The organism is Massilia atriviolacea (assembly GCF_003953935.1).
Lineage (GTDB): Bacteria > Pseudomonadota > Gammaproteobacteria > Burkholderiales > Burkholderiaceae_D > Telluria_A > Telluria_A atriviolacea.
In genome coordinates, this window is sequence record NZ_RXLQ01000006.1 from 285,545 (window position 1) to 400,887 (window position 115,343).

The window sequence follows — 115,343 nt, forward strand, 5'->3', positions numbered from 1 at the left end:
TCGGTGCAGTCGCAGAACCGCGACGACCGCGTGCACAGCGCCCGTCCGGGCAACGGCACCAAGAATTTCGAAGGCTACCACGACGATGCGCTGCGCCTGCAGGTGCTGGTCAAGCCGACCAGCGCCTTCAGCGCCCTGTTCAATGTGCATGCGCGCGACATGGATGGCAGCGCGACCCTGTTCCGCGCGAATATCCTGAAAAAAGGCACGAATGAACTGGTCGACGGCTTCGAATACAGCCGTTACGACACCGATGGCGTCAACGAACAGCGCCTCGCCACCGAAGGCGCCAGCATGCGCCTGCGCCTGGACCTGGCCGGGGTGACGCTGCATTCGATCACCGGCTACGAGTCGGCCGACTTCTACAGCCGCGCCGACGTCGACGGCGGCTACGGCGCCGTGTACGCGCAGCCGATGGGCCCGAGCTACGCCAACCAGGCCGCGTTCATTCCCTTCGTGGTCGAAACGGCCGACGTGCTGCCGAAGCACCGCCAGTTCACCCAGGAGTTCCGCGCGGAGTCGGTCAACAGCGGTCCGCTGCAGTGGATCGCCGGCCTGTTCTACTTTAACGAAGACATCCAGATCGACAGCATCAGCTTCGACTCGCTGGCGCCGGGCAATCCGCAGAACCCGTTCTTCGCGACCCAGTTCCAGGACACCAAATCGTGGGCCGCTTTCGGTTCGCTGAACTACACCGTGTCCGACAAGTTCAAGCTGCGCGGCGGCCTGCGCTACACCAACGACAAGAAGAACTTCGCCGCCAAGCGCGTCGAACTGACCACCGCCGGTCCTTTCGGGATCAGCAACGAGTCGACCAACGTCAGCTGGGACCTGTCCGGTACCTACGCCCTCAGCCCCGACTCCAACCTGTTCGCGCGCGTCGCCACCGGCTATCGCGCACCGAGCATGCAGGGCCGCCTGAACGGCCTGGCCGACCGTCCATCGTTCGCCGAAGCCGAAAAAGCGCTGTCGTACGAAGCCGGTATCAAGCAGGACCTGTTCAACCGCCGCGCGCGCCTGTCGGCCAGCGTGTTCCAGTACCGCGTCAAGGACAAGCAGCTGACCGCCGGTTCGGGCCAGATCAACATGAACCAGTTGATCAACGCCGACCGCGTGACCGGCCAGGGTGTGGAACTGGACTTCCAGGCCAACCTGTCTGACGCACTGCGCATGACCCTCGGCGGCAGCTTCAACGACACCGAAATCAAGGACTCCGACCTGTTCGTGCAAACCTGCGGCAATGAGCCGAACACCAAGGGCGTGAACGGTTGCACCCCGACCGGCGTGGCGGGTCCTTTCGCGTACACCCAAAAGCTGAACGGCAACCCGCTGCCGCGCGCACCGAAGTGGCAGGCCAACTTCACCCTGCGTTACAGCGTGCCGCTGGCCGATGGCGAGTTCTTTGCGTACACCGACTGGGCTTATCGCAGCACCTACAATATGTTCCTGTACGAAGCCAAGGAATACAAGGCCAAGTCGCTGGTCGAAGGCGGCCTGCGCATGGGCTACAAGTGGGATAACTACGAAGTGGCAGCGTTCGCGCGCAACATCACCGACAAGGTACAGTCGGTCGGCGCGATCGACTTCGACAACCTGACCGGCATCGTCAACGAACCGCGTACCCTGGGCGTGCAGCTCAAGGCGACGTTCTAAGCACCGTCCTGACGCCATCACCGGCCCCGCACGTCGCAAGATGTGCGGGGCTGATTTTATTGGAATGACCATGAAGCCACTCCGTATCCTGATCGCCGGCGCAGCGCTGTGCGGTATCTGCTCCATCGCCGCAGCGCAGGCCAGGAAAGATGCCATGTGCGAGGCGATCGACAATTTCGCCGACGGCATCGCGGCCGGCGAAAAACGCTCATTCGTACTAGAGACAAAGCTTGAGAATGGTCCGATCGGGTCGAAGTCCTGCAAACCTTCCGCCATGGATGCGAAAGGCCGGGCGGTCTGCGAGTCGATGCTGACGCACACCTCGACCGAATTTATGGGGCATAACATCTCGCGTGTGATTGCATGCGTCACCCGTAGCCCGCAGCTGATACGCAAAGGCGTCTCTGTGGACTCGCTGTCCGGTGAGTTCACCGTCTACGGAGAGCAAGCCGACACGCATGTCAAATACCAGTTCAATTCCCCACACGACAAGCGCAATTTTGTCGCGATTGGCATCACGGGTGCCGAGAGCGAAGAAGAATAGGGCGCCGGGCCGGTATCGGGTAAGATTCCCCGGCCTTCCTTGAGGCCTCTATCCCACCGCCGTCGTTCCCGCGCCGAGGGCCTCCTTGGCGCGGGAACGACGGCTTATCCGGAGAATCCATGCAAACAGCCGTCAACCTGTGGCCGCTCATCGGCGTCGCCGTCATCATCGTCGGCTTCGTGCTGCGCGTGCATCCCGTGCTGGTCGTCGTCGCCGCGTGCGGGGCCACCGGCCTGGCCGTCGCGATGCCGGTCGAAGCGCTGCTCGCCTCCCTCGGCAGCGCCTTCATCAAAACCCGCAACCTGCCGATGATCCTGCTGCTGCCGCTGGCCGCCATCGGCCTGCTGGAACGCTTCGGCCTCAAGGAGCACGCGCAGGCCAGTATCGCCAAGATCGAATCGGCCACCACCGGCCGCCTGCTGATCGTCTACCTGTTCGTGCGCGAAGTGTCGGCCGCCTTCGGCCTGACCAGCCTTGGCGGCCACCCGTCGATGGTGCGTCCGCTGGTCGCGCCCATGGCCGAAGCGGCAGCCGAAACGCGCAAGGGAACGATCACCGACAAGCTGCGCTACCGCATCCGCGCCATGTCGGCCGCCACCGACAACGTCGGCCTGTTCTTCGGCGAAGATGTCTTTGTCGCCTTCGGCGCCATCGTCCTGATGCAAACCATCCTCGCGGCCGAAGGGATTCCGGTCAATCCGCTGCACATTGCGATGTGGGGCATTCCCACCGCGATCACCGCCTTCATCATCCATGCGTGGCGCCTGCACCGCTTCGACGCCGAGATCGCGCGCGACGGAGCGGCCAAATGATCGTCCTGGAATACTTTTACCTGGCGCTGGGCGCCATGCTGGCCGCGTCGGCCGTCATGTCCCTGCGCGACAAGGACAATCCGCGCCGCTATTCAAGCGCCTTGTTCTGGGCCCTGTACGCCCTGGTCTACCTGGCTGGCGAGCGGATTGCGCCGGCGCTGGTCGGCGTGATCATGATCGTGATGGCGCTCATTGCCGGCTGCGGCGGCGTCAAGCTCGGCAAATACGGCGTGCGCACGGTGGAGGAAAAGACGAGCAGCGCGCGCCGTCTCGGCCACCTGCTGTTCATCCCCGCGCTGATTATTCCGGTGGTGACCATGATCGGCTCGACCCTGCTCAAGGATGTTGACATCGGCGGCCTGCCGCTGCTCGAAACGAAGCACATCACCCTGGTCAGCCTGGGCTGCGCGTCGGTGCTGGCGATCGGCGCGGCCTGCTGGCTGACCCGCGCCACGCCGCTGCAGGGCATGCGCGAATGGCGCCGCCTGACCGACGCCGTCGGCTGGGCGGTGGTGCTGCCGCATATGCTGGCCGTCCTCGGGCTGCTGTTCGCGGAGGCGGGTGTGGGCAAGGCGGTTGCCCACATCACGACGTCCTACATCGACATGGATTCGCGCTTCGTCGCGGTGGTGGTGTTTTGCGCCGGCATGGCGCTGTTTACGATCATCATGGGCAACGGCTTCGCGGCCTTTCCTGTGATGGCGGGCGGCGTCGGGATTCCGATCCTGGTCCAGCAGTACGGCGCCAACCCGGCGGTGATGGCCGCCATCGGCATGTTCAGCGCGTATTGCGGCACCTTGATGACGCCCATGGCCGCCAACTTCAATGTGGTGCCGGTGGCGCTGCTCGAACTGCCCGACAAGCACGCGGTGATCAAGGCGCAGATACCGACCGCGCTGCCGCTGCTGGTGGCGAATATCTTCCTGCTGTATTTTTTGATGGGCCAACAATGAACAGGACAGTGCTGCTGACAGGCTTCGAGCCTTTCAACAAAGAGACCGTCAATCCGGCCTGGGAGGCGGTGCGCTCGCTGGCAGGACACGAGGGCGAGGGCTACCGGGTCGAAGTACGCCAGCTGCCGTGCGTGTTCGGCGTGGCCGGCGAGGTGCTGCGCGCGGCCATCGGCGAGGTAAAACCAGCGGTGGTGATCGCGGTCGGGCAGGCCGGGGGCAGGGTGGACCTGTCGGTCGAACGCATCGCCATCAATATCGACGACGCGCCGATTCCCGACAACGCCCAGTGCCAGCTGGTCGACAAGCCGGTGGTTGAGGGCGGGCCGGCGGCGTACTTTTCCACCCTGCCGATCAAGGCCATCGTGGCGCGCCTGCGCGAGGCCGGCTTGCCGGCATCCGTCTCGCAGAGCGCCGGCACCTTCGTGTGCAATCATGTTTTCTACAGCCTGATGCACCAGATGGCGGGCGGCGACGTGCGCGCCGGCTTCATTCACATCCCCTACCTGCCGCAGCAGGCCGCAGCCCACCCGGGCGCGCCCAGCATGGCGCTGGCGGAGGTCGTGCGGGGATTGACGATCGCGCTGGAAGCGGCACTGGCCACCGGCGACGACATCCGCGTCGCCGGCGGCGCAGTCGATTAAGAGCCTATCTCAATAGATCGGAGTCGCTGCTGGCGCGCCATGCGGCCTCCTCGCGCCTTGCCCTCGCATGCCATGCATCGCCATCAGCTTCCCCCGACCTGCTGAGACAGGCTCTACGCGCTCGGATTGAGGATGTTCAGGAACGCCCGCACCACCGGCGCATCGTCCTGCGTGGTGTAGGTGATGTACAGATTGGCCGACGGCGCGTTGGTCTTGATCGGCAAGAAGATCACGCCCGGCCAGCCGATGCGGCTGGTCGTTTCCGGCATCAGGGCCACGCCCAAGCCCGCGCCCACCATCGCCAGCAAGGTTTGCGGCTCGGACGCCTCCTGGAAAATCGTCGGCTGGAACCCGGCCTTGACGCAGCACTGGATCAGGTAGCGCGGAAAGGCCGACTTGTCCAGCGCCAGCGTGAGCATCGGCTGGTCCGCAATGTCGGTCAGTTCGATCCACGGCTGCGTCGCCAGCGGATGGTGCTCGTTGACCGCCACGCACACGTTCTCGCGAAAGCACAGTTCCTGGCGCAGGTTGTCGTGTTTGAGCTCATCTTCGTCGAGTTTGGGCTCGCGCCAGAATCCCACGTCGATCTGCTTGGCGCGCAGCGCTTCGTACTGCACGTTCGGCCCCGATTCGTGCAGGGTCCAGGTCACGCGCGGGAACTTGGTCTGGAATTCTTCGAGCAGGCTGGGAATCGGTCCCCACATGGCCGAACCGACGATGCCCACCCGCAGGCGACCGACTTCGCCACGGTCGATCTGGCGGATGGTGTCGATCGTCATGCGCATCTTGGCCAGCAGGTCCGATGCTTCTCCCATCAGCGCCTTGCCCGCCACGGTCAGTTCGAAGGTGCGGGTGGTGCGCGCGAACAGGCGCACGCCCAGTTCGCTCTCTAACTTCATGATCTGCTGGCTCAAAGGCGGCTGCGAGATGTGCAGCCGCTCGGCGGCGCGGCTGAAGCTCTTTTCTTCAGCTACCGCCAGGAAGTACTTGAGCTGTTTCAGGTCGATGGACATGTGGGCAGGTGGGTGGGTGGATGGATCGGTCAGATCGGCTGCAGGCCTGGCAGGTCGCGCATGGCCACGGCCAGCTCGGCGCCTACCTGGGCGTTGTGCTTGACCAGCGCGATGTTGGTCATCAGGCTGCGCCCTTCGGTCAGGGTCTTGATGCGCGCCAGCAGGAACGGGGTGACCAGCTTGCCGGCCACGCCGCCGTCGTGCGCTTCCCTCAATGCCTGTTCGGTGATGCCGTCGATTTCATCCTTTTGCATGGCAAACGCTTCCGGCACCGGATTGCTGACGACGATGCCGCCGTTGAGGCCAAGCTGCCATTTGGTCTGGATAAAGGCCGCCTGCTCCAGCGCCGTATCGAGCTGGAAGTCGGCCTTGAAGCCGCTGTCGCGCGTGAAGAAGGCCGGGAATCCCGGCTGGCCGACGCTGATCACCGGCACGCCATGGGTTTCCAGGTATTCGAGCGTGAGGCCGATGTCGAGGATCGACTTGACGCCGGCGCACACGACCGCCACGTTGGTGCGCGCCAGTTCCTGCAGGTCGGCCGAGATGTCGAAGCTGGTCTCGGCGCCGCGATGCACGCCGCCGATGCCGCCGGTCACAAAAACGTGAATGCCGGCCAGCTGCGCGCAGATCATCGTCGCGGCCACGGTGGTGGCGCCCAGGCGGCCTTGCGAGAGCACGTACGGCAGGTCGCGGCGCGAGACCTTCATGGCGTCCGGCGAGGTGGCCAGCAGCTCGAGCTGCTCGGCCACCAGGCCGATGCAGATTTTGCCTTCGATGATGGCGATGGTGGCCGGTACCGCGCCGGCGGCGCGGATGACGTGTTCGACTTCCTGCGCCATCGTCACGTTTTGCGGATACGGCATGCCGTGCGAGATGATGGTCGACTCGAGGGCGACGATCGGTTTGCCGGCCGCGCGGGCGGCGGCGACTTCGGGCGAGAACAAGAGGTATTGGTGCATGGTCAGTCCTGGTAGAGAGCGTTGAACGGTTGCTGGGCGCCGGGCAGGGCGTCGGGATTCGGAATCTCGGCGAGGACTTCCGCCGTCAGGTAAGGGCACACGGTTTCTTCGCAGGCGAGTGTCATGGCCGACAACTGCAGGCCGCGCCGGCAGGCCAGCGTCAGATCGTCGTCGCCCTGGAACAGGGACCAGCATACCGCAGCGGCAAAGGCGTCGCCCGCACCGGTGACGTCGACGATGCGCGCCGCCGGCGCGTCCAGCTGGGCGATGCCGCTGGCGGTGGTGTAGATCACGCCGGTGGCGCCGCGCGTGACGATGACGTCCTGCGCGCCCTGCGCCTGGATGGCGCGGCAGGCGGCCAGGAAGTCGGCGTCGGTCTTGAGCGGCGTACCGATGCGCGCTTCGAGTTCGCCCTGGTTCAGGATCAGCAGGCGCAGGCCGCGCAGGTCGTCCGGCAGGTGCGCCATTTTCGGCTGCGATACCGCCACCAGCACCAGCGGCACCGCGCCGCGCGCGGCATCGTCGAGCAGCATGCGCAGGGTCTCGCGCGGCAGGTTCAGGTCGGCCACGATCAGGGCGCCGACGGCGCGCTGCGGCTGGCGCGTGTCCAGGAAGGCGGGCGTGAGGGCGTCGTACAGGGCCATGTCGGCCAATGCCAGCAGCATTTCGCCATGGTCGTCCAGCACCGCGGTGTAGGTGCCGCTGCACACGCCCGTCAGGTGCAGGCTGGCGCGGGTGTCGATCCCGGCCGCCTCGGCGTGCGCCAGCAGCGCCTTGCCGGAGGAGTCGTCGCCGATGGCGGTGATCAGCGCGACGGGCGCGGACAGGCGCGCCAGGTTCTCGGCGATGTTGCGGGCCACGCCGCCGAACGATTCGTCCTGGCGCGCCGGATTCGAGGTGCCCATCCTGAGCGTGGCGAGGGAGCGCAGCTTGCGGTCGAGGTTGGCCGCGCCGAGGCAGACGATGGGCCGGTTATCGGGCAGCACATAGGCGCGCCCGAGCAGGCGGCGGTCGCGGATCAGGCCGGCGATGTAGCCGGCCACGGCGGAGCGCGACAAACCCAGCACGCTTGCCAGGTCCTGCTGCGAGATGAAGGGATTTGCACGGATCAGTTCGTACAACTGGTCTTTTTTGGAGAGTTCGGTCACAATATGCAATCATTAAACAATTGTTGGCGATGTTAGACAAATGTCTTAATGCTGTCAATCAATGATTGTGTCCTGCTCTCCTATAGTGTGCCTGATTGGATGGTGGCGTCCAAGGGATTCTAGCGTGGATTTATATGTTCCGCGTATAAATGAGGAAGAAAAATGGTATTTGCCATACATATCCCTGATCATGCATAGTTATAATAGTTAGCGAACCCATTCTCCACGCCGCCTGACAGCAGCGCCGCGTGGCAGCGCCCTCCCCGAAACAGATAAGGAATCCACATGTCGAATAACACTCCCTTCGAAGCCGCCGATATCATCCGCGCCCGCAAACCTGGTTTCGAGCCGCGCGTGGCGATGATCCTCGGTTCCGGCCTTGGCGTGCTGGCCGAGCAGATGACCGACGCGGTCTCGATCGGTTTCGACGAACTGCCTGGCTTCCCGATCAGCACCGTGCACGGTCACGCCGGCGAGCTGGTACTGGGCACCCTGGCGGGCGTGAACGTGGTGTGCATGAAGGGCCGCGGCCACTTCTACGAAGGTTACGGCATGGGCGTGATGACCAGCGCCGTGCGCACCATGAAGCTGCTCGGTTGCGAGATGCTGTTCGTGACCAACGCGGCCGGTTCGCTGCGCACCGAAGTCGACGCGGGCAGCCTGGTGGCCCTGACCGACCATATCAACTGGCTGCCCGGCACGCCGATGGTCGGCCCGAACGACGACCGTTTCGGCCCGCGCTTTTTCAGCATGGCCAATGCCTACGACAGCGATATCCGCAACGTGGTCAAGGAGACCGCCGCAGCCAAGGGCATCACGCTGCACGAGGGTGTGTTCATTGCGTACCCGGGCCCGAACTTCGAAACCGCCGCGGAAATCCGCATGATGGCCAAGCTGGGCGCGGACGTGGTGGGCATGTCGGTGGTGCCGGAAGTGGTGTCGGCGCGTCACTGCGGCCTGAAGGTGGTTGGCGTGTCGGTGATCACCAACCTGGCGGAAGGGATGTCGCCGTTCCCGCTGTCGCACGAGCAGACCCTGAAGTACGCGGCGATCGGCGCCAAGGACCTGGTGGCCCTGATTCCAGCGTTCCTGGAGCGCATTGCGCAACAACCGCGCGCCGCCGCCTGATTGACCACCGTCGCTCCCGCCTTCGCGGGGGCGACGGTGGAGGTCTTTTTCTCTATCTGAACCCGAACCCTTCTGAAGCGAGCGATCCCATGTCACGCGCATTTATCCTCCTGCTTGATTCCTTCGGCCTCGGCGCCACCCCCGACGCCGACAAGTTCGGCGACACCGGCGCCAACACCTTCGGCCACATCGCCGCCTGGGCTGCCGCACAAGGCAAGCCAATGCAGCTTCCTCACCTCGAACGCCTCGGCCTGGCCGCCGCCGCCCACCTGGCCAGCGGCGAGTGGGCCGCCGGCTTCGACCAGCGCGACGGCTTCACCGGCGCCTACGGCGCGGCGCGCGAGCGCTCCACCGGCAAGGACACCCAGAGCGGCCACTGGGAAATCGCCGGTGTCCCCGTCGAATTCGACTGGGGCTACTTCCCGCGCACCGTGCCGTCCTTTCCGGCCGAACTGACCGACAAGCTGCAGCAACTGACCGGCGTGGTCGGCTACCTCGGCAACTGCCACGCGTCCGGCACCGAGATCATTAACAAGCACGGCGACGAGCATGTCGCCACCGGCAAGATCATCGTCTACACCTCGGGCGACTCGGTGATGCAGATCGCCGCGCACGAAGAACACTTCGGCCTCGAACGCCTGTACGCCGTGTGCGAAGCGGCCTTCGAACTGGTCAAGCCGTACAACATCGGCCGCGTGATCGCGCGTCCCTTCCTGGGCGAGAACGGCAACTACCGCCGCACCAGCAACCGCCACGACTACGCCGTCGCGCCACCGTCGCCGACCCTGCTCGACCATGTCAAGAACGAAGGCGGAGAAGTCATCGGCCTCGGTAAGATCAGCGACATCTTCGCGACCCAGGGCATCTCGCGCGTGGTCAAGGGCGTGGACAACATGGCCCTGTTCGACGCGCTGCTCAAGGTGGCCGACGAAGCGGGCGACAAGTCGCTTACTTTTGTGAACTTCGTCGACTTCGACCAGGCCTTCGGCCACCGCCGCGACGTGGCCGGCTACTCGAACGCGCTGCACGAGATGGACGCGCGCCTGCCGGAATTCATGGCCAAGCTCAAGGAAGGCGACCTGGTGGTAATCACCGCCGACCATGGCTGCGACCCAAGCTGGCCGGGCTCGGACCACACGCGCGAGCATATTCCGATGATCTTCTTCGGCCCGGGCGTCGCCGCGCGCGCGCTGCCGGTATCGAACACCTTCTCCGACATCGGCGCCACGCTGGCCAAGCACCTCGGCGTCAAACCACTTTCCAACGGAACCGCTCTGCTATGACTCACAATTCCGCATTCAAACGCAACGAGGCGGTTGGCCTCGATCTCGGCTGGGTCAACCAGATCAAAGTCAACCGCAATGCCTCGGACCGCCGCGCCGCCAGCCTGGCCAATCGCCGCACCGTCAAGAAAGAATACCAGGCCGCGTGGCTGATCAAGGCGCTGCAATGCATCGACCTGACCACCCTCGGCGGCGACGACACGCCGGGCCGCGTCGAGCGCCTGTGCATGAAGGCCCTGCGCCCGCTGCGCGCGGACCTGATGGAGGCGCTGGGCGTATCCAACCTGACCACCGGCGCGGTCTGCGTGTACCACGAGATGATTACCCCGGCCGCCAGGATCCTGCAGGGCCGCTTGCCGATCGCCGCCGTCTCGACCGCATTCCCTGCGGGCCTGGCCAGCATGGAAACCAAGGTGCGCGAGATCGAACTGTCGGTCGCCGCCGGCGCCACCGAAATCGATATCGTCATCACCCGCCAGCACGTCCTGACCGGTAACTGGCAGGCGCTGTACGACGAAATGGTCGCCTACCGCAAGGCCTGCGGCGAAGCGCACGTGAAAGCCATTCTCGCCACCGGCGACCTGCTCACGCTGGAGAACGTGGCCAAGGCCTCGTGGGTGTGCATGATGGCCGGCTCGGACTTCATCAAGACCTCCACCGGCAAGGAAGGCGTCAACGCCACCATCCCGGTCGCCCTGACGATGGTGCGCACCATCCGCGAATACCACGAGCAGTACGGCTTCCAGGTCGGCTTCAAGCCGGCCGGCGGCGTATCGAGCGCCAAGAGCGCGCTGCAGTACCTGACCCTGATGAAAGAGGAATTGGGACGCGAGTGGCTGGAGCCGCATCTGTTCCGCATCGGCGCATCGAGCCTGCTGACCGACATCGAGCGCCAGCTCGAACACTACGTCACCGGGAACTACTCGGCCAACCATCGCCACGCGCAACCATAAACCCCAACGGATTCGTCATGCCAACAATTAACGAGATTCTTCAAACTATGGACTACGGCCCTGCACCCGAGAGCACCAAAGAAGCGCAAGCATGGCTGGACCAGCATGAGCGCCGCTTCGGGCTGTTCATCGATAACGCCTGGACCGATTCGTCCGACACCTTCGCCTCGACCAATCCGGCCGACGGCAAGGAACTGGCGCAGCTGACCCAGGCCAGCAACGCCGACGTCGACCGCGCGGTGGAAGCGGCGCGCCGCGCCCAGCCGGGCTGGGTGGCGCTGGGCGGCCATGGCCGCGCGCGCGTGCTGTACGCGCTGGCGCGGCTGCTGCAAAAGCATGCGCGCCTGTTCGCGGTCATCGAAACGCTCGACAACGGCAAGACGATCCGCGAAACGCGCGACGCCGACCTGCCCTTGGCAAGCCGTCACTTCTACCATCACGCCGGCTGGGCGCAGCTGCAGTCGGAAGAATTTGCCGACTACCGCGCCGTGGGCGTGGTGGGGCAGATCGTGCCCTGGAACTTCCCGCTGCTGATGCTGGCCTGGAAAATCGCACCGGCGCTGGCCGCCGGTAACACGGTCGTCTTCAAGCCGGCCGAATTCACCTCGCTGTCCGCGCTGCTGTTCGCCGAGATCTGCCAGCAGGCCGGCGTGCCGGCCGGCGTGGTCAACATCGTCACCGGCGACGGCCGCGTGGGCGAGGCCATCGTCAACCACGCGGGCATCGACAAGATCGCCTTTACCGGCTCCACCGAAGTGGGCCGCATCATCCGCAAGGCCACCGCCGGCAGCGGCAAGAAGCTCTCGCTCGAACTGGGCGGCAAGTCGCCGTTCATCGTGTTCGAAGACGCCGACCTCGACGCCGCCGTCGAAGGACTGGTCGACTCGATCTGGTTCAACCAGGGCCAGGTCTGCTGCGCCGGTTCGCGCCTGCTGGTGCAGGAGTCGATTGAAGAACGCTTCCTCGCCAAACTGCGCGCGCGCATGGACAACCTGCGTCTCGGCTCGCCCATCGAAAAATCGGTCGATATCGGCGCGCTGGTCGATCCGATCCAGCGCCAGCGCATCGAAGGCCTGGTCGAAGCGGCGCGCGCCGAAGGCTGCACCATCTACCAGCCTGCGTGCGAACTGCCGGCCACCGGCTCGTGGTTCCCGCCAACCCTGATCACGGGCGCCTCCACCTCGGCCGGCATCGCCCAGACCGAAGTGTTCGGACCGGTGCTGGTCGCGATGAGCTTCCGCACCCCGGTCGAAGCGGTCCAGCTGGCGAACAACACCGTCTATGGCCTCGCCGCCTGCGTGTGGTCCGAGTCGATCAGCCTCGCGCTCGACCTGGCGCCGCAGATCAAGGCCGGCGTGGTGTGGATTAACACCGCCAACCAGTTCGACGCCGCCTGCGGCTTCGGCGGCTACCGCGAGTCCGGCTTCGGCCGCGAGGGCGGCAAGGAAGGCATGTACGAGTACATGACGGCGCTGTCGGAAGACGCGCGTCCGGCCGCACCGGGCGTGGCAATCAAGGGCAAGGCCAAGCCGGCCGAGGCACCGGGTCCGTTCGCCATCGACCGCACCGCCAAGATGTACATCGGCGGCAAGCAGGCGCGCCCCGACGGCGCCTACACCCGCGCGATCGTTGGCGCCAACGGCGCATTCGTGGGCGACGTGGGCGAGGGCGGCCGCAAGGACATCCGCAACGCCGTGGAAGCGGCGCACAAGGCGTCCGGCTGGGCCAAGGCCACCTCGCACAACCGCGCGCAGGTCCTGTACTACATCGCCGAGAACCTGGCGATCCGCGCCGACGAATTCGCGGCGCGCCTGGCCGCCATGACCGGCGCCAAGAATCCGGAGAAGGAAGTGCAGGCATCGATCGAGCGCCTGTTCTACTATGCCGCGTGGGCCGACAAGTACGACGGCCTGGCGCACCAGCCGCCGATGCACGGCATCACCGTAGCGCTCAACGAGCCGGTGGGCGTGATCGGCATCATCTGCCCGAACGAGTCGCCGCTGCTCGGCTTCATCTCGCTGGTGGCGCCCGCGCTGGCGCTGGGTAACCGCGTGATCGCGGTGCCGTCGGAAGCGTATCCGCTGGCGGCGACCGACCTGTATCAGGTCCTCGACACCTCGGACCTGCCGGGCGGTGCACTGAACATCATCACCGGCAGCGCCGACGAACTGGCCAAGACCCTGGCGACGCACTCGGACGTGGATGCCGTGTGGCGCCACGACGGCTCGGCGGAAGGCTGCGCCGAAGTCGAACGCCTGTCGGCCGAATCGCTCAAGCGCACCTGGGTGGGCGGCGGCAAAGGACGCGACTGGTACGACACCAAGCAGGCCGGCGGACGCGCGGTACTGGCGCACGCGAGCCAGGTCAAGAATGTCTGGATTCCGTACGGCGTGTAAGCCTGCGGTCCGGGAAAAAACAACACAAGTAAAGGCAGCACATGTTCTTAAATCAGGAAATCATCCGCAAAAAACGCGATGGCGGAGCTCTCTCGGCTGAAGAGATCCAGTTCTTCGTGCGCGGCATCACCGACGGCAGCGTCACCGAAGGCCAGATCGCGGCACTCGCGATGGCGGTCTTCTTCAACGACATGAACATGGACGAGCGCGTGGCCTTCACCCTGGCCATGCGCGACTCCGGCCAGGTCATGGAATGGCGTTCGCTGAACCTGCCCGGCCCCGTGGTCGACAAGCACTCGACCGGCGGCGTGGGCGACGTGGTCTCGCTGATGCTCGGACCGATGATCGCGGCCTGCGGCGGCTTCGTGCCGATGATCTCCGGCCGCGGCCTGGGCCACACCGGCGGCACGCTCGACAAGTTCGATTCGATTCCCGGCTACTGCACGGTGCCGGACCCGGAACTGTTCCGCACCGTCGTCAAGGACGTGGGCGTGGCCATCATCGGCCAGACCGCGCAGCTGGCGCCGTCGGACAAGCGCTTCTACAGCATCCGCGACACCACGGCGACGGTCGAATCGGTGGCCATGATCACCGGCTCGATCCTGTCGAAGAAGCTCTCCGCCGGGCTCGATGCGCTGGTCATGGACGTCAAGGTCGGCACCGGCGCCTTCATGCCGAGCTACGACAAGTCGGTCGAACTGGCCGAGAGCATTGTCGCTGTCGGTAACGGCGCGGGCACGCGGACCTCGGCCCTGCTGACCGAGATGAACGAGTCGCTCGGCCCGGTGGCCGGCAACGCGCTGGAAGTGCGCCTGGCGATGGATTACCTGACCGGCCGTTCGCGTCCGGCGCGCCTGCACGAAGTGACGATGGCGCTGTGCGCCGAGATGCTGGTGCTGGGCAAGCTGGCCGCCAACGAAGCCGACGCCCGCGCCAAGCTGCAGGCGGGCCTGGATTCCGGCGAAGCGGCCGAGCGCTTTTCGCGCATGGTCGCGGCGCTGGGCGGCCCGGCCGATCTGGTCGAGCGTCCGGATGCGTATCTGGAAAAGGCGCCGATCGTGGTGCCGGTACCGGCGCTGCAGGCCGGCTTTGCGACGGCGACCGATTGCCGTGGCCTGGGCCTGGCGGTGGTCAGCCTGGGCGGCGGACGCCGTCGTCCGGAAGACGCGATCGACTTTGCGGTTGGCTTGACTGAGCTGGTGGAACTGGGCGACGCGATTGCGGTCGGCCAGCCGCTGGCGATGGTGCACGCGCGCACGCAGGCTGCGGCCGAACAGGCGGTGCGCGAGGTGCAGGCTGCGTACAAGGTTGGCGATAGCAAGCCGGCTGCGAATCCGATCATTTACCGCACGATCCGCCCATAGATCGTCGCACCCGCGCAGGCGGGTGCCCAGGTTCGTTCCGGAGCTGATGGCTGCGAAGCAAACCTGGGTACCCGCCCTGGGCGGGGACGACGGTTTTCAGGATGTGGGAGTGAACAAGGAACACCCATGAAATACGAAAAACTCATCACCGAAGCCACCGCAGCCCGTCTGCTGGCCTACACCCCGTACTCGAACTTCCAGGTCGGCGCCGCCCTCGAATGCAAGGACGGCCGCATCTTCCGTGGCTGTAACATCGAAAACGCGTCCTACGGCTTGTGCAACTGCGCCGAGCGCACCGCCTTCTTCAGCGCGCTCGCGCACGGCTACAAGCCGGGCGACTTCACCGCGCTGGCCGTGATCGGCCAGACCGACGGCCCCATCGCCCCCTGCGGCGCCTGCCGCCAGGTGATCCTGGAATTGGGCGGCAACGACCTGCCGATCGTGCTGACCAACCTCCATGGCGACATTCTCGAAACGACGGCGGCCGGCCAGCTGCCGAACGCGTTCGGCGGCTGGGACCTGAAGAAGTAAGCTTTGAAAAAAACCATCGACGTACAGGCCGCGGTTGCCCTTGCGGCAAACGAGGCCATCGCCGCCAGGACCCAGGGAAGCTTCGGGGTCGGCGGCGTGCTGCTCGACCAGCATGGCAACGTGCTCAAGTCGCTGCAGAACAATGTGGTGCGCGAAGGCCTGATCTTCGACCCGACCGCGCACGGCGAGCGCCAGTTGATCGACTGGTATTTCGCCGAACGCGCCAAGGGCCGCGCGCTCCCGCCGCCCGAGGAAGTCACCCTCGTCACCTCGCTCGACCCCTGCGCCATGTGCACCGGGGCGATCCTGTCCGCCGGTTTCAACGTGGTTGTCGCCGCGCGCGATGCCAATGCCGGCATCAACTACGACGCCAGTTTTTCGTTCGCCTGCCTGCCCGCCGGCCTCAGAAGCCAGGCCGAAGCGAGCTTCTTTTACCCGGCCGTGAAAGGCGCATCGCAGTTCGCGCGCGACAGCGCCGGCGCCGCGCCCAAGTCCTTCTTCATCGGCAAGACGATTGCCGAAGCCACGCAGGCGCTTTGCTCGCTGGTGTTCGAAGCGACCTCCGAAAAGGTCCAGGCGCTGCTCACCAGCGACCCGCCGCGCGCGCAGTTGAAAGACCCGGCGCAACTCGCGCCCGACCATCCGCTGGTACGCCAGCTCAAGACCCTGTACCCGGACGCGCTGGCCTATCGCTGCGCGCCGCACCGGCCCGATGCCGGGCTGGCCCCTTACCTGCGCGCGGCCATGGAGCGCGACCGCCGGCAGGGCGGGGAGGGCGATGCCGTGGCCCTGCTCGACTCCTTCGGCAACCTGCTGCTGTGCTCGCCGGGCCGGCGCGCGCTGTCGGCGATCTGCACGGCGTTCATGGAATGCACGCGCCAGTACGCGCAGCTGCGCTACACGCTGATGCAGGGCCTGGACGCAGCCGCGCAGGCCGAGGTGCGCCAGTACCTCGCCCATCCGCGCGACGGCACCTTTGTCTTCGCGCGCGGGCCGGACGCCAGCGCGCAGAGCTATATGAACCTGGGCGCCTACGGTTCGACCATGGAAGGGCCGCTGCCGGCCGATAACCCGGCGCAGTTCCAGTACGTGACGGCGGCGCTGGACGACGCCGGCCTGGCGGCAATCTGCGCACACATGCCGCCGCTGTACCGCGACGTCATCCGCATCCGCCCGCGCCAGGTGGCCGATTCCGCGCTGGTGGCGGCCCTGCCGGCGCCCGAGTCGCAGCCGACCATGCAGCCGACCCCGCAGCCGACTACGCTGCCGTGATATCGGCCTGCATCATCCCGAAGATATTCCCGTCCGGGTCCTTGACGTAAGCGAGCCAGCCGATGCCCGGCACCGCCATCTTGGGCACGCATACCACGCCATGCGGCGAGCCCGATTCGGCTTTCGCCAGCGAGGCGTCGATGTCTTCCACGTCGACCGTGATGACGAAGGCGTTGACGGCGGCCTGGCTCTCGGGCAAGGGCCCGCGGCGCGGCAGCAGGCCGCCGTTGATGCCAGGCTGGTCTTCCGGTCCGGTGTGCACCATCCAGTAGTCGCCGCCCTCCCATTTGTTGAAGGTCCAGCCGAACAGGCGCTGGTAAAAGTCGATCATGGCCTGCGGGTCGGATGCCTGGATTTCGAAGTGGACTGCACGTGACATGGTGTGCTCCTCGATGGCTGCTTTATTCGAAGGGGTCGTAGGTGCCAAAGGTCCAGACGTGGCCCTCCAGGTCGCGGCAGGTGAAGCTGCGCCCGCCGTAGTCTTCGTCCTTGATGTCCATGACGATTGGCGCGCGCGCCGACAGCACGCGGTCGTAGACGGCGTCCGCGTCTTCCACCACCACGCAGATGGTCTGGGTCTGTGCGCCGCCGATCTCGTCGGGTTGCTTCATCAGTTTGCTGTATTCGGAGTCGATGGCGGAGGTCGATCCGAGCATCACCATGCCGTTGCCGAACGATAATTGCGCGTGCAGGATGGTGTTGTTGTCGCCGGGGACGACGAGTTGCTTCTGGAAACCAAAATGATGGCAGAGCCAGTCGATGGCGGCCGGCGCGTCGCGGTAGCGCAGGCAGGGGATGACGTTGGCGCGGGTTTGCTTGGGGGTTGCTGACATGTTCCTTCTCCTGGACAGGTGATCGGAAAAGCAGGGTATATGGTACTGGATTATCGCCGCCCCGGGTTTTTACATTTGCTGGAACAGGTGCGCGTGATTGCGGCTCACTTCGAGCAGCGCCGGGTGGTTGCGCACCCTGAGCATCTGGCGTCCGCGATCGTCGCGGGTGACCTCGGCAATGGCGTCCACGCGCACCAGGGTGGAACGGTGGATGCGCCAGAATTCGTCGGGATCGAGTTCGTCGGCCAGCTCCTTGAGCGTCTTGCGGATCAACAGTTGCGCCTGCGCCGTCTGCACCAGCGTGTACTTGTCGTCGGACTGGAAGAACAGGATTTCGCGCGTGCTGATCATGCGCAGGTTGCTGCCCACCTGGGCCTGGATCCAGCGCAGGTAGGCGGGCTTTCTGGCTTCGCCCTGCTGCAGGATTTGGGTCAGCTGGCGCAGTTGTTCGCCGATGTTTTCCGGCGCGCGGGTCAGGCGCGTGCGCAGCCGCTCGCACGTTACGCGCAGGCGCTCGGCCACCACCGGCTTGAGCAGGTAATCCATGGCGCCCTGTTCGAAGGCGTCCAGCGCGTACTGGTCGTAGGCGGTCACGAACACGATGTGGCAGCGGTTGTACAACTGGCGCGCCGCTTCGATGCCGCCCTGGCCCGGCATGCGGATGTCGAGGAAGACGATGTCCGGCCGGTGCCGGTCGGCCATGCTGACGGCATCGAGGCCGTTGGCCGCTTCGCCGGCGATGACCAGGTCCGGCCAGACCTCGGCCAGGCGCGCGCGCAGCTGGTCGCGCATGGGGGATTCGTCGTCGACGATCAGTGCACTGGCCATCTCAGCGAGTCTCCTGCATGGAATAAGGTATCCGCAGCGACGCCAGCGCGCCGCCCTCGGGGGGCATTTCGATCACCAGTTCGGCACGCGCGCCGAACAGCAGGAACAGGCGTTCGCGAATGTTCGCCAGCCCCACGCCGCCTTCGCCCGCGTGCATGCAGAATCCCGCGCCATTATCGCGCACATCGACGTGCATGGTGTCGTCCACCAGGCGCGCGCTGACGTCGATGCGCCCGCCCTCGATCTTCGGCTCCAGCCCGTGCTTGATGGCGTTTTCGATCAGGATTTGCAGCATCATCGGCGGGAAGGGCGTGTGTTCGAGGTGCGCGGGCACGTCGAAGCCGACCGCGAGCCGCTCCTTCATGCGCGCCTGCATGATGGCCAGGTAGGCGCGCGACAGCTGCACCTGGCGCCCCAGCGTGCCGCCGCCTGCCGCGCGCATCTGCGGCAGGGTCGAACGCAGGTAGTCGATCAGGTGCATGTGGATGCGCGCCGCCTGCGGCGGGTCGGTTTCGATCAGCTGGCCGATCAGGGCCAGGGTATTGAACAGGAAGTGCGGCTCGACCTGCGCCTGCAGGGTCGCCATCTGCGCTTCCAGCAGGCGCCGTTCGAGCACGGCGACGCTGGCTTCGGCGGTCGCTTCGCGCGCGACCAGTTCGGCCTTGCGCTTGCCGCCGGCGAGCACTTTCACGCCGTACGAGATGATGATGTACCAGATCGCCGGTTCGGGCAGGGTCAGCGCCAGGCCGAAGGCCATGGCCAGGAACCAGGTGATGAACAGCTGGCGCCATTCCACTACGGCAAGCCAGTCGAAGAAGTTCCACCATAACACTGTGGCTTGCGCGAGGGAATCGCGCAGGAAATCCATGACCTTGTTCAACTGGCTTGCCTTCACGCTGTTACTCGCCGTCGGCCTTGACCGGGGTGTAGGGCGTGGCCGGGCCGCGCGTGGCGCGGTCGGTCAGGTAGCCGTTGACCAGTTTGACGGCCATGAACAGGACGAACAGGGTGAGCACCAGCGGAACGATGGTCAGCAGCAGGGCCAGGCCCACAGCGCCGAGCAGCAGGGTCGGCCAGGACATGGTCGAAATGGCGCCGACCGCGTACCTGGCTGCCTTGACCAGGGTGCGGCCGAGGTCTTCCAGGCTGGCAAAAAAGGACGTAAAGGCAGGGTTGTTCATGTGCTTCTCCAGGGGAGGGTTGTCGATGGAGAGACTGTAGCAAGGGCGGCGAAATTGCTCTACCGTTGTCCGACGAAGTGCGCAAAACGGGGGCTGACTGGCCCCAAGCGGCGATAAGCGGGCCGCACGCCTAAGTACTCGCCCAGAAATAAATGTGTTTTTGGCTGCCAGAACCGGCGCGTTGCTGCGTTGGCTCCTGCTTGCAGTGCTCGCACTGCCGCGCACTCGCCGCCTTGCACCGCATCCGTTTCTGTTTGCCAAAACTCACATTTATTTCCGGTCAAGTACTTAGCGCAGCGGGACCACCCTGCCGCCATCGTCGTCGGCGATCACCAGCAGCTCGCCCGGCCCCGGCGCGGCGACGATCAGCCGGCCGCCGCGCGCCCAGATCGCGCTGCGGCCGGCGCTCTCGTAGCCGCCCGACGCATGCGCGTGATTGGCCATCAATACGCCCATGCCGAACAGCTTTGCGTAGCCGGCCAGCTGGGCGCTATCCTTGTCGTAGCCGCCGTTCGATATCAGCGAGCCGGCCGCGTACAGCGCGGCCCCGGCCACCGCCGCCGCGTGCGCGTGCTGCTGCTGGGCGGTGTCGGCGCAGATCGCCAGCGCCACCTTGCTGCCGCGCACATCGTGCAACTGGCTGATGGCGCTGCCGGCCTTGACGTGCCGTTCTTCGCCCGCGTGCAGGAAGTGCTTGCGGTAGGCCGACGTGCGCCCGTCGGCATGGAAGGTGATCGCGCCGATGCCGGGCAGGGCATCGGCGTTGGCCAGCGGCGCGCCGACCACCAGCGTCATCTTGGCGTCGGTGGCGCGCTCGCGCAGGGGCGCCAGCAGGGCGTCGTCGGCCTTGAGCGCGCAGGCGGCCATGCCGGCCAGCTCGTAGCCGCACAGCGACAGCTCGGGGAACACCAGCAACTGCACGCCTTCCCGGGCGGCGGCGTCGATGAAGGCCAGGTGGTGCGCCACGTTGGCCGCGATGTCGAGCGGCGCCGCTGCGCATTGGGCGGCCGCGTAGCGCAGGCCGGCCATCAGCGCGCCTCCCAGCCGCGCCGCAGCAGGCCGTAATACTCGGTGTCGCAGATCTCGCCGTTGACGATCCAGCGTTCCGGCATATAGCCCTCTTTTTGAAAGCCCATGCGCAGCAGCAGCCTGGCCGAGGCCAGGTTGCGCGGGTCGATATCGGCTTCGATGCGGTTCATGTTCATTTCCTTGAACAGGTAGTCGAGCGTGGCGCGCATCGCTTCGCTCAGGTAGCCCTTGCCCCAGAAGGCGCTGGCCAGCGCGTAGCCGATCTCGCAGCGCCGGTTCTGCGCATGGAAGGCGTGCGGGTTGATGGTGCCGATCAGCTTGCCCGTCTCGCGCAGGATCAGCCCAAGCTGCATGCTGCTGCCGTTGCCGTAGCCGTCCAGCGCGCGCGCAATCGCCGCGTCGCCCTGGGACGGGTCGGTCCAGGCGGTGCCGCTGAAGTAGCGCATCACCGCCGGGTCGGCGTGGATGGTGTACAGCGCCTGGGTGTCGCTGGCGTGCAGGAAGCGCAGGGTCAGGCGCTCGGTCTGCAAGGTGACGGGGAGAATTTCTGGCATGGGGCGCTCTGGCAGATTGGTCGATTGACAAGAATACACGAATGCGGCGAATCGGGCCTGCGCAGGCCTCATCTCGCGGCATTGATTCTTTCTCCTCGACAAAAATAGCACGACCTGATCCCACGCGCACCCAAGGCATGGTCCTACTCGTTTAGACAGCTGGCAATGTAAGAATGTCTGTTCGATAAGTTCATCAGGAGACAGTCATGAAAACCAGGATCGCGATGTCCCTCGTCGCCCTCATGATCGGCGGCGCGGCATGGGCGCAAACCCAGGGCGGCACCAGCGGCGCGGCCACCACCCAGTCCAGCGCCACGAATACGGGAACGGCCGCGCGCGGCGATGTGACCCGGGCCAATCCGGACAGGCAGAGTCGTAACCGCACTCCGGCTCCGCAGAACCGCGACAAGTCGCTGGAAGAGCGCGACGTGGCCAACGACCTGCGCGACAGCAGCACCAACACCAGTACGGCGAACACCGCGGCGCGCGATGCGGACCGCTCGTCGACCGGCGGCGGCACCGAGATGCGCGGTTCGTCCGGCACCAGCGGGATGACCGGCAGCGGCGCTCCCAACAGCACCGGGACGAAAAGCGCCAACGAAGCGGCGAGGAATGGCGATGTGCCGATATCGGGCAATCGCCCACGCGGCATGAACAGTACGGGACCGGTCGACGACAAGTCGGCCGTGCAGCCGATCCGCTGAGCGCAAGTGGGCGGCAGCGCCAGGTAGCGCTAGGCGGCTGCGATGCCGAAGCGCACCCGGTAGCGTAGTGTGCTGACGCGTTTTGCCCCTTCCAGTTCGACGTAGACGGGTTGGTCGTCGGCCATCGGCGGCCCCCCGGCCGCCCGCATCCCGCCGAAGCCCCAATCGTCGCCGCCGCAGGCTCCAAGCTCCTCGATCTGGTTGACGCGCGACAGTCTGACCTTCGCTTCCATGGCAATGAGCTCGGCCTTTTTGCGCGCATTCGCGATCGCGGCGGTGTGCGCGGCCGAGCGCGCGTCGTCGGAAGACTCGAACTGCGGCGCCAGCATGGACACGCTCAGGGTATAGCGCTGGTGTTCGAAAATCGGCTGCAACGCATCGAGCGCGCCATACAGGCGCTTGGCCTCGGAACACGCGATCAGGATGCGGAAGCTGCGCTCCTGTCCCGGCTTGGCCTTCTTCCAGAACCACGGCTGCCAGATGGCGCTGCCGCCTTCGCTCATTTCTTGCGGCGCGATGCCCGAGCTTTTGAGTACGCGGATGCAGTCGTCGCGCAGCGCGCCCGCTTCGCTGATGGCGTTGTCGGTCGTGGTGGCACGCACCGAGATCGACAGGTCGGCACGGTAGGTATTTACCTGTTCGACCAGCGCCGACTCGCCGGTGACTTCTATGTATGAATCGATCATGATGTTCTTATGCGGCTGTGTTTCAGCGATCATACGCGATCGGTGCGGGCGCCGTGTCGGTAATGGCCACCGCCGCCAGCACCATGTGCGTGATCATGGCTTCGGCGTCGTCGAAGTCCTTGCGCGCGAGCTGTTTGCGGTTCAGCACCAGCGCCATCTGCGCCGAAAAGTCGGCGTACGACTGCGTCATGGCCCAGATCGCGAACAGCAGGTGGGTGGCGTTGATCGGACCGATGCGGCCCTGTGCGATCCAGCGTTCGAACACCTCGATATCCTTGCGCAGCAGCGGCACCACGCGGCTCTGGATCTGCTGCCCGTACAGCTGCGCGCCGCCGATCACTTCCATCGCGTACACGCGCGAGGCCCACGGCTGTTCGCGCGAAAAGCGCAGCTTGGCCTGGATGTACGCGCGCAGCATGTCGCGCGGTTCCTGGCCCGGATCGGCCAGGGTGGCCATGCGCGCCAGCCAATCGTCCAGTACCCCGTCGAGCACGCGCTCGTACAGCGCCTGCTTGGTCGGAAAATAGTACATCAGGTTCTGCTTCGACAGGCCGGCCTGCTCGGCGATGGTGGCGATCGAGGCGCCTTCGTAGCCGCATTCGGCGAACACGCGCACGGCCACGCCGGTGATGTCGGCTTCGAGCTTGTCGCGGTTGAGGATGCGGCGTTTGACGGCGGGTGTGCGCGGAACGGTGGCGGCCATGGCGATTCTCAGCGTAGCGATTGCAGGAAGCCGATCAACGCGGGCGCATCGGCGGCATACGCCACGTTGAAGCGGAACCAGATGCTCGGGGACGGGCGCAGCATGAAAAATTCGTAAGGCGAGAGCAAGATCCCGGCGCGCAGCGCGCGGTCGGCGATGGCCTTGCCGTTAAATTCCGGCGTCGGTGCGATGGGCCAGCCGGCGCTGACGAACATGCCGCCGCGCGGCCGCGCCAGCGGCTCCATGCCGGCCTCCAGCAGGCGTTCGATGGTGCGCTCGCGCCCCGAGCGCAGTTGATCGGTCAGGCGCTCCACCATGCGCCTGTAGGGACGCGCCGAGATCGCGTGGTACACCGCGCGCTCGTTGATCTCGGACGTGGTCAGCCCGGTCAGCATCTTCACGCGCAGCAGTTCGGGAATCAGCGAGTTCGATGCGCAGATCGAGCCGACCCGCAGCACCGGCGAGAGCGTCTTGGAAAAGCTGCCGACCCGGATCACGCGCCGCAAGCCGTCCATGGCGGCCAGCGAGGCGTCGCCGCCGGCGGCCAGTTCGCGGTAGATGTCGTCTTCCACCAGCCAGAAGTCGAACTGCTCGGCGGCCAGCAGCAGGCGGTGCGCCTGCGCCTGCGTGAGCGAGGTGCCGAGCGGATTTTGCAGCACGGTGTTGACGAACATGAGCTTGGGCTGGGTGCTTGCCGCCTGCGCCATCAACGCTTCCATATCCAGCCCGTCCGGTCCGCGCGGGATGCCGACCGCAATGCAGCCGTGATGGCGGATCAGCGAGAGCAGGTTGCTGTAGCCCGGGTCTTCGACAAATACCGTGTCGCCCGGCTTGGTCAGGGTGCGCAGGATCAGGTCGAAGGCGTGGGTGGCGCCGTTGGTCAGCAGGATCTGGTCGGGCGTGACGGCGAACAGTTCTTCGCCCAGCGATGAGGCCATGTGCTGGCGCAGGGTGGGAAAGCCGAGCGGATGGCCGTAGCCGCGCAGGCGGCTGGCCGGAATCTTCATGGCGTGGCGCACCGCGTCGAGCACCGTGTCGTCGCCGTACCATTCCGGGGGCAGCCAGCCGGCGCCCACCGGCAGCGCGTCCGAGACGCCGGAATACAGGTCGGGGGTGAGGGCGTCGATGGCGGCGGGCGTGGGCTGCAGCGCCAGTTGCTGCGGCGCGCTGGCGGCCTCGCTGCGCGCCACGAAAAAGCCCGAGCCGCGCCGCGAACTCAATAGCCCCAGGGTGAGCAGGCGGTCGTAGGACTCCACCACCGTGAAGGTGCTCACCCCGTTACACTTTGCGAAACGTCGAACCGAGGGCATCTTGGTGCCCACCCGCAGTTCGCGCCGGTTTACCATCAGCGCGATGGCCGCCACGATCTGGTCGACCAGGCCGCCGCGCTTGCTGCGCTCGATCGACAGCACCGGCCAGCCATCCCCGCAATTGCCAGGAGGCATGTCCTCACGCGGAATGTCGCTGTCATCCATCCAGATTTCCTTTGCTGCGATGCCGCAAACTGTATTGTTTGCGCTACCGATACGGTTGGCGGGTTTTGCGATTTGTGTATATGTGCCATAGTTGATCTGCTGACTATTATTGCATCATCATTTTGCCAACTGGTAAATTATTTTTTTGGTTGTAAAAATTCTTGGAGAGTCGCATGAACGAATCCAGACCCGCGTCGATGTCCTCGTTTTGGATGCCATTTACCAATAATCGCGATTTCAAAGCCAACCCGCGCCTGCTGGTATCGGCCGAGGGAATGTACTACAAGGATGTCGACGGCAATACCGTGCTCGACGGCACCGCCGGCCTGTGGTGCGTGCCGTGCGGGCACAATCAGCCGAAGATCGTGGCCGCCGTGCGCGAGATGGTCGGCCAGCTCGACTTCGCACCCACGTTCCAGATGGGCCATCCGGCCGCCTTCGACCTGGCCGAAAAACTGATGGACTATACCGGCCGCCGGTTCGGCCACGTCTTCTACACCAACTCCGGCTCGGAGGCGGTCGATACCGCGCTGAAGATGGCGCTGGCCTACCACCGCGCGCGCGGCGAAGCGGGGCGCACGCGCCTGATCGGGCGCGAGCGCGGTTACCACGGCGTCGGCTTCGGCGGCATTTCGGTGGGCGGCATCGGCGGCAACCGGCGCACCTTCGGGCCGCTGCTGCCGGGTGTCGACCACCTGCCGCACACGCACAACCTGGACAAGAACGCGTACTCGCGCGGCGAGCCGGAACACGGCGCCAACCTGGCCGATGAACTGGAACGCATCGTCGCGCTGCACGACGCCTCGACCATCGCCGCCGTGATCGTGGAACCGGTGGCCGGGTCCACCGGCGTGCTGGTTCCGCCCAAAGGGTATCTGAAACGCCTGCGCGAACTGTGCACCAAGCACGGCATCCTGCTCATTTTCGATGAAGTCATCACCGGCTTCGGGCGCCTGACCACGCCGTTCGCGTTCGACTATTTCGACGTGGTGCCGGACATGGTCACCTGCGCCAAGGGCCTCACCAACGGCATGGTGCCGATGGGCGCGGTGTTTACCAGGCAGCATATCCACGACGCCTTCATGGACGGCCCGGCCGGCATCGAGCTATTCCACGGCTACACCTATTCGGGCCATCCGCTGGCCTGCGCCGCCGCGCTGGCGACCCTGGACGTCTTCGAAGAACAGAAGATCCTCGACAACGCCAAGGCCGTGCAGGAGTACTGGACCGACGCGGTGCATTCGCTCAAGGGCCTGCCGCACGTGATCGATATCCGCACGATCGGGCTGGTGGCCGGCATCGAGCTCGCGCCCATCGACGGCAAGCCGGGCGCGCGCGCGTTCGGCGCCTTTAAGAAGGCCTTCGCCGAGGGCGTGTTGATCCGCACGACGGGCGACATCATCGCCCTGTCGCCGCCGCTGGTGCTGGAGAAGAAGCACATCGACGAGTTGTTCGGCAAGCTGGCAACCATCCTCAAGAACCTGGACTGACCTTATGAGCACTCTCGAGACGCAGTTGGACACCATCACCCATTACATCAACGGCGCCAAGGTCGATACGGCCAGCGGCCGTTACGCCGATGTCTTCAATCCCGCCATGGGCGCGCCCTGCGCGCGCGTGGCGCTGGGGACGGCGGACGATGTGGATGCCGCAGTCGCCGCGGCGGCCGCGGCGTTTCCCTCATGGTCCGCCACGCCGCCGCTGACGCGCGCGCGGGTCCTTTTCAAGTACCTGCAGTTATGCCAGGCGCATACCGACGAATTTGCGGCCATGCTCACGCGCGAACATGGCAAGACGTTTTCGGACGCGCAGGGCGAAGTGGCGCGCGGGATCGAGATGGTGGAATTCGCGGTCGGGATTCCGCAACTGCTCAAGGGCGAATTCACCGACCAGATTTCGCGCGGGATCGACGCCTGGTCGATGCGCCAGGCGCTCGGCGTGGTGGCGGGGATTACGCCGTTCAACTTCCCGGTGATGGTGCCGATGTGGATGTTCCCGGTGGCGATCGCCTGCGGCAATACCTTCGTGCTCAAGCCGTCGGAGCGCGATCCCTCTGCCTCGCTGCTGCACGCGCAGCTGCTCAAGGAAGCCGGCCTGCCGGACGGTGTGTTCAACGTGGTCCAGGGCGACAAGGTCACTGTCGACGCGCTGCTCGATCATCCCGAGGTGCAGGCGGTCAGCTTTGTCGGCTCGACCCCGATCGCCGAATACATCTACGCGCGCGGCAGCGCCGCCGGCAAGCGGGTGCAGGCGCTGGGCGGGGCCAAGAATCACATGGTGGTCATGCCGGACGCCGACATGGAGATGGCGACCGATGCCCTGATCGGCGCCGCCTTCGGTTCGGCCGGGGAGCGCTGCATGGCGATCTCGGTGGTGGTGGCGGTGGGCGACGCCGGCGACAAGCTGACTGGCGCGCTGGGCCAGCGCACCGCCGCGCTCAAGATCCGCGACGGCATGGCGCATGACGCCGAAATGGGGCCGGTGGTCAGCGCGGCGGCCAAGGAGCGCATCGAGCGCCTGATCGGCGAGGGCGTGGAGCAGGGCGCGACCCTGCTGGTCGATGGCCGCAACTGCAAGGTGCCGGAGCGCGAGAACGGCTTCTTCGTGGGCGGAACCCTGTTCGACCACGTGACGCCCGATATGACGATCTACAAGGAGGAGATTTTCGGGCCGGTGCTGTGCGTGCTGCGCGCGCCGGATGTGGCGACGGCGGTCAATCTGATCAACGCGAACGAATACGGCAACGGCGTGGCGATCTACACGCGCGACGGCGGCACGGCGCGCGAGTTCGTGCGCCAGATCCAGGTCGGCATGGTGGGGGTGAACGTGCCGCTGCCGGTGCCGATGGCGTTCAACAGTTTCGGCGGCTGGAAGCGCAGCATGTTCGGCGACCACCATGCGTATGGTCCCGAAGGCGTGCGCTTCTACACGCGGCACAAGGCGGTGATGCAGCGCTGGCCGAACACGGCGAGTGCTGGCGTGGAATTTGCTTTTCCACAGATGAAGTAAAAAGCACCTGAAGCGGGTGATGCGTACGGTTAGCTGATGCGCCGTCGCCCCCGCCTGCGCGGGGGCGACGGATCTCGAGGCACCGGGTATTCCCGCAAGGGGTAGGTGAACTTATAAAAACAGGGATGTAAACATGATCGAATCTCTCAAACACCTGCCGCATGCGGCCAGCTCCGGCACCGCACTGGCCGAACAGTTCACCGATCTGGCGCCGGCGCTGACCAGCCGCCAGGCCGCCATCGAAAGCGCGCGCTGCCTGTACTGCTACGACGCGCCGTGCACCCGCAGTTGCCCGTCCGGGATCGACGTGGCCAGCTTTATCCGCAATATCCACGACCAGAACATCAACGGCGCGGCGGCCGGCATCCTCAAGCAGAACATCCTGGGCGGCAGCTGCGCCCGCGTATGCCCGACCGAGATCCTGTGCGAAGACGCCTGCGTGCGCAATCACGATGAGGAAGGCCAGCCCGTCAAGATCGGCCTGTTGCAGCGCCACGCCCTCGATCACGCCTCCTTCAAATCCTATCCCTTCCAGCGCGCCGAGCGCACCGGCAAGAAGATCGCGGTGGTCGGCGCCGGCCCCGCCGGCCTGTCGTGCGCGCACCGCCTGGCCATGCTGGGCAACGACGTCGTCATCTACGAGGCGCGCGCCAAGTCCGGCGGCCTGAACGAATACGGCATCGCCAGGTACAAGCTGACCGGCGACTTCGCCCAGCGCGAGGTGGAGTTCCTGCTCAGTATCGGCGGCATCGAGGTGCGCCACGGCTGCATCCTCGGGGTGAACCTGCACCTGCACGAACTGCACACGCAGTACGACGCCGTGTTCCTCGGCCTGGGCCTGAACGCCAGCCGCCAGCTCGGACTGACGGGAGAAGACGCCCCCGGCCTGATGGCGGCGGTCGACTACATCGCCGACCTGCGCCAGGCCACCGACCTGACGGCGCTGCCGGTGCCGAAGCGCGCCATCGTCATCGGCGCCGGCAATACGGCGATCGACATGGCGGTGCAGATCAAGCGCCTCGGCGCGGAGGACGTGACCCTGGTGTACCGGCGCGGTGCGGAGTCGATGAGCGCGACGCACCACGAACAGGATATCGCCAAGGCCAATATGGTGCGCATCCGCACCTGGGCGGCGCCTCTCGAAGTGCTGCTCGACGATGCCGGCCGCGTGCGCGGGATGCGCTTCGAAGAGACGCGCATGGACGGCGGCCGCCTTGCCGGCACCGGCGCCTTTATCGAGATCGCGGCCGATGCCGTGTTCAAGGCGATCGGCCAGAGCATGGACCCGGTGGGGCTGTCGGACGAGATGGCGCAGCAGATCACGCGCGAGGGCGACAAGATCCATGTCGATGCGCAGTTCCGCACGGCGCTGACGGGGATTTACGCGGGCGGCGATTGCGTCGCGCCGGGGCAGGACTTGACGGTTCAGGCGGTCCAGCATGGCAAGCTGGCGGCGATGGCCATTCACAATGACATCCAATTCAAGCTGGAGGCTTCCCATGGCTGACCTGAGCATCGAATTTTGCGGCATCAAGTCCCCCAATCCGTTCTGGCTGGCGTCCGCGCCGCCGACCGACAAGGCCTACAACGTGGTGCGCGCCTTCGAGGCGGGGTGGGGCGGGGTGGTCTGGAAGACGCTCGGCGAAGACCCGGCCGCCGTCAACGTGTCGTCGCGCTATTCGGCCTTGTACGGCAAGAACCGCGAGGTGATCGGCTTCAATAACATCGAGCTCATTACCGACCGCTCGCTGGAGATCAACCTGCGCGAGATCACGCAGGTGAAGAAGGACTGGCCCGACCGCGCCATGATCGTCTCGCTCATGCTGCCCTGCGAAGAAGCGCTGTGGGCCGAGATCCTGCCCAAGGTCGAGGCGACCGGCGCGGACGGCATCGAGCTCAATTTCGGCTGCCCGCACGGCATGCCGGAACGCGGCATGGGCGCTGCCGTGGGGCAGGTGCCCGAGTACGTGGAGATGGTCACGCGCTGGTGCAAGACCTATTCGAAGCTGCCGGTGATCGTCAAGCTCACGCCGAACATCACCGACGTGCGCAAACCGGCGCGCGCGGCCAAGGCGGGTGGCGCCGATGCGGTGTCGCTGATTAACACGATCAACTCGATCACGCACCTGGACCTGGACCGCATGGTGGCGCTGCCCATCGTCGGCAACGCGAGCACGCACGGCGGCTACTGCGGCGCGGCGGTCAAGCCGATCGCGCTGAACATGGTGGCCGAGATTGCGCGCGATCCGGAAACGCGCGGCTTGCCGATTTCGGGCATCGGCGGGATCGGCAACTGGCGCGATGCGGCCGAATTCATCGCCCTGGGCGCCGGATCGGTGCAGGTGTGCACCGCCGCGATGCTGCACGGCTTCCGCATCGTGGAGGAGATGAAGGACGGCCTGTCGCGCTGGATGGACGAGAAGGGCTACACGAGCATCGCCGAGTTTTCGGGCAAGGCGGTGCCCAACACCACGGACTGGAAATACCTGGACATGAACTACCAGGTGATCGCGCAGATCGACCAGGACAAATGCATCAAGTGCGGCAAATGCTATGTGGCGTGCGAGGATACGTCGCACCAGTCGATCGCGCAGTTGATCGACGCGGCGGGCGTGCGCAGGTACGAAGTGATCGAGTCCGAGTGCGTCGGGTGTAATCTGTGCGAGATAACCTGCCCGGTGGAGGCCTGCATCACGATGGTGCCGCAGGAGACCGGCAAGGCGTACATGAACTGGACCCAGGATCCGCGTAATCCGAGGGCCGAAGTGCCTGGCTAGCCCTTGAACCGTCGTTCCCGCCGTCGCGGGAACGACGCAGTCCGCGTCACCAAATTGGAGAACACCACTGTGAGCAACGACCTGTCCGCCAACACCCAGCTCTGGAACGACGATCTCGCGCCCACCTCCGCCGCGCAGCGCACCTGGCGCTGGTACCATTTCGCCGCCCTGTGGGTCGGGATGGTCATGTGCATCCCGGCGTACACGCTGTCGGCCAGCCTGATCGAAGGCGGCATGTCGGGCTACCAGGCGGTGCTGACGGTCTTCATCGCCAACGCCATCGTGCTGCTGCCCATGCTGCTGATCGGGCACGCCGGGACCAAATACGGGATTCCCTACGCGGTCCTGGCGCGCGCCTCGTTCGGCACCACCGGCGCGCGCATTCCGGCCCTGATGCGGGCGATTGTCGCCTGCGGCTGGTACGGTATCCAGACCTGGTTCGGCGGCAGCATGATCTATACCCTGCTGGGCGTGATGATGGGGGGCGACATCGGCGGTGCAAAGATCGCGGGCCTGGGCATCAACGGCATGCAGTTGCTGTGCTTTCTCGCGTTCTGGGCGATCCAGTTCTATTACATCGTGCACGGCATGGAGTCGATCCGCAAACTCGAAACCTGGACCGCGCCGCTCAAGATCCTGATCTGCTTCGTGCTGCTTGGCTGGGTCTACAACAAGGCGGGCGGCTTCGGGCCGCTGCTCGAACAGCCGTCCCAGTTCGTCGAAGGCGGGAAGAAGGCCGGCCAGTTCTGGTCCACTTTCTGGCCGTCGCTGACCGCCATGGTGGGCTTCTGGGCCACGCTGGCGCTCAACATTCCCGACTTCACGCGCTTCGCCAGGACCCAGCGCGACCAGATCGTCGGCCAGTCGGTCGGCCTGCCGCTGCCAATGGGCTTGCTGGCGGCGCTGGCGGTGATCGTGACCTCGGCCACCGTGGTCCTGTACGGCAAGGCGATCTGGGACCCGGTCGACCTGGCCAGCCGCATGACCGGCGCCGCCGTGCTGATCGCACTGATCGTGCTGCTGGTCGATACCGTCAGCGTCAACCTGGCCGCCAACCTGGTCGGCCCGGCCTACGATTTCTCGTCGCTGGCGCCGAAGCACATCAGCTACCGCACCGGCGGCTACATCACCGCCGGCATCGCGCTGGTGATGATGCCCTGGAAGATACTCGAATCGACAGAGGGCTATATCTTCACCTGGCTGATCGGCTACTCGGCCCTGCTCGGACCGATCGCCGGCATCATGATCGTCGATTACTACTTCGTCCGCAAAACCGAACTCGATGTGGCCCACCTGTACCGCGACGATGGCGTCTACTCGTACGGAAGCGGCTGGAACGCGGCCGCGACGGTCGCCTTCGTGGCCGGCGTGGCGCCGAACATTCCCGGCTTCCTGAACGCGGCGTTTCCGGCCTCGTTTCCGAACGTGGGCGAGGTGTTCAAGACACTGTATACCTACGCCTGGTTCGTCGGCATCGCCATTTCCGCAGTGGTGTACGGCGCGCTGATGAAGGGGAAGGCCGTCCCGACCCTCAGCGCCGTCCGTCCCTGAATATCCGTTTGCCTTACAGGAGAGATTTATGACCACGATTATCCGCGGCGGCACGGTCGTCAACGCAGACCGCGCCTTCCGCGCCGATGTGCTGTGCTACGGCGACAAGATCGTCGCCGTCGGCGAGCAGCTCGATGCGCCGCCGAATGCGACAGTGATCGACGCCAGCGGCCAGTACGTCATGCCGGGCGGGATCGACACCCACACCCACATGCAGCTGCCGTTCATGGGCACCGTGACGGCCGACGACTTCTTTACCGGCACCGCCGCCGGCCTCGCGGGCGGCACCACGACGATCATGGACTTCGTCATCCCGAACCCGCAGCAGTCCTTGCTGGAGGCTTACCACATGTGGCGCGGCTGGGCCGCCAAGTCGGCCGGCGACTACACCTTTCACGTCGCGGTGACGTGGTGGAGCGACAAGGTGCACGAAGAGATGGGCGTGCTGGTGCGCGATCATGGGGTAAACAGCTTCAAGCACTTCATGGCGTACAAGAACGCCATCATGGCCGACGACGAAACGCTGGTGCGCAGCTTCACGCGCGCGCTGGAACTGGGCGCCATCCCGACCGTGCACGCGGAAAACGGCGAACTGGTTTTCCAGTTGCAGCAAGACCTGCTCAGGAAGGGCATCACCGGCCCGAGCGCGCATCCGCTCTCGCGTCCTCCCGAGGTGGAGGCGGAAGCGGCCAACCGCGCCATCGCGATTGCCAATGTACTCGGCACGCCGGTGTATATCGTGCACGTGTCGTGCGCCGAATCGCTGGACGCGATCGCGCGCGCGCGCGCCAAGGGCCAGCGCGTGTACGGCGAGGCGCTGGCCGGGCACCTGGTGATCGACGACAGCGTCTATCAGAGCGCCGACCTGGAATTCGCGCGCGGGCACGTGATGAGCCCACCGTTTCGCAGCAAGCACCACCAGGCGGCGCTGTGGCAGGGACTGCGCGGCGGGAACCTGCATACGACGGCGACCGATCACTGCACTTTCTGCGCCGAGCAGAAGGCGGCCGGACAGGACGACTTCACCAAGATTCCCAACGGCTGCGGCGGCGTGGAAGACCGCATGTCGGTGGTGTGGGATGCGGGTGTCAATTCGGGCATGCTGACGCCGTCCGAGTTCGTGCGCGTGACGTCGACGAATGCGGCGCAGATCTTCAATATGTATCCGCGCAAGGGCCTGGTCGCGGTTGGCGCGGATGCCGACCTGGTGGTGTGGGACCCGGAGGGCAGGCGCACCATTTCGGCAAGCACGCAGTTTGCCAAGGGCGGCTTCAACGTGTTCGAAGGGCGTACGGTGAAGGGTATCCCGTCGCATACCCTGCATGCGGGGAACCTGGTGTTTGCAAGGGGCGAGCTGCGCGCCGTCGAAGGGGCGGGACGGCATGTCGACCGGCCCGCGTTCACCCAAGTCCATGCCTGACCTGTCGTCGTCTGCCTTTTTTGGAGTGATCAATGAACGATCTGCGCATTAACGGCGAGCGCCTGTGGGCCTCGCTGATGGAACTGGCTAAAATCGGCGCCACGCCGAAAGGCGGCGTCAAGCGCCTCGCCCTCACGGACCTCGACAAGGAGGGCCGTGACCTGGTGGTCGGCTGGGCCAGGGAAGCGGGCCTGTCGGTCACGGTCGACCAGATCGGCAACGTCTTCATGCGCCGCGAAGGGCGCAATCCATCGCTGCCGCCGATCATGACCGGCAGCCATATCGACACCCAGCCGACCGGCGGCAAATTCGACGGCAACTACGGCGTGCTGGCCGGCCTGGAAGTGGTGCGCACCCTGAACGACCAGGGCATCGCGACCGAAGCGCCGCTCGAAGTGGCTTTCTGGACCAACGAGGAAGGCTCGCGCTTCGTGCCGGTGATGATGGGCTCGGGCGTGTTCTGCGGCGCCTTCAGCCTGGAGACCGCGTACGCCGCCAGGGACACCGAAGGCAAGAGCGTCAGGGACGAACTGGCGCGCATCGGCTACATGGGCGAGCAGGTGCCGGGCCGGCATCCGATCGGCGCCTATTTCGAGACGCATATCGAACAGGGGCCGGTGCTGGAAGACGCCGACAAGGTGATCGGCGTGGTGCCGGCCGTGATGGGATTGTCGTGGTACGACTGCGTCGTCAGCGGCATGGAGGCGCACGCCGGCCCCACGCCCATGGGCCTGCGCAAGGATGCGCTGCAGGTATCCACATACATCATGCAGGAGGTGGTGAAGATCGCCAACCGCTATCCGCCATACGGGCGCGGCACGGTCGGCATGGTGCAGGTGTTCCCGAACAGCCGCAACGTGATTCCGGGCGAGGTCAAATTCAGCATCGACCTGCGCAATGTGAACGATGAACTGCTCAACACCATGCACGAGGAGATGCTGGCGTTTATCGACAGGACGCGCAGCGATTCCGGGCTGGCGATCGCGATCGAGCGCGTGTCCTACTATCCGCCTTGCCCCTTCCATCCGGATTGCGTGGGGGCGGTGCGCGAAGCGACCGCAAAACTTGGCTACTCGACGATGGACGTGGTGTCCGGCGCCGGCCACGATGCCATCTACGCGGCCCGCCTGGCGCCGGCCGGGATGATTTTCGTGCCCTGCAAGGATGGCATCAGCCATAACGAAATCGAGGATGCACGGTCCGACCACCTGGAAGCGGGCTGCAATGTGTTGCTGCACGCCATGCTGGAACGCGCGAAGATCGTGTCCTCATAATTTCAGGGAGGAAATCGCGTCGGCATCCTCCTACCGGCACGGCGGTATTGTGCTGATTCGTGCATCGGAGTTTGCTTGCTAGGCTGTCCTTTTCCATGAGGAGGACAGTGTATGCGCGCTTTAACCTATCACGGCAGCAACGACGTCAAGGTTGACAACGTGCCCGATCCGATCTTGCAGGAGCTGGACGACGTCATCCTGAAAGTGACTGCCACCGCCATCTGCGGCTCCGACCTGCATATGTACCGCGGGAAGATCCCGGCCATGAAAAGCGGCGATATCCTGGGCCATGAATTCATGGGCGAAGTGGTCGACACAGGCCCCAACGTCACCAGGCTGCAGAAAGGCGACCGCGTGGTCGTGCCGTTCGTGATTGCGTGCGGCAGCTGTTTTTTCTGCGACATGGATCTGTATTCGGCGTGCGAGACCACCAATCCGGATCGCGGATCGATCATGAACAAGAAAAGCCTGCGCTCGGGCGCGGCGCTGTTCGGGTTCAGCCATCTGTATGGCGGCGTGCCGGGCGGGCAGGCCGAGTACGTGCGCGTGCCGAAGGCGAACGTGGGGCCGATCAAGATCCCGAAAAACCTGGCCGACGAGCAGGTGCTGTTCCTGAGCGATATCCTGCCGACCGGATACCAGGCGGTGCTCAATACCGGCGTGGGCGCGGGCGGCAGCCTGGCGATTTTCGGCGCCGGGCCGGTGGGACAGATGGCGGCGGCCAGTGCGCGCATGCTGGGCATCGAGAAGATCTTCATGGTCGACCACCACAAGTTCCGGCTCGATTTTGCGCAGAAAACCTATGGCGTCATTCCGATCAATTTCGATGATTGCGACGCGGCGGAATTCATCCTCGACCATACCGACGCGCGCGGGGTCGATGGCGTGGTGGAGGCGGTCGGCTTCGAAGCCAAGGGCAGCACGGTCGACACCGTGATGACCAACCTCAAACTCGAAGGCAGCAGCGGCAAGGCGCTGCGCCAGTGTATCGCGGCCGTGCGGCGCGGCGGCACGGTCAGCGTGCCGGGTTTGTACGCCGGCTTCATTCACGGCTTCCTGTTCGGCGATATCTTCGAAAAGGGCATCGGCATCAAGGCCGGCCAGACGCACGTGCAGAAGCACATGCCGGACCTGCTCAGGTTTATCGAGGAAGGCAAGCTGCATCCGAATGCGATCATCTCGCATCGCCTGAACCTGTCGCAGGCGGCCGAGGGCTACAGGATGTTCGATAAAAAAGAGGACGACTGCCGCAAGGTGGTGCTGACGCCCTAATCACGGGCGAGGCCGCGCAGGAAGTCGAGCAGCACCTGCGCCGCCATCTCGGCGTCGTCCGCCGTCATGGTCTCCAGCCGGTTATGGCTGATGCCGCCGTTGCCGCAGCGGGTGAACAGCATCGCCACATCGGCGATCTTTGCCATGGCCATCGCGTCGTGTCCGGCGCCCGAGGCCAGGTCGTAGCGCGGCAGGCCGGCGCGCTCGATGGCGTCGCCCAGCCGGTCCATCAGCGCCGGCGCGCACGGCGCGGCCGGTGCCGAGACGATCTGCTCGATCTGCACGTCCACGTGGCGGCGCCCGCAGATCGCCTCGATGCCGTCCAAAATCTCCTTGACCGCAGCATGACGCACGGCGTCGTCCGCCGCGCGGATGTCGAGCGACAGCTTGCAGTGCCCCGGAATCACATTCACCGATCCATTCGGCACCTGCAGCTGGCCGACGGTGCCCACCAGCGAACCCGCGCCGGTGCAGCGGCGCTCCACCAGCAGCACGATTTCCGCCGCCGCCGCCGCCGCATCCTTGCGCATGTTCATCGGCGTGGTGCCCGCGTGGCTGGCCAGTCCGGTCAGCTCGACCAGGTAGCGCGAGCTGCCGGCGATCGCCGTCACCACGCCCACCGCCAGGCCGCGCTCCAGCAGGACCGGTCCCTGTTCGATATGCACCTCGACAAAGCCCAGCAGATCGGCCGGATTGCGCGCGATGCCGGCAATCGCCGCCGGGTGATGGCCGGCCGCCCTCAGCGCCTCCAGCATGGTCACGCCGGCGGCGTCGGCCTGTTCCAGCTGCGCCATGTCGAACTGCCCGATGACCGCGTTACTGCCCAGGAAGGTGCTGCGAAAGCGCACTCCTTCTTCTTCCGCGAAGCCGATCACTTCGAGGTGACAGGGCAGGCGCTCGCCGCGTTCGTGCAGGTGGCGCACCACTGCAATCGGCAGCAGGATGCCAAGGCGGCCGTCGTACTTGCCGCCGTCGCGCACGGTGTCGTAGTGCGAGCCGGTCATCAGCGTCTTCGCCTGCGGGTCGTGCGCGAGGTAGCGCCCGACCACGTTGCCGACGGCGTCGATATGGGCTTCCATGCCGGCCTCGCGCATCCATTCGGCCAGTTGCGCGGCGGTGCGCTGGTGCACCGCGGTCATGTAGGAGCAGGTCAGGCCGTCGTCGGCTTCGCTCCATGCGCCGATGGTCTCGGCCCATTGCATCACGGTCGGGCCGAAGGCAAGCGTGAGTTCGAGCAGGTCGTTGATGCGCAGTTCGGCGATGCGGTGGATCTGGCGCAGGCTCTCGGCCATTTCGTCGGCGCGCTGGTTTTTCAGGCGCCGCGTGAAGGTCTCGATGATCGCGCTGCGCGTCAGGCCGTTGCCGTCCGGGCCCTTGACAGCCAGGATGAACGGAAAGCCGAAGCGCGCGTTGTAGTCGGCATTGAGCTTGTGCAGGGTCGCGTATTCTTCCGCGCTGCACAGGTTCAGGCCCGACCTGGCCTGTTCCTTGGTGGACTCCTGCGTCAGCTCGCCCGCGATGGCGGCCTTGCCGGCCAGTTCGGGGTGGGCGCGGATCAGGCCGAGCTGTTCGTCGACGCTGGCCTTGGTCACCGCCGTTTGCAGGGCGTACTTGAGCGCCGCGACGCTGGCAAACGGCCGTGCGGCCAATGCGCGTTCGGGAATCCAGGGCGAGTGTTCATAGATGCCGCGCAGGGTGTCGACAAAGGCCGCCGCATCGCAGCTGTTCAGATCCGTCAGTGTAGTCATGGTTATTCCATCTTCGATTACCGATCATAAGCGCTGGCCGCCGCGCGCACATACGCCGGCGCTGATAAGCGCTATCGCTACTTCTGCACCAGCGCCTTGGCCGCCGCGCTGACCTGGTCGCGCAGCCATTTGTGCTCGGGCGCCTGGTGCACGCGCTCGTGCCACAACTGGTAGAACCGCATCGGCGGGAACTTGACCGGCACCGTGAAGCTTTTCAGCGGCAGCGTCTTTTCGTAAAACCGCATGAACTGGCGGCCGGTGGTCAGTACCAGGTCGGTCTGCGTCAGCATATACGGAATCAGGCCGAAATAGGCCGATTCCACCGCCACCTTGCGCTGCATGCCCTGGCGCTCCAGGAAGGCGTCGATCACGCCGTGGTAACCGGGCAGCATCTGCGACGGCGCCACGTGGGGCAGGGCGAGGTAGTCCTCGATGGTCATGGCGTCGCTGGCGGTGCGCTTGGCGTACGGGCTGTCGGCGCGCATGGTGCAGATGATCGGGTCTTCGAACAGCTTGGAGATGTGCAGGTGCGCCGGCGGCTCGTCCCAGTTGGCGATGACGAGGTCCATGTCGCCGTCCGACAGCATGCGGATGTAATCGACGCCGCCGCCCAGGCTGTGGATCACCACGCGGCTGTTGGGCGAACCGCGCCGCAGCGCCGCCACCACGTTCGGCAGGAACTGGCTGTCCAGGTAATCCGGCGCGGCGATGTGGAAGGTGCGCGCTTCTTCCTGCGGCACGAAGGGCGATTTTTTGACGAACAGGCTTTCGGTTTCGTCGAGGATGCGCTTGGCCGGCTTGAGCAGGCTTTCGCCATGCTGGGTCGGCACCATGCCGCGCGCGCCGCGCACCAGCAGCGGGTCGCCGGTCAGCTCGCGCAGCTTGCGCAGCGAGGCCGAGATCGAGGGCTGCGGCTGATTGAGCTTGAGCGCGACGCGCGAGACGTTTTTTTCGACCAGCAGCAGATACAGGATGCGGATCAGGTGCAGGTCGAGGTGTTGGGGAAGGCTGGACATCGTTGTGTATATGAATTCGAGTATGTGGAATATACGCGATATTTCATGTAATGATACTTGAATCAGTTTATCTTGGGTAAATTCGCGCTACTATCGCCGCAGCCCACGCAACAAGGAAACCCATGGAAGTGTTCGGATACCTGCTCCCCTACGGCCTCGAATGGCTCAACCTCATCGTGCGCTGGCTGCACGTCATCACCGGCATCGCCTGGATCGGCGCCTCGTTCTACTTCGTCTGGCTCGATAACACCATCCGCCCGCCGGCACCGGGTTCCGAGCTGGCGAAAAAAGGCGTGTCGGGCGAATTGTGGGCGGTGCATGGCGGGGGCTTCTACAACCCGCAAAAATACCTGGTGGCGCCGGCCGAACTGCCCAGGGAGCTGCACTGGTTTAAGTGGGAAGCCTATTCCACCTGGCTGTCGGGCTTTGCGCTGCTCACCATCGTCTACTACTTCAATGCGCAGGCGATGATGGTCGACAAGGCCGTCGCGGACCTCGGTTCCTGGCAGGCGATCGGCATCGGCATCGGCAGCCTGGTGGCCGGCTGGACCGTCTACGACCTGCTGTGCCGCTCGCCCCTGGGCAAGCGCGACCTGCCGTTCGGGATCGTGATGTTCCTGTTCCTGGTCGCCAGCGCGTATGTGCTGAACAAATACCTGAGCGGGCGCGCGGCCTACATCCACGTCGGCGCGATGATCGGCACCATGATGGTCGCCAATGTGCTGATGCTGATCATCCCGGGCCAGCGCAAGATGGTGGCGGCGATGACGTCCGGCCAGAAGCCGGACCCGATCCATGGCCTCAAGGCCAAGCAGCGCAGCGTGCATAACAACTACTTCACCCTGCCGGTCCTGTTCATCATGATCAGCAATCACTACGCGATGACCTACCGCCACGAGCATGCTTGGGCGGTGCTGGCCGGGATCATGGCGGCCGGCGTGTTGATCCGCCACTTCTTCAACCTGCGCCACCGGGGCCGCGTGGAGTGGCGCTATCCGGCGGCCGGCGTGGCGCTGCTGCTGGCGGTGGCGGTGGCCATCGCGCCCAAGGCGCCTGCCGCCGCCGCTGCGGGCGTCGATCCGGCGGCGCAGTTCGCGCAGGTGCGGGCGATCGTCGCGCAGCGCTGCGCGAGCTGCCACGCCGAGCGTCCGACCCAGCCCGGGTTTGCCAGCGCGCCGGCCGGCGTGATGCTGCACAACGCCGATCTGATTCGGCAGAATGCGGCGAAGATATACCAGCAGTCGGTGCAGCTGAAGGCTATGCCGATCGGGAACATGACGAATATGACCGATGCCGAACGTGCCCAGGTGGCGGCGTGGTTCGAAGCCGGCGCCAAGACAGGCTCTCAATAAGGATAACGATGAACGCACAGGAAAAACTGGTCGACTGGATCGACGCCCACTTCGACGAACAGGTCGCGTTTTTGCAGGAAGTGATCCGCATCCCGACCGACACGCCGCCGGGCAACAACGCGCCGCACGCCGACGCCGTGGCGACGATGGTGGAAGCCCTCGGCTGGAGCGCCGAGAAGCACGCGGTGCCGGCCCAGGCGGTGCGCGATTACGGCATGGAGAGCATCACCAACCTGATCGTGCGCCGGCCGTATGCGGCGGGCGGGCCGACCATCGCCCTCAATGCGCATGGCGACGTGGTGCCGCCGGGCGACGGCTGGGTGCATCCGCCGTATGGCGGGGTGGTGGAAGACGGCTTCATTTACGGGCGCGCGGCGGCCGTGTCGAAGAGCGATTTTTCGACCTATATTTTCGCCGTGCGCGCGCTGGAAGCGCTGGGCGTGCCGCTCAAGGGCGGGCTCGAACTGCACTTTACCTACGACGAGGAATTCGGCGGCCTGCTGGGGCCGGGCTGGCTGCTGGAACAGAAGCTGACCAAGCCGGACCTGGTCATCGCGGCGGGTTTCAGCTACAACATCGTCACCGCGCACAATGCCTGCCTGCAGCTGGAAGTGACCGTGCACGGCAAGTCGGGCCATGGCGCCATGCCGGAAACCGGGCACGACGCACTGCAGGCGGCCACGCGCATCCTGAACGCGATCTACGGGCAGCTGCCGCAACTGAAAAAGATCAAGTCGAAGGTGGCGGGCATCGATTCGCCGACCATGCTGGTGGGCCGCATCGATGGCGGGACCAATACCAACGTGGTGCCGGGGAAGGTCGTGCTGAAGATGGACCGGCGCATGATTCCGGAAGAAGATCCGGCGGCGGTGGAAGCGCAGGTGCGGGCGCTGATCGAGGACGCCGTGCGCGGCGAGCCCGGGATTCGGGTCGAGATCAAGCGCCTGCTGCTGTCGCACGCGCTGCGGCCGCTGCCGGGATCGGACAAGCTGGTGGCGAGCCTGCAGAAGAACGGCAGGCAGGTGATCGGCGAGGAGATCACGGCGCAGGGCACGCCGCTGTATGCCGATGCGCGCCTGTACGGCGAGCACGGGATTCCGGCCGTGCTGTATGGCGCGGGGCCGCGCACGGTGCCGGAATCGAATGCGAAGAAGGCCGATGAACGCCTGGCGCTGGACGACTTGCGCAAGGCGACCAAGGTGGTGGCGTTGACCTTACTGGATTTTCTGGGCGACTGAGCCGCACCCCGTCTTTCCCGCCAAGGGCGGGAGAGACGGCTTAAAGTCAGCGCGCGATGACGCGGACCATTACTTCAAGGTCCGTTCAAACAGCTGGTAAATCCGGCGATACTGGTCGTACCAGCTCTCCGGCTGCACGAACGCGTGCCGCTCCAGCGGGTAGCTGGCCAGCTCCCAGTGATCCTTTTTCAGTTCGATCAGCCGCTGCGCGATGCGCACCGAGTCCTGGTAAAACACGTTATCGTCCACCATCCCGTGCGAGATCAAGAGGTGTCCGCGCAGCTTGTCGGCGTACTCGATGGGCGAGGACTTGCGGTAGGCCTCGGGATCGAGATCGGGCGTGTTGAGGATGTTCGCGGTGTACTCGTGGTTGTAGGTGGTCCAGTCGGTCACCGGCCGCAGCGCGGCGCCAGCCTTGAAGATGTCCGGCTCGCGCATCAGCGCCATGAAGGTCATGAAGCCGCCGTAGCTGCCGCCGTACACGCCCACGTTGTTCAGGTCGCCCTGGTGGTTCGCCGCCATCCAGTTCACGCCGTCGACGTAGTCTTCCAGTTCCGGATAACCCATCTGGCGATAGATCGCCGTGCGCCATGCGCTGCCGTAGCCTTTCGATGCGCGGTAATCCAGGTCGAGCACGATGTAGCCCTTCTCGACCAGCATGTTGTGGAACATCTGCTCGCGGAAATACACCGGATAACGCTTGCTCACATTCTGCAGGTAGCCCGCGCCGTGCACGAACATCACGATCGGGTACTTCTTGCCCGGCTCCAGCGTGGCAGGGCGATACAGCTTGCCCCAGATCTGGCCCGCGCCCTTGGTCGACGGCACCGCCACGTACTGCGGTTCGATCCAGCTGCGCGCCTTGAACGCGGGCGAGCGCGTATCGGTCAACTTGCTTGGCGCGCCGCCGCTGACGGCCACCGTCGCCAACTGGGTCGGCATGTAGCTCGACGAGTAGTGCAGCAGCAGCTTGCGTTCGTCCGGGGACAGGGCAAACTGTTCGACCCCTTCGAGCGCGGTCACTTCGCGCAGCCTCGCATCGGCGCTCGAGACCGCGCAGACTTCATACGTGCCCGGGTTCTTCGGATTGCACATCATGTACGCGGTGGCGCCGTCGGCGGTCCACTGGATGCGGGTCGCTTCCCACTTGCCCTGCGTGAGCGCGCGCGTCTTGCCGTCGCCGCCACGCGTGTACAGGTGCGCATAGCCGCTTTCTTCCGACAGGTACCAGAGCGTGCTGTTATCGGGCAGCCAGCCGAATTCGTTATTGCCGGAGTTGACCCAGGCCTGGTCGGTGACGCGGTGGACCGGCTTGAGCGTGGCGCCGGCCAGGTCGACGGTGGCGATCCAGCGGTCCTTGTTGTCGGCGGCGCGCAGCATCACGGCCACGCCGGTGCCGCTGCGGTTCCACTCGATCGAGGCGCCGTCGTCGTCCACGCGCACCACGCGGTTGCCTTTCAGTTCGGGCAGCTTTTGCGCCTTGCGCAGGTCCGCCAGCGGATCGGCCGTGATGCCGGGCAGGGTGTCGAAGGACAGGTCGCGCATCTCGCGCGTGGCCAGGTTGACCAGCTTGAGCGTGTGCGGCACGGGTGCGTTGCGGCCCACGCGCGGACGCTGGTCGTCGAATTCTTCGTAGCCCGATTCGGTCACGTAGCGCGGCAGCTTGCCGATGCGGCCCTTGTCGGAGGCCTTGGGGGCGGTGACCAGCAGCAGCCAGCGGCCGTCCGGCGACAGCGCGCTGCCGTCGATGACGACTTTGTCGCCCAGGTAGATCGGGGCCGGCGCGCGCGTGGGGTCGGCGCGGCGTTCCTGTTCCGCGCGCTCGCGGCCGGCGTCGCGGTCTTCCTTCTGGCGCTTGAGGGTGGAGATCAGGCGCAGTTGCAGGTCGCGCAGATTGTCGGCGTCCGGCGCGGCGGCGGGGTCCTTGCTGGCGCGCAGCGCGGCCAGCGGCGAGATGAGGCGGTCGGCGCGGTTCCAGCCGAGCCACTCGTGGCCGACGCGGAACTGCACGCCGCGACCGTCGGCGGCATACTGGGGCGCCATGATGCCGTTGCTGCCGCGCGTGATCTGGGTCAGCGCGCCGCTTTTCAGGTCGCGTTCGAACAGGTCGCCGTTGCGCAGCATGAGGGCGCGGGTGCGCTCGCGGTTGTAGATCACCTTGTCGCTGTCCAGGTTCGCCAGTTCGGTGTCGCCCACCAGGCGCGCCTTGCCGGGCGTGGCCTGGTAGGTATCGCGCAGCTGCGAACCAATGCGCTTTTGCTTGTAGAACACCTGCTTGCCGTCCCAGCTCCACCAGGCGGTTTCCGCCGGCGTGCCGATCCAGTCGGGATGGGCCATCGCCTGATCGAGGCTGATGGGGTCGGCTGCGACGGCGGGGATCGCCCACATCGCGGCCAGGAGGGGAAGGACAAATAGGCGCATGGTAAATACAATTCGTAGGAAATGAAAGGAAATGCGAGAAGTTGCAGGATCGCATTCTAGCGCAGGCGGGCAGGCCGTGGGCACCCGGCCGGCGGCGACGCGGCGGCGCTGCGACCGCATGCGGAAAACGCGCTCCGCAAAATTATTGGTGTAGATTGGCAACATTATGTTTTTATTGTGGGAAATGAACTAAACTTGACTCGCCGCTCTTTATCGCAAATACGACGATGCAATCTGAGAAAAAATATCATTTCATTGCAGGACTCCCCCGCTCCGGTTCCACCCTTCTGTCCGCCATCCTGCGCCAGAATCCCCGTTTTCATGCTGGCATGACCAGCCCGGTCGGCGCCCTGGCCGCCGCCGTCATGGCCCAGGTCAGTGCGGGCAGCGAGTCGGCCCTGTTGGTCAACCAGCAACAGCGGCGCGACATCTTGCGCGGACTGTTCGATTCGTATTACCGGCAACAGCCGCAAGAACTTATTTTCGATACCAACCGTCAATGGTGCGCCAGGATGCCGCTGCTGGACGATTTGTTTCCCGGCTCCAAGATGATTGCCTGCGTGCGCAATGTGGCGTGGGTGATGGACAGCATCGAGCGCCTGTATCGCGCCAATCCTTACGAAAACACCCGCCTGTTCGGCGGTAATCCCTCGCGCAGCACGGTCTATACGCGGCTCGAGGGCTTGATGCAGCACGAGCAGATGGTCGGTTTTGCCTGGGCCGCGCTGCGCGAAGCCTTTTACGGCGAACACGCGGCATCGATGCTGCTGGTCGACTATGACTTGCTGACCCGCGCGCCGCAGCAAGTGATGCCGCTGGTGTACGACTTTATCGGCGAGCCCGGTTTCGAACACGACTTCGAGCATGTGGAATACGAGGCTGCCGACTTCGATATGCAACTCGGGATACCCGGCCTGCACACGGTGCGCGCCAAGGTCGAATACCGCGCAAGGCCCACCGTGATTCCGCCCGACCTGTTCGACAAATTCGCCAAACTTTCCTTCTGGGGCGACCGCAGCGGCAGCCGCGCCCACGTTATCAGCAACCAGACCGCCATACAGGACACGCCAGCATGATCACTGCATCCGGCTCGATTTTTTCCGACGACACGACGCGGCAGCCAATGTTGCGCAGCGCGCCGGCCTTCCCCCATGACACTGCGCTCAAGCTGCGCATCGCGGCCGGCGAGCCGGCCGCCGCGCCGGCGCTTGCCTGCGCCATCGGCCATCTGGCGGCGAAGCAGCGCAGCGAAGTGACTTTCATCGAAAGCAATGTGGGCGACCTGCGCACGCTGCAGCAGGGCCTGGGCGCTGGCGCGGAAGTGCACATTCTGGATGCGGCGCAGGACGGCCTGCAGCAGATTGCCGCCATCCTGGCCGGACGCAGCGGCATCGATGCGGTGCACATCATTTCGCACGGCGCCACGGCAGCCGTGAATTTCGGCGCATTGCAGCTCGATGGCGCCACGCTCGATTCGCGCAGCCAGGAATTGCAGGTCATCGGCGCCAGCCTGGCGCCGGACGGCGATATCCTGTTGTATGGATGCGACGTGGCCCAAGGCCAGGACGGTGCGGCATTGATCGACCGTCTGGCGATTGCCACCGGCGCCGATGTGGCCGGCTCAAGCAATCGTACCGGCAGCGCGGCGCACGGCGGCGACTGGAACCTGGAAATCAGCAGCGGGAAGATCGATTCCCGTCCCGTGGTCGATGCGGCGCTGGCAGCGCTGTACAGCCAGGTACTGGTCATCAATGCCAGCACGCTGAGTTTCAATACGGCCGCCAATTTTATCAATATGGGCAGCGCTCCCGATCCTGCCGTCGATGTCGTCTACAAGGTCAGCGGCAATCCGGCTTACCAGTTCAAGGTGGACGGACACGATCGTGGTGTCGTGTTCTACAACCTGCCCGGCAAAAATTATGTGGTCAACGATTCGGCCACGGGTGCCGGCGAGAGCCTGATTACCTTTTCTTTTGTCGGCGGCCAGCTGTTTACCCCAACGTCGATGACGATCTCGAATTACCAGCCTTCCGACGTGAGCCAGAACCTGGTGTTCAAGGGTTACGATGCCAGCGGTACGCTGGTGGGTACCAAGCAGGTCACCACGGCCGCGAGCACCGCACTCACCCCCTTTGCGCTGAACGGCCTGACCGAGATCGCCACGCTCAAGCTGACTGCCACCACCAACGGCAACAAGGCGATCTACCTGGTGTTTACAGATATTGTGCTGAACAATATCCATCTGGCCGACGCCACGCCGCCCACCGTGGCGTCGGTGGCGGTCCCATCGAACGGCACGTATAAAACCGGCGATCAGCTCGATTTCACCGTCAACTTCAGCGAAGCGGTCACGGTGAACACCGGCGGCGGCACGCCGTCGATTGCCGTCACGCTCGACACCGGCGGCACCGTGCAGGCGCAGTACCTCAGCGGCAGCGGCAGCAGCGCACTGGTGTTCCGCTATGTGCTTGCCAGCGGCAACCTCGATGCCGACGGCGTGGCCTTGGGCGGCAGCCTGGCGCTGAACGGCGGCACCCTGAAAGACGCTGCCGGCAACGATGCCACTGCGACCCTGAACAGCGTCGGCGCATTGAGCGGCGTGCTGGTCGACGCGGTAGCGCCGGCGGTGACGTCGATCAACCGCACCGGCGCCGCCGTCACCAGCGCATCGAGCGTCGATTACGCGGTGACGTTCTCGGAAAGCGTAAGCGGGGTCGGCACCAGCGACTTCTCCTTGACCAAAAGCGGCAGCGCCAACGGCAACATCACCGGCATTTCCGGCAGCGGCAGCAGCTACACGGTGACGGTGAGCGGCGTGAGCGGCGATGGCATCATGCGGCTGAACCTGAACGGCCCCTCGACCGGCATCCTGGACATGGCCGGCAATGCCATCGCCACCACCGGCTACACCAGCGGCCAGGTCTACACGCTGGACCATACCGGCCCGGCGGTCGGCAGCGTCGGCGTGCCGGGCAATGCCACTTATACGGTGGGACAGCCGCTCGCGTTTACCGTCAATTTCAATGAAGCGGTGAGCGTCACCGGCACGCCGCGCCTCGCTGTGCTGCTCGACACCGGCGGTACCGTGTACGCCAGCTACGTCAGCGGCAGTGGCAGCACCGCCCTGGTATTGAGCTACACCGTGGTCAATGGCAATGCCGACGCCAATGGCGTGGGGCTCGGTGCGCTGGACCTCAATGGCGGCACGCTGAAGGATGCCGCAGGCAACAACGCCAGCCTGACCCTGAACAATGTCGGCGCCCTGAGCGGCGTGCTGGTCAACGCCGCGGCGCCCGAAGTCTCCTCCATCACCCTGGTCGACGCGGCCACCACCAACCAGGCCAGCGTCGGCTATACGGTGGTCTTTTCCACCAGCGTGAACAACGTCGACATCGGCGACTTTGTCCTCAGCGGCAGCGCCAGCGGCAACGTCGCCAGCGTGACGGGCAGCGGCAGCACCTACACGGTGACGGTGGACAGCGTGACCGGCAACGGCAGCCTGCGCCTGGACCTGAAAAGCGCGGGCACCGGCATCGTCGACGGCGCCAGCAACCCCATCGCGGGCGGCTACACGGCCGGCGCGGCCTACACCATCGACACCGGCAGCCCGGCCGTCAGTTCGGTCGCGGCACCGGCCAACGGCAGCTACATGGCCGGCAGCGCGCTCGACTTCACGGTCAACTTCAACGAGGCGGTCTTTGTCAACGGCGCGCCGGCCCTGGATGTCGCGCTCGACACCGGCGGTACGGTCGCGGCGCAGTATGTCAGCGGCAGCGGCACCAGTGCGCTGCTGTTCCGCTACAGCGTCGGCGGCGGGCAGACCGATGCCGACGGCCCGGTCCTGGGCGCCGACATCGCGCTCAACGGCGGCGCCCTGAAGGACGCGGCCGGCAATGACGCCACGCTGGCGCTGAACGGCGTCGCCTCCCTTGCCGGCGTGCTGATCGATACCCAGGCGCCCGAGCTGTTCCAGATCACGCGCGTCGGGCCGCGCGCGAACAATGGCAGCAGCGTCCAGTACAACGTCAAGTTCGTCGAAAGCGTCAGCGGCGTCGACATCGGCGACTTCTCGCTGTTCAAGGCCGGCACCGCAGCCGGCAGCATTGCCTCGATCACCGGCAGCGGCGCCGATTATGTGGTCACCATCAACGGCGTGTCCGGCGACGGCGAACTGCGCATGGACCTGAAAGGTTCCGGGACGAATATCGTCGACCTGGCCGGCAACCCCATACCGAACACGCCGCGTATCGGCAACCAGAGTTACATGCTGGACCACACGGCGCCTGCCGTGGCGACAGTGGCAGTGCCCTCGGACGCCACCTACGGGGTCGGCCAGGCGCTCGACTTCCGCGTCCAGTTTGCCGAGGCGGTGACGGTGGACAGCACCGGCGGCACGCCGCGCATCGCCGTCACGCTGGCGACCGGCGGGACGGCGTACGCGCACTACGTCAGCGGCAGCGCTACCGCGTCGCTGCTGTTCCGCCATATCGTCGCCAGCGGCACGGCCGACAGCGACGGCATCGCGCTCGGGGCCGCGATCGAGCTGAACGGCGGGACCCTGCGCGACGCGGCCGCCAATCCGGCCGCGCTGGCGCTCAATAACGTGGGCGCGCTCGCGGGCGTGCTGGTCAACGGCCTGGCGCCGAGCGTGACCTCGATCAGCCGGGTGCAGGCCGCCACCAGCAAGCTGAGCAGTGTGGATTACACGGTGCAGTTCTCCAGCGCCGTCAGCAATGTCGACACCGGCGACTTCAGCCTGGCCGGCAGCGGGGTGAGCGGCACGATCGCGTCGGTGTCCGGCAGCGGCGCCAGCTACACCGTCACCGTCAACAACATCGGCGGCGACGGTACCTTGCGGCTCGATCTCAACAGCGCTGGCACGGGGATTATCGACGGCAGCGGCAACCCCATCGCGGGCGGCTTCACGGCCGGCCAGGTGTACAGCTTCGACCATACGGCGCCCCAGGTGTCTTCCGTGAGCGGACCGGCCGACGCCACGTATGCGGCGGGGGCCGCGCTCGACTTCGTGGTGCAGTTCGGCGAAGCGGTGACGGTCGCTACCGGCAGCGGCACACCCTCCATCGGCGTGACCCTCGACACGGGCGGCACGGTGCAGGCGCAGTATGTCAGCGGCAGCGGCGGCAGCGCGCTGACCTTCCGCTACATCGTGGCCGGCGCCCACAGCGACAGCAACGGCGTGGTCCTGGCCAATGCCATTGCGCTTAACGGCGGAACGCTCCAGGACGCGCAGGGCAACGACGCGACGCTGGCGCTGAACGGCATCGCCGCCCTGGGCGGCGTGAAGGTCGATGCGCTGGCGCCGGCGGCGCTTTCCATCGTGCCGGCCGGCCCGGTGCGGACCAGGGCCGCCAGCGTCGATTACACGGTCACGTTCTCGGAAAACGTCAGCGGGGTCGACGTGGGCGACTTCGCCCTGGCCACCTCCGGCACCGCGAGCGGCGCGATCGCGTCGGTCAGCGGCAGCGGCAGCAGCTACACGGTCACGGTCGACACGGTCGCCGGCGACGGCTTGCTGCAATTGAACCTGAAAGGCGGCGGCACCGGCATCGGCGACGCGGCCGGCAACGCCATCCTGGCCGGTGTGAGCGGCCAGGGATATACCATCGACCATACGGCGCCGGGCGCGACCTTGTCCATGTCCAGCCTGAATCTGGGCGCCGGGCAGACTGCACTGGTGACGATCGCGTTCTCGGAAGCGGTTGCCGGGCTCGACCTGGGCGACCTGGCGGCCGGCGGCGGCACGCTGAGCAACCTGGCCAGCAGCGACAACATCACCTGGACGGCGACCTTCACCCCGGCCGCGAATACGGTTGCGGCGGCCAACACGATTACCCTCGGCGCCAGCGGCGTGACCGACCTGGCCGGCAATCCGGGCAGCGGCTCGCCAGCCTCGCCCGCTTATGCCATCAACACGGTGGCGCTTCCGCCCGTGCCGCCGGTGCTGCCGCCGGTGGGGGTGTTGCCTGCGACAGCGGGCCGCAGCACGGTCGACGGCGTGGTGCTCGACACCACCGTCACCTACGACGCGGCCACGGGCTTGAGCAGTTCCAAGGTGGTGATCGCGGCGATCGAGACGAGCCGGCCCGACGATCCGGGCACGCCCAACCCGACCCTGGCCGACATTCCACTCGGCCTGAATAATGGCGCGGGCGGGGTGGCGGTCAGGCTGACGGTCAGCCTTCCCGACGCTGTCGGCCTGGTGGCCGACGGCGCCAGCAGCCTGCTGAACAAGCAGCAAGCCTTGCTCGACCTGATCCGGCGCATCGAACAGAAAACCACGCCCGGCACCGACGTGCAGAACGCGATGAAGGGGCTGGGCCAGGACTTCCTGGGGTCGCTGTTCGACTCGGTGCTACTGGAGAGCATGACCATCACGCCGCAAGCGGCGCCCGGGGCCAGCGGCGCATCCACCATTCTCATCAGCGGCAGCTCGACCGGCTTGCCCGAGGGCAGCCATCACCCGGGCGCGATCGGGCTGGTGATCGACGCCTCCGGCCTGCCGGCGAACGCAGTGCTTCAGCTCGATAATGTCGATTTCGCCGCCATTGTCGGCAATGCCACCCTGCGCGGCGGCGATGGCCAGAACTTCGTCATCGGCGACGGCGCCTCGCAGAACATCCTGCTGGGCGCCGATGACGACCTGCTGTACGGCGGCGCCGGCGACGACATCATCGGCAGCGCCGGCGGCAAGGATAGGCTGGACGGCGGCAGCGGCAACGACAGGGTGGTGGGCGGAATCGGCAGCGACAGCCTGCACGGCGGCAGCGGCAACGACGTGTTGCAGGGCGGGCGCAGCGACAGCGGGGCCTGGCAGTTCTGGATCGAGCGCAGCGGCGCGCTGACCGGGAGTCACCAGACTGCGCTGTTCGCGCCGGGCAAGAGCGAATCGGTGGCGCGCGCCGAGCTGAACGCGGCCGCGCCGGAACTGGCCTTCCTGAACGCGCCGCAACAAAAGCTGCTGCAGCTGGCCGGCATGTACCAGGCCGTATTCGACCGGGTGGCGGACTTGCCGGGGCTGGCGTTCTGGGCGATGGACAGCGGCGACCTGCACACCACCGCGACCTCCTTCCTGACATCGAAGGAATGGCTTGACGCCGGCAACGGCGCGCTGAGCGACCTGGCGTTTCTGACCACGCTGTACCGGCAGGGCCTGGGCCGCGCGCCGGATGCGGACGGGCTGGCATTCTGGCTGGCGCAGCTGGACGGCAGCGGCGCAACGGGCGTGCACAGCCGGGCCGACGTGCTGCTCGGTTTCGCGCTCGGCGCCGAGTTGCAGGCAAGGATGGACACGGCGCGCGGCGTGGCCGTCGGCCAGGGCGTGGCGGGAACGGAAGGCGACTGGATCGCCGGCGGCGGCGACGACAGGCTCGACGGTGGTAGCGGCAGCGACCTGCTGGTGGGCGGCGACGGTACCGATACCGTCGTGTACGCCGGCAAGCTGAGCGACTACAAGATCCTGCTGGGCGCGGACGGCAAGGTGCGCATTGCGGACCGGGCCAACGGCGATCTCGACACCCTCAGCGGTATCGAACTGGGCAACTTCGGCGGCGTCACGGTCGACCTGGCATTCACGCAGGCGAGCGGCGCGACCTTGCGCAGCGTGGGATTGCTGTATCAGAGCGTGTTCGACCGCCCCGCCGGCCTGAACGGCATCAACGAGCTGCTGGGGCGCGGCTCGGACACCCTGCAGCTGGCGCAGGTTCTCACCGCCTCGGAGGAATTCCGGGCGCGCTATGCCGGCACGGGCGATGCGCAGTTTGTCCAGGCGCTGTACCGCAATGCGGATGCCGGCGCCGATGCCGCGCAAGAGGGCGTGTGGATCGATTACCTGGGCACCCATACGCGCGCCGAGCTGGTCGCGGCCTGGATCGATGCCAGCGCTGCGCCGCAGGCGCAGTTCGGCAACAACGGCCTGTGGCTGGTCTGACAGCGTTTTCCGTCCCGGGACATCGGCTGCCGCAAGTGCATGGCGTGGCCATGCGCCATGGGCAAGGCTGCGCTACCGTCCCTGCCGGCGTTTGCGGACGGACTGCGCCAGTTCGAACAGGAGCATGCCGCCCAGCATTGCGGCCACGAAGATGCCCGCATCGGCGCCGCCCGTGAGCAGCGAGGCCAGCGCGGGTCCGGGGCAGTAGCCGGCCACGCCCCAGCCGGCGCCGAAGGTCAGCGCGCCGAGCAGCAGGGGCGTGTCGATCTTGCCGGTGGCGGGCGCCAGCGGCGTGGCGCGGCGCCTGGCGGCGATGCGGAATGCGATTGCCGCCACCGGAATGGCCCCGCCCATCACGAAGGCCAGGGCGGGGTCGAAGTTGCCGGCCAGGTCGAGGAAACCGATCACCCTGGATGGATCGGTCATGCCCGACAGGATCAGTCCCAGGCCGAAGACCAGGCCGCTGGCGAAAGCTGTCATGGTGTGTTTCATACGGTGCCCGCTGCGGCCAGGTGACGCAGGACGAACACGGTGGCGAAGCCGGCCAGCATGAACGCCGCGGTCGCGGCCAGGGAACGGGGCGACAGGCGGGCGATGCCGCACACGCCGTGTCCGCTGGTGCAGCCGGAACCGTAGCGGGTGCCGAGGCCGACCAGCAGGCCGCCGACGATCAGGCTCGCCTTGCCGGCCTCGACATGAACGTCGGGGAGGGGGGCGAACAGGACGAAGGCCAGCGGCGACAGGATCAGCCCCAGCAAAAAGGCGATGCGCCAGCCGAGTTCGCTACGAACCGGGCGCAGCAAGCCGCCGAGGATGCCGCTGATGCCGGCGATGCGGCCGTTGAGCAATACGAACATGGCAGCGGCCAGTCCGATCACGGCGCCGCCGGCCAGCGCGCGGACCAGGTCAGGATTGAGCGACGACATCATCTTGCTTCTCCGGAGTGGGCGAACAGAATTGTTGGTACAACACGTCCATGACGGCTTTGGCCTGGTCGCTGCTGAGCGAGTAGAAAATCTGCTTGCCGTCGCGGCGGGTGCTGACCAGTTGCTCGTTGCGCAGCACGGTGAGCTGTTGCGACAGGGTGGGCTGGCGGATGCCGGTCAATTGTTCCAGTTCGCCGACGTTGCGTTCCTGGTGTGACAACTGGCACAGCAGGAACAGGCGGTCGCGGTTGACCAGCACTTTCAGCAATGCGCAGGCCTTGTCGGCGCCGGCGGCGAAGCGGTCGAGATCGAGTTGTGTATCGGGCATGAGGCGGATGGGATTCGTTATCTATCTCAATAATATATCAGATTATAGAATATTATCCAGTAAATTATTCTGCCGCGAAGGATCAGGCCGTGTCCGATTGTCAGACCTGGCACCAAAGTGGACATGGGGGCTGGAGGAAGAGGATGTCCGGCCCGGCATGGAGGGGGAATGCCGGGTCGGACATCGGAGGGGGCATTGTGCGCTGCAGCAGTGGCAGTGCGGTAGTGCATCCGGCCACGAGCGCGGCCGGTGAGGAATCAGAGGTCTTGCTGTTCCGGCTCAGGCTCAGGGCCGTCGCGGAAGAAGATCGCGACACGCACGGCGAAAGCGATGGCGGCCAGGGCGCCAGGGAGGTATTCGATGACTTCCACGATCAACCCCGCGATGCCAGGTTACGCAGCTCGGCAGCCAGGCTCGGGTGCATGCTCTGGTAGGCATTGGCCATGACGATCAGCTTGCGGTGGCTGCGCATGCGCGCACGCTCGTCCGGGGTCGGCTTGACCGCCACTTCCTGCGCAACGAACTGGCGCTCTTGCGCGGCAAACAGCGCAGCGGCAAAGGCACGTGCCGCATTGCTGACATCGGTCAGGTAATGGCGGAAACCTTGATTCGTCGCTTGGGTGTAGGTGGCGCTGCTCATTTGGAACTCTCCTGGGATAAACTGTATGTTGTTGCAGTGCAGTATAAGAGAGTTACAGGTATAAAGAAAATTTTGATTTATGATGCCCCATATCACTGATGTAAATAATGCTGAAAATTTTGGCTATATGCATTATTCGCTCTGGTGATGTCGATGGGAAATATGAAATGTTCGAATATCAATATGAGAGAATCTGCAAAACAGGGCTCGTCATGGGAATTCTTTAGCCCAGCGCCGTGCTGTTGCGGCATCCTCACTTCTCCTCCCCAACCGATGACTAGATACACAAAGATCAAGCATGTTGCCGCAGGGCTCCTGCAGTCCTTCGTCAGCCGTAACAACGACGTCGGCGGCTTCTGGGCGCTCGGCGTGCTGTACTGCGAGGTGGGGGCGACGGGGGATGTGTGTCATCTGAACTTGCTAGACGGGACTGCCGCATCGTCCACCGCGAATGGGGAGCTGGTTGCAAAAAACTACGCGGCATTTCTGCGAAGCGCTTTGCTGGCCAAGGGCATGGCGCCCGGTGACCTTGAAGAGGCAAGCGTTCACGTCCAGTTCAATGCCTCGTTGCCGGATCGCGCCATCGATGTCTGTTACCACGGCGACCCGTTCGTCTGTACAGTCGCACTGCGGCCGGCGTGCGGCAAAGAGGCCCGCATGCAGACTGCCGGGCGCTGCTTGTTCAATCACGTGGGCCGATTTTCCAGGCGCGCCGTACATTGAGCGGTCGGAGATGCGGCACCGCTTCTTCGTCGGCCCAATCCCCGGCCCAATACAAGGCGCGCCAGCCAGGTAAGGTGTCGATTCATTCTCTAAGGTGCGGTCGCCGCGCGCGCAATAATGGAGTGGCTTCCCGCTACTTCCGCGCTGACGGAATGATAAGCATAGCTGACGTGACGCAGAAAATGCCGTGCCAGGTCCAATACGGCATCGCCCGCGCTAACTTGCTGATTGTCCGGTGCATTCCACCAGCCCATCGAATCTCCTGGATGCTTACGCCGGCGGCGACGGCACGTGTATGATTATTTGACGGGTTTGCGTGGTGGAACGTGGCTGGCGATGTGTTGCTCGAACAGATAATCATCCAGTCCGATGTAGGGCGGTAGTCCCTCCGCCTCGGCCGGTGAGATTGACCCGGTCTTGCCTTCCATATCCTTCCACATCAGTGTGTTCGGGCTGGAACCATACACATAACGCAAGGTTTTGTATTTCGGGCCCAGCACGAAGTCCGGGGTATGACCGATAATGCGCCAGTTACCGATCGAACGGGTTTCGAGCAAAGAATAGCTTTCGATCGGCACCGGCGTCACCAGCCACGTATCGATCTTCGTGTAATCAAAGACTGGCTGCTCGGCGAAATAGTCGAAAATTTCGGCAAACGCGCCGACCGACGCGTCCGCGACAACCCGGCCGAAGCCGAAGCGGCCGTCTTCCAGCTTGTAGGCAAAAATATCGCCAACGCTTACCTTGTGCTTCTTCGGCCGCTTGGCGGTTTTCAGCACAACCTGCTTGATTTCCAGTTCATCGACCCCGTCGAGGATGTCGCTATCCACGTTGACTTTGAAAGCAAGATTGAGGGCATATTCGAGTTCCTGCAGCGTCGGTTTGCGCGACAAGTCTTCCTGATACTCGCGGCTGAAATCGCGCAAGAAATGCCGCACCGAATCGAGTACGGCATCGCCGACCATCATGTCCGGATTTTCCGGTGCACTCCACCATCCCATCGATTTTCCTCTGCTGGTGCGTTCACCGGCATGCTGGAGTGGCCTAAGTTCAGGTTCCAGCAAGATATTTTTGGATATCGTTTTTGACATTCCTGTCACGACGCGCTGAATAAGACGGGTACCGCCCTGCCACCGCCGCACTCACAGGCTCCTCTTTGTCGAAAATATCGACCGCCATCCAGACCGGATCACCATACGAGAAGCGCAGTCCCATATGTCGCTCGTCCGGGGCAAAGTCGGCGGTATGTCCGATAACCCGCCACTCGCCTTCCCCTTGGGCTTCGAACAGGGCATAAGTACTGATCGTAAGCGGTGGTATAAGCCATGTATTGATTTTGCTGTAATCAAATACTGGCTGGCTGGCCGTATAGTCAAAAAACTCGGCAACGGCACCGACTGATACCAAAGTTACGATGCGACCAAATCCGTAGCGTCCATCGTCGCGTTTATAGGAAAAAATGTCTCCAGGTTTTGCTTTCTGCCGCTTCGGCCGCTTTGCGGTTTTGATGTTTACCTGCTTGACTTCAAGTTCCTCAAAACCCGAAACGACATCATCATCGACATTCACCTTGAACGCGAGATTCAAAGCGTACTCCAGTTCCAGCAAGGTCGGTTTACGCGACAAATCCTCTTGATACTCTTTGCTGAAATCGATCAGGAAACGCCGTGTCAAATCGAGCACGGTATCGCCAACGGTCAGTTCCGGATTTTCCGGCGCGTTCCACCATCCCATACATTCTCCTCTGGTAAGTCAGTTTTTTAGTGCCACTCACGACAATGCCATCGTCTAACCGCAGCCGCCGAGTCTGGTTTTTTCGGCCTTGTAGGCATCTTCAAAGTACGCCTGGCGGGTCGGCCGGCGTGTTGTATTGTTATGATCGAATGACGCGACCTTGTTGCCGCGTTCCGCATAATTAGCAGCATCGGCCAAGTCTGATCCGATCGTACCCGTCTTCGTTCCATGGTGTTCGATGCGCGCTTGTTCGATACCACGTGCCTCGCCGTAAGTCACATTTCTCTTCACAGGTCTCATTTCGGCATCTGCTGTCATGCGTCCCGACCTCTCATGCTCGCCGGCGCGTCTGTTCAGGTCATCTGTGATGCCGACATAATATGGTTTGGTCGCACCAGGAGCCCATAATTCATACACATGGTAACCCGGCGCAGTCTCATGAATCCACCCCAGCGGATCCATCCACCCGCCCGGATTGGGCGCGTACGCATACAGGTTGGCCCCGCCATCGAGCCCGATCGGATCCTGGCTGATGTAGCGTCCCACATCCGGATCATAATACCGGAACGTGTTGTAGTGCAGCCCCGTTCCGTGGTCTTCGTACTGCCCGGGAAAGCGCAGCGGCTGGTCGATGCGCGCCACCAGGGCCGCGTCTTCGCCCTGGTCGACCTTGCCCCAGGCCTTGTACTTGCCGGCCCAGGCAATCTCGCCGGCGTCGTCGGTCACCTCCAGCGGTGCCCCCACCAGGTCGGTGTGGAAGTGAAAGACGCGCGTCGCCTGGCGCGCGTTGTCGATGGCCGCCGCCGCCAGCGCGCCGCCGATCACCGCATCGATGCGCGCCAGCGGCGTGTAGGCTGCATCCGGGTTGTACACATAGCTGCTCACGCCGCCCTCGCGCACCTCCTGCACCATGCGCAAGCCCTGCCACACAAACCGCTTGCGCTCGACCAGGGTGATGCCGCCGTTGTCGGTGCGCTCCTCGGTGCTGGCAATGCGCCGTCCCAGCGCATCGTAATCGAAGCGCATCTCCACCAAACCGCGCAAGGTTTCGGTGCGAATCCTGACCAGCCGGTCCTCGGCGTCGAAGCTGAAGTGCTGCACCTGGTGCGCGCCCTTGCGCTTGACAGCCACATTGCCCCAGGGGTCGTAGTCGAAGCGGATATCCTGCCACATGCGCAGGCGGTTGCCCTCGACCTGGCCGCGGCTCTTGCCGCCGCCGTTGCCGGCGCTGGCGTCGAGCAGGTTGCCGGCCGCGTCCCACGCAAACTGTTCGTCGCGCTGTTCGGCGCTGCGCGTCTCGCGCTGCAGATGGCCTGCCGGATCGTACTGGAAGTCGATGCTGCCGCGCAGATTATCGCGCTGTTCGGCCAGTTCCCCGGCGGGGCTGTAGCGGTAATCGCGCCACAGGCGGCCCTGTTGCTGGCCCACGCTGCCGCCATGCAGGCCGCTGGCCTGCCAGGCGCGCCGGCCCAGGGCGTCGTACCCCACGCGCTGGACCAGGCGGCCCTGGGTGCGCTGCACTTCGCGGTGCAGGTCGTCGCGTTCGAAGTCGCTGATGATCTGCTGGGCGCTGCGGATCTGGTGCACATGGCCGGAACCGTAGGTGAGGGTGTCGATGCGCTGTCCGTGCGGCAGGTCCAGGGTGGTCAGGTTATCGAGTTCGTCGAAAGCGTAACCGACAATGCCCTCGGCGCCGTGTTCGGCCACCAGCCGGCCGGCCTCGTCATAGTCGAAGTTCACACTGCTGGCGACGATCCCCAGCGCGGCCCCGGCCTCGGTCGGCACGCGCGCGCCGCCCAGCAGGCGGTCTTGCTGGTCCCAGGCATAGCGGCTGGTGGCGGTGGCGGTCAGGCGCGCCAGCAGGCGGCCCATCTTGTCGCGCTCGAAGACCGTGCTGCGGCGCGGCCGCTCGGCCTGACCCGCCAGCGGCGTGCCGATCTTTTCGATCTCCGCCAGGCTGCCGGCGGCGTCGTAGCGCAGCAAACGCTCGATGCCGTCGGGCCGGATTTCGCGCGCCAGCCGGTCGGCGCGGTCGTACTCGAAGCGGTAGAGGGCGTCGGCGCCGGCGTCCATTTCGATCACGCGGCCCTGTACGTCGTAGCGGTAGCGCAGGCGGCGCTGCGCCGGGTCGACCGCTTCGAGCACCTGGCCGCGCGCGTTGCGCACCCATCGGTTGATCCGCTCGGCGCCGTAGCGCCGTTCGATCAGGTGGCCGGCGGCGTTGTAGGTGAACGCTTCCACGCTGCCGTCGGGCAGGGTGACGCGCACCGGTTCGCCGCTGCGCATGCGCTCGATGCGGGTGCGCTGGCCGAGCGGGTCGATGGCTTCGGCCAGCAGGCCGTCGGCATCGTATTCGTAGCGCGTGGTCTTGCCGGAGCAGTCGGTGTAGGACGTGAGCAGGCCGCGCCGGTTCCATTCCAGCATGGTGCGTCCGCCGCGCGCATCGATGCGCGCCACCGGATACGGGGCGAGGCCGGGCGCGAATTCCTGGCGCGCCTCGCGCCCGAGCGGGTCCAGGCTGGCGAGCAGGCGGCCCAGGTAGTCGTACTGCGCCGCCCAGCGTTTGCCGTCGGCGGTGGCCAGCTGGCTCACGCGCAGGCTGTTGCCGTCGTAGGCGGTACGGGTCACGCGGCCGAGCGGATCGGTCTCGCCAATGATGCGGCCGAGCTGGTCGTATTCGAACGCGATGGTGCGCTCGCCCGGCAGCTCGATCAGGGTCGGCTGGCCGGCCGTGTTGTAGTGCATGCGGTAGCTGCCGCCATCGAGATCGGTGCAGGCCACGATCTGGAAGTTCTCGTCGTAGGTCCAGTGCGCGGTGCGTCCCTGTTCGTCGGTGGCCCAGCTCTGGCGGGCCAGCGCGTCGTAGCGGAATTCGGTATGTTCGCCTTCGCTGGAACGGCAGGCCACCACCCTGGGCTGGCCGTCCACCTGCTCCCAGGTGTAGCTCGACACCAGGCCGAGCGCGCTGGTGTGGCTGGTCATCAGGCCGTCGGCCCAGGTAAACTGGCGCGACAGGTCGCCATTGGCGTCGGTGACCGAGAGCAGCTGCCCGGCCGCGTCGTAGCCGTAGCGCACCAGCGCTCCGGGCGTGCCGCCATGGGTGCATTCGACCATGGCCAGGCGCGCCGGCAGGCCGCTGTAATGCAGGCGCAATTGCTGGCCGCCGCTGGAGCGGATCATCGTGACCCGGTCGTCCTCGTCGCGGTGGTAGCTGATCCACTGGGCGCTGCGGTCTTCGACCCGGCGCACCCAGGCGATATCCTCGGTGGCCAGGTCGAGGTGGCCGAAGTCGAAGTAGCTTTCGTTGAGGGTGTAGAGGATGAACTGGCCGTCCGCGCTGCACGCCAGGTAGCATTGTTCTTCTTCGCTGAAGGCGGTGTACCCCGGCTGCACTAGCGGGAAGCCGGTTTCGCGGCCCTGGCCGTCGCGGTACCAGATCTTGCCGCCGCGCTGCTGCAGGCGCAGGTCCCACGGCAGCACCCAGCCTTTGCCGAGGGTGCTTTCCTCGGTCAGGTTGCTGCCGTAGAAGCGCGCGCCGACCAGCGGTACGGGGCTTTGCACGACAAAGTCGATTTCGTCCTGCGCCAGCAGCAGCTTGCGGCCGGTCGCCACTTCCACCGGTTTGCCGAACAGGCCGCCCATGACGCGCCCGACCACCGGCGAAATGACGTAGCGCCCGACCGCTTCGCCGACGATGAAGCCGCCGATGAATTTGGCGGCGCACGGCAGCACCGCTTTCGACAGCCCGCCGGCGGCCTTGACCAGTCCCGCCAGGCCGCCCACCAGCCCGGCCAGGGCGAAGGCCCAGTCGACCGTGGTGCGCAGCCAGGGCGGCACTTCGTCGGCCACTTCCTTGTAACGCACCGTGCCGCCGCCGATGAAGACATTGTTCGAGCCGCCGTCGATCTTGGCGCCGCAGACGATGGCGTCGGTCTTGCGCGCGGCCGGCAGGCTGTTGACGAACACATTGCCGGAGCCGTCGGCCACCACCGGCGCCGGCGGATGCTTGCTGCAGGCGACCGTGCTCACTGTCGCATACGCCTGCGCCAGGCTGTTGGTAAACACATTCATCGAGCCGGTGATGATGGTGCCGGCCGGCGAGGAGAACATCTTGCCGATGCCCTCCCCGAGCGCGAGTATCCCGCTCGCTCCGAGGCCGGCGGCCATGCCGGCCAGCAGGGCCACGCCGAAGCCGCAGGTGAAGGTGGCAAAGGCGACGGCGGCGATGAGGGCGATGCCGATGACCGCGCCGACCAGGAAACCGGTCAGTGCGCTGGTGTGGGCAATGGGGTCGGTGATGCGGGCAGCTTCGAGCATGGCGGGCCTTCCGGTGGGCGTTACGGTGCGGTCGGGCCGGCGCCTCCTGCGGCGCTGGCGGGATCGGCGGCGGGTGGGGCAAAACTATCGAGCCAGCCGCGCCAGAGCGTCTCGAAGCGCTCGTCGAAGGGACGCGCGGTGGCGGCCGAGAGGATCAGCGCGCGCCGTGGTCCGATCAGGAATGCGGCCTGGCGCTGGCGGATGGTCTGGGCGCCGTTCTTGTACTGCGCTTCGATCCGTTCGCCGGCCATGGCCGGCTCGTGCAGGCCGAGGCGTTCGGGCGCGCGCGCCAGCAGCTTGTGGCTGGCCAGGCGCGCCTTGAGCAGGGCGATCTGGCGCTCGACGTAGGCGGGCAGGTCTTCGCCCTCGGCCAGCCAGTCGCGCGCGATGCTCAGGTTGGGCTGGTTTTGCAGGTCGGCCGGCGTGAAGATGTTGCTGGTGCGGTCCTCGTAGCCGGCGGGCAGGCCGATGCTGCCTTCGTGGATGCCGATCCTGGCGCTGCTGTCCATGCTGTCCTTGCTGCTCGTTGCGGTGATGTCGCTCATGCGCTGGTATCCGTTTTGGTGGGTTCAAAAAGTCTGCGGCGATGGGAGGGCGCTTTGCCTGGATGGGCGCTATCTGGTCGAGTAGCGCGCGGCCGTGGCGTTGCCGGCGCAGCGCGGCGGGCGCTGGCCGATGCAGCGCTCCAGCATCTCGAGCATGCCGGGCAGGGCGCGCCGGCGCGCGATGGCCAGGGCGTTTTCGCCGCGCGCGTTGCGCAGGGCCGGGTCGGCGCCCTGGTCGACCAGGAAGGCGGCCAGTTCGCGCTTGCCGGCGTCGATGGCCAGCATCAGCGGGGTGCTGGCCTGCGGGCCGGCCGCATCGATGGCGGCGCCGGACTTGAGCATGCTGTCGGCCAGCGCGGTCTGCACGCCGGGATCGGTGCCGTGGACGCTGTTGGCCAGCTGGTGCAAGCCGGTGTTGCCGTAGTCGTCGCGCAGGCGCGTGTCGGCGCCGCGTTCGAGCAGGATGGCGGCGGCGCGCCACTGGCCGGCGCCGAGCGCCGCGTGCAGCGCCGTGCCGCCTTGCGGGTCGAGCGGGGCGTCGATGACGGCGCCGGCCTGGTGCAGCATGTGGAGCGCGTCGGCGTCGCCGCCGGCCGCCGCGATCATCAGGGGCGTGCGGCCGCCGTGGCAGGGGTTGGGATTGTCGCCCGCGGCCAGCACTTTTTTGAGGGCGGGGTGGCGCTCCTTGCCGAGCGCGGCGAAGATGCGCGGGACGGCGGCGGCATCGGTGGCGGGGCAGCGCCGCAGCGCGGACGGCTGGTCGGGGAGCGGGGCGGCGCACGCCATCGGCGCGGCCAGCATGCAGGCGGCCAGCGACAGCAGGCCTGTGACGCCGCTGATCGACCGGCAGGCCTTGGCAGGCGTGCGATGTATGTCCTTGCGATTGCCCATGCTGGAAGAATCCATCTCGTCTGTATGCAATATAAAAAAAGCAAGATAGATTCTAACAAACCATTTCATCGAAGACAATTCGTATCGGAACCAGCCATCAGGGATGTCATGGCCATTGTGTTAATGCCAATCTTTTTTACATCGATTTGAAAAGCCGGCCATGGCTGGCGGCGCCAGCGCATGGCTGCACGGGGACGCGTAGCGCGCCTTGGCTGCCCTGCTACCATCCCACGGCGGCGGCGAACCTCGGTTGTCGTCCGCGGCGGTGGGCTATCTTGAGCCATGCCAAGGGAGATGGCAGGTTTCCCTTGTACGGCGGGATTGCCGGCATCCGCGTTGCGGTCTATTTCCTCGCTTGCAGCTGGAGCAGGTAGACATCGTTTTCCCGGAGCGGCAAGGTGATGCCGGCGCGGCCATCGGCGCCCACACGCACCGTCCTTTGCTGATCCGGCTTGCCGCTGGCCAGCGATTTCAGGGTGGCCACCTGGCTTTTGGCCAGCTGCCTGGGCGAACCCATGCCGATGTAGGCAGTAAACGCATCGTTGCGCCGGTAGCCGACCGTGGAGATGTGCAGCGTGTAGCTGCCGCGTTGCAGGCCGCGCAGGCGGATATCGACCTGGCCTTTGTCCCTGGGCGGCAGGTCATTGATGAAGTACTGCTGGTTATTCACGCCGTCCGGCAAGGTGCGCGTGTAATCCCACAGCAGCAACTGGACCTTGCCCTGGCGGTCGGTGCTGGCGAACGATCGGCTGTCGCTGTTTTTCAGCGCGGTCGGCGCAAGCTGGTTGAGGAATTGGTAGGCGAAATAGGCCGGCTTTTTGATCCCCTGGGTATTCATCAGGCCAAAGCCGCCGTGGAACGCCTCCATGCGCGGTCCCGCTTCCTCGAAAATATCGGTGAACACCCAATACGACATCGATTGCGCCGCGCCGCCGACCTGCTTGAGCTTTTGCAGGATATACGCGGCCTGGTGATAACTGTCGTGGCTCGGATCGGCGGGCGTGTACGAGGAACTCCATTCGGTGTAATGCAGCTCGAGTCCGGGCATGGCCGATGCCGCGATCTGCCGGCGATTCCGGATCACGTCGGCGCTGATTGCATCGTCCTCCTTGCTCAGCACCGTACCCGTGCTGCCGTATTCGTCGAGGAAGCCTTGATGGACGCCATAGGTGTGCGTGCTGACGAAATCGAGCGGCACCGCATTGCTGGCGCAGTAAGCGATCATCTCGGCAATCCACGCGGCGCCGGCGGTGGCCGGACCGCCCACCTTGTAATCGGCGTTGACGCTCTTGATCGCGCGCGCGGCATGGCGGTACAGCTTGAAATAATCGTCTTGCGAACCGGCCCAGAAGCCGTCGAGATTCGGTTCGTTCCAGACTTCGAAGTACCAGCTGGCCACTTCCTGCGCGCCATAGCGTTCGGTAAAGTGCTCGGTCAGGGCCTTGATCAGGCGCTCCCAGGCCGCATAATCCTTGGGCGGGGTGACATTCCCGCGCCACCAGAAAATGGTCTTGTCGCCGCTGGCCATCTGCGAGGGCATGAAACCGAGTTCGACAAACGGTTTGACGCCGATGCCGAGCAGGTAATCGTAGAGCGCGTCGACATACTGGAAGTTGTATTGTTCCCTGCCTTGCGCATCGACCCGGTACACGGCCATGTCGTCGGACAGCAGCCCGTGCATGCGGATATACTTAAAACCCGCATCGCGTTTGATCTCGGCCAGCTGCCGCTGCCAGTCGGCGCGCAAGCCCTCGTTGGCGCGGCCGGCGCCGATGGACATGTTGAACGCCGGCGCCAGGGGGCCGTCGACGGCCCGTGCATCGATGTCGATCACCCGGGTTTGGGCGCGGCCCGCCAGCGGCAGCGCCAGCATGGCGGCAAGCAGCAGGACGCCGGCTCGATTGAAGGTCATTGTCGCGCTCCCAGGCGGTGAGGAATTGGCCAGGCTTCATTCTGGGAGCGGGTCGGTGGCGTGGCAATCGCGAAAAGCGCGTTCTGGCGTTATGAAATCCGCCAGCGCGGGCGGCGCTATTTTCCGCTCAATGGATTGAACCAGAGTTCGGTGCGCGACAGCGGCGTTTCCGGCGTCAGGCGCGGGTTGGCCAGCTTGATGACGCGGCGCTGCTTCATCGCCGCGGTGGCGATGATGTCGCCTTTATAGCGCTGGAAAAGCGCGTTGAGGGTGCCGTCGCGGATCATCATTTCCATGCCCGCTTCGATGCGCTGCGCGAGCAGCTCGCCCTGGGCGTCGCGGCGCAAGAAGAAGTAGCGCGGCAGCGGATAATGCAGCAGCAAGGTCGGTTCGATTTCCATCTGCGGATAGGCGGCGTGGCGTTCATTCAATTCGCGCAGGGCCTCGTCGGCGGAACGCGAGAAAAAATCGAAGCGTCCCGCCGCCAGCATGGCGAACAGGCCGGCGTAGTTGCTGCCCTCGACCACGCTTATGCCGGCGTTCTGCACGATCGCGATGTCGGCCCAGCCCTGGCCGACGCCGGCGCGCAGCGGGCGCAGGTCGGCCACCGTTTTGACTTGCGCAAAACGGGCGCGGTCGGCCTGGCGGATCAGCAGCAGGCGGTAGCCGAGCAGGCCGCGGTCGACCGGCAGCCGGATCGGCAGGAATTGCTTTTCCAGTTCGGGCGAGCTGGCGCGCACGAAAATGTTGATGCGGCCGGAGGGCGTCGCCATTTCCTGGATCACGCGCGAGGGCGACATCGCCACCGGCGACTGGCGCTGCTCGAACGGGCCGAAGGCGCGCACGGTCTTTTCCATCGCCGCGCGCAGCACCGCCCAGTCGTAGTCGTAGCGGCTGTCGATGCCCTCGCTGGTGAGCGGATAGGTGAGGGTGGCGGCGTGGGCGTGGGCATGGCAGGCGAGCGCGAGCGATGCCAGCAGCAGGCGCAACACGCCCGGCAATCGGTTGGTGATCGTGCGCATCATGGAATGGCTGGGTCTGGCGAAACACCGAGTGTGCCATGCCGGCGCCCGCGCCACCAAGCGCGACGGGCGCGGCTGGCGCGATAACAACGGTTTGCCGGCGGCGGCAGGTGCGCGGGGTCCGGCTCAGTTGGCGATGGTTGAACGCTGCGGGCGAATCCGCACACATGCCGGGAGACGGCAAGGCAAGGGGGAAGAAGTGGTCGGGGTGAGAGGATTCGAACCTCCGGCCTCTGCGTCCCGAACGCAGCGCTCTACCAGGCTGAGCCACACCCCGACGGGTAGTAGAATGAAGAGAATTCGTCGCTAATACGTTAACGCGGCTCAGTGGTTCCTGTCAACTGCGAAGCTGCATAGTTGCAGCAGGCTTTGCTTGTACAGGCTTTCCGGCAGGCCGGCGATGGCGTCCGCCGCCCGCTTGGCGGCAATTTCCGCCTCGCGCCGCGTGTAGTCGAGTGCGCCGCTGCTGGTCACCGCCGCCAGGATCGCGTCGAAATGCTGCTCGTCGCCCTGCTCGATGCAGTTGCGCACCAGTTCGCGCTGTTCCGGCGTGCCGTTTTCCATCAGCCAGATCAGCGGCAAGGTCGGCTTGCCTTCGCGCAGGTCGTCGCCGACATTCTTGCCGATTTCGCTGGCGTCGCCCGCGTAGTCGAGCACGTCGTCGATCAGCTGGAAGGCGGTGCCCAGCGAGCGGCCGTATTCGCCAGCCGCGCCGATCTGCTCGTCATTGGCGCCGGAAATGAGCGCGCCCAGTTCGGCCGCCGCCTCGAACAGCTTGGCCGTCTTGGAGCGGATGACCTTCAGATAGCTTTCCTGCGTCACATCCGGATCGTGCATGTTCAGCAGCTGCAGCACTTCCCCTTCGGCGATCACGTTGGTGGCGTCCGACAGGATCTGCATCACGCGCATATTGTTCAGGCCGACCATCATCTGGAACGAGCGCGAGTACAAGAAGTCGCCCACCAGCACCGACGCCGCATTGCCGAACAGCGCGTTGGCGGTCTGGCGCCCGCGCCGCATCGACGATTCGTCGACCACGTCGTCGTGCAGCAGGGTCGCGGTGTGGATGAATTCGACCACCGCCGCCAGCTCATGGTGGGCCGTGCCCTTGTAGCCATAGGCATTGGCCACCAGCAACACCAGCACGGGGCGGATGCGCTTGCCTCCGGCGCTGATGATGTACTCGGCAATCTGGTTGACCAGGCTGACCTCGGAATGCAGGCGCTCGCGGATCACCGTGTTGACTGCCTCCATGTCCGGAGCGATCGATTGGGCGATGGAATTTTGTTGTGCGTGTAAGATGGCGGCGGACAAGGCGAACCTGCAATAGACGTTAGGTGCGGCGATTATACGACAAGCCGCCTGTTTCCGCCCCATGCTCTACGGTAACGCCCGCCCGTATTGACGGCGCGCCGCCCGCCCGCGCAGCGCCTTGTAGTTGTCGACATACCACGAACATGTGGCCTTGTGCATGTCTTTTGACGAAAAAAACCAATCCATGTATAATCTGCGGTTCCCCCGGCTCCGGCCAGGGAATTTTTTAACATTTGATGAGGTTTCCTATCATGTACGCGGTCATAAAAACCGGTGGCAAACAATACAAAGTTGTCGCTGGCGAAAAACTTAAAGTAGAACAGATACCGGCAGACATTGGTTCCGAACTCACCATCGATCAAGTTCTCGCAGTAGGCGCGGGCGACACCATCAAGTTTGGTGCGCCATTGGTCGAAGGTGCAACGGTACTGGTAACTGTTGTGGCACACGGTCGTCACGATAAAGTGAAGATTTTCAAGATGCGTCGTCGTAAGCACTACCAGAAGCATCAGGGCCATCGCCAGAATTTCACCGAAATTCAAATCGTTTCGATCAACGGTTAATTCCGTGTGCCAGGCTCAGCGAGCCCGGCTAGATCAGTCCAAAGTTAACCAGCTATCCAGGAGTATTTAAATGGCACACAAAAAAGGCGGCGGCACAACGCGCAACGGCCGTGACTCGGAATCAAAACGCCTTGGCGTTAAAGTCTACGGCGGCCAGACCATCAATGCCGGCGGCATCATCATCCGTCAGCGCGGCACCCCGGTGCGCGCAGGCGAAAACGTCGGCACCGGCAAGGATCACACCCTGTTCGCGCTGGTCGACGGCAAGGTGAAGTTCGTTGTCAAGGGCGTTGGCTCGAAGCAGTACGTTACCGTTGTCGCTAACGACGCAGAAGCCGTCGCAGCGTAAGTCGTATCCGCGCTGTCATGGCGCACATTTGTAAGGCGCAAGCCTTCCATTGAAAGGCTCTGCCCACGGTAGAGCCTTTTTAGTTTTAGGGCGGCACAAAATATGAAGTTTATCGACGAAGCAAAAATCGAGGTCATCGCCGGCGACGGCGGCAATGGCTGCGCATCGTTCTGTCGCGAGAAATTCCGGCCCTTCGGCGGCCCGGACGGCGGCGACGGCGGCAAGGGTGGCTCCATCTGGGCTGTTGCGGACCGCAACATCAATACCCTGGTCGACTTCCGTTACTCCAAAATGCACAAGGGTAAGGACGGCGAGCCGGGCCGCGGCGCGGATTGCTACGGCAAGGGCGCGGAAGACATCTATATGCGCATGCCGGTCGGCACCTTGATCGTCGATAACAACAATGGCGAGATCATCGCCGACCTGACCGAACACGGCCAGACCGAACTGCTGGCCAAGGGCGGCGAGGGCGGCTGGGGCAATATCCACTTCAAGTCCTCGACCAACCGCGCGCCGCGTCAAAAGACCGAAGGCAAGGAAGGCGAACGGCGCGAGCTGCGCCTGGAACTGAAGGTGCTGGCCGATGTGGGCCTCTTGGGCATGCCGAACGCCGGCAAGTCGACCTTCATCACGGCCGTGTCGAACGCCAAGCCGAAGATCGCCGACTACCCGTTCACCACCCTGCACCCGAACCTGGGCGTGGTGCGCGTGTCGCACGAAAAGAGCTTCGTCATCGCCGACATTCCCGGCCTGATCGAAGGCGCCTCCGAAGGCGCGGGCCTCGGCCACCAGTTCCTGCGCCACCTGCAGCGTACCGGCCTGCTGCTGCACATCGTCGACATGGCGCCGTTCGAAACCAATGTCGATCCGGTCAAGGAAGCCAAGGCGCTGATCAAGGAACTCGAAAAGTACGACGAGACCCTGGTCGACAAGCCGCGCTGGTTCGTGCTGAACAAGCTCGATGTGGTGCCGGAAGAAGACCGCAAGAAGCTGGTCAAGGATTTCGTCAAGCGCATGGCCTGGAAGGGTCCTGTGTTCGAAATCTCGGCACTGAGCCACGAAGGCTGCCCGGAGCTGGTCAACGCCATCTACCTGCACCTCGAGACCGTCAAGAAGAGCGAGCACCGCGCCGAAGAAACGCAGATGACCGAAGAAGCACGCGGCATTGCGTCGATCGATCCGGACGATCCGCGCTTCAAGATCCTCGACTAAATTGGCAGTACCCATGCCCAGATGGAGGCTGCGCGCGCAGCTTCTGAACCTGATCGCCCTCGCCAGTTCGCTGGCCGCACTCGCGGCCTTGCTGGACCCGGACCGGGTGGCGATCGCCATGGGCGTGTTTCTTGTTGGCGTGAACGGCTACAGCCAGTTCTTCGCCATGTATGTCGGCGTGAGGGTGGCTACCGCCGCCCTGGCGCTGCTGGCAGCAAGGCAGGCCGACCAGCCTGTCCTCGGCGATATCACCGCATTGTTCGTCCTGGCGCAGCCGGCGGGCCGCTTTGTCGCGGCGTTTGCCATCGGCCTGCCCCAGGGATTATTGTTAGTCGTTTGCGGGATCGAACTGGCGGCGGGCCTTCTGCTGCTTGCCTTGCGCCCGCGCTGATCAGAGCCGCCGCCCCATGAACTCCGTCATCCAGACCGCCACCCGCATCATCATCAAAGTCGGCTCCTCGCTCGTCACCAACGACGGACGCGGGCTCGATCACGCCGCCATCGCGCGCTGGGCCGCGCAAATCGCCGCCCTGCGCGCCCTCGGCAAGGAAGTGGTCATGGTCAGCTCCGGCGCCATCGCCGAAGGCATGCTGCGCCTCGGCTTCGAGAAGCGCCCGACCGATATCCACGAACTGCAGGCCTGCGCCGCCGTCGGCCAGATGGGCCTTGCGCAGATCTACGAAACCAGCTTTCGCGCGCACGGCCTGGGCACGGCCCAGGTTCTGCTCACGCATGCCGACCTGGCCGACCGCGAACGCTACCTGAACGCGCGCTCCACCCTCACCACCCTGCTGCGCCTGGGCGTGGTCCCGATCATCAACGAGAACGATACCGTCGTCACCGACGAAATCAAGTTCGGCGACAACGACACCCTGGGCGCGCTGGTGGCCAACCTGATCGAAGCCGACGCCCTGGTCATCCTCACCGACCAGCATGGCCTGTACAGCGCCGATCCGCGCAAGGACCCGCAAGCGGTGCTGATCGCCCACGGCGAGGCGGGCGACCCGGCACTCGAAGCGATGGCCGGGGGCGCCGGCAGCAGCATCGGGCGCGGCGGCATGCTGACCAAGATCCTGGCCGCCAAGCGCGCCGCCGGCTCGGGCGCGCACACCATCATCGCCTGGGGCCGCGACAGCGACGTGCTCACGCGCCTGGCCGGCGGCGAATCGATCGGCACCGAGCTGCGCGCCCAGACCGGCCGCCTGACCGCGCGCAAGCAGTGGATGGCGGACCATCTGCACACCGCCGGCCAGGTCGTGCTGGACGCCGGCGCGGTGCAAAAGGTCTCGAAAGACGGCAAGTCGCTGCTGCCGATCGGCGTGATCGAAGTGCGCGGCGAATTCGGACGCGGCGCCATCATCACCTGCCTGGCCGAAGACGGCACGGCGGTGGCGCGCGGGCTGTCGAACTACACCAGCAGCGAGGCGCGCCGCATCCTGCGCAAGCCGTCCTCCGAGATCGAAAAACTGCTCGGCTTCCTGGAAGGCCCGGAGCTGATCCACCGCGACAACCTGGTCCTGCTGTGATCCGTGGCGCGGTGTCATGCCGCGCACGGCGCAATGATCCTGCCGAAAAGCGCGCCGCGCCGGTATGATGGCGTTTTCGCCAGCGTCCCACCGAGCCCCATGATCAATTCACTCAAGCGCCTGTTCGCCCGTCCGCAGGCTGTCGTGCCGGCCGCGCCCAGCGGCGCGACCACCCTGTACAACATCTACTGCACGCGCCACACCATCGCGCAGCCGGCCTTTGCCCACACGCTGCAAGGCCGGCGCGACCTGTCCGACAGCGAGCTGCTGGTGCACCTGCAGGGCTTCTGCGGCTATGTGTTCAGCCGCGGCACGGACGCGATGACGCGCGATAAATACCACGTCATCCTGCACATGCAGCGCGTCCAGCATCACCTCAGCATGGAGGTGGCCGACGACGCGCTGCCCGAGCTGCACGCCTGGGCGCGCGACGCCAACGCGCTGCTGTTCACGCCCGACGGCCACGTGCGCGACCCCGACGGCCATGTCTTGATTAACGTCGCCGACGGCCAGGCCGCGCCCGATGCCAGCGTGCCCTACCCGGCGCCGTCGTGGACGCGCAAGGCCGCCACCGAAGCGATGCTGGCCGCGCGCGGCATCGCCGTGCCGGACAGCCTGCCGCCGCTGGCGTGCGAAGAGGAGGTCACCCTGCGCGAGCGCGACGAGGTTGTCGGCCGCGCACGCGCCTTGCTGCTCGTTGCGCTGCGCGCCGAATCGGTGGCGTCGGGCGAGCCGATGCCGGTCGCCACCCTGCTCGACAAAATGCCGCTGGCCGAAGACAGCCTGTCGGCGGCCGAACGCGCCTTCCTGGCGCTGGAGTCGCCGTCGGAGCAGGAGTGCGCGCAGTTCCTGTGGCGTTACGAGAGCCTGTACGTACTGCAGTGGGCATTGGGCATGGTCGGCGAACTGCCGTATCCGGATGCGCCGTGCGACACGTCCGCCGCCGTGGCGCGCCAGATCGAGATGCGCGGCCCGGAACTGCGCGACGCCAGCCAGATCGTCGACGCGCTCGACCAGACCTACCGCCTGCACTGGAACATCCGCCAGATCCGCCTGAAAAAGACGGATGCGCAGTTCGGCGCCGATCCGGACGTGGTGATGGAACGCCACCACGCCCTCAACTGGCTGATCCGCTTCCAGCATGCCGACTGGGACTTCGTCGATTGCCCGACCTGAACGTCAGCGTTTCAGCAGCTCGCGCAAGGTGCGCTCCGGGTTGAGCAGGAAGCCGCGCGTGACCTGGACATGCTCGGTGTCCTCGTACGCTACCTCGGTAATGCCGTCGGCCCCGCACTGGTAGATGCGCGCGCCGGGGTAGGCCATCAGGATCGGCGAATGGGTGGCCACGATGAACTGCGAATCGTCCAGCACCAGGTCGTGCATGCGCGAGAGGACGGCCAGCTGGCGCTGCGGCGACAGCGCCGCTTCCGGCTCGTCGAGGATGTACAGGCCCTTGCCGCCAAAGCGTTCGGTCATCAGGGCCAGGAACGATTCGCCATGCGACTGCTCGTGCAGCGAGACGCCGCCGTAGGAATCGATGACGCGCGGCCCGGGCCCGCCGCTTTCGTCCAGGCGCTCGATTTCGGTGGCGACGTTGAAAAAACTCTCGGCCCGCAAAAAGAAGCCGTCGCGCCAGCGCCGGAAGCCTTTGCTCACGCGCAGATATTCGTGCAGTTCCGAATGCGAGCGGCGCGTGCCGAAGCTGAAGTTCCTGGTGCCGCCTTCGGCATTGAAGCCGAGCGAGACGGCCATTGCTTCGAGCAGGGTCGATTTGCCGGACCCGTTTTCCCCGATGATAAAGGTCACCTTGGGGTGAAGCTCCAGTTCATGCAGCGAACGCACGGCCGGCAGGCAAAATGGATAGCGCTCGAAGGAGTCGACCCGCTCGCGCAGCAGCGCGATGCGGCTCACGTAGTGCGATGAAATCATGCGCGCGCTTCCAGCGCCGCTTCGTACAGCGCCAGGTCGGCGTCCGAAAAGCAGCAGAACACGACCTCGCGCAGGCTCGCTGCCGTCAGCAGCGCTGCGCGCACGCTGGTCACGGCCACTTGCGCCGCCAGTGGCGGCGGGTAGCCGTATATGCCGGTGCTGATCGCCGGGAAGGCGATCGACGCCAGGCCGCGCGCGGCGGCGATGCCGATGGCGCTTTGGTAGCAGCCGGCCAGCAGCGCCGCTTCGCCATTGCCGCCACCGCGCCAGACCGGGCCGACCGTGTGGATGATGCATGTCGCCGCCAGCCGATAAGCACCAGTGGCCTTGGCCTCGCCGGTCTTGCAGCCGCCGAGCAGGCGGCATTCGTGCACCAGCTCCGGCCCGGCCGCGCGGTGGATCGCGCCATCGACCCCGCCGCCGCCCAATAGCGACGAGTTGGCGGCATTGACGATGGCATCGACGCGCAAGGTGACGATGTCGGCGCATACGGCCCGTAGCGACGCGCCATGCCGGCGAGGCGGTTCTGCTGTCATGTCATCCTCCGAAGTGAGCGCAGACGGGAAGCTATTTCACCGCCGGCGCCGGGGTTTTCGATTTGTAATCGCACAGGTCGGCGATCATGCAGTTCCAGCACAAGGGCTTGCGCGCGATGCAGGTGTAGCGCCCGTGCAGGATCAGCCAGTGATGGGCATCCTGCAAGAACTCCTTGGGCACGAACTTGAGCAGCTTCTGCTCGACCTCCACCACATCCTTGCCCGGCGCGATGCCGGTCCGGTTCGAGACCCGGAAAATATGCGTATCGACCGCGATGGTCGGGTCGCCGAAGGCCGTATTGAGCACCACATTGGCGGTCTTGCGTCCCACGCCCGGCAGCGCTTCGAGCGCCTCGCGCGAGTGCGGTACTTCGCCGCCGTGCAGGTCGATCAGCATCTGGCAGGTCGCCATCACGTTCTTGGCCTTGGTGTGATACAGGCCGATGGTCTGGATGTACGACTTGAGTTCGTCGATCCCCAGCGCCAGGATGGCCGCCGGCGTATTGGCCACCGGGTACAGGCGGCGCGTGGCCTTGTTTACGCCCACGTCGGTGGCCTGGGCCGACAGCAGCACCGCGATCAGCAGTTCGAACGGCGTGGTGTAGTCCAGTTCCGTGGTCGGATGCGGGTTGGCGGCGCGCAAGCGGGTAAAGATTTCAAGGCGTTTTGCTGGATTCATCGCTCATTCTTTTGCAGGCGGCGCCGCCTTCTGGCGCGCGCGTTCCATGGCGGCGGCGATGATGGCGCGCTTGCGCTCCTTCTCGGCCAGTTCTTCGGGGGTGTTGGTGGGCTGGGCCGTCACTTCCTGCAGCTTGGCGACGGCCTTGGCGGCCAGGCGCGCATCGTTTTCGGCGCGCTCGCGCTGCAGGCGCGCGCTGCGGAAGTCGTGCCGCTCGCGCGCCGCGTCGGCCTGCTCCTGCGACCACGCGTCCCAGCCGGTGCGCTCGCCCGTCACCGGCATCATGCTGATGCAGTCGACCGGGCAGGGCGCCACGCACAGGTCGCAGCCGGTGCACAGGCTCGGCAAAATCGTGTGCATCTGCTTGGCCGCACCCATGATCGCATCGACCGGGCAGGCCTGGATGCACAGGGTGCAGCCGATGCACAGCGCTTCATCGATGAAGGCCACCGGGCGTGGACGCTCGACCCCGTTGGCCGGATTGATCGGAATCACCTTGCGCCCCAGCAGCGCGGCCAGGCGCGCCACGCCCTCGATGCCGCCCGGCGGGCACTGGTTGATGTCGGCCGCGCCCTCGGCGATCGCTTCAGCGTACGGGCGGCAGGCGGCGTACCCGCATTTGGTGCACTGGGTCTGCGGCAGCAGGTCTTCGATGTGGTCGGCCAGGGTCTTGGTCACGGCGGTGGCGGGCAAACAGGTAAGAAAGCGCCATTATAGTCGCCGCCCGCCATCCGTATCGCCAGCGGCGGCGCGCGGCGGCGCGGCACGGGCGAAAAAAATGCCGCACGCATGCGGCATTCGTCGGCGACAGGGAAAATCAGCCGTGCTTGCGGATGAATTCGCCGATCTTCGGGCAAATCACTTCGCGCCAGCGGCGGCCCGAAAAGATGCCGTAGTGGCCGCATTTCGGCGCCACGAAGTCCTGCTGCATCTCGGCCGGAATGCCGGTGCACAGGTCATGCGCGGCCTGGGTCTGGCCGGCGCCGGAAATGTCGTCCAGTTCGCCCTCGACGGTGAACAGCGCCACCGTGGTGATGTCCTGCGGCCGCACCAGCTTGCCGCCGACGGTCCAGGTGCCTTTCGGCAGGCGGTGCTCCTGGAACACGGTCTTGATGGTGTCCAGGTAGTACTCGGCCGGCATGTCGAGCACCGCGTTGTACTCGTTGTAGAACTGGCGGTGGCTTTCGGCCGGTTCGTCGTCGCCCGCCACCAGGTGGTTGTAGAACTCGCGGTGGCTCTGCGCGTGGCGCCCCGGGTTCATGGCGATGAAGCCGGCGTGCTGCAGGAAGCCCGGATACACCTTGCGCCCGAAGCCCGGGTAGTTGGCCGGTACCGCGTAGATCACGGTGTTTTCGAACCACGAAAACGGCTTTTCGATGGCCAGGTCGTTGACCGCGGTGGGCGACTTGCGCGGGTCGATCGGGCCGCCCATCATGGTCATGGTCTTCGGCAGCTTGGGATCCTTGGCGGTGGCCATCAGCGAGATCGCGGCCAGCACCGGCACGGTCGGCTGGCAGACCGAGATCACATGCAGATCGGGTGCCAGCAGGCGGATGAAATCCTGCACGTAATAAATGTAGTCGTCCAGGTGGAACGCGCCTTCGGTGGTCGGCACCATGCGCGCGTCGGTCCAGTCGGTGATGTAGACGTCGTGGCCGGTCAGCAGCCCGCGCACGGTGTCGCGCAGCAGGGTCGCATGGTGGCCGGACAGCGGCGCGACCAGCAGCACCTTGGGCTGGCCCAGTTTTTCGGTGGCCTTGTCGCTCAGGTCTTTCTTGAAATGCAGCAGGCGGCAGAACGGGCGCACCTGGACCACGTGTTCCATGATGCCGACCGTTTCGCCGTCGATGACGGTCGATGTGATGTCGAAAGCGGGTTTTTCGTAATCCTTGCCGAGCCGGTACATCAGCTCGTAGCCGGCGGCGATGCGCTGCGCGAACGGCGTGTGCGCGAACGGCGAGACCGGATTCGAAAACAGTTTTGAAGAAGCGTCAGCCCACTGCATCAGTGGCGTCAGGAATGAGCGTTGCATCTCGTGCAATTGGTAAAGCATACATATTCCTTCGTTGTAATCGTTGCCTTGCAATCGTTTGCGTAAGGTGTGCCGATTAATTATAGGCCATTTGAAAGGTGCGCTTGCAATTTAGAATTCTTGTTGGAAATCAAGCGCGGCTGTCAGTTTCAGGCAAGCCAAACGTGATTGATACGCTGTTTTATCACACAATGCTGCGCTGCGTTTATGAGCTACCTAACGCAGCATGAAAAATGCCCCGGCTGAGCGGGGCATCTGTTGTGGCGGTAAGACTGAGATGGATTAGTCGAAGGTCGGGGTTTCGACGCCGAGGATCTTGTGCAGTTTCGGCGAGGTGGTCGTGTACTGCATGTGGATCTTCTTGTCCGGGAAGATGTACGGCGCCGCGCCGAAGGCGGCCAGGGCCGCTTCGTGGAAGCCCGACAGGATCAGCTTCTTCTTGCCCGGATAGGTGTTGATGTCGCCCACCGCAAAGATGCCCGGCACATTGGTTTCGAACTTCTCGGTGTTCTGCACCTTGAGCTGGCGGCGCTCGATGTCCAGGCCCCACTCGGCGATCGGGCCGAGCTTCGGCGACAGGCCGAAGAACACCAGCAGCATGTCGAGCGGTACGCGGCGGGTCACGCCGTCGGCGCCGGTCACTTTGACTTCGCTCAGCTTGCCGTCTTTTTCATCGAAGCCGGTGACCTGGCCGATGATCAGTTGCATTTCGTAGGCTTCGCACAGGGCTTTCATCTTGGCAACCGAGGCCGGCGCCGCGCGGAAGTCCTCGCGGCGGTGCAGCAGCACCACCGATTCGGCCTTGCCCACAAAATTGAGGGCCCAGTCCAGCGCGGAGTCGCCGCCGCCGCAGATGACCAGGTTCTTGCCTTCGAACTGGCTCGGATCCTTGACGCGGTAGTGCACCTGGGTGCCGTCGAACGCTTCGATGCCGTCGACCTTGATCGTGCGCGCCTGGAAGGAACCGACGCCGGCCGCGATGAAGATGGTCTTGGTGATGAACTGGGTGCCGGTCGAGGTTTCGACGTTGAAACGGCCGTCTTCACGGCGCTGCACCACGGTCACTTCCTGGCCCAGGTGGAAGGTCGGCTCGAACGGCTCGATCTGCTTGAGCAGGTTGTCGGTCAGTTCCTGGCCGGTGCACACCGGTACCGCGGGAATGTCGTAGATCGGCTTGTCGGGATACAGTTCGACGCACTGGCCGCCCACGGCCGGCAGCGAATCGATCACGTGGGCCTTGATTTCCAGCAGGCCCAGCTCGAACACCTGGAACAATCCGACCGGGCCTGCGCCGATGATCACGGCATCGGATTCGATGGCGCCGGCAAAGGAACTATTGGCAGCGACGCTGCCTGCTTCATGGTTGGCGATGATAGTCATGCGCTTACTTCCTGTTGATTTTGGGGTGGGGTGCAGCTTGCAGCAGTGCATTAAGCGTTGCTGCGGATGGCCGACAGTGTGCCACGATGGAGACGATCTTGCTGGCGCGAACCTGGCGCCGGGCCGCGAGGGCGGACCGGCGGGGCTGCTGGCTGGCTTAACGGATCAGCTGATCGATCTTGTCTTTGACATCTTTCCACTGTTCCGCATCGGGCAAGGCCGGTTTGGTCTTGGTAATCGACGGCCAGGCGCGCGCCAGATCGACGTTGATCTTGATGAATTGCTGCTGGTCGCCCGGCACATCTTCTTCCGCATAGATGGCGTTGACGGGGCATTCGGCCACGCACACGGCGCAATCGATGCACTCGTCCGGATCGATCGCGAGAAAATTCGGGCCTTCCCGGAAACAATCTACCGGGCATACATCGACGCAATCGGTGTAACGACAGCTGATGCACGATTCGGTGACAACGTGGGTCATAACAGTCCTATCAGTGAAAAGGGGTGCTGCGGGCCGGTGGCAGCGCTAATGCCAACCATAGCAAAGCACTGTATTTTAGGGCAATTCGCTTATTCCCACAATTGAGGCTTATACACAATCCACATAAGCAAATGCGCACTTGCTTGCCCAAAAACCAAGTCTTGTTTTCCTGCCAATTCAAGCGAACTGAACAGAAATGGTCGCGCCGATAAGCGCTTGCGGGTTTGATATATCGCAAGCGCTTCCTCGAATCGTCATAGCAGGAACATGATCATCGCCATGACGGTCGGCGGAAGCGCGCCCAGCAGCAAGCCGCCGACCCCGATCGATTCATCCTCGAAGCCGTCGCGCACCAGGGCGGCGCCGGCCGGATTGGGGGCGTTGGCGATGATGGTCAGCCCGCCGCCGGCCACCGCGCCGGCCACCAGCATGTACTTGGCCTGGTCGGACAGGCCGACGATCAGCGAACCGAGGTAGGTGAGGGCGGCGTTGTCGGTGATCGCGGTCAGCGCGGTGGCGCCGAAAAACAGCGCGGTCGGCCCCAGGCTGGAGACGATCGGTTGCAGCCACCATTGCTGCATGCCGCCCAGCACCACCAGTCCGGCCAGGAAGAAGCCGACCATCAAGCCTTCTTTCAGGATCAGGGGGCTCTGGTAGTTGTCGTAGGCGTGGGTGAAGCCGATGAAGAACAGGAACAGGCCGACGAAAATCACCGGATGGTGGGCAAAGGCGACCACGGCCGCCAGGAAGGCCAGGTGGATCGCGCTCACCAGCGCCGGCACCCTGACGGTCCCGGCTGCCGGCGCGGGCGCCTCGACGATGTGGCGGCGCAGCATGACGGTGACCACGGTGGCGTTGACCAGCACCGCGACGGCGGCGCGCCAGCCGAAGGTCGAGGCCATGAAGGCGCTGTCCCACTGCCAGGTGGAGGCCACCATCAGCACCGGCGGCGCGGCGAAGGAGGTGAGCGTGCCGCCGATCGACACATTGACGAACAGCACGCCGAGGGCGGCGTACTTGAGCCACTCCGGCATGTCCTTGCGAAAAATCTGGGGCGCCAGCATCAGGGCGGCCAGGGTCATGGCGGCCGGTTCCGTGATGAGCGAGCCGAACAGCGGCACCAGCGCCAGGCACAGCCACACATTGACCACCGGGGTGCGCAGCGGCACCAGGCGCGCCAGGGCGGCGATGAGGGCGCGGATCGCTTCGAGCACCGGCCTGGAGGCCGCCACCACCATGATCACGAACACGAACAGCGGTTCGGTGTAGGTGCGCGATTCGGCGTAGGCGATCGCTTCGCTGCCGCCCAGGACGATGGCCATGGCCACGATCAGCACCAGTGCCCACAGGCCGAACACCACCTCGACTTCGCCGAAGAAGTGGAGCAGGCCGGCATGGCGCGGATAGCGGTCGGCCAGGCGTTCGAAACTCTTGGCGGCGAAGGTGTGCGCCAGGGCGAGTCCGAACAGGATCGCGGCGATGAGTTGGATGTCGCTCATGTCATTCCGATTAAAAATAGCCGAAAAGCATTATAGGACGGGAAGCGGCGCGGGCGGGGCGAACTAGGCGGGCTCGGCGCAACAAGGTATCATGTGCGCGAAAAACACAACAAGGAAAGTCATGGCTGACATCAGCATCGTTCAGGAACATAGCCTGACACCCAACAAGGCCCGTGAAGCGGCCCAGAAAGTCGCCGACAAGATTGCCGCCGAATACGGCCTGGAATGCGCATGGCAGGGCGACGTACTGCATTTCGAGCGCAGCGGCGTGAATGGATCGCTGGCCGTGGAAGCGCAGCAGGTGGCAATGACGATCCGTCTCGGATTCTTGATGAGTGCGTTCGCGCCGGCGATCGAGGCGAAGGTGACGGAAAAGATGAAAGCGGTATTCGGCGCAGCCTGAAGCGGCCGCGCCGGGGTCGTGCGGGGCGCCGGATCAGCCCTTCAATTCGTCGATCAGGTCGACGTACTGCTGCATGGCGTCGTCCCTGGACGTGCCCTTGAACGCATCCCACGCATCGTACTTGGCACGGGCGACGAAGTCGGTCATGCCGGGACGGTTGCCGTCGGTGTCGCCGGCGGACGCCTGCTTGTACAGCGCGTAAATCTTCAACAAGGTCTGGTTATCCGGACGCTCGGACAGATTTTTGGAATCGGCCAAGGCCTGGTCAAACTGTTCCTGCAAGCTCATCTTATCTCCTGGGGTGGGCTGAAATTCAGTGACGAGAATCTTAGCGCAGCTTGCACCGCAAACAGCGGAAAAGCGCAAGAGATTAGAGGGGATGCTCAGCTTGGGACGCTCGATCCCGCGCACCCGTCGTTCCCGCGCAGGCGGGAACCCAAGTTTGTCTAGCTGCTCGTGGCTGCGCTACGTACTTGGGTTCCCGCCTTTGCGGGAACGACGATGGTCAGTCTTGCGCCTCGGCTTTCGCCTTGGCCGCCTTTTCCTCGTCGCTGTCGCGGAACGGGTAGGTGGCCACTTTGACCGCGCCCTTGGTCACTGCGACCCCGGTGCTGACCGCGGCCGAGCCGACCGCCGCGCCGGCACTGACCACCGCGCCGGTGACCGCAACGACCACGCAGCCGCTGGTCATGGCCACCACCAGCAGCGCCAGCGCGCAGCGCAAGGCGCCCATCGACATGCTTAAACCTTCAGCAGTTCGACGTCGAAAATCAGCGTGGCGTTCGGCGGAATCACGCCGCCCGCGCCGCGCGCGCCGTAACCGAGGCTGGCCGGGATCGTCAGGCGGCGCGCGCCGCCGACCTTCATGCCCTGCACGCCTTCGTCCCAGCCCTTGATGACCTGGCCGGCGCCCAGCGCAAACTGGAACGGTTCGTTGCGGTCCTTGCTGGAGTCGAATTTGGCGCCGGCGGTGCCGTCGTCGTTGCGCAGCCAGCCGGTGTAATGCACGGCGACGTGCTGGCCGGCTTTCGCTTCGGCGCCTTCGCCGACGGTGGTGTCTTCGTACTGGAGGCCGGAATCGGTAGTGATGGTGGACATGGTTTTCCTTAGTAAATCGGTGTGATTGGCGATTGTAGTGCATGCCAACTCAAAGCGCTATTGACGCCACTCCCGTGGCAGCCCAAAGCACGCTACACTGCGTGGACTTTTTGACTATATTCAGCCGCTTTCCATGACCAAGACTCCCTGGCGCCCCGTCGCCACCGCCTACCGCCACGCCCTGGTTTCGCAGGCCAATCCGAAGATGCTGCTGCTGACGGTGATTCCCTTCCTGCTGTCGGTGGTGCTGTGGGCGATCCTGCTGGCCTTCGGCTTCCAGCCGCTGCTCGACTACGTCCAGGCCCTGTTCCAGGACCACGACTGGTTCAAGACCACCAGCGGCATGCTCGGTTCCTTCGGCCTGGGCTTCCTGAAAACCATCATCGTGCCGCTGATCGCCATGCTCCTGCTGCTGCCGCTGATGATCGTCACCTCGCTGGTCTTCATGGGCGTGGCCGCCATGCCGCCGATCACGCGCCATGTCGCGGCGCGCCATTTCAGCACCCTCGAAGCGAAGAACGAAGGCAGCTTCATGGCCAGCCTGGCGATCAACCTCAGCAGCGCCGCGCTGTTCGTGGTGGTCTGGGTCCTGAGCCTGCCGCTGTACATCGTGCCGCCGGTGGCGGTGCTGGTGCAGGTGGTGCTGTGGGGTGCATTGACCAGCCGCGTGATGGTCTACGACGCCCTGGAAGACTATGCCAGCGCCGAGGAAATGAAGGAAATCCGGCGCCGCCACCGCGCCCAGCTGACCTTCATCGGCATCGTGTCCGGCTTCATCGGCGCCTTGCCCGGCATCGTCTGGATCGGCGGCGCGGTCATGTCGATCGTGCTGTTCCCCTTCCTGGCGGCGATCTCGATCTGGCTGTATGTGCTGATCTTCGTGTTTACCGCGCTGTGGTTCCAGTACTACTGCATGCATGCGCTGCGCGAGCTGCGCGCGGCGGCGGCGGCGCCGGTCGCCGCCGTTGCCAGCGCCGATGCGTCGCCACCGGCCTGACGCTTTCATGGCACACTGATGATTTTCGCAACAACGTTCGCAACAACGTTCACAACAACGTTCGCAACAACGTTTGCAACAACGGAGAAACACATGGCAATCGGTTTGATCATCATCGGCGACGAAATCCTGTCGGGCAAGCGGCGCGACCAGCACTTTCCCAAGGTGCTGGAGCTGCTGGCCGAACGCGGCCTCAAGCTGGACTGGGCCGAGTACCTGGGCGATGATCCGGCGCGCATCAGCGCCACCCTCAAGCGCACCATGGCCAGCGGCGACATCGTGTTCTCTTGCGGCGGCATCGGCGCCACCCCGGACGACCACACGCGCGCATGCGCCGCCAGCGCGCTCGGCGTGCCGCTGGCGCTGCATCCGCAGGGCCGCGCCAACATCGAGGAGCGCATCCGCGACATGGCGGCCGAAGCCGGCAAGCAAGCCGACCTGGATTCGCCGGAAAACCTGCACCGCCTGAAGATGGCCGAATTCCCCGAAGGCGCCTCGCTGATCCCCAACGCCTACAACAAGATCGCCGGTTTCACGGTCGGCACGCATCACTTCGTGCCGGGCTTTCCGGTGATGGCCTGGCCGATGATCGCCTGGGTGCTCGACGAGCTCTACAGCCACCTGTTCAACCGCCAGCCGCACAGCGAGCAGTCGGTGCTGGTGTACGGCTCGATGGAGTCGACCCTCAATCCGCTGATGGAAGCGCTGGAAGCGCGTTACGCCCCGGTCAAGGTATTCAGCCTGCCGAGCGTGGGCGACGCGGTCACGCGCGGCCACATCGAACTGGGCGTCAAGGGCGAACCGGCGCTGACCGCCTCGGCCTTCGCCGACATGTGCGCGCAGCTGGGCGCCATGGACATCGAATACGTCCCCTGCGAGGCGCCGGCGTGACAAGCGTGTGACGCCTTTTGCGGCAACGCTTTTGTGAGGCGCGCTGAGCCGTTGTTTTTTTGCGAAAAACAAACGGCCAGATCAAGTTTTCTTGAACATGCCTTCGCCACGGTCACCCGATGTGGTGGAATGGTGACCGTGCAGTACCCGGATCGCGCCTGCGACGCAGGTGAGATTCGGGTGAGAATCTAATCAGTGAATTTTTAATACCACAGGAATGCGATTGACCACCCGATCACACGAAGCGACCCGTTGCACGATGGCGAAGGTCGATGCGGTGATTGCAGGGACGATTGATTTGAACCGGTTGAGCCATCATGGAAAGTAATCGTCGTTCTCGACGGCCCCGCATCGTCGCCAGCGCGGTGCGCAAACTGCGCGCACGCGCGGCATTGATCCAGCTCGGCCAGGCAGCGCCGGAGCCGGACGACGGCACGGCGACACCGCATTCCCACCTTTCCCTCGTGTCCGACGGCGCCTCCAGCGCCGCCGGCACGCACATCGATACCGACACAGACACCGACATCTTGCCCAATTCCGACACCGCCACCTTGCCCGAAGCAGAACACGACACCGCGCCGCAAGGCACCCCTCCGCGCCGCCGCAGCCGCATCAAGCTGGTCCTGTGGCTGCTGTTACTGGCCTTGCTGGGCGCCGGCGTCTGGTGGCTGCTCGACGAGGTGCGCACCTCGTCGATGCAGGCCAAGTACTTCGCCGGCATCGCCAAGAAGATCAGCTACAAGGTCGAGAAGGGCCCCAGCACCAATATCCGCTTCCCGCACGACAGCCCGTACGACGAGCGGCTCGGCTACGCCAACCTGCCCGACTACCTGGCCAAGCTCAAATCGCGCGACTTCATGATCGATTCGCAGGCGCGCCTGTCGCCCAAGATGGTGGAACTGGCCGACCAGGGCCTGTTCGCGACCTACCGCGAGAAGACCAAGGTCGGCCTCGAAATCCTCGACTGCCGCAGCGAGCCGCTGTTCCTGTCGCGCTTTCCCGAGCGTTTTTACGAAAAGTTCGACGACGCCCCGTCCTCGCTCGTCAAAAGCCTGCTGTTCATCGAAAACCGCGAACTGCTCGACCCGACCTACCCGAAACGCAACCCGGCGGTCGAGTGGGACCGTTTCAGCAAGGCCGTCTTCGACAAGTCGCTGCACGTTTTCAGCGGCGGCGACAAGCGCTCGGCCGGCGGCAGCACGCTGGCCACCCAGATCGAAAAATACCGCCATTCGCCGGACGGGCGTACCAGCTCGCTGTCGGAAAAAGCGCGCCAGATGGTCTCGGCCACCCTGCGCGCCTACCAGTACGGCGAAGACACCACCAAGGCGCGGCGCCAGATCGTGATCGATTACCTGAACACGGTGCCGCTGTCGGCCAAATCCGGTTACGGTGAAGTCAACGGCATCGGCGACGGCATGTGGGTCTGGTACGGACGCGATTTCGCGGCCATGAACAAGCTGCTCAAGGACGAGCCGCATTCGCCCGACGCCGCGCTGGTGTACAAGCAGGCGCTGTCGCTGATGATCGCGCAGCGCCGTCCGGCCCACTACCTGGGCGCCGGCGCCAACGACCTCGAAAACCTGACCAACACCCACTTGCGGGTGCTGGCCCAGGCTGGCGTGATCACGCCGCAGCTGCGCGACGCCGCGCTGGGCATGAAGCTCGAGCCGGCCAAGGGTTCCGGGGTGGCGCCGCCGGCGGCCAACGCCTTTGTATCGCGCAAGGCCTCGAACGCGGTGCGCACCCACCTGGCCGGTCTGCTGGGCGACTCGCGCCTGTACAACCTGGACCGCCTCGACCTGTCGGTGGTCAGCACGCTCGACTCGGAAGCGCAGCAAGCCGTCACCGCCATGCTGCGCAAGCTGCGCGACGCCGACTCGGCGCGCGAGGCCGGCCTGACCGGCAAGGGTATGCTGGGCAACGGCGACCCGGCCAACGTGGTGTACAGCTTCACGCTGATGGAACGCGGCGAAAAGGCCAACTACCTGCGCGTGCAGACCGATAACTACGACCAGCCGCTCGACATCAACGAAGGCGCGAAACTCGACCTCGGCTCCACCGCCAAGCTGCGCACCCTGGTGACCTACATGGACATCGTCGACCAGCTGTACCAGCGCTTCAACGGCATGAGCGCCGAAGAACTGCGCAAGACCGTGGTCGATCCGAAGGACCGGCTGTCGCAGTGGGCCATCGAATACTTCTTGACGATGCCGTCGGGCGCCGCGCGCGACCTGCCGGCCATGCTGGAAGCGGCGATCGAGCGCAAATACTCGGGCAGCCCGGCCGAAGGCTTCTTTACCGGCGGCGGCATGCACACCTTCGGCAACTTCAGCCGCCTCGATAACACGCGCATCATGAGCGTGCGCGACGCGCTGCGCAGCTCGACCAACCTGGTGTTCGTGCGCCTGATGCGCGACGTGGTGCGCTACTACATGTTCCAGCTGCCCGGTTCCTCGGCCGCGCTGCTGGCCGACGCCGACGATCCGCGCCGCGCCGAATACCTGGCCCGCTTCGCCGACCGCGAAGGGCGCGAGTTCCTCGGCCGCTTCTACAACAAGTACAAGGGCAAGAACGCGGCCGAGGCCGAAAAAGTGCTGCTCGCGAGCTTCCGCCCGACCCCGACCCGGCTGGCCAACGTGCACCGCACGATCGCTCCCAACGCCACGCTGGCGCAGTTCTCGGCCTTCGTGAAGGACAACCTGGTGTCGGCCAACGAAGTGCCGGACGAGCGCATCGCGCGCATGTACGACCAGTACGCCCCGGCGAACATGTCGCTGGCCGACCGCGGCTACCTGGCCACCATCCACCCGCTCGAACTGTGGCTGGTCGGTTACTTCCGCGCCAATCCGGCTGCCACCTATTCCGACATGGTCGCGGCCAGCGTCAAGGAGCGCCAGGAAGTGTATGCCTGGCTGTTCAACACGCACCGCAAGCACGCGCAGGACCGCCGCATCGCCGGCCTGCTGGAAGTCGAGGCGTTCCTGAAGATCCACGCGCAGTGGAAGAAGATGGGTTATCCCTTCGACTCGCTGGTGCCGTCGTATGCGACGACCCTGGGCGCCTCGGCCGACCGTCCGGCCTCGCTGGCCGAGATGATGGGCATTATCGTCAACAAGGGCGTGCGCAAGCCGGTGCAGCGCATCGACTCGCTGCATTTTGCCGAGGGCACGCCGTACGAGACGCTGGTCAAGCAGGCCAAGAGCGCGCCGGGCGAGCAGATCCTGTCGCCGGAAGTGGCGCGCGCGGTGGCCGATGCGATACGCGGCGTGGTCTCCGACGGTACCGCCAAGCGGGTCAAGACCGCCTTCAAGATGGCTGACGGCAGCATCATCGCCGTGGGCGGCAAGACCGGTACCGGCGACCAGCGCTTCGAAGTGTACGGCGGCGGCGGACGGTTGATCGAATCGCGTTACGTGAACCGCTCGGCGACCTTCGTCTTCAACATCGGCGAACGCTTTTTTGGGAGCATGACGGCGTATGTGCACGGGCCCTCGTCGGCCGACTACGACTTCACCAGCGCCTTGCCGGTGCAGTTGCTGACGGTGCTGGCGCCGACCCTGATGCCGATGATCGAGCCGCCGACCGATGGTTCGGTCAAGCAGTGCGTGCGGTGATGCAATAGCGTTCGCTCAAGTCGCGCATAGTGAAGGGCCGTCTTTGCCGCCAGGGCCGGGAAAGACGGCCCTTCAGTTATCGGCATGAAGATGGACCCGTGCTTGCATAGTTCGGAAAATGTTGGCATCGTACCGAACCATGAAACCTTTGCAACGTGCGATGTCCAAAATCCGGAAGTTCACCCAGTTCTCGTTGCGCGACCTGGTAGCCACCGCCGGTCCCACCGTCCTCACCATCGTCGCCCTGTGCGCGGTGGCCTACCTGCTGGTCGATCCCTCGCCGCCGCGCAGCGTCACCCTCGGCACCGGCCAGGAAAACAGCGCCTACGAAGAATTCGGCAAACAATACGCGGCCAGGCTGGCCAGGCATGGCATCAAGGTCACCCTGCAGCGCTCCCTCGGCTCGCAGGACAACCTGCAGCACCTCAACGAAGGCAAGGTCGATATCGCGTTTGTGCAGAGCGGCTCGACCGAGCAGGCCGAAGCCCAGCGCAAGGGCCTCGTCTCCATCGGCAGCCTGTTTACCGAACCGGTCTGGCTGTTCCTGCGCGAGGAAACCCAGGTCACCCGGCTCACTGAGCTCAAGGGCCTGAGAATCAACCTCGGGCCGGAAGGCAGCGGCGTGCCGAAGCTGTTCCGCCAGGTGCTGGCGCTCAATGGCGTCGAGCCGGGCGACCTGGCCATCGGCGCACTGGAAAACACACCGGGCACGGTGGAACTGCTGGAAGGACGCATCGATGGCCTGGTCTTCAGTTCCGGCCCGGACGCGCCGCTGGTGCAGATGCTGCTGCAAACCCCGGGCGTGAAGCTGTTCGATTTTGCGCAGGCCGAAGCCTATTCGCGGCGCTTGCCGTTCGTCTCGCATGTGGTCCTGCCGCGCGGGATCGTGGACGTGGGGCGCGACTTGCCGGCCCAGGATTATCACCTGATCGCCCCGACCGCGACCCTGGTGGCGCGCGAGGACCTGCATCCGGCGCTGATCGACCTGTACGTGCAGGCGGCCAGCGAGATCCATGGCGGCACCGGCTGGTTCCAGCAGCAGGGCCAGTTCCCCTCGGCGCGCTACACCGAAATTCCGGTAGCGCGCGAAGCCGCCAAGTTCTACAAGGATGGCGCGCCGCTGCTGCAACGCTACATGAGCTTCTGGCTGGCGAATTTTTTCGATCGCATGTGGGTCGTGGTGGTGGCGCTGGCGGCGCTGGTGCTGCCGCTGTCGAAGGTGGTGCCGCCCTTGTACGTGTGGCGCATCCGCTCGCGCGTGTACCGCTGGTACGGCCAGCTGCGCACGGTGGAGCAGGAGCTGGAAGCGGCCCAGGGGCCGCAGCGCGCGGAGATTTGCGCGGGACTGTTAAAGCGCCTCGACGAGATCGAAGAGATGGTGAACCAGATTTCGATTCCGCTGGCCTTCGCCGACGGCTTGTACGGACTGCGCAGTCATATCAATTTCGTGCGCCAGCGGGTAAAGAACGCGAATGGCGCGACCGCAGCGGCCAAATAACGGCCGCTTGATGCTGCTGCGTGCCCTGCGGGCCGTTTGCCTGCTGGCGGTCTTCGCACTCGAATGGGCTTGCGCGGCGACTCCCCGGCCCTTGCTCACCGACTACACCCATACCGCCTGGACCGAACTCGATGGCGCGCCCGCCGGCGTGACCAAATTCGCGCAGGGCCCCGATGGCTGGCTGTGGATCGCGACGCCGGCCGGCCTGTATCGCTTCGACGGCGTGCGGTTCGAGCGCACCGATACGGTCTACGGGCGTGCGCTCGCGTCCAGCAATATCATGGCGCTGACCGCCACCGCGGACGGTGCGGTCCTGATCGGCTACCGCGTCGGCGGCGTATCCGTCTTCCGCAAGGATGGCGCGCGCACCTATGCCGAAGACGGCGGCTTGCAACCGGTCGGCGTGCTGCATCTCGAAGCGGCGCCCGATGGCGCCATCTGGGCGGCGATGCGCGACGGCGTGGCCGTGCTGGCGCCAGGCGCCGGCCGCTTCCGCTATCTCGGTCCCGAGAGCGGGCTGCCGTCCCTGGGCGTGTTCCAGATCCTGTTCGCGCGCGACGGCACGACCTGGGTCGGCACCAACACGGGCGCCTGGTTTCGCAAGCGGGGCGAGACGCGCTTTGCGCGCGCATGGCCGCATGTCACGCTGGTCTGGCTGTGCGAGGCGCCGGACGGCACGATCTGGGGCAACGATTTCAAGCAGGGCTATTACCGCGTCAGTACAACGGCGCCTGCCGCCGGCGCGCCGGCCGGCCCCGAACTGGAAGGCTACGGCATGCGCTTCGACCGCCAGGGCACCATGTGGATGATGCATCCGGATGGCCTGGAACGCCGGCTCGCTGCGGGCGTGCCGGAGCAGCGCCTGTCGAAGGACAACGGTATCAGCGGCCCGCTGCCGGGCGCACTGTTCGAAGACCGCGAAGGCAATCTGTGGCTCGGCACCTCGCGCGGCATGGACCGGCTGCGCCCGAATCGTCTGCGCACCGTGCCGGTCGTGCCGCAACTGGAGTCGCCCGCGCTGGTGACCGGACCGTCCGGCGAGATGTGGGTGGGCGACTACGCGGGCGACCTGTGGCGCTTCGACCGCGAAGGGCGTGTCAGCCGCGAGGTGCCGGGCAAACTGACGGCCAGCTACACCGACCCGGACGGCGTGCTGTGGCTGGGCGGGATGGAGGGCGTGCTGCGGCGCGGGCGCGACGGCGCGCTGACCACGTTCCGCTTTCCGGACGAACTGACAAGCCTGCGCGTGCACGCCATGCAGCAGGACCGTCATGGCGTGCTGTGGGTTTCGTTCTCGGCCGGCAAAGGCGTGTACCGGCTGGCCGATGGGGCGTGGACCAGGGCGGAGCACATTCCGGTTCTCCTGACGACATCGATGGCGCGCGACGCCGCCGGCAACGTCTGGATGGGGCACCTGCGCAGCCAGCTCAGCATCGTCGGCGACGGCGCCGTGCGCCGGCTGGGCGTGGATCAGGGCCTGCAACTGGGGACGATCCTGACGCTCGGCGCCGACGGCAACGCCATGTGGGTGGGCGGCGAGAACGGCGTCGCACTGCATCGCGAGGGCCGCTTCGCCGTCTTGCGCGGCGAGCGCAGCGAATCGTTTCGGGGCGTGTCGGGCATCGTGCGCGAGCCTGGCGGCGACCTGTGGCTGCATGGGGCCGACGGCCTGTATCGCATCGCCGCCGCCGACCTGGATGGATGGTTGAAGGACCCGCGCGGCGCGGTGGCGTTCGAGCGCTTCGATGCGCAGGACGGCATGCAGGGCCATGCGCCGCAACTGCGGCCGGTGCCATCGCTGAAACGTGCGCGTGACGGCGTGCTGTGGTACGCCACTGCGGGGACGGTCGGCACCATCGACCCGGCCAACATCCTGCGCAACCGCCTGGCGCCGCCGGTGCACATCACCGGTGTGACCGCCGACGGCGTGCGCTATCGGCCTGCCGATGGGCGTGTACCCGGCCTGGCGCAGGGAACGCGCAATCTGCGCATCGACTTTACCGCGTTGAGCCTGTCGATTCCCGAGCGCGTGCGCCTGCGCTACCGGCTGGTCGGGTTCGAGCGCGCGTGGCAGGAGCCGGCCGGGCGGCGCGAGGCGTATTACACCAATCTGGCGCCCGGCAAATATCGCTTCGAGGTCATCGGGTCGAACGAGGACCATCTGTGGAACACGGCCGGCGCTGCGCTGGAGATCGATATCCCGCCGACCTTCTTGCAAAGCGGCTGGTTCAAGGTGCTGGCGCTGGCGAGCGGCGCACTGCTGCTGTACGCGGCGTATGCCTTGCGCATCGGCTACCTGACGGCGCGCATGCAGGAGCGCCTGCAGGAACGGCTGGCCGAGCGTACCCGCGTGGCGAGGGCCTTGCACGACACCTTGCTGCAAAGCGTGCAGGCGCTGCTGATGTCCTTCGACGCCCACAGCCGCAAGGTGGAACAGGGCACGCAGGAGCGCGCGCGCCTGGAGCAGACGCTCAACCTGGCGGAGCAGTTGCTGGCGGAGGGGCGCGATCAGATCATGGGCCTGCGCGCGCCGTCGTCGGAGGATGCTCTGGAACTGACGCTTGGACAGTTCGGCCAGTCGCTGGCCGGGTACTGGCCGCACGCGTTCGGGATGAAGGTCGAAGGTAGTCCCAAGCCATTGCGCCCCGACGTGCATGCGGAAATCCATGCGATCGCGCGCGAAGCGCTGTTCAATGCCTCGCGCTATGCCGACGCGACCCGGATCGACATCGAACTGGTCTACGGCGCCGCCGCATTCGTCGTGCGCATCCGCGATAACGGCCGGGGACTCGACGACGTCGTCGCCGCGGCGGGCCAGCGCTCCGGCCATTGGGGGCTGGTCGGCATGCGCGAGCGCGCCAGCTGCATCGGCGCGCTGCTCGCTATCGATAGCCAGGCGGGGGCGGGAACGGACATCACGGTGACGGTCCCTGGAAAGAAGGCTTACTGACAGCCGTGTGACATTCCGGGCTCCGTGCAGTCCTGTGGCAACTTGACTTGACAAGCATCGCACCAAACCGCCGCGCACGAAATATACCTGTAGTAATATACAAACCAGTCAGCTTTGTATATACAGATGTGAGCGATACAGTCAGCTAGGGTCTGGGTGGCGCCTGGATAGCACATTGACCTTGATCCGTCTCAAGATGCGCTGCTGGAAAGCTTGTACTGTCGGACGCTTGGTTCTTCACTGTATATACAGGCTGGGGGTAAGGTGCCGATACGTATCAGTCAGAATGTTCTCGACAAGATTGGCGAGCGCATGATTACAGCAGCAGAAATCGAGCAGTGCTTCATGAACCGGGAGGGAGGTTTATGTGTGGATACCCGAGCACATCACTTGACAGATCCACTCACAAACTGGTTCGTCGCAAAAACCGATCAAAACCGGGTGCTCAAGATTATGTTTGTTCCCGTCAAAGATGGGGTAGAGCTGAAATCAGCCTATGAAGCCACTGTAGAGATATGTCGCATATACAATAAATATGCAAAACCCTAAGGAGTTGAAATGGCCGAAACGCAGAAAATTGACGATACGCATGAGGCTTGGGACAGCGGGAAGTTGGGCGCCGATGAGAAGTTCGTTCAGCGTGCCCCGGACAGGGCAGAGCGTGAACTGGACGATTCTCTGGGCTTGCAAGCTATCTCGATTCGCATTCCCAAAGATTTGATCGAGCAATTCAAGCTGATCGCCAAAATCCACGGAATGGGTTACCAGCCATTGATGCGTGAGGCGTTGAAACGCTTTGCCCATGCAGAAATCAGAGCGATATTGACGCAAATGGCGAACGAGGGGAAGAAAGAACTTCTGGAAAACGGCAATCAAAAAATTGAGGTTGAACTCAATCTGAATGTCGCCGCCTGACAGCAGAACTCTTGCCTGGTCTGAAAGGCGGTCGATCTTTCTCGACGGGCTAAGAACCGTTACCGTCCTAAGAACTTGACCGGCAATCAATGCGAGTTTTGGCAAACAGAAACGGATGCGGTGCAAGGCGGCGAGTGCGCGGTAGTGCGAGCACTGCAAGCAGGAGCCAGCGCAGCAACGCGCCGGTTCTGGCAGCCAAGAACACATTTATTTCTGGGCGAGTACTCAGGCCCCCAGCCAGGGCAAGCCCGCCTTGCACCAGCCTCCCACCGTCTTGCGGTGCCCGTCCGCATCCTTGTCGCCCTCGAAGCCTTCCAGGATGTCGAAGGCGTGCGCATAGCCGTTCTCGGTCGCGACCCGGGCCGCGTGACGCGACCTGACGCCCGAGCGGCACAGGAACAGCAGCACCTCATCCTTCTGCGCCACGGCCTGCAGCTGCTGCAAGAAATCCGGATTCGGCACGCCTTCCGGCCACAAACTCCACTGCACCGCGCAGTGCTGCTGCGCGGGGATGGTCACCTTGCCTACCCAGGCGCGCTCCGCTTCGGTGCGCACGTCGACCAGCCGCACGCGCGCCGCGCTTTGCAGCAGGTCCCACGCTTCCTGCGGCGTCACCGCTCCCGCATACGGTTGGCCGGGGGCCCGGGTGCGGGCGGCGGCAAGCAGGGTCTCGACGTTACTCATGGCGTATTCCTCAATGAAGTTTGCGATTATTATATGAGCGGCGCACCATGGCGCGGCATGTATTCCTTTTCGGTGCATGCCGCATCAAATTGGTGCAGTCGGCGGTGCATGCACCAACACAGTGCGAATCGACCCGCGCAGCACGGCCACGCCGGCAACAGGGACTCAGGAGTTTAGTGACATTTGGCAGCATTTTCAACGCCGCTACGGCCCCTGGCCGCTGCGGTCTGGCTGGCACGCTTTCTGCTATGATCCCTGTGAGTTTTGCCGCCAAGGCGGCAACCCCCCATTTATATTAGGAGAGATACGCATGGCAATGACGGCCGCAGAAGTCTTGAAGATGGTTAAAGAGAAGAATGTTCGCTTTGTGGACTTCCGTTTCGCCGATACGCGCGGCAAGGAGCAGCACGTAACGGTTCCCGTATCGCACTTCGATCTCGACAAATTTGAATCGGGCCACGCCTTCGACGGCTCGTCGATCGCCGGCTGGAAGGGCATCGAAGCGTCCGACATGCTGCTCATGCCAGACCCGAACACCGCCAACATCGATCCGTTCATGGAAGAAGTCACGCTGTTCATGCAGTGCGACGTCATCGAACCGGCCGACGGCAAGGGCTACGACCGCGATCCGCGTTCGATCGCCAAGCGCGCCGAAGCCTACCTCAAGTCGACCGGCATCGGCGACACCGCTTTCTTCGGCCCCGAGCCGGAATTCTTCATCTTCGACAGCGTGCGCTGGAAGATCGACATGTCGGGCTGCTTCGTCAAGATCGATTCGGATGAATCGTCGTGGGCGACCGATGCCAAGACCGAAGGCGGCAACCACGGCCACCGTCCGACCGTCAAGGGCGGCTACTTCCCTGTGCCGCCGGTCGATTCGTTCCAGGACATGCGCTCCGAAATGTGCCTGATCCTCGAAGAACTGGGCATCCCGGTCGAAGTGCACCACCACGAAGTGGCCGGCGCCGGCCAGAATGAAATCGGCACCAAGTTCTCGACCCTGGTCGAGCGTGCCGACTGGACCCAGAACCTGAAATACGTGGTCTGGAACGTCGCCCACAGCTACGGCAAGACCGCCACCTTCATGCCGAAGCCGATCGTCGGCGACAACGGCTCGGGCATGCACGTGCACCAGTCGATCTGGAAAGACGGCAAGAACCTGTTCGCCGGCGACGGCTATGCCGGCCTGTCGGAAGACGCGCTGTTCTACATCGGCGGCATCATCAAGCACGCCAAGGCACTGAACGCGATCACCAACCCGGGCACCAACTCGTACAAGCGCCTCGTGCCCGGCTACGAAGCGCCGGTCAAGCTGGCTTACTCGGCCAAGAACCGTTCGGCCTCGATCCGCATCCCGCACGTGGCCAATCCAAAAGGCCGCCGCATCGAGACCCGCTTCCCGGATCCGCTGGCAAACGTGTACCTGTGCTTCGCCGCGCTGCTGATGGCCGGCCTGGACGGCATCGCCAACAAGATCCACCCGGGCGAAGCGGCGTCGAAAGACCTGTACCACCTGCCGCCGGAAGAAGACGCGCTGATCCCGACCGTCTGCGCCTCGCTGGAAGAAGCGCTCGACAACCTGAACAAGGACCGCGAGTTCCTGACCCGCGGCGGCGTCTTCAGCGACAGCATGATCGATGCCTACATCGAACTGAAAATGCAGGACGTGCAGCGCATGCGCATGACCACCCACCCTGCTGAATTCGATATGTACTACTCGCTGTAATTGTTTTTGGTTGGCAAGCATTGCCAACTTGCAGCACCTGTGGTCGTAGAGATATCAAAACGTATCTCTACGGTATAAAAACGCGAGGAAGGCCACGGCTTTTCTCGCGTTTTTCATTGGATGTTGTATATTCGGTTGAATCTAATTACTCCACGGAATTCCGTGAAACAACGCTGATGCTTATGATAACGAGGATGTCCCGGATTCGCCCGCTCCGCCCGCTGCGCTCGCCGACCTTGCCTTTACTGGCACTGGCGCTGGCGCTGCTCGCCGGCCTGGGCGTGCAGCCGCTGGCCCGGGCCGACATCTATTTGTGCGTCGACGCCAATGGCAAGAAGGAGTTGACCGACAACCCCAAGGCCGGCTGCAAGCAGCTCGACGTGCCGAACAATATCCCGGCGCCGTCGGGACGCAGGAGCAGCACGCCGGCCAAGCCGGTATCGACACCGACCGATTTCCCCAAGGTGGGCGGAAGCGAACAGCGCGCGCGCGACGCCGACCGGCGCGAGATCCTCAACGAAGAGTTGCGCGCCGAAGAGAAGAAGCTGGCCGAACTCAAGCGCGAATACAACAAGGGCGAGCCTGAACGCCAGGGCAACGAAAAGAACTACGCCAAGTACGAAGAGCGGGTCAAGCAAATGGCCGACAACATCGCGCGCGCCGAGAAGAACATCGAAGCGCTGCGGCGCGAAATCTCGAACATCAAATGATCGCGGGCGCTCCCACGCGGGCCGACGGCCTGGCCGGGCTCGACCTGCTGGCGTCGGCGGTATTGCTGGTCGACGCCAGCGGCGCCATCACCTTCGCCAACGCCGCCTGCGAGAACCTGCTGGAAAGCTCGCTGCGCGCCCTGCAACGCCAGCAGCTGCACACCTTGTTCCTCAACGCCGAGGAACTGATCAAGCTGTGCCAGCAGGCGCTGGCCCATAAATACGCGGACCTGCGCCAGGACCTGACCCTGGAGCGCAGCGGGCGCGAACCGCTGCATGTGCACAGCATCGTCAGCGAAGCCGGCGAGTGGGGCATCGTGATCGAGCTGCGCGAGAACGTCCAGCAGCTGAAACTCGACCGCGAGGAACGCATCCTCGACCAGAGCCAGGTCAACAAGGAACTGGTGCGCAACCTGGCGCACGAGATCAAGAATCCGCTGGGCGGCATCCGTGGCGCGGCGCAGCTGCTCGAACTCGAACTGCCGGCGCGCCACCTGACCCAGCTGCGCGAATACACCCAGGTGATCATCAAGGAAGCGGACCGCCTGCAAACCCTGGTCGACCGCCTGCTGGCGCCGCACCGCCGTCCGCACATCGTCGGCGACGTCAATATCCACGAAGTGCTGGAACGCGTGCGCAGCCTGATCCTGGCCGAGTTCCCGACGGGACTGACCATCCGGCGCGACTACGACGCTTCGATTCCGGAATTTCGGGGCGACAAGGAACAGCTGATCCAGACCGTGCTCAATATCGCCCACAATGCGGCCCAGGCGCTGTCGGAACGGATCGAGGCCGGCGACGCGCAGCTGGTTTTCAAGACGCGCGTGGCGCGCCAGGTGACCCTGGCCAAGGTGCGCTACGGGCTGGCATTAGACTTGCATATCATCGACAATGGACCGGGCATCCCGCCGCAGATCCGCGACCGCATTTTCTATCCCCTGGTATCGGGGCGGGAGGGCGGCAGCGGGCTGGGGCTGACACTGGCGCAGACCTTCGTGCAGCAGCACATGGGTGTGATCGAGTGCGAAAGCCGGCCTGGATTTACGGATTTCAGGATCCTGTTGCCGCTGCCATAAGCCGCGCACCAGCTTCGACAATCCGGGTCCCACCAATTGAAGATCCATATTGCGGGGAAGCGCGAACACATGAAACCAATCTGGATAGTCGACGACGACGCCTCCATCCGCTGGGTGCTTGAAAAAGCCCTGGCACGCGAGAACCTCGCGACCAAAAGCTTTTCGAACGCGCGCGATGCGATGGCGGCGCTCGAATTCGAGACGCCGCAAGTGCTGGTCTCCGACATCCGCATGCCGGGCGAGTCGGGGCTGGACCTGCTGCAGACGGTCAAGGCCACCTATCCCGGCCTGCCGGTGATTATCATCACCGCCTTTTCCGACCTCGATTCGGCGGTGGCCGCCTTCCAGGGCGGCGCCTTCGAATACCTGGCCAAGCCGTTCGACATCGACAAGGCGGTGGAGCTGATCCGCCGCGCGCTGGAAGAAAGCCTGCGCGAGACCAGCGTCGAATCGGGGCCCACCGACACCCCCGAAATCCTGGGCCAGGCGCCGGCCATGCAGGAAGTCTTCCGCGCCATCGGACGCCTGTCGCAGTCGAACGTGACGGTGCTGATCACCGGCGAATCGGGCACCGGCAAGGAGCTCGTGGCGCGCGCGCTGCACAAGCACAGCCCGCGCGCGCAGCAGCCCTTCATCGCCCTGAACACGGCGGCCATTCCCAAGGACTTGCTCGAATCGGAACTGTTCGGCCACGAACGCGGCGCCTTCACGGGCGCGCAGACGACGCGCCGCGGACGCTTCGAGCAGGCCGAAAACGGCACCCTGTTTTTGGATGAAATCGGCGACATGCCGTTCGACCTGCAAACGCGCCTGCTGCGGGTGCTCTCGGACGGCCACTTCTACCGGGTCGGCGGGCACCAGCCGATGAAGGCGAATGTGCGCGTTATCACGGCCACCCACCAGAACCTGGAACAGCGCGTGCGCGACGGCCTGTTTCGCGAAGACTTGTACCACCGCCTGAACGTGATCCGCCTGCGCCTGCCCAGTTTGCGGGAGCGGCGCGAGGATATCCCCCTTTTGGTGCGCCACTTCCTGGTGCAGAGCGCGCGCCAGCTCGGGGTCGAGGCCAAGCGCATGAGCGATCCGGCGCTGCACTTCCTCACCGGGCTCGATTTGCCGGGCAATGTGCGCCAGCTGGAAAACCTGTGCAACTGGATCACCGTGATGGCGCCCGGCCAGACCGTCGAAGTGAAGGACATGCCGCTCGAACTGACGCAGCAGGAGGGCGGCACGGAAGCGCTGGCGCCGCTGGCGTCGGGCGAAGCTGCGCCGCTGCACGCCAACGGCCAGGCCGGCATTCCCGGCGGCGCCGGCATGGCGGCGCTGGGCGCGGCCGGCGGCTGGATCGGCCTGCTGGAGCTGCAGGCGGCAAGCATGCTGGCGGCGGGGCAGTCGGAAGTGATGGATGTGCTGGGACGGCAGTTCGAGTCGGCGTTGATCAAGACGGCGCTCAAGCACACGCACGGACGCAAGAACGATGCGGCGGTGCGCCTGGGGATCGGGCGCAACACCATCACGCGCAAGATCGCCGAACTGGGGATCGACGGCGCCAAGGACGAGTAGGAGGGGCGGCTTTGCCGGCTCGGCCGCCGCGCTGCGCCGATACCGCCGTCGCACGCGGGCAGGCGGGTGCCCCGGTTGGATGCGCAGTCGCGGGCGGTGCTGCGAACTTGGGCACCCGCCTGCGCGGGTGCGACGACGACGCGGTGACGGTGGCGGGGTGACGCTGGCCCGGCGATTGCGGCTGACAAGCCTGCGTCGGCGCCGTCACCGTGCAGCGGCGGCATGGTGTAAGCTTCTGTCCAATTTATCGTTGGAACCACCATGCTGATCAACTGCGTCGCCTACCAGGAAGGCAAAAAGCTGTCCGACATTTCCGTCGAAGCCATCAGCGACTACATTCAACAAGCCGACTGCTTCGTGTGGGTGGCCCTGAAGGACGCCCAGCCGGACGAACTGGCCATCATGCAGCACGAATTCGGCCTGCACGAACTGGCGGTGGAAGACGCGCTGCGCGGCCACCAGCGTCCCAAGATCGAGGAGTACGGCGACTCGCTGTTCGTGGTCGTGCAGACGGTCGAGATGGATAACGACGAGATGAGCGTCGGCCAGGTGGCCATGTTCGTCGGCGAGAATTACGTGCTCTCGGTGCGCAACAACGTCATGCGCGGTTTCCTGGGCGTGCGCGCGCGCGCCGAACGCGAGCCGCACCTGCTGGCCAAAGGGTCGTCCTTCGTGCTCTACGCGCTGATGGACGCGGTGGTCGACCGCTATTTTCCGGTGGTCGACGCGCTCGAATCGGAACTCGAAACGATCGAGGACCGGATCTTCATCCGCGGTTCGCAGCGCGCCAATATCGAGCGCCTGTATGAACTCAAGCGCAAGGTGCTGGTGCTGCGCCACGCGGTCACGCCGCTGCTCGACGCCATCGGCAAGCTGCATGGCGGGCGCGTGCCCTCGTTCTGCCGCGACACCCAGGAATACTTCCGCGACGTGCACGACCACCTGCAGCGCATCAACGGCTCGCTCGACACCATCCGCGATACGATCGGCACGGCGATCCAGGTCAACCTGTCGATGGTGGCCATCGACGACGGCGAAGTCAACAAGCGGCTGGCCGCATGGGCCGCGATCTTCGCGGTGTTTACCGCGTTCGCCGGCGTGTGGGGGATGAACTTCGAATTCATGCCGGAGCTGAAATGGAAGTACGGCTACGCGGTGGCGATCAGCGCCATGATCGGCGTGTGCGTGTACCTGTATTACCGGTTCAGGAAATCGGGCTGGCTGTAGCGCCCGCAAAACGGAAGACAAAGACGGCGAACCCTGGTTCGCCGTGTCGATATCAAGGCGCTTGCTTACCCCGCCATCGACAGCGCCACCGCTTCCGCCACCTTGATCCCGTCGACCGCCGCCGACAGGATCCCGCCCGCGTAGCCGGCGCCTTCGCCGGCCGGGAACAGGCCGCGCGTATTCAGGCTTTGCAGGTCGTCGTCGCGGCGCTTGATGCGGATCGGCGAGGAGGTGCGCGTTTCGACGCCGGTCAGCACCGCGTCTTGCTGGTAGTAGCCGCGAATCTGCTTGTCGAAGGCCGGAAAGGCTTCGCGCATGGCGACGATGGCATAGTCGGGCAGGGCGCTCGCCAGGTCCGTCAGGTGCACCGCCGGCTTGAACGAGGGCAGCACCGAGCCGAAGGCGGTCGAGGCGCGGCCCTTGACGAAGTCGCCCATCAACTGCCCCGGCGCGTCGTAGTTGCCGCCGCCGAGAACGAAGGCGCCTTCTTCCAGCCTGCGCTGCAGGGCGATGCCGGCCAGCGGATGGCCGGGGTTGTCGACATAATCGGCCGGGGTGATTCCCACCACGATCGCGCTGTTGGCGTTGCGTTCGTTGCGCGAATACTGGCTCATGCCGTTGGTGACCACCCGTCCCGGTTCCGAGGCCGCCGCCACCACCGTGCCGCCCGGGCACATGCAGAAGCTGTACACCGAACGGCCGTTGGCGGCGTGGTGCACCAGCTTGTAGTCGGCCGCGCCGAGGATCTTGTTGCCGGCGTTCGGACCGAAACGGCAGGCGTCGATCAGCGACTGCGGGTGCTCGACCCGGAAGCCGACCGAAAACGGCTTCGCTTCGATATACACGCCGCGCTCGTACAGCATCTCGAAGGTGTCGCGCGCGCTGTGGCCGATGGCCAGCACCACGTGGCGCGTCGGGATATGCTCGCCGCTGGCCAGGGTCACGCCGCGGATCTGGCGCCGATCGCCTTCCCCCTCGACCTCGATATCGCTCACCTTGCTCTCGAAACGGTATTCGCCGCCCAGGGCGATGATGTTTTCGCGCATCTGTTCCACCATCTTGACCAGGCGGAAGGTGCCGATGTGCGGTTTGCTCACATACATGATCTCCTCCGGCGCGCCGGCCTTGACGAACTCGGTCAGCACCTTGCGTCCGTAATGCTTGGGGTCCTTGATCTGGCTGTACAGCTTGCCGTCGGAAAAAGTGCCGGCCCCGCCTTCGCCGTACTGCACGTTCGATTCCGGATTGAGCTCGCGCTTGCGCCAGAAACCGAAGGTGTCGACGGTGCGCTCGCGCACCACCTTGCCGCGCTCCAGGATCAGCGGGCGCAAGCCCATCTGGGCCAGGATCAGCGCCGCGAACAGGCCGCACGGGCCGGTGCCGATGACCACCGGGCGCTCGTTGCGGTCGTGGCCCTGCAACTGCTCGCCGCCGGCCACGAAGGTGTAGCCGGTGTCGGGCGCCGGCAGGATGTGGGCGTCGTGCTTGAGGCGCGTCAGTACGGCCGCTTCGTCGCGCACCTCGGCGTCGATCGCATAGATCAGCACGATCGCGCTGCGTTTGCGCGCGTCGTAGCTGCGCTTGAACACACTGAACCCGAGCAGGTCGGCGCCGGCAATGCCCAGGCGCGCGAGGATCGCCTGGCGCAGGTCGGCCTCGGCATGGTCGAGCGGGAGTTTGAGTTCGTTAATTCGCAGCATAGGAGTCGTTCGTCGTTCAAGGTGGGGAAAGCAAGGCAGGGCGCTATTTTACCGGGTGCATCGCCGCATGGGCGAATCGGCCCGCGCAGCGCCGGTATTTTCGATGTCAAGGTGTTGCTGCGCGACCATAATTGTCTCCATGAGAAATTTTGTTGCAAAACAGACTCATTCATTATTCTTATTTTGCCGCGACGCACAATATTTCATTTGGTGCATATACGTATAAGAAGAATTTTCGCTGTAGTCGCAGCAAAAGTTGCATTTCGGTTCTTTTTGGCCGCCATTTTTTTATCCCTGAGCCGATAATGCCCATTGCAGAAAAATGACGCGACGCCCCTGCCGCGCGCGGCCTGCCTGGTGATTTTCTACCCGGCAATGCGCCAGCGCGGTGTGCGGTTCGACAGGCTGTCGTGCAAGCAAGCTGCTGTAGTGTCGTTATCCTCATCCTAAACGGAGTTCTAAAAATGATGTTTCAAGAGAAGATTGGCGTACGTTCCGTTCGCCTCGCCCTCGGTCTGTTAGCTGGCTTCGTCGCCGGCCAGGCCCTGGCCCAGGATGCTCCTATCCAGCGCGTTGAGATCACCGGTTCGAGCATCAAGCGGATTGTGAAAGAAGGCGCATTGCCGGTGCAGGTGGTTTCCAAGGAAGTCATCGCACGTTCCGGCGCGACCACGGTAGCCGACCTGATCCAGAAACTGCCAGCGATGCAGGGCTTCACGATTGAAGCGATTGCCGCCGGTACCAACTCGGGTGGCCGCACCACCGCCTCGATCCACGGCCTGGGCGGCACCTACACCCTGGTCCTGCTGAACGGCCGCCGCATGGCGCCTCTGCAAGACAGCGGCAGCTCGGTCAACCTGAACTCCATTCCGATGAGCGCGGTAGAGCGCGTCGAAGTACTGAGCGACGGCGCGTCGGCCCTGTACGGCGCCGATGCGATTGCCGGCGTCATCAACTTCATCCTGAAGAAAAACTACCAGGGCCTGACCCTGGACGCGGGCGTGTCGGTACCGACCAACCCGGGCGGCAAGGCAGCCAATGCCGGTTTCACCTGGGGCTTCGGCGACCTGGAAACCAACCGCTTCAACCTGTTGATGACCTACCGTCACGACGAGCAGAAGAAGGTCAAGGCGACCGAGCGCGAATTCAGCAAAACCTCGTACATTCCACTGAACTACGACGGCCAGGCTTACATCTACGACCGCACCTCGACCTCGGGCACCGCATCGAACGTGAACGTCGCGTTCAAGGATCCGAAAGCGACCCAGATCGGCTTCAACCCGTACAAAAAAGTGAACGGCGCCTGCCCGACCGGCTTCTTCCCGTACCTGTCGAATACCGCCACCACCGACTACTGCGCAGTCGACAGCGCATCGACCGTGGAAACCGTGCCTGAATCGAAGCGCGACACCCTGTTCACCTCGGGCCGCCTGAAGATCTCGGACAACCTCACCGCCTTCGCCGACCTGGCCCTGGGCCGCTTCGACCTGACCGCACGCATTGCCGCCAACCCGGTCAGCGTTGCCGTCACCCCTGGCTCGGCAGTCTACAACCAGTACGTCGCACCGTTCCTGAGCCAGGCTCAGAAAGACGATGTCAAGACCGCCACCGCGACCTACCGCGCGTCGGAATTCGGCACCCGCGACAGCCAGACCATCACCGACGTCGGTCACTTCGTCACCGGCCTGGACGGGAGCTTCTTCGGCTGGGACATGAATGCAGGCGCAACCTACTCGAAGTACAAGCTCGACGAGCGTTACACCGGCGGCTACCTGCTGAACAAAGAGTTCCGCAGCCTGATCGGCAGCAGCTCGTTCAATCCATTCCTGCCAGCCGGTTCGCCAACCTCGCCGACGGCCGAGCAGATCAACGGTTCGATCTTCCACGGTTCGATCCGTGAAGCATCGTCGGTCCTGCGTGGCGTCGACGTGCGCGCATCGCGCGAACTGTTCGCCCTGCCGGGCGGCGCGAGCAGCATCGGTGTGGGCTCCGACTACCGCGAACTGCACCAGGTGCAGACCACCTCGACCGCAGCCAAGGATGGCACCATCTACGGCTTCAGCCCATCGGCCGAATACGACTACACCCGCGAATCGGCTGGTGCGTTTGCCGAACTGGCGCTGCCGGTCATGAAGAACCTGGAACTGACGACGGCCGTGCGCTACGACCGTTATTCGGGCGTGAAAGATGCAGCCGCCAAGCGCACCAAGGGTGAAACCCAGAGCGCCAGCACCTACAAGATCAGCGCACGCTACACCCCGACCACGGCTCTCCTGCTGCGCGGTTCGTACGGCACGGGCTTCCGCGTCGCCGACCAGAACGACATCGCCAACACCCTGGTGGCCAACGGCTTCACCGCCGGTTCGTACGCTTGCCCGCCAGCACTGGCAGGAATCGACCAGAACCTGTGCCGTCCAGGCCGCGTGCAGTACAACTCCTACCGTGGCGGTAACGAGAAACTGCGTCCGGAAGAGTCGAAGCAGTTCACCCTGGGTTTCCGTCTCGAGCCATCGTCGAGCGTGACCTTCGGCGCCGACCTGTGGGACGTCAAGATGACCAACCAGGTATCGAGCGTTGGCGAGATCCAGGCGTTTGCCGATCCAACCAAATACCGCGAGCTGTTCACCGACTTCGCCGATCCTGCGACCGGTATCAAGACCTGGGCCTTCATCAACGCCCCGATCAACATCGGCAAGGCGCATAACCGCGGCATCGACTGGGATCTGACCGTCGGCGAGAAGTATTCGTTCGGCAAAATGACCATCAACGCCAACGGTACCCACATGCTCAAGGCCAGCTACACCTTGCCAGGTTCGGACACCGAGTGGACCGACAGCATGGACAAGTACGGCATCGACAACCAGGTAACCTTCCGCGACATCATCAAAGTTGGTGTCACTCTGGAAACCGGTCCGATGACCAATGCCCTGACCCTGAACTACCGCAACGGCTACACCGACCAAGCTGCTACTTTGTACAGCGTGGCGACCAAGGCGAACACCACCAACCAGATCCGTCTGCAAGTGCCGTCGTACAGCACCCTCGACTACCAGGGTAAGTTTGCGATCAGCAAAATGTGGGAAGTCCGCGCCGGTATCAAGAACCTGACCGACAAAGAGCCGCCACTGACCCTGCGCACCTCGTCGGGCCACCAGGTTGGTTACGATGCGCGTTACGCGGACACGATGGGCCGCACCGTCTACGTCAACACCAGCTACAAGTTCTAATCGGCTGATCTGACGCACGTCACGATGAAAGGCGCGTTGCTTCGGCAACGCGCTTTTTTTTCGTCTGGCGCAGTCCGGCCGCCATGTCCACTGCGGTGCCAGGTCTGACTTTCGGACACGGACTGGACGTTAAGAGGGAGGTCGGCAGTGTCCACTGCGGTGCCAGGTCTGACTTTCGGACACGGACTGGACGTTAAGAGGGAGGTCGGCAGCGTTCAGCGTGTCCACCGCGGTGCCAGGTCTGACTTTCGGACACGGACTGGACGTTAAGAGGGAGGTCGGCAGCGTTCAGCGTGTCCACCGCGGTGCCAGGTCTGACTTTCGGACACGGACTGGACGTTAAGAGGGAGATCGGCAGCGTTCAGCGGGAACGGCAGCGTTGCGCCGAACCGCTGCCTGCCGGATGAGAATTTACATGCCGCCCCACAGGGCATTCAGGGCCGCCACGGCGGCGATGCCGGCCGTTTCGGTGCGCAGGATGCGCGGACCCATCGACAGCGCCAGCGCGCCGCGCGCCATGGCGTGGTCTTCCTCCTGCACGCTGAAGCCGCCTTCCGGCCCGATCATCAGCGATATGGCCTGCGGCGGCTGGTGGCGCGCCCAGTCGGCCAGCGACTGCCCGCCGCGCGGACTGAGCAAAATGCGCTTGTGCATATCCTGCTGGGCGCACCACTGCTGCAGCTCGTCCACCGGCGCCAGCCGCGCCAGGCGGTTGCGTCCGCTCTGCTCGGAGGCGGCCACGATCACGCCCTGCCAGTGCGCCAGTTTCTTTTCGGCGCGCTCGCCCGACAGGCGCACCACGCAGCGCTGCGCGGCCAGCGGCTGGATGGCCGCCACCCCCATCTCGACCGCCTTTTCGATGATCCAGTCCATCTTGGACGCTTCCGGCAGGGCCTGGGCCAGGGTGATTTCGTAAGGCAGCTCGACATCGCGCGCCACCTGCGCCTTGACGGTGACGCTGGCGCGCCGCTTTTCCACGCTGGCCAGGTGGGCGATGTATTCGCCGCCATCGCCGTTGAACAGGCACAGTTCGGCGCCGAGCTGCAGGCGCAGCACGTGCAGGTGGTGGGCGACCGCCTCGGGCAGGTCGAGTGTGAGTCCGACCGCCAGCGGCACGGAGCAATAGAAACGGGGCATGGAATCCTGTTCGAGAGTGGAGGGTATAGTCGAGGCCGGCAGGGGCGGCAAAGTGCTTCATTTTAATTCGCCACCCCATGGTCTGGTAAAATACTTGACCCGGTACGCCATGCAGCGCCACCCGCATTTCCAATCCTACGACCTCACAGATTCGACCCATGAAAACGACGCTCCCTACCACTTTGATGGCCAACGCGATCCGCGCGCTGGCAATGGATGCAGTGCAACAGGCCAATTCCGGCCACCCAGGCATGCCGATGGGCATGGCGGAGATTGCCGTGGCGCTGTGGGCAGGCCACTACAAGCACAATCCGTCCAATCCGAAGTGGCTCAACCGCGACCGCTTCCTGCTGTCGAACGGACACGGCTCGATGCTGCATTACGCGCTGCTGCACCTGTCGGGCTACGACCTGACCATGGCCGATATCAAGAACTTCCGCCAGATGCATTCGAAGACTCCGGGCCACCCGGAAGTCGACATCACCCCGGGCGTGGAAACGACCACCGGCCCGCTCGGCCAGGGCATCGCCAACGCGGTCGGCATGGCGCTGTCGGAATACCTGCTGGCGGCGGAATTCAACAAGCCGGGCTTCGACGTGGTCGACCACTACACCTACGCCTTCCTGGGCGACGGCTGCCTGATGGAAGGCATCTCGCACGAAGTGTGCTCGCTGGCCGGCACCCTGGGCCTGAACCGCCTGATCGCCCTGTACGACGACAACGGCATCTCGATCGACGGCAAGGTCGAAGGCTGGTTCACCGACGACACCCCGAAACGCTTCGCGTCCTACGGCTGGAACGTGATCCCGGCGGTCGACGGCCACAGCGTGGAAGCGGTGGACGCGGCGATTGCCGAAGCCAAGCTGTCGTCGAAGCCGACCCTGATCTGCTGCAAGACCATCATCGGCAAGGGTTCGCCCAACCTGCAGGGCGGCGACAAGGTGCACGGCGCCGCGCTGGGCGACAAGGAAGTGGCGGCCGTGCGCGAGCACCTGCTGTGGACCTCGGTCCCGTTCGAGATCCCGGCCGAGGTGTACAGCGCCTGGGACGCCAAAGCCAATGGCGCCGCGCTGGAAGCCGAGTGGAACACCAAGTTTGCCGCCTACCGCGCGCAATACCCCGAGCTGGCCGCCGAATTCGAGCGCCGCATGAAGGGCGAGCTGCCGGCCGACTTCAACGCGACCCTGGACGCGGCGATTGCCGCCTGCATCGACAAGAAAGAAAACATCGCCACCCGCAAGGCCAGCCAGAACGCGATCCAGGCGCTGGCGCCGTCGCTGCCTGAATTCCTGGGCGGCTCGGCCGACCTGACCGGTTCCAACCTGACCAACTGGAAGGAGTGCATCGCACTGCGTTCCGGCAAACCGGGCAACCACATCAACTACGGCGTGCGCGAGTTCGGCATGAGCGCCATCATGAACGGCATCGCCCTGCACGGCGGCTACATTCCGTTCGGCGCCACCTTCCTCACCTTCTCCGACTACAGCCGCAACGCGCTGCGCATGGCCGCGCTGATGAAGCTGCGCTCGATCTTCGTCTTCACCCACGACTCGATCGGCCTGGGCGAAGACGGCCCGACCCACCAGTCGATCGAGCACGTCTCCTCGCTGCGCCTGATCCCGAACCTGGACAACTGGCGTCCGTGCGACACGGTCGAGTCCGCTGCCGCCTGGGGCGCCGCCGTGCAGCGCAAGGATGGCCCGTCGACCCTGATCTTCTCGCGCCAGAACCTGCCGTTCCAGGAACGCAGCGCGGCCCAGATCGCCGACATCGCACGCGGCGGCTATGTGCTGCAGGACGTGGCCGACGCCAAGGCGATCCTGATCGCCACCGGTTCCGAAATCGAACTGGCGACCAAGGCCGCCGCCGCGCTGGCCGCCGAAGGCATCGCGGTACGGGTGGTGTCGATGCCGTCGACCGATGTGTACGACCGCCAGGACGCCGCCTACAAGGCCAGCGTGCTTGAGCGCGGCGTGCCGCGTGTCGCGATCGAAGCGGGCGTGAGCGACTTTTGGTATAAATACGTTGGCCTGGAAGGCGCCGTGGTGGGCATCGACACCTTCGGCGAATCGGCGCCGGCGCCGGTGCTGTTCAAGCACTTCGGTTTCACGGTCGAGAACGTGGTTGCCAAGGTCAAATCGGTACTGACGAACTAAGCGACGTGTAAGCGCAATGCAGGCGGCGCCGATGCGCCGCCGCCCGTCCCCCATTTTTATCACTCAGGAGCAAAGTAATGACGATCAAAGTTGCAATCAACGGTTATGGCCGTATCGGCCGCAATGTCCTGCGCGCTTTCTACGAAGGCGGCAAGAAACACGATATCCAGATCGTGGCGATCAACGACCTGGGCGATGCCAAGTCGAACGCGCACCTGACCCGCTACGACACGGCGCATGGCAAGTTCCCTGGCACCGTGACGGTCGAAGGCGACAATATGATCGTCAACGGCGATGCGATCCGTGTATTCGCGCAGCGCAATCCTGCTGAAATTCCATGGGGCGAGCTGGGCGTGGACGTGGTGCTGGAGTGCACCGGTTTCTTCACCACCAAAGAAAAAGCCTCGGCCCACCTGAAAGGCGGCGCCAAGAAAGTCATCATTTCGGCGCCGGGCGGCAAGGATGTCGACGCCACCATCGTGTTCGGCGTGAACGAAGGCGTACTCAAGGCGAGCGACACGGTCATTTCCAACGCATCGTGCACCACCAACTGCCTGGCCCCGCTGGTCAAGCCGCTGAACGACGCGATCGGCCTGGAAACCGGCCTGATGACCACCGTGCACGCCTACACCAACGACCAGGTGCTGTCGGACGTGATGCACGAAGACCTGCGCCGCGCCCGTTCGGCCACGATGAGCATGATCCCGACCAAGACCGGCGCCGCGGCTGCGGTCGGCCTGGTGCTGCCTGAGCTGAATGGCAAGCTGGACGGTTTCGCGATCCGCGTACCGACCATCAACGTGTCGCTGGTCGACCTGTCGTTCATCGCCAAGCGCGACACGACCGTGGACGAAGTCAACGCCCTGATGAAAGCCGCGTCGGAAGGCGCGTTGAAGGACGTGCTGACTTACCAGACCGAGCCGCTGGTATCGATCGACTTCAACCATAACCCGGCCTCGTCGAATTTCGATTCGACCCTGACCAAGGTATCGGGCCGCCTGGTCAAGGTGTCGTCGTGGTACGACAACGAGTGGGGTTTCTCGAACCGCATGCTGGACACCACGGTTGCACTGATGAACGCCAAGTAATTCTTGGTCACATCGAAAAAACGCCCTCCGGGGCGTTTTTTTTGGCCCGCGTTTCCACACCGGGGTCAGAGCTTTAATTAGCAACAAATTCGTCCGGGTTTCGCTACGCCGGCGGCGTTGGCAGCAGTTTGCGTCTATTCGCCGCCATTTGCCGCACACTGCGCTGGACAACCCTGGTTTTTAATGCGACTGGCTAATAGTTGCTAATTAAAGCTCTGACCCCGGTTGTAGGAATTACTGACCCCGGTTGTAGGAATTAGGCGGGCTCTTATTTGTAGATGCCGGAACCGACCATCATGTCGTCGACCCGCTCGATATAGCCCGATTTGTTTTCGACCGCCTTGGTCACCGGGTTGGGCCACTTGAAGTCGACCCAGCCTTTGCCGGCCGGCGACTTGGCCAGGTCGGCCATCTCTTTGATCATCAGCTTGCCGTTGCTGTCGGCCAGGGCCATCAGGTTCTTGCCGACAATCTTGGGGTTGTTGCCGTGGGCCAGGGCGACGCCGTTCAGGTCGTATACGTAGACGTATAGGTCGCGGTCGTGGAATTCCTTGTTGGCGGTGTCGCCGATCGCCGCGAAGGCCTTGGCTTTGTCGGTCTTGATCAGCGCCACGGCTTTCTTGACCATCGCGACCGCTTCGTCGGCAGTGCCTTTGTCGGCCGACCAGGCCGCTCCCGGCAGGGCCAGCAGGGCTACGCTGAGTACGCTTGCGGAAAACATTGTTCTCATCAATACACTCCCATCGGTGAATGGCGCGTTGTTGCGTGGAACCATTATGCCGATGTTCTCTTGCGTGTCAGCTACTTCGCCAAAAAATCTTGGTCACGTTGTCGATTCCATGCGCAAAAACCACAGATTTTTAAAACTGAACGTCCTACCGTGGATCGGGCAAAACATCAGTTTTTGCCTAGGTGGACTCGTCAGAAAACAACAGTAAAGACGGCAAAATTGACGGATATGCATAAGTTGTTTGCTTCCCCGCAGTGTTCATGCGAAATTTGTCATCACCCGTACATATAAATGGGTTTAAAAAAGAGTCGATTTTTTTTCGCAGAAGAATATCTCACCTGGAGTTATCTTGAAAAAGCCTTTCGTACTGAAACAAAGTGTGATCGCCGTCGCACTGACCATCGGGGTGTCCCACGTAGCGATGGCCCAGCAGCAAAGCGCACAGCCGATTCAAAAAGTCGTTGTCACGGGTTCCAACATCAAGCGCGCGGTCGATGAGGAAACCTCGTCGCCGGTGCAGGTCATCGGCCGCCTGGAAATCGCCGCCATCGGCGCCAGTACCGTCAAGGATGTGCTCGATACCCTGACCTCGAAGTCGTCCGACCTGACCGATATCGACGGCGGCAATTCCTTCGCCTCGGGCGCGACCGGCATCTCGCTGCGCAACCTGGGCAAGGGCTCGACCCTGACCCTGCTCAACGGCCGCCGGGTGGCCAACTATGGCCTCGCCGACGGCGGCCAGGAAACCTTCGTCAACATCGACGCCATGCCGTCCGAAATCATCGACCGCATCGAGATCCTGCTCGACGGCGCCTCGGCCGTGTACGGCTCCGACGCGGTGGCCGGCGTGGTCAACATCATTACCAGAAAAGATTTCAGCGGCGTGATGGTGAACGCCGGCCTGCGCCAGTCGCTGCTGAAAAGCGCGATCAACAAGGACAAGACCGCCTCGCTGACGGGCGGCTACGGCGACATCGAGAAGGATGGCTACAATGTGTTCGGCCACTTCGAGGCCTATCACCGTTCGCCGTACGACGATCGCACCATCATGCCGGCCGCGCCAGCCTGGTACAAGGAATACGTCAACCCGAGCTTCGGCGTGAAGTCCACGTATTCGTATCCCGGCAACTTCGTCGACCGCTATCCTGCCAATTATTCCGATCCTGCGCTGGCGGGAAAAAGCTTCAACACGCCGGTGGCCGGCTGCAAGGATATCGAGGAGGGCACCTGCCGCTTCGACCAGTGGGCGCGCGTGGGTATCCATCCGGAAGCGAAACGCTATAACTTCTTCGGCAGCGGCCGCCTGAAGCTGGGCGGCAACCGCACCGCGTTCTCGGAAGTGACCCTGGGCCAGACCACCACGACCTACTTCAATGCGCCGCCGATCATGCAATACACGGGCACGCCATCGACCTGGTTCAACAGCAAGGAAGGCAAGCTCAACTCCTTCCTGGAGCCGAAGCTGCCGGTCGGCCATCCGAACAACCCGTACTCCTTCCCGGTGGCGCTGCGCTATCGCTATGCCGATAACGTCAATCTGTTCAAGAGCGATGCCGAGGCCAAGCAGTACCGCGTCATGGTCGGCCTGGAAGGCAGCGACTACGGCTGGGACTGGAACACGGCGGTCGGCGCCATGGGCTCCAAAGTGGAGAACACGATTCGCGGCGGTAAGCATGCGGCCAATTACCTGGCGGCCATCAACAGCGGCGAATACAAGTTCGGCGGCGTGAACAGCCCCGAGCTGCTCAACAAGATGTTCCCGAACCTCTTGTTCGGCGGCGAGTCGAAGCAGGTCTTCATCGACTTCAAGGCCACGCGCGAGCTGATGCAGCTGAGCGGCGGCCCGCTGTCGCTGGCGGTCGGCGGCGACTTCCGCACCGATTCCTTCGATGCCTATGTCAGCGACAATATCTCCAACGCCGAAATCGTCAGCTACGGTTCGATCAATGTGACCGGCAAGCGCCACATCAGCGCCGCCTTCGCCGAACTGAATGCGCCGATCACCAAGTCGCTCGAACTGAACGCCGCGATGCGCGTCGACAAGGTCGGCGATACCGATATTTCGGTGGTGCCGAAAGTCGGCATGCGCTACGAAGTGAGCAAGCGCTTCATCGTGCGCGGCACCGTCGCCAACGGCTTCCGCGCGCCCAACGTGGCAGAGACCGGCAAGGTGGACCTGTCCGCCTTCCAGAACAGCAACGTCGATCCGAAGCGCTGCGCCACCGCCAACCAGCTGTATAACATCCTGAAGGACGGCAACACGATCGACAAGGCCGACGCCCTGACCGCGCGCGATCGCGGCTGCAGCGTCAGCTTCGCTTCCCAGGTCAAGGGCAATCCGGAGCTGGAGCCGGAAAAGTCGCGCAGCTATAACGTCGGTTTCGTGCTGCAGCCGCTCGACAGCCTGAGCCTGACCATGGACTACTACCGCATCGAGCGGCGCAACCAGATCGGCACCAAGACCGTGACCCAGATCCTGGCCGACGAAGACCGCCTGCCGGGCAGCGTGCAGCGCCGCGCCGTGACCGAGGAAGACAAGCGCCTGTCGGCGCGCGCCAAGGAATTGTCGGGCAAGGATATCCAGTTCCCGATCGGACCGGTGGCCTCGATCTCGAACCGCTACGAGAACATGGACCGCGCCAGGGTGTCCGGGATCGACATGGAGATCAACCATCGCTGGAACCTGGGTTCGGCCGGCCGCCTGGTCAGCAACCTGAAGGGCAATTACCAGCTCGACTACCGCAAGTGGGATACGGTCACCGATACGTTTACCGAAAACCTCTCCGGCAACTACGAGAACTACGAGTATCAGGTGCGCGCCTCGACCACCTGGAGCCAGGGTCCGTTCAAGCTGGGCGGTGCGGTGACCTACCGTCCGGAAACCTCGCTGATGGAAGACCGCTACGACGAGAACTACAACGCGGCCGGCTGCGAAGACCAGGGCATTCCGAGCGAGTTCTGCCGCGTGAAGAAGGATGTCGTCACCGATCTGCACATGAGCTACACGGGCATCAAGAACACCACCATCGCCCTGAACCTGTACAACGTGTTCGATCGCGCCGCGCCGCCTGACGTTCGCCTCGCCAATCCGCCGCTGCGCGGACGCAGCGCACGCGTGTCGCTGCAGTACGTGTTCTGATCGATGGATTGATTCTTCGATGCATGGCGCTTCCAGGGCGCCTGCGGAAAAACCCGGCCGGCGCGCCGGGTTTTTTTCGTCTGCGCAAGTTCCAACGCCTATTGTCTAGCGGAAAAACAACGAAAATGCGCTTGACAGCAGATTTCTGTGAATTCCCCTTGGCCTTCAATCCACCTTTGTGCGAAATTCATGGCCCTCGCTTTCGCGCGTGCCTTTTCAAGCGCGGGGCGCGGGATCGGAAAACGATCGACACATACCTATAAAGTAATCCTGGAGCTGAATTTGAACAAGAAACTCGCAGTAAAACGTAGCGTCATCGCCGTTGCACTGACCCTGGGCGGCGCCCAGGTCGCGCTGGCGCAGCAGCAAGCGGCACAGCCGATTCAAAAAGTCATCGTGACCGGCTCGAACATCAAGCGCGCGGTCGACACCGAAACCTCGTCGACCGTGCAAGTGCTGGGCAAGGCGGAAATCGCCGCCCTCGGCGCCAGCACCGTCAAGGACGTGCTCGACACCCTGACCTCCAGCGCCACCAACACCCTGTCGGATAAAACCGGCGGCAACTCCTTCGCCGGCGGCGCTTCGGGCATTTCCCTGCGCAACCTGGGCAAGAATTCCACCCTGACCCTGCTCAACGGCCGTCGCGTGGCCAACTACGGCCTGGCCGACGGCGGCCAGCAAACCTTCGTCAACATCGACGCCATGCCGTCGGAAGTGATCGAACGGGTCGAAGTGCTGCTCGACGGCGCGTCGGCCGTGTACGGCTCGGACGCGGTCGCGGGCGTGATCAACATCATCACCAAGCGCGATTTCCAGGGCGTGCTGGCCAAGGCCGGTGCGCGCCAGTCCCTGCTGAATAGCAAGCTGGACAAGAACAAGACCGCTTCGCTGACCGCCGGCATGGGCGACTTCGAAGCCGACGGCTACAATGTGTTCGGCCATTTCGAAGCCTTCCAGCGCGATCCGTACACCGTGCGCGAAACCATCAACACGGTGCCGGCCTGGTGGGGCAAGTATGTCAACCCGAGCTATGGCGTGAAATCGACCTACTCGTACCCGGGCAACTACGTCGACCGTTATCCGAGCAATTATGCCGACCCTGCGCTGGCCGGCAAGAGCTTCAGCACCCCGGTGGCCGGCTGCACCGACGTGGTCGACGGCACCTGCCGCTTCGACCAGTGGGGTTCGCTGGGCCGCAGCCCGGAAGCGAAGCGCTACAACTTCTTCGGCACCGGCCGCATGAAGCTGGGCGGCAACCGCGTCGGCTTCTCGGAACTGACCCTGGGCCAGACCAACACCACTTACTTCAATCCGCCGGGCATCCTGCAGTACACCGGTACCGCAAGTAACTGGTACAACAGCAAGGACGGCAAGCTCAACTCGTATACCGAGCCGAAGTTGCCGGTCGGCCATCCAAACAATCCGTACAGCTTCCCGGTTGCCCTGCGCTACCGCTACGCCGACGATCTGACGCTGGCCAAGAACGAAGCGCAATCGAAGCAATACCGCGCCATGGTCGGCCTGGAAGGCAGCGATTACGGCTGGGACTGGTCTAGCGCGATCGGCATCATGGGCTCGAAGGTCGACAATGAAGAGCGCGGCCGCCGCCACGCCGCCAACTACAACGCGGCCATCCTGAGCGGCGAGTACAAGTTCGGCGGCGTCAACAGCCCCGACCTGCTGATGCGCATGTTCCCGGTGTATGTCTTCGGCGGCGAGTCGAAGCAGACCTTCATCGACGCCAAGGCCAGCCGCGAGCTGATGCAGCTCGAAGGCGGCCCGCTGTCGCTGGCGATCGGCGGCGATTTCCGCCGCGACGAGTTCAGCGCATATGTGAGCGACAATATCGCCAGCGGCCAGCTGGTGGGCCTGGGTTCGATCAATGTGGATGGTTCGCGCAACATCAGCGCCGCCTTCGCCGAACTGAATGCGCCCCTGACCAAGAAGCTCGAAGTCAACGGCGCTGTGCGTCTCGACAAGGTGGGCGATACCGATCTGTCGCTGGTGCCGAAACTGGGCATGCGCTACGAAGTGAACAAGCGCTTCATGGTGCGCGGCACGATCGCCAACGGCTTCCGCGCGCCTAACGTGGCAGAGACCGGCAAGGTCGACCTGGCAGCCTTCCGTAACAACAACGTCGATCCGAAGCGTTGCGCCACCGCCAACCAGCTGTACGCGGCGCTGAAGACCGGCAATACCCTGGACCAGGCCGACGCCCTGCGCGCACGCGATCTCGGTTGCAGCGTCAGTCTTGCTTCGCTGGTCAAAGGCAATCCGAATCTCGAGCCGGAAAAATCGCGCAGCTACAACATCGGCCTGGTGATGGAGCCGCTGGCCAACATGAGCGTGACCTTCGACTACTACCATATCGAGCGCCGCAACGAAATCGGCACCCGCAGCACGGTCCAGATCCTGACCGACGAAGACCGTCGTCCGGGCAGCGTGCAGCGCCTGCCGGTGACGGCCGACGACATGCGCCTGGCGGCGCGTGCCAAGGAACTGACCGGCAAGGACATCGTGTTCCCGATCGGCCCGATCTCGGCGGTATCGAACACCTACGAGAACATGGACCGCACCCGCGTTTCCGGCCTCGACATGGAAGTGAACCACCGCTGGAACATGGGTTCGGCCGGCAAGCTGGTCAGCAACCTGAAAGCCAACTACCAGCTCGATTACCGCAGCTGGGATACGGTGACCAACACCTTCACCGAAAACCTGGCCGGCAACTACGAGAACTACCGTTACCGCGTACGCGCGTCGACGGCCTGGTCGCGCGGCGCCTGGAACGTGGGCGGCGCGGTGACCTACATGCCGGGTACCCGTCTGTACGATAACAAGTACGACACCAACTACACGGCGCAAGGTTGCGCAGACCAGGGCATCGACGCCGAATACTGCCAGATCAAGCGCGATGTCGTCACCGACATGAACCTGTCGTACACCGGGTTCAAGAACACCACCTTGTACCTGAACCTGTACAACGTGTTCGACCGCGCACCGGTGGCCGATGTCCGTACGTCCTACGAACCATCGCGCGGCCGCTCGGTCCGTGCAGCGGTGCAGTACAAGTTCTGATAGGGTGACGAAGCGCCGCAGGGCGCCATTTCACCAGTGACGACCATGAGCGCTGTCGTTCTGCCACGGGCAGGGCGACAGCGCTCAATTCATATAAGCAAACTTGTTTATCTTCGTGTCCAGGGTGTCACGCCTTGTATATACTTTTTTCATGAGATAGACCCACCCGCAGCACCAATCACACAAGGAACTCCGATGGCAAAGCAGTTGATCGCCCACGGCGCACTGGCGATCCTGTCGCTCGGCGTCATCGCTCCAGCCCAGTCCCAGCCCCAGTCCCAACCCGTGCCCGCCACCGATGCCGCCGCCCGCGCCGCAGCGCGCCAGGGGGCCGGCAACAGCGCTTCCGAACAAATCGACAAGGTCGAAATCACCGCCACCCGCGCCGTCAACGCCGTCGACGTGCAGCAGGTCCCGGCCGCCATCACCGTCCTGCAACCCGAGAACCTGGCGAAATTCGGCCTGGGCAAGCTGTCCGACATCGCCAGCCTGGTGCCCGCCATGAGCGTGCAGGAGCAGGGCGCCGGCGTGAACAACATCACCATGCGCGGCCTGGTCGTGCGCGGCATCGTGCCGTCCGAAATCCAGGATGCCTCGCTGGTGGCCGTGTACGTCGACGATATGCCGGTCACCCTCAAGTCCGGCAACCCGGACCTGAAAGTGCTGGACCTGGAGCGCGTCGAAGTGCTGCAAGGCCCGCAGGGCACCCTGTTCGGGGCCGGCGCCATGGCCGGCGCGCTGCGCCAGATCACGCAAAAGCCCGACACCACCGACCTGTTCGGCTCGGTCGAAGCGGTCGGTTCGCGCACCTCCGGCTTCGGCGGCAACAACGGCAACCTGCGCGGCATGGTCAACATTCCGCTCAAGGCGGAGGTGGCGGGCCTGCGCCTGACCGGCTACAGCGGCAGGGATTCCGGCTATATCCGCAACGACTTCAACGGCGCGACCACCAACGCGTTGTCGACCAGCCAGGGCCGCGCGGCGCTGCGCCTGCGCGCCTCGCCCGACCTGACCATCGACGCCAGCGCCACCGCCTCGAACATCAAGGGCGGCATCAACGATGCCTATTCCAAACTGGCGCCGTTCACCACCTTCGCGCTGCTGCCGCAGCAAAGCAAGGATTCGCTGCAACTGTATAACCTGGCCGTCAACTACGACCTGGGCGGCGCGCAGCTGGTCTCGTCGAGTTCCTACCTGCACCGCGACACCGGCTACCTGCAATCGGCCCAGTATCCGGCCACCGCCTTCATTTTCAGCGGCAAGAATCCGCTGATGGCGTCGGCTTACACGATCGGCAATGCGGTCACGGACTTTGCCCAGGAATTTCGCCTGAATTCCAAGACAGCAGGCCCCTTCAAGTGGACCGCCGGCGCCTTCTTCGACACGGGCGAGCGCAAGCTGCGCCAGGAGCAGCCGACCGCGGGCTTCGATGCCCGTTTCGCCGAGACGCGCAACTTCCCCGGCTATAACTCGCACACCAACGACGGCGCCAGTACGCCGGACAACTACTTTTCGGGCCGGCAAGATAC

Annotated in this window: 94 protein-coding genes and 1 tRNA gene (2 of these 95 running past the window's edge); 51 read left to right on the forward strand and 44 right to left on the reverse strand. The window is 64.6% G+C overall.

The window, feature by feature from the left end; genetic code table 11:
• The 5 genes from EJB06_RS13590 to pcp all read left to right on the forward strand — a co-directional run.
• Positions 1–1,653 carry the 3' portion of a TonB-dependent receptor gene (locus tag EJB06_RS13590; RefSeq protein WP_126074557.1) on the forward strand. The gene continues 639 nt to the left of window position 1, outside the view, so 1,653 of the gene's 2,292 nt are visible here — the last part of the coding sequence; its start codon lies beyond the left edge, outside the window; its stop codon occupies positions 1,651–1,653.
• A gap of 70 nt (positions 1,654–1,723) precedes the next feature.
• Positions 1,724–2,197 carry a hypothetical protein gene (locus EJB06_RS13595; RefSeq protein WP_126074558.1) on the forward strand — a complete coding sequence of 158 codons (474 nt, stop codon included), beginning with the start codon at positions 1,724–1,726 and terminating at the stop codon, positions 2,195–2,197.
• Between the two features lie 119 nt (positions 2,198–2,316).
• Positions 2,317–3,009 (forward strand): DUF969 domain-containing protein, encoded by a 693-nt coding sequence (locus EJB06_RS13600; RefSeq protein WP_126074559.1) that lies wholly within the window; start codon positions 2,317–2,319, stop codon positions 3,007–3,009.
• A complete protein-coding gene (locus tag EJB06_RS13605) occupies positions 3,006–3,962 on the forward strand; it encodes a DUF979 domain-containing protein (protein ID WP_126074560.1) in 957 nt (318 codons plus the stop codon). Before EJB06_RS13600 ends, EJB06_RS13605 begins: the two co-directional genes overlap by 4 nt.
• Entirely contained in the window at positions 3,959–4,603 is a 645-nt protein-coding gene (gene pcp / locus EJB06_RS13610; RefSeq protein ID WP_126074561.1) for a pyroglutamyl-peptidase I, read from the forward strand. The genes EJB06_RS13605 and pcp overlap by 4 nt, the downstream gene beginning before the upstream one ends.
• A 113-nt stretch (positions 4,604–4,716) precedes the next feature.
• On the opposite strand, the gene EJB06_RS13615 is transcribed toward pcp, so the two are convergent.
• The 3 genes from EJB06_RS13615 to EJB06_RS13625 are packed head-to-tail and all read right to left on the reverse strand — an operon-like array spanning position 4,717 to position 7,723.
• The gene (locus tag EJB06_RS13615; RefSeq protein ID WP_126074562.1) at positions 4,717–5,616 is read right to left on the reverse strand and encodes a LysR family transcriptional regulator; all 900 of its coding nucleotides are present in this window, start codon (positions 5,614–5,616) and stop codon (positions 4,717–4,719) included.
• A 29-nt stretch (positions 5,617–5,645) separates the two neighbouring features.
• Positions 5,646–6,575 (reverse strand): pseudouridine-5'-phosphate glycosidase, encoded by a 930-nt coding sequence (locus tag EJB06_RS13620; RefSeq protein WP_126074563.1) that lies wholly within the window; start codon positions 6,573–6,575, stop codon positions 5,646–5,648.
• A gap of 2 nt (positions 6,576–6,577) precedes the next feature.
• Entirely contained in the window at positions 6,578–7,723 is a 1,146-nt protein-coding gene (locus EJB06_RS13625) for a carbohydrate kinase (RefSeq protein WP_126074564.1), read from the reverse strand.
• A 285-nt stretch (positions 7,724–8,008) separates the two neighbouring features.
• On the opposite strand from EJB06_RS13625, the gene xapA reads away from it, so the two are divergent.
• The 7 genes from xapA (at position 8,009) to EJB06_RS13660 (ending at position 16,650) form a co-directional block, all read left to right on the forward strand.
• Positions 8,009–8,851 carry a xanthosine phosphorylase gene (gene xapA / locus EJB06_RS13630; RefSeq protein ID WP_126074565.1) on the forward strand — a complete coding sequence of 281 codons (843 nt, stop codon included), beginning with the start codon at positions 8,009–8,011 and terminating at the stop codon, positions 8,849–8,851.
• Positions 8,852–8,940: 89 nt separating this feature from the next.
• Positions 8,941–10,134: a phosphopentomutase gene (locus EJB06_RS13635; protein WP_126074566.1), complete on the forward strand. Its 1,194-nt coding sequence runs from the start codon at positions 8,941–8,943 to the stop codon at positions 10,132–10,134.
• Complete coding sequence (gene deoC, locus EJB06_RS13640; RefSeq protein ID WP_126074567.1) at positions 10,131–11,087, forward strand: deoxyribose-phosphate aldolase; 957 nt, start codon at positions 10,131–10,133, stop codon at positions 11,085–11,087. Before EJB06_RS13635 ends, deoC begins: the two co-directional genes overlap by 4 nt.
• Before the next feature lie 17 nt (positions 11,088–11,104).
• Positions 11,105–13,483 (forward strand): aldehyde dehydrogenase family protein, encoded by a 2,379-nt coding sequence (locus EJB06_RS13645; RefSeq protein ID WP_370660126.1) that lies wholly within the window; start codon positions 11,105–11,107, stop codon positions 13,481–13,483.
• Positions 13,484–13,524: 41 nt separating this feature from the next.
• The gene (deoA, locus tag EJB06_RS13650; RefSeq protein WP_126074568.1) at positions 13,525–14,847 is read left to right on the forward strand and encodes a thymidine phosphorylase; all 1,323 of its coding nucleotides are present in this window, start codon (positions 13,525–13,527) and stop codon (positions 14,845–14,847) included.
• 126 nt (positions 14,848–14,973) lie between these two features.
• On the forward strand, positions 14,974–15,378 hold the full coding sequence (locus tag EJB06_RS13655) for a cytidine deaminase (RefSeq protein ID WP_126074569.1): 405 nt from the start codon (positions 14,974–14,976) through the stop codon (positions 15,376–15,378).
• Between the two features lie 3 nt (positions 15,379–15,381).
• Positions 15,382–16,650, forward strand: a complete 1,269-nt coding sequence (locus tag EJB06_RS13660; protein ID WP_126074570.1) for a nucleoside deaminase — start codon at positions 15,382–15,384, stop codon at positions 16,648–16,650.
• On the opposite strand, the gene EJB06_RS13665 is transcribed toward EJB06_RS13660, so the two are convergent.
• From EJB06_RS13665 to EJB06_RS13695, 7 genes are all read right to left on the reverse strand, one after another.
• Positions 16,637–17,029, reverse strand: a complete 393-nt coding sequence (locus tag EJB06_RS13665; RefSeq protein WP_126074571.1) for a VOC family protein — start codon at positions 17,027–17,029, stop codon at positions 16,637–16,639. The two genes, EJB06_RS13660 and EJB06_RS13665, sit on opposite strands and share 14 nt — an antisense overlap.
• Positions 17,030–17,051: 22 nt before the next feature.
• Positions 17,052–17,483 (reverse strand): VOC family protein, encoded by a 432-nt coding sequence (locus tag EJB06_RS13670; RefSeq protein WP_126074572.1) that lies wholly within the window; start codon positions 17,481–17,483, stop codon positions 17,052–17,054.
• 69 nt (positions 17,484–17,552) lie between these two features.
• Positions 17,553–18,311 carry a LytR/AlgR family response regulator transcription factor gene (locus EJB06_RS13675; protein ID WP_126074573.1) on the reverse strand — a complete coding sequence of 253 codons (759 nt, stop codon included), beginning with the start codon at positions 18,309–18,311 and terminating at the stop codon, positions 17,553–17,555.
• Position 18,312: 1 nt separating this feature from the next.
• Positions 18,313–19,191, reverse strand: a complete 879-nt coding sequence (locus EJB06_RS13680) for a sensor histidine kinase (RefSeq protein WP_307720450.1) — start codon at positions 19,189–19,191, stop codon at positions 18,313–18,315.
• Between the two features lie 19 nt (positions 19,192–19,210).
• Positions 19,211–19,492 (reverse strand): hypothetical protein, encoded by a 282-nt coding sequence (locus EJB06_RS13685; RefSeq protein WP_126074575.1) that lies wholly within the window; start codon positions 19,490–19,492, stop codon positions 19,211–19,213.
• 288 nt (positions 19,493–19,780) lie between these two features.
• Entirely contained in the window at positions 19,781–20,521 is a 741-nt protein-coding gene (locus EJB06_RS13690) for a carbon-nitrogen hydrolase family protein (protein ID WP_198420828.1), read from the reverse strand.
• A complete protein-coding gene (locus EJB06_RS13695) occupies positions 20,521–21,075 on the reverse strand; it encodes a GNAT family N-acetyltransferase (RefSeq protein WP_126074576.1) in 555 nt (184 codons plus the stop codon). The genes EJB06_RS13690 and EJB06_RS13695 overlap by 1 nt, the downstream gene beginning before the upstream one ends.
• Positions 21,076–21,281: 206 nt before the next feature.
• On the opposite strand from EJB06_RS13695, the gene EJB06_RS13700 reads away from it, so the two are divergent.
• The gene (locus EJB06_RS13700) at positions 21,282–21,779 is read left to right on the forward strand and encodes a hypothetical protein (RefSeq protein ID WP_126074577.1); all 498 of its coding nucleotides are present in this window, start codon (positions 21,282–21,284) and stop codon (positions 21,777–21,779) included.
• 29 nt (positions 21,780–21,808) lie between these two features.
• Here EJB06_RS13700 and EJB06_RS13705 read toward each other — a convergent pair whose 3' ends face one another.
• The 3 genes from EJB06_RS13705 to EJB06_RS13715 are packed head-to-tail and all read right to left on the reverse strand — an operon-like array spanning position 21,809 to position 24,643.
• Positions 21,809–22,465 (reverse strand): SIMPL domain-containing protein, encoded by a 657-nt coding sequence (locus EJB06_RS13705; protein ID WP_164557909.1) that lies wholly within the window; start codon positions 22,463–22,465, stop codon positions 21,809–21,811.
• A gap of 22 nt (positions 22,466–22,487) precedes the next feature.
• On the reverse strand, positions 22,488–23,168 hold the full coding sequence (locus EJB06_RS13710; RefSeq protein WP_126074579.1) for a TetR/AcrR family transcriptional regulator: 681 nt from the start codon (positions 23,166–23,168) through the stop codon (positions 22,488–22,490).
• Positions 23,169–23,176: 8 nt separating this feature from the next.
• Positions 23,177–24,643, reverse strand: coding sequence for an aminotransferase-like domain-containing protein (locus EJB06_RS13715; protein ID WP_229427063.1), 1,467 nt, complete (start codon positions 24,641–24,643; stop codon positions 23,177–23,179).
• Positions 24,644–24,816: 173 nt separating this feature from the next.
• On the opposite strand from EJB06_RS13715, the gene aptA reads away from it, so the two are divergent.
• From aptA to EJB06_RS13755, 8 genes are all read left to right on the forward strand, one after another.
• On the forward strand, positions 24,817–26,133 hold the full coding sequence (aptA, locus tag EJB06_RS13720; RefSeq protein WP_126074580.1) for an omega-aminotransferase AptA: 1,317 nt from the start codon (positions 24,817–24,819) through the stop codon (positions 26,131–26,133).
• 4 nt (positions 26,134–26,137) lie between these two features.
• Complete coding sequence (locus EJB06_RS13725; protein WP_126074581.1) at positions 26,138–27,652, forward strand: CoA-acylating methylmalonate-semialdehyde dehydrogenase; 1,515 nt, start codon at positions 26,138–26,140, stop codon at positions 27,650–27,652.
• A 133-nt stretch (positions 27,653–27,785) separates the two neighbouring features.
• On the forward strand, positions 27,786–29,159 hold the full coding sequence (locus EJB06_RS13730) for an NAD(P)-dependent oxidoreductase (protein ID WP_126074582.1): 1,374 nt from the start codon (positions 27,786–27,788) through the stop codon (positions 29,157–29,159).
• Complete coding sequence (preA, locus tag EJB06_RS13735; protein WP_126074583.1) at positions 29,152–30,429, forward strand: NAD-dependent dihydropyrimidine dehydrogenase subunit PreA; 1,278 nt, start codon at positions 29,152–29,154, stop codon at positions 30,427–30,429. Before EJB06_RS13730 ends, preA begins: the two co-directional genes overlap by 8 nt.
• 69 nt (positions 30,430–30,498) lie before the next feature.
• On the forward strand, positions 30,499–31,980 hold the full coding sequence (locus tag EJB06_RS13740) for an NCS1 family nucleobase:cation symporter-1 (RefSeq protein WP_126074584.1): 1,482 nt from the start codon (positions 30,499–30,501) through the stop codon (positions 31,978–31,980).
• A gap of 28 nt (positions 31,981–32,008) precedes the next feature.
• The gene (hydA, locus tag EJB06_RS13745; protein ID WP_126074585.1) at positions 32,009–33,400 is read left to right on the forward strand and encodes a dihydropyrimidinase; all 1,392 of its coding nucleotides are present in this window, start codon (positions 32,009–32,011) and stop codon (positions 33,398–33,400) included.
• Between the two features lie 32 nt (positions 33,401–33,432).
• Positions 33,433–34,674: a Zn-dependent hydrolase gene (locus EJB06_RS13750; RefSeq protein ID WP_126074586.1), complete on the forward strand. Its 1,242-nt coding sequence runs from the start codon at positions 33,433–33,435 to the stop codon at positions 34,672–34,674.
• Between the two features lie 111 nt (positions 34,675–34,785).
• Positions 34,786–35,946: a zinc-dependent alcohol dehydrogenase gene (locus EJB06_RS13755; protein ID WP_126074587.1), complete on the forward strand. Its 1,161-nt coding sequence runs from the start codon at positions 34,786–34,788 to the stop codon at positions 35,944–35,946.
• On the opposite strand, the gene EJB06_RS13760 is transcribed toward EJB06_RS13755, so the two are convergent.
• Positions 35,943–37,694, reverse strand: coding sequence for an allantoate amidohydrolase (locus EJB06_RS13760; RefSeq protein ID WP_126074588.1), 1,752 nt, complete (start codon positions 37,692–37,694; stop codon positions 35,943–35,945). The genes EJB06_RS13755 and EJB06_RS13760 overlap by 4 nt on opposite strands.
• A 77-nt stretch (positions 37,695–37,771) precedes the next feature.
• Positions 37,772–38,710 (reverse strand): LysR substrate-binding domain-containing protein, encoded by a 939-nt coding sequence (locus EJB06_RS13765; RefSeq protein WP_126074589.1) that lies wholly within the window; start codon positions 38,708–38,710, stop codon positions 37,772–37,774.
• A 122-nt stretch (positions 38,711–38,832) separates the two neighbouring features.
• Between EJB06_RS13765 and EJB06_RS13770 the strand changes: the two genes are divergently transcribed.
• Together EJB06_RS13770 and EJB06_RS13775 are read left to right on the forward strand one after the other, a co-directional pair.
• On the forward strand, positions 38,833–40,062 hold the full coding sequence (locus tag EJB06_RS13770) for a urate hydroxylase PuuD (protein WP_126074590.1): 1,230 nt from the start codon (positions 38,833–38,835) through the stop codon (positions 40,060–40,062).
• 8 nt (positions 40,063–40,070) lie between these two features.
• On the forward strand, positions 40,071–41,300 hold the full coding sequence (locus EJB06_RS13775) for a M20/M25/M40 family metallo-hydrolase (RefSeq protein ID WP_198420829.1): 1,230 nt from the start codon (positions 40,071–40,073) through the stop codon (positions 41,298–41,300).
• 69 nt (positions 41,301–41,369) lie between these two features.
• On the opposite strand, the gene EJB06_RS13780 is transcribed toward EJB06_RS13775, so the two are convergent.
• On the reverse strand, positions 41,370–43,721 hold the full coding sequence (locus EJB06_RS13780) for a S9 family peptidase (protein WP_126074591.1): 2,352 nt from the start codon (positions 43,719–43,721) through the stop codon (positions 41,370–41,372).
• Positions 43,722–43,948: 227 nt separating this feature from the next.
• Between EJB06_RS13780 and EJB06_RS13785 the strand changes: the two genes are divergently transcribed.
• Together EJB06_RS13785 and EJB06_RS13790 are read left to right on the forward strand one after the other, a co-directional pair.
• The gene (locus EJB06_RS13785; RefSeq protein ID WP_126074592.1) at positions 43,949–44,797 is read left to right on the forward strand and encodes a sulfotransferase family protein; all 849 of its coding nucleotides are present in this window, start codon (positions 43,949–43,951) and stop codon (positions 44,795–44,797) included.
• Entirely contained in the window at positions 44,794–51,669 is a 6,876-nt protein-coding gene (locus EJB06_RS13790; protein WP_126074593.1) for a DUF4347 domain-containing protein, read from the forward strand. Before EJB06_RS13785 ends, EJB06_RS13790 begins: the two co-directional genes overlap by 4 nt.
• A gap of 72 nt (positions 51,670–51,741) precedes the next feature.
• On the opposite strand, the gene EJB06_RS13795 is transcribed toward EJB06_RS13790, so the two are convergent.
• The 4 genes from EJB06_RS13795 to EJB06_RS13810 form a co-directional block, all read right to left on the reverse strand.
• Positions 51,742–52,149, reverse strand: coding sequence for a DUF6691 family protein (locus EJB06_RS13795; protein ID WP_229427064.1), 408 nt, complete (start codon positions 52,147–52,149; stop codon positions 51,742–51,744).
• An 8-nt stretch (positions 52,150–52,157) separates the two neighbouring features.
• Positions 52,158–52,598, reverse strand: a complete 441-nt coding sequence (locus tag EJB06_RS13800; RefSeq protein ID WP_126074595.1) for a YeeE/YedE family protein — start codon at positions 52,596–52,598, stop codon at positions 52,158–52,160.
• Positions 52,576–52,923 carry an ArsR/SmtB family transcription factor gene (locus EJB06_RS13805; RefSeq protein WP_126074596.1) on the reverse strand — a complete coding sequence of 116 codons (348 nt, stop codon included), beginning with the start codon at positions 52,921–52,923 and terminating at the stop codon, positions 52,576–52,578. The genes EJB06_RS13800 and EJB06_RS13805 overlap by 23 nt, the downstream gene beginning before the upstream one ends.
• Before the next feature lie 373 nt (positions 52,924–53,296).
• Positions 53,297–53,563 (reverse strand): hypothetical protein, encoded by a 267-nt coding sequence (locus EJB06_RS13810; RefSeq protein WP_126074597.1) that lies wholly within the window; start codon positions 53,561–53,563, stop codon positions 53,297–53,299.
• A gap of 153 nt (positions 53,564–53,716) precedes the next feature.
• Between EJB06_RS13810 and EJB06_RS13815 the strand changes: the two genes are divergently transcribed.
• Positions 53,717–54,286: a hypothetical protein gene (locus tag EJB06_RS13815; protein ID WP_126074598.1), complete on the forward strand. Its 570-nt coding sequence runs from the start codon at positions 53,717–53,719 to the stop codon at positions 54,284–54,286.
• 299 nt (positions 54,287–54,585) lie between these two features.
• On the opposite strand, the gene EJB06_RS13820 is transcribed toward EJB06_RS13815, so the two are convergent.
• The 9 genes from EJB06_RS13820 to ispB form a co-directional block, all read right to left on the reverse strand.
• A complete protein-coding gene (locus EJB06_RS13820; protein WP_164557910.1) occupies positions 54,586–55,287 on the reverse strand; it encodes an Imm26 family immunity protein in 702 nt (233 codons plus the stop codon).
• A gap of 49 nt (positions 55,288–55,336) precedes the next feature.
• The gene (locus EJB06_RS13825; RefSeq protein ID WP_126074600.1) at positions 55,337–56,020 is read right to left on the reverse strand and encodes an Imm26 family immunity protein; all 684 of its coding nucleotides are present in this window, start codon (positions 56,018–56,020) and stop codon (positions 55,337–55,339) included.
• 54 nt (positions 56,021–56,074) lie between these two features.
• On the reverse strand, positions 56,075–60,337 hold the full coding sequence (locus EJB06_RS13830; RefSeq protein WP_126074601.1) for an RHS repeat-associated core domain-containing protein: 4,263 nt from the start codon (positions 60,335–60,337) through the stop codon (positions 56,075–56,077).
• A 20-nt stretch (positions 60,338–60,357) separates the two neighbouring features.
• Positions 60,358–60,882, reverse strand: a complete 525-nt coding sequence (locus tag EJB06_RS13835) for a DUF1795 domain-containing protein (protein WP_229427065.1) — start codon at positions 60,880–60,882, stop codon at positions 60,358–60,360.
• A gap of 69 nt (positions 60,883–60,951) precedes the next feature.
• On the reverse strand, positions 60,952–61,788 hold the full coding sequence (locus EJB06_RS13840) for an ankyrin repeat domain-containing protein (protein WP_164557911.1): 837 nt from the start codon (positions 61,786–61,788) through the stop codon (positions 60,952–60,954).
• A gap of 328 nt (positions 61,789–62,116) precedes the next feature.
• Positions 62,117–63,685 carry a GH39 family glycosyl hydrolase gene (locus EJB06_RS13845; RefSeq protein ID WP_198420830.1) on the reverse strand — a complete coding sequence of 523 codons (1,569 nt, stop codon included), beginning with the start codon at positions 63,683–63,685 and terminating at the stop codon, positions 62,117–62,119.
• 116 nt (positions 63,686–63,801) lie between these two features.
• Entirely contained in the window at positions 63,802–64,710 is a 909-nt protein-coding gene (locus EJB06_RS13850; protein WP_229427066.1) for a substrate-binding periplasmic protein, read from the reverse strand.
• A gap of 197 nt (positions 64,711–64,907) precedes the next feature.
• Positions 64,908–64,984 (reverse strand) — tRNA-Pro (locus EJB06_RS13855).
• A 47-nt stretch (positions 64,985–65,031) separates the two neighbouring features.
• Entirely contained in the window at positions 65,032–66,021 is a 990-nt protein-coding gene (ispB, locus tag EJB06_RS13860) for an octaprenyl diphosphate synthase (protein ID WP_126074603.1), read from the reverse strand.
• Positions 66,022–66,272: 251 nt separating this feature from the next.
• Here ispB and rplU point away from each other — a divergent pair, with 251 nt between their 5' ends.
• The 6 genes from rplU to EJB06_RS13890 all read left to right on the forward strand — a co-directional run bounded on the left by rplU (position 66,273) and on the right by EJB06_RS13890 (position 70,847).
• Positions 66,273–66,584, forward strand: a complete 312-nt coding sequence (gene rplU / locus EJB06_RS13865) for a 50S ribosomal protein L21 (RefSeq protein ID WP_054268134.1) — start codon at positions 66,273–66,275, stop codon at positions 66,582–66,584.
• A 70-nt stretch (positions 66,585–66,654) separates the two neighbouring features.
• On the forward strand, positions 66,655–66,933 hold the full coding sequence (gene rpmA / locus EJB06_RS13870) for a 50S ribosomal protein L27 (protein WP_126074604.1): 279 nt from the start codon (positions 66,655–66,657) through the stop codon (positions 66,931–66,933).
• 102 nt (positions 66,934–67,035) lie between these two features.
• Entirely contained in the window at positions 67,036–68,145 is a 1,110-nt protein-coding gene (gene obgE, locus EJB06_RS13875; RefSeq protein WP_126074605.1) for a GTPase ObgE, read from the forward strand.
• A 13-nt stretch (positions 68,146–68,158) separates the two neighbouring features.
• Positions 68,159–68,536, forward strand: a complete 378-nt coding sequence (locus EJB06_RS13880; RefSeq protein WP_126074606.1) for a hypothetical protein — start codon at positions 68,159–68,161, stop codon at positions 68,534–68,536.
• Between the two features lie 16 nt (positions 68,537–68,552).
• Positions 68,553–69,671, forward strand: coding sequence for a glutamate 5-kinase (proB, locus tag EJB06_RS13885; RefSeq protein ID WP_126074607.1), 1,119 nt, complete (start codon positions 68,553–68,555; stop codon positions 69,669–69,671).
• 99 nt (positions 69,672–69,770) lie between these two features.
• Positions 69,771–70,847: a DUF4272 domain-containing protein gene (locus EJB06_RS13890; protein WP_164557912.1), complete on the forward strand. Its 1,077-nt coding sequence runs from the start codon at positions 69,771–69,773 to the stop codon at positions 70,845–70,847.
• Between the two features lie 3 nt (positions 70,848–70,850).
• Here the strand turns inward: EJB06_RS13890 and EJB06_RS13895 are convergent, their stop codons facing one another.
• From EJB06_RS13895 to EJB06_RS13930, 8 genes are all read right to left on the reverse strand, one after another.
• Positions 70,851–71,600 carry an AAA family ATPase gene (locus EJB06_RS13895; protein ID WP_126074609.1) on the reverse strand — a complete coding sequence of 250 codons (750 nt, stop codon included), beginning with the start codon at positions 71,598–71,600 and terminating at the stop codon, positions 70,851–70,853.
• Complete coding sequence (locus EJB06_RS13900; RefSeq protein WP_126074610.1) at positions 71,597–72,136, reverse strand: O-acetyl-ADP-ribose deacetylase; 540 nt, start codon at positions 72,134–72,136, stop codon at positions 71,597–71,599. The genes EJB06_RS13895 and EJB06_RS13900 overlap by 4 nt, the downstream gene beginning before the upstream one ends.
• A gap of 31 nt (positions 72,137–72,167) precedes the next feature.
• Entirely contained in the window at positions 72,168–72,815 is a 648-nt protein-coding gene (nth, locus tag EJB06_RS13905; protein WP_126074611.1) for an endonuclease III, read from the reverse strand.
• Between the two features lie 3 nt (positions 72,816–72,818).
• On the reverse strand, positions 72,819–73,493 hold the full coding sequence (gene rsxB / locus EJB06_RS13910; protein WP_126074612.1) for an electron transport complex subunit RsxB: 675 nt from the start codon (positions 73,491–73,493) through the stop codon (positions 72,819–72,821).
• Between the two features lie 139 nt (positions 73,494–73,632).
• On the reverse strand, positions 73,633–74,868 hold the full coding sequence (locus EJB06_RS13915) for a polyhydroxyalkanoate depolymerase (protein ID WP_126074613.1): 1,236 nt from the start codon (positions 74,866–74,868) through the stop codon (positions 73,633–73,635).
• Positions 74,869–75,129: 261 nt separating this feature from the next.
• Complete coding sequence (locus EJB06_RS13920) at positions 75,130–76,227, reverse strand: NAD(P)/FAD-dependent oxidoreductase (RefSeq protein ID WP_229427069.1); 1,098 nt, start codon at positions 76,225–76,227, stop codon at positions 75,130–75,132.
• Between the two features lie 157 nt (positions 76,228–76,384).
• Positions 76,385–76,708, reverse strand: a complete 324-nt coding sequence (fdxA, locus tag EJB06_RS13925) for a ferredoxin FdxA (RefSeq protein WP_126074614.1) — start codon at positions 76,706–76,708, stop codon at positions 76,385–76,387.
• A gap of 254 nt (positions 76,709–76,962) precedes the next feature.
• On the reverse strand, positions 76,963–78,207 hold the full coding sequence (locus tag EJB06_RS13930; protein WP_126074615.1) for a putative Na+/H+ antiporter: 1,245 nt from the start codon (positions 78,205–78,207) through the stop codon (positions 76,963–76,965).
• Positions 78,208–78,328: 121 nt separating this feature from the next.
• Here EJB06_RS13930 and EJB06_RS13935 point away from each other — a divergent pair, with 121 nt between their 5' ends.
• A complete protein-coding gene (locus EJB06_RS13935; protein ID WP_126074616.1) occupies positions 78,329–78,610 on the forward strand; it encodes a polyhydroxyalkanoic acid system family protein in 282 nt (93 codons plus the stop codon).
• A gap of 33 nt (positions 78,611–78,643) precedes the next feature.
• On the opposite strand, the gene EJB06_RS13940 is transcribed toward EJB06_RS13935, so the two are convergent.
• The 3 genes from EJB06_RS13940 to EJB06_RS13950 all read right to left on the reverse strand — a co-directional run bounded on the left by EJB06_RS13940 (position 78,644) and on the right by EJB06_RS13950 (position 79,708).
• Entirely contained in the window at positions 78,644–78,898 is a 255-nt protein-coding gene (locus EJB06_RS13940; RefSeq protein WP_126074617.1) for an acyl-CoA-binding protein, read from the reverse strand.
• A 217-nt stretch (positions 78,899–79,115) separates the two neighbouring features.
• Positions 79,116–79,349, reverse strand: coding sequence for a hypothetical protein (locus EJB06_RS13945; protein WP_229427070.1), 234 nt, complete (start codon positions 79,347–79,349; stop codon positions 79,116–79,118).
• Between the two features lie 2 nt (positions 79,350–79,351).
• Positions 79,352–79,708, reverse strand: coding sequence for an FKBP-type peptidyl-prolyl cis-trans isomerase (locus EJB06_RS13950; protein ID WP_126074618.1), 357 nt, complete (start codon positions 79,706–79,708; stop codon positions 79,352–79,354).
• A gap of 133 nt (positions 79,709–79,841) precedes the next feature.
• On the opposite strand from EJB06_RS13950, the gene EJB06_RS13955 reads away from it, so the two are divergent.
• The 7 genes from EJB06_RS13955 (at position 79,842) to EJB06_RS13985 (ending at position 90,576) form a co-directional block, all read left to right on the forward strand.
• Positions 79,842–80,705 (forward strand): EI24 domain-containing protein, encoded by an 864-nt coding sequence (locus EJB06_RS13955; RefSeq protein ID WP_126074619.1) that lies wholly within the window; start codon positions 79,842–79,844, stop codon positions 80,703–80,705.
• A gap of 93 nt (positions 80,706–80,798) precedes the next feature.
• Positions 80,799–81,596, forward strand: coding sequence for a competence/damage-inducible protein A (locus EJB06_RS13960; protein ID WP_126074620.1), 798 nt, complete (start codon positions 80,799–80,801; stop codon positions 81,594–81,596).
• Between the two features lie 317 nt (positions 81,597–81,913).
• Positions 81,914–85,213, forward strand: a complete 3,300-nt coding sequence (locus EJB06_RS13965) for a transglycosylase domain-containing protein (protein ID WP_229427071.1) — start codon at positions 81,914–81,916, stop codon at positions 85,211–85,213.
• A gap of 160 nt (positions 85,214–85,373) precedes the next feature.
• Positions 85,374–86,711: a TAXI family TRAP transporter solute-binding subunit gene (locus EJB06_RS13970; RefSeq protein WP_126074621.1), complete on the forward strand. Its 1,338-nt coding sequence runs from the start codon at positions 85,374–85,376 to the stop codon at positions 86,709–86,711.
• A gap of 10 nt (positions 86,712–86,721) precedes the next feature.
• On the forward strand, positions 86,722–89,661 hold the full coding sequence (locus tag EJB06_RS13975; RefSeq protein WP_229427072.1) for a sensor histidine kinase: 2,940 nt from the start codon (positions 86,722–86,724) through the stop codon (positions 89,659–89,661).
• Positions 89,662–89,973: 312 nt separating this feature from the next.
• Positions 89,974–90,210 carry an ADP-ribosyl-(dinitrogen reductase) hydrolase gene (locus EJB06_RS13980; protein ID WP_126074623.1) on the forward strand — a complete coding sequence of 79 codons (237 nt, stop codon included), beginning with the start codon at positions 89,974–89,976 and terminating at the stop codon, positions 90,208–90,210.
• 9 nt (positions 90,211–90,219) lie between these two features.
• Entirely contained in the window at positions 90,220–90,576 is a 357-nt protein-coding gene (locus EJB06_RS13985) for a hypothetical protein (protein WP_126074624.1), read from the forward strand.
• A 225-nt stretch (positions 90,577–90,801) separates the two neighbouring features.
• Here EJB06_RS13985 and EJB06_RS13990 read toward each other — a convergent pair whose 3' ends face one another.
• The gene (locus EJB06_RS13990; RefSeq protein WP_126074625.1) at positions 90,802–91,260 is read right to left on the reverse strand and encodes a rhodanese-like domain-containing protein; all 459 of its coding nucleotides are present in this window, start codon (positions 91,258–91,260) and stop codon (positions 90,802–90,804) included.
• Positions 91,261–91,570: 310 nt separating this feature from the next.
• On the opposite strand from EJB06_RS13990, the gene glnA reads away from it, so the two are divergent.
• The 5 genes from glnA to corA all read left to right on the forward strand — a co-directional run bounded on the left by glnA (position 91,571) and on the right by corA (position 97,562).
• Positions 91,571–92,986, forward strand: a complete 1,416-nt coding sequence (glnA, locus tag EJB06_RS13995; protein ID WP_126074626.1) for a type I glutamate--ammonia ligase — start codon at positions 91,571–91,573, stop codon at positions 92,984–92,986.
• 194 nt (positions 92,987–93,180) lie between these two features.
• A complete protein-coding gene (locus EJB06_RS14000) occupies positions 93,181–93,696 on the forward strand; it encodes a DUF4124 domain-containing protein (RefSeq protein ID WP_126074627.1) in 516 nt (171 codons plus the stop codon).
• On the forward strand, positions 93,693–94,772 hold the full coding sequence (gene glnL / locus EJB06_RS14005; RefSeq protein ID WP_126074628.1) for a nitrogen regulation protein NR(II): 1,080 nt from the start codon (positions 93,693–93,695) through the stop codon (positions 94,770–94,772). The genes EJB06_RS14000 and glnL overlap by 4 nt, the downstream gene beginning before the upstream one ends.
• Before the next feature lie 69 nt (positions 94,773–94,841).
• Positions 94,842–96,335 (forward strand): nitrogen regulation protein NR(I), encoded by a 1,494-nt coding sequence (ntrC, locus tag EJB06_RS14010; protein WP_126074629.1) that lies wholly within the window; start codon positions 94,842–94,844, stop codon positions 96,333–96,335.
• 261 nt (positions 96,336–96,596) lie between these two features.
• On the forward strand, positions 96,597–97,562 hold the full coding sequence (gene corA, locus EJB06_RS14015; RefSeq protein ID WP_126074630.1) for a magnesium/cobalt transporter CorA: 966 nt from the start codon (positions 96,597–96,599) through the stop codon (positions 97,560–97,562).
• Positions 97,563–97,627: 65 nt separating this feature from the next.
• Here corA and EJB06_RS14020 read toward each other — a convergent pair whose 3' ends face one another.
• Positions 97,628–99,262: an NAD(P)/FAD-dependent oxidoreductase gene (locus EJB06_RS14020; protein WP_126074631.1), complete on the reverse strand. Its 1,635-nt coding sequence runs from the start codon at positions 99,260–99,262 to the stop codon at positions 97,628–97,630.
• 464 nt (positions 99,263–99,726) lie between these two features.
• Between EJB06_RS14020 and EJB06_RS14025 the strand changes: the two genes are divergently transcribed.
• A complete protein-coding gene (locus EJB06_RS14025; RefSeq protein WP_229427073.1) occupies positions 99,727–102,489 on the forward strand; it encodes a TonB-dependent receptor in 2,763 nt (920 codons plus the stop codon).
• A 411-nt stretch (positions 102,490–102,900) separates the two neighbouring features.
• Here EJB06_RS14025 and EJB06_RS14030 read toward each other — a convergent pair whose 3' ends face one another.
• Positions 102,901–103,626 carry a 16S rRNA (uracil(1498)-N(3))-methyltransferase gene (locus EJB06_RS14030; RefSeq protein WP_126074632.1) on the reverse strand — a complete coding sequence of 242 codons (726 nt, stop codon included), beginning with the start codon at positions 103,624–103,626 and terminating at the stop codon, positions 102,901–102,903.
• 158 nt (positions 103,627–103,784) lie between these two features.
• Between EJB06_RS14030 and tkt the strand changes: the two genes are divergently transcribed.
• Together tkt and gap are read left to right on the forward strand one after the other, a co-directional pair.
• On the forward strand, positions 103,785–105,782 hold the full coding sequence (tkt, locus tag EJB06_RS14035; RefSeq protein ID WP_126074633.1) for a transketolase: 1,998 nt from the start codon (positions 103,785–103,787) through the stop codon (positions 105,780–105,782).
• Between the two features lie 77 nt (positions 105,783–105,859).
• Complete coding sequence (gap, locus tag EJB06_RS14040) at positions 105,860–106,870, forward strand: type I glyceraldehyde-3-phosphate dehydrogenase (protein ID WP_126074634.1); 1,011 nt, start codon at positions 105,860–105,862, stop codon at positions 106,868–106,870.
• 268 nt (positions 106,871–107,138) lie between these two features.
• On the opposite strand, the gene EJB06_RS14045 is transcribed toward gap, so the two are convergent.
• The gene (locus EJB06_RS14045) at positions 107,139–107,591 is read right to left on the reverse strand and encodes a cache domain-containing protein (RefSeq protein ID WP_370660129.1); all 453 of its coding nucleotides are present in this window, start codon (positions 107,589–107,591) and stop codon (positions 107,139–107,141) included.
• Positions 107,592–107,949: 358 nt separating this feature from the next.
• Here EJB06_RS14045 and EJB06_RS14050 point away from each other — a divergent pair, with 358 nt between their 5' ends.
• From EJB06_RS14050 to EJB06_RS14060, 3 genes are all read left to right on the forward strand, one after another.
• Entirely contained in the window at positions 107,950–110,739 is a 2,790-nt protein-coding gene (locus EJB06_RS14050; RefSeq protein WP_126074636.1) for a TonB-dependent receptor plug domain-containing protein, read from the forward strand.
• Positions 110,740–111,021: 282 nt separating this feature from the next.
• Entirely contained in the window at positions 111,022–113,814 is a 2,793-nt protein-coding gene (locus EJB06_RS14055; protein WP_164557914.1) for a TonB-dependent receptor plug domain-containing protein, read from the forward strand.
• A gap of 195 nt (positions 113,815–114,009) precedes the next feature.
• Positions 114,010–115,343, forward strand: partial view of a TonB-dependent receptor gene (locus EJB06_RS14060; protein WP_164557915.1) — the 5' portion only. Its footprint extends 997 nt past the window's final position; 1,334 of the gene's 2,331 nt are visible here — the first part of the coding sequence; it begins with the start codon at positions 114,010–114,012; its stop codon lies off the right edge, out of view.

Coding starts and splice junctions, on each gene's coding strand:
- EJB06_RS13750 (WP_126074586.1), top strand. CDS start 33,433: ATGAACGATCTGCGCATTAACGGCGAGCGCCTGTGGGCCTCGCTGATG.
- EJB06_RS13695 (WP_126074576.1), bottom strand. CDS start 21,075: ATGCCAGAAATTCTCCCCGTCACCTTGCAGACCGAGCGCCTGACCCTG.
- EJB06_RS13960 (WP_126074620.1), top strand. CDS start 80,799: ATGGCAATCGGTTTGATCATCATCGGCGACGAAATCCTGTCGGGCAAG.
- EJB06_RS13935 (WP_126074616.1), top strand. CDS start 78,329: ATGGCTGACATCAGCATCGTTCAGGAACATAGCCTGACACCCAACAAG.
- EJB06_RS13800 (WP_126074595.1), bottom strand. CDS start 52,598: ATGATGTCGTCGCTCAATCCTGACCTGGTCCGCGCGCTGGCCGGCGGC.
- deoC (WP_126074567.1), top strand. CDS start 10,131: ATGACTCACAATTCCGCATTCAAACGCAACGAGGCGGTTGGCCTCGAT.
- EJB06_RS13985 (WP_126074624.1), top strand. CDS start 90,220: ATGGCCGAAACGCAGAAAATTGACGATACGCATGAGGCTTGGGACAGC.
- EJB06_RS13600 (WP_126074559.1), top strand. CDS start 2,317: ATGCAAACAGCCGTCAACCTGTGGCCGCTCATCGGCGTCGCCGTCATC.
- EJB06_RS13700 (WP_126074577.1), top strand. CDS start 21,282: ATGAAAACCAGGATCGCGATGTCCCTCGTCGCCCTCATGATCGGCGGC.
- EJB06_RS13950 (WP_126074618.1), bottom strand. CDS start 79,708: ATGTCCACCATCACTACCGATTCCGGCCTCCAGTACGAAGACACCACC.
- EJB06_RS13635 (WP_126074566.1), top strand. CDS start 8,941: ATGTCACGCGCATTTATCCTCCTGCTTGATTCCTTCGGCCTCGGCGCC.
- deoA (WP_126074568.1), top strand. CDS start 13,525: ATGTTCTTAAATCAGGAAATCATCCGCAAAAAACGCGATGGCGGAGCT.
- EJB06_RS13690 (WP_198420828.1), bottom strand. CDS start 20,521: ATGGCCGGCCTGCGCTACGCGGCCGCCCAATGCGCAGCGGCGCCGCTC.
- EJB06_RS13810 (WP_126074597.1), bottom strand. CDS start 53,563: ATGAGCAGCGCCACCTACACCCAAGCGACGAATCAAGGTTTCCGCCAT.
- tkt (WP_126074633.1), top strand. CDS start 103,785: ATGAAAACGACGCTCCCTACCACTTTGATGGCCAACGCGATCCGCGCG.
- EJB06_RS13770 (WP_126074590.1), top strand. CDS start 38,833: ATGGAAGTGTTCGGATACCTGCTCCCCTACGGCCTCGAATGGCTCAAC.
- hydA (WP_126074585.1), top strand. CDS start 32,009: ATGACCACGATTATCCGCGGCGGCACGGTCGTCAACGCAGACCGCGCC.
- rpmA (WP_126074604.1), top strand. CDS start 66,655: ATGGCACACAAAAAAGGCGGCGGCACAACGCGCAACGGCCGTGACTCG.
- EJB06_RS13890 (WP_164557912.1), top strand. CDS start 69,771: ATGATCAATTCACTCAAGCGCCTGTTCGCCCGTCCGCAGGCTGTCGTG.
- EJB06_RS13620 (WP_126074563.1), bottom strand. CDS start 6,575: ATGCACCAATACCTCTTGTTCTCGCCCGAAGTCGCCGCCGCCCGCGCG.
- glnA (WP_126074626.1), top strand. CDS start 91,571: ATGGCAATGACGGCCGCAGAAGTCTTGAAGATGGTTAAAGAGAAGAAT.
- EJB06_RS13780 (WP_126074591.1), bottom strand. CDS start 43,721: ATGCGCCTATTTGTCCTTCCCCTCCTGGCCGCGATGTGGGCGATCCCC.
- EJB06_RS13785 (WP_126074592.1), top strand. CDS start 43,949: ATGCAATCTGAGAAAAAATATCATTTCATTGCAGGACTCCCCCGCTCC.
- EJB06_RS13845 (WP_198420830.1), bottom strand. CDS start 63,685: ATGACCTTCAATCGAGCCGGCGTCCTGCTGCTTGCCGCCATGCTGGCG.
- EJB06_RS13880 (WP_126074606.1), top strand. CDS start 68,159: ATGCCCAGATGGAGGCTGCGCGCGCAGCTTCTGAACCTGATCGCCCTC.
- EJB06_RS13805 (WP_126074596.1), bottom strand. CDS start 52,923: ATGCCCGATACACAACTCGATCTCGACCGCTTCGCCGCCGGCGCCGAC.
- EJB06_RS13835 (WP_229427065.1), bottom strand. CDS start 60,882: ATGAGCGACATCACCGCAACGAGCAGCAAGGACAGCATGGACAGCAGC.
- EJB06_RS13755 (WP_126074587.1), top strand. CDS start 34,786: ATGCGCGCTTTAACCTATCACGGCAGCAACGACGTCAAGGTTGACAAC.
- EJB06_RS13850 (WP_229427066.1), bottom strand. CDS start 64,710: ATGATGCGCACGATCACCAACCGATTGCCGGGCGTGTTGCGCCTGCTG.
- gap (WP_126074634.1), top strand. CDS start 105,860: ATGACGATCAAAGTTGCAATCAACGGTTATGGCCGTATCGGCCGCAAT.
- EJB06_RS13715 (WP_229427063.1), bottom strand. CDS start 24,643: ATGGATGACAGCGACATTCCGCGTGAGGACATGCCTCCTGGCAATTGC.
- EJB06_RS14045 (WP_370660129.1), bottom strand. CDS start 107,591: ATGTTTTCCGCAAGCGTACTCAGCGTAGCCCTGCTGGCCCTGCCGGGA.
- EJB06_RS13790 (WP_126074593.1), top strand. CDS start 44,794: ATGATCACTGCATCCGGCTCGATTTTTTCCGACGACACGACGCGGCAG.
- EJB06_RS13940 (WP_126074617.1), bottom strand. CDS start 78,898: ATGAGCTTGCAGGAACAGTTTGACCAGGCCTTGGCCGATTCCAAAAAT.
- EJB06_RS14030 (WP_126074632.1), bottom strand. CDS start 103,626: ATGCCCCGTTTCTATTGCTCCGTGCCGCTGGCGGTCGGACTCACACTC.
- EJB06_RS13710 (WP_126074579.1), bottom strand. CDS start 23,168: ATGGCCGCCACCGTTCCGCGCACACCCGCCGTCAAACGCCGCATCCTC.
- EJB06_RS13815 (WP_126074598.1), top strand. CDS start 53,717: ATGGGAAATATGAAATGTTCGAATATCAATATGAGAGAATCTGCAAAA.
- EJB06_RS13765 (WP_126074589.1), bottom strand. CDS start 38,710: ATGTCCAGCCTTCCCCAACACCTCGACCTGCACCTGATCCGCATCCTG.
- corA (WP_126074630.1), top strand. CDS start 96,597: ATGCTGATCAACTGCGTCGCCTACCAGGAAGGCAAAAAGCTGTCCGAC.
- EJB06_RS13655 (WP_126074569.1), top strand. CDS start 14,974: ATGAAATACGAAAAACTCATCACCGAAGCCACCGCAGCCCGTCTGCTG.
- EJB06_RS13930 (WP_126074615.1), bottom strand. CDS start 78,207: ATGAGCGACATCCAACTCATCGCCGCGATCCTGTTCGGACTCGCCCTG.
- EJB06_RS13980 (WP_126074623.1), top strand. CDS start 89,974: ATGATTACAGCAGCAGAAATCGAGCAGTGCTTCATGAACCGGGAGGGA.
- EJB06_RS13975 (WP_229427072.1), top strand. CDS start 86,722: ATGCTGCTGCGTGCCCTGCGGGCCGTTTGCCTGCTGGCGGTCTTCGCA.
- EJB06_RS13840 (WP_164557911.1), bottom strand. CDS start 61,788: ATGGATTCTTCCAGCATGGGCAATCGCAAGGACATACATCGCACGCCT.
- EJB06_RS13965 (WP_229427071.1), top strand. CDS start 81,914: ATGGAAAGTAATCGTCGTTCTCGACGGCCCCGCATCGTCGCCAGCGCG.
- glnL (WP_126074628.1), top strand. CDS start 93,693: ATGATCGCGGGCGCTCCCACGCGGGCCGACGGCCTGGCCGGGCTCGAC.
- pcp (WP_126074561.1), top strand. CDS start 3,959: ATGAACAGGACAGTGCTGCTGACAGGCTTCGAGCCTTTCAACAAAGAG.
- obgE (WP_126074605.1), top strand. CDS start 67,036: ATGAAGTTTATCGACGAAGCAAAAATCGAGGTCATCGCCGGCGACGGC.
- EJB06_RS13760 (WP_126074588.1), bottom strand. CDS start 37,694: ATGACTACACTGACGGATCTGAACAGCTGCGATGCGGCGGCCTTTGTC.
- EJB06_RS14025 (WP_229427073.1), top strand. CDS start 99,727: ATGATGTTTCAAGAGAAGATTGGCGTACGTTCCGTTCGCCTCGCCCTC.
- EJB06_RS13820 (WP_164557910.1), bottom strand. CDS start 55,287: ATGGGATGGTGGAGTGCACCGGAAAATCCGGACATGATGGTCGGCGAT.
- EJB06_RS13725 (WP_126074581.1), top strand. CDS start 26,138: ATGAGCACTCTCGAGACGCAGTTGGACACCATCACCCATTACATCAAC.
- EJB06_RS13665 (WP_126074571.1), bottom strand. CDS start 17,029: ATGTCACGTGCAGTCCACTTCGAAATCCAGGCATCCGACCCGCAGGCC.
- EJB06_RS13915 (WP_126074613.1), bottom strand. CDS start 74,868: ATGCTTTACCAATTGCACGAGATGCAACGCTCATTCCTGACGCCACTG.
- EJB06_RS13615 (WP_126074562.1), bottom strand. CDS start 5,616: ATGTCCATCGACCTGAAACAGCTCAAGTACTTCCTGGCGGTAGCTGAA.
- EJB06_RS13900 (WP_126074610.1), bottom strand. CDS start 72,136: ATGACAGCAGAACCGCCTCGCCGGCATGGCGCGTCGCTACGGGCCGTA.
- rplU (WP_054268134.1), top strand. CDS start 66,273: ATGTACGCGGTCATAAAAACCGGTGGCAAACAATACAAAGTTGTCGCT.
- EJB06_RS13920 (WP_229427069.1), bottom strand. CDS start 76,227: ATGACTATCATCGCCAACCATGAAGCAGGCAGCGTCGCTGCCAATAGT.
- EJB06_RS13830 (WP_126074601.1), bottom strand. CDS start 60,337: ATGCTCGAAGCTGCCCGCATCACCGACCCCATTGCCCACACCAGCGCA.
- EJB06_RS13670 (WP_126074572.1), bottom strand. CDS start 17,483: ATGTCAGCAACCCCCAAGCAAACCCGCGCCAACGTCATCCCCTGCCTG.
- EJB06_RS14020 (WP_126074631.1), bottom strand. CDS start 99,262: ATGCTGCGAATTAACGAACTCAAACTCCCGCTCGACCATGCCGAGGCC.
- fdxA (WP_126074614.1), bottom strand. CDS start 76,708: ATGACCCACGTTGTCACCGAATCGTGCATCAGCTGTCGTTACACCGAT.
- EJB06_RS13895 (WP_126074609.1), bottom strand. CDS start 71,600: ATGATTTCATCGCACTACGTGAGCCGCATCGCGCTGCTGCGCGAGCGG.
- EJB06_RS13685 (WP_126074575.1), bottom strand. CDS start 19,492: ATGAACAACCCTGCCTTTACGTCCTTTTTTGCCAGCCTGGAAGACCTC.
- EJB06_RS13945 (WP_229427070.1), bottom strand. CDS start 79,349: ATGTCGATGGGCGCCTTGCGCTGCGCGCTGGCGCTGCTGGTGGTGGCC.
- aptA (WP_126074580.1), top strand. CDS start 24,817: ATGAACGAATCCAGACCCGCGTCGATGTCCTCGTTTTGGATGCCATTT.
- EJB06_RS13775 (WP_198420829.1), top strand. CDS start 40,071: ATGAACGCACAGGAAAAACTGGTCGACTGGATCGACGCCCACTTCGAC.
- EJB06_RS13675 (WP_126074573.1), bottom strand. CDS start 18,311: ATGGCCAGTGCACTGATCGTCGACGACGAATCCCCCATGCGCGACCAG.
- ntrC (WP_126074629.1), top strand. CDS start 94,842: ATGAAACCAATCTGGATAGTCGACGACGACGCCTCCATCCGCTGGGTG.
- EJB06_RS13730 (WP_126074582.1), top strand. CDS start 27,786: ATGATCGAATCTCTCAAACACCTGCCGCATGCGGCCAGCTCCGGCACC.
- nth (WP_126074611.1), bottom strand. CDS start 72,815: ATGAATCCAGCAAAACGCCTTGAAATCTTTACCCGCTTGCGCGCCGCC.
- EJB06_RS13825 (WP_126074600.1), bottom strand. CDS start 56,020: ATGGGATGGTGGAACGCGCCGGAAAATCCGGAACTGACCGTTGGCGAT.
- proB (WP_126074607.1), top strand. CDS start 68,553: ATGAACTCCGTCATCCAGACCGCCACCCGCATCATCATCAAAGTCGGC.
- EJB06_RS13795 (WP_229427064.1), bottom strand. CDS start 52,149: ATGACAGCTTTCGCCAGCGGCCTGGTCTTCGGCCTGGGACTGATCCTG.
- xapA (WP_126074565.1), top strand. CDS start 8,009: ATGTCGAATAACACTCCCTTCGAAGCCGCCGATATCATCCGCGCCCGC.
- preA (WP_126074583.1), top strand. CDS start 29,152: ATGGCTGACCTGAGCATCGAATTTTGCGGCATCAAGTCCCCCAATCCG.
- EJB06_RS13990 (WP_126074625.1), bottom strand. CDS start 91,260: ATGAGTAACGTCGAGACCCTGCTTGCCGCCGCCCGCACCCGGGCCCCC.
- EJB06_RS14000 (WP_126074627.1), top strand. CDS start 93,181: ATGTCCCGGATTCGCCCGCTCCGCCCGCTGCGCTCGCCGACCTTGCCT.
- EJB06_RS13705 (WP_164557909.1), bottom strand. CDS start 22,465: ATGATCGATTCATACATAGAAGTCACCGGCGAGTCGGCGCTGGTCGAA.
- EJB06_RS13645 (WP_370660126.1), top strand. CDS start 11,105: ATGCCAACAATTAACGAGATTCTTCAAACTATGGACTACGGCCCTGCA.
- EJB06_RS13955 (WP_126074619.1), top strand. CDS start 79,842: ATGACCAAGACTCCCTGGCGCCCCGTCGCCACCGCCTACCGCCACGCC.
- EJB06_RS13595 (WP_126074558.1), top strand. CDS start 1,724: ATGAAGCCACTCCGTATCCTGATCGCCGGCGCAGCGCTGTGCGGTATC.
- EJB06_RS13605 (WP_126074560.1), top strand. CDS start 3,006: ATGATCGTCCTGGAATACTTTTACCTGGCGCTGGGCGCCATGCTGGCC.
- EJB06_RS13970 (WP_126074621.1), top strand. CDS start 85,374: ATGTCCAAAATCCGGAAGTTCACCCAGTTCTCGTTGCGCGACCTGGTA.